A 113933-nucleotide genomic window follows, 5' to 3' on the forward strand; every position below is an offset into this window, starting at 1 on the left:
CAGCCCGGCGCCGCCAGCAGCCGCGCGCGCACGAGCGGCAGCAACGGCGGCGTCGCCAACGCCCACAGCGTCACCCTCAGCAGCAGCTGGGAACCCGACCTGTGGGGCGGCGTGCGCCGCTCGGTGGAAGCCGGCGTCGCCAGCGCCCGCGCCAGCGGCGACGACCTGGCTGCCGCCCGCCTCAGCATCCAGTCCAGCCTGGTACAGAACTATGTGCAGCTGCGCGCCATCGACCTGCAGGCGGCGCTGTACGCCAACACCGTCAGCGCCTACCAGCGCTCGATGAAGCTGGTCAACAGCCAGTACCAGCAAGGCGTGGCGCTGCGCTCCGACCTGGCGCTGGCGGAAAACACGCTGGCCGCCGCCGAAGCCCAGGCGCTCGACCTGCGCGCGCAGCGCAGTCTGCTGGAACACGCGATCGCCGTGCTGGCCGGCCAGCCGCCGGCCAAGCTCGCCATCGCTCCGCTGCCGATCGCTGACGGCCTGCGCCTGACCGTGCCGGTGGCGCCGGCCGCCTTGCCGGCGCAGCTGCTGGAACGCCGCCCCGACATCGCCGCCGCCGAGCGCCGCGTGGCCGCCGCCAATGCCAACATCGGCGTGGCGCGCGCGGCCTGGTTCCCGGCGCTGAGTCTGTCCGCCGCCGGCGGCTACAGCAGCAGTTCCATCGCCGACCTGTTCAATACGCCGGCGCGCGTCTGGTCGCTTGGCGCCGCCCTCAGCCAGACGCTGTTCGACGGCGGCCTGCGCCAGGCCCACAGCGACGAGGCGGTGGCCGCCTACGACGCCACCGTGGCCGCCTACAAGCAAACCGTGCTGAGCGCTTTCCAGGAAGTCGAGGACAACCTGTCGACCCTGGCCACGCTGGATGCCGAGATCGCCAAGCAGCAGCAAGCCACGGCCGCTGCCCGGCTGGCCGAGCAGATGTCGCTCAAGCAGTACAACGCCGGCACCACCACCTACCTGTCGGTGGTGACCGCCCAGGCCACCGCACTGAGCAGCGCACGCAGCGAAACCACGCTGCTGTCGCGGCGCCTGGTCGCCAGCGCCGCGCTGATCGCCGGCCTCGGCGGCGGCTGGCAGGCCGCCGCACCATCACCATCCCAATAATCGTTGATTGAGTCCGACCATGAAAACTACTTCCACCAAGCGTATGGCTGTGCCGCTGATCGCGGCCGGGCTGATCGTCGCCGGCGGCGTCTGGTATTCCCAGCACAACGCCCGCGCCGCAGCGCCGAAGCCGGCCGCCGCCGCCATCCAGGTGGTGACCACCACGGCGGCGCAGCAGGACGTGCCGGTATTCCTGAGCGGCGTCGGCACGGTGACCGCCTACGCCAGCGTCACCATCAAGACCCGCATCGACGGCCAGCTCGACAAGCTGCACTTCGTTGAAGGCCAGGACGTCAAGGCCGGCCAGCTGCTGGCCGAAATCGACAGCCGCGCCCTGCGCGCCCAGCTGGCGCAGATGCAGGCCACTCGCGCCCGCGATGCGGCGCTGCTGGCCAACGCCCGCGCCGACCTGAAGCGCTACACCAATCTGCACGCCGACGACGCCACCACCCAGCAGACGCTGGACACGCAGACCGCGCTGGTGGCGCAGAACGCCGCCACCGTGCAGTCGGACGACGCCCAGATCCAGTACGCCCAGGTGCAGCTCGACTACACGCGCATCACCGCGCCGCTGAGCGGCCGCATCGGCACGCGCCTGGTCGACGCCGGCAACATCGTCCACGCCAGCGACACCACCGGCCTGCTGATCATCAACCAGATCGATCCGATCGCCGTCACCTTCACGCTGCCGGAGGAAGACGTGCAGCGCATCGGCGCCGCCACCAATGGCAAGCAAGCCTTGGCGGTGACGGCATTGAGCCGCGACGGCAAGACCAGGCTGGCGCAAGGCGAACTGGTGCTGATGAACAACCAGGTCGACACCGCCAACGGCACGGTGCAGCTCAAGGGCAAGTTCAGCAACAACAACCACGCGCTGTGGCCGGGCCAATACGTCAACGTCCAGCTGCAGCTGGGCACCGTAGCGCAAGCGGTCACCGTGCCGGAGGCCGCCATCCAGCGCGGCCAGGCCGGCGCCTACGTCTACCTGATCGACGCCAACAACGCCGCCGCCATGCAGCCGGTGCGCCTGGGCCAGATCCAGAACGGCATTGCCATCATCGAGCAGGGCCTGCAAGCAGGCCAGCGCGTGGTGGTCGACGGCCAGTACAAGCTGAAGCCGGGCGCCCACGTGGCCGAAGCCGCCAAGCCAGCCGCCGCCGCGCCGCGTCAGGGAGCATGAGATGAGTGTTTCCGCATCGTTCATCAAGCGCCCGATCGGCACCACGCTGCTGGCCATCGCGATTCTGCTGCTGGGCCTGATTGCCTGGCCGCTGCTGCCGGTCGCGCCCTTGCCGCAAGTGGACTTCCCCACCATCCAGGTGTCGGCCAACCTGCCCGGCGCCAATCCGGAAACCATGGCCTCGAACGTGGCACAGCCGCTGGAGCGGCAGTTCTCGCTGATCTCCGGGCTGTCGCAAATGACTTCCACCAGCGCCGTCGGCAGTACCCAGGTCACGCTGCAGTTCGACCTCAACCGCAATATCGACGCCGCGGCGCTGGACGTGCAGGCGGCCATCAACGCCGCCTCCGGCCAGTTGCCGAACAACCTGCCCAGCCCGCCGACCTTCCGCAAGATCAACCCGGCCGACGCGCCAATCATGGTGATGGCGGTGCAGTCGGACGTGCTGCCGATTACCGAGGTCAGCGACTACGCCGACAACATCCTGGCGCAGCAGATTTCGCAGCTGCCCGGCGTCGGCTACGTCAACATCGGCGGCGCGCAGAAGCCGGCGGTGCGGGTGCAGGTCGATCCGGCCAAGATCGCCGCGCTGGGCATGAGCCTGGAAGACATCCGCGGCGTGATCGCCACCGTCACCGTCAACAGCCCGAAAGGCTCGGTCGACGGCGACCATAAAAGCTTCACCGTCTACACCAACGACCAGCTGCTGAGCGCGGCGCCGTGGAACGACACGCTGCTGGGCTACAAGAACGGCGCGCCGATCCGCATCCGCGACGTCGGCGTGGCCGTGGCCGGCCCGGAAAACGTCAAGCTGGCGGCCTGGGCCTACGCCGGCCCCGCCGCCGTTGAAGGCAACGACATGAAGAATGGCCGCGCGGTGGTGCTGATCATCAGCAAGCAGACCGGCGCCAACGTCATCGACACCGTCAACGGCATCAACGACGCCATGCCGCGCCTGCGCGCCTCGCTGCCGTCCACCATCAAGGTCAACACGGTGGTCGACCGCACCCAGACCATCCGCGCCTCGGTGCTGGACGTGGAATTCACGCTGGGCCTGACAGTGGCGCTGGTGGTGCTGGTGATTTTCATCTTCCTGCGCAACCTGCCGGCCACTATCATTCCGAGCGTGACCGTGCCCCTGGCGCTGCTGGGTACGGCCGGCCTGATGTACGTGGTCGGCTACAGCCTCGACAACCTGTCGCTGATGGCGCTGACCATCGCGGTCGGCTTCGTGGTCGACGACGCCATCGTCATGCTGGAAAATATCTACCGCTACATCGAGGAAGGCATGACGCCGCTGGATGCCGCCTACAAGGGCGCCGGCGAAATCGGCTTTACCATCATCTCCATTTCCGTGTCGCTGGTAGCGGTGTTCATTCCGCTGCTGCTGATGGGCGGCGTGGTGGGCAGGCTGTTCCGCGAATTCGCGGTGACCGTCACCATGACCATTGCGCTGTCCGTCATCATCTCGCTGACCCTGACGCCGATGCTGTGCGCGCGCTTCCTGCGCAACGAGCACGAGACGCAGCATGGCCGCTTCTACCAGCTGTCCGAACGCGGTTTCGACACCATCCTGGGCTGGTACAAGCGCGGGCTGGACGTGGTGCTGCGCCACCAGTTCATCACGCTGTGCACCTTCATCGGCACCATGGCGCTGACGGTGGCGCTGTTCATCATCATCCCGAAAGGCTTCTTCCCGCAGCAGGACATCGGCACCATTTCCGGCACCGCCGAATCGGCGCAGGACGCCTCGTTCACCTCGATGAGCGGACGCATGGTGGCGCTGGCCGACATCGTCCGCACCGATCCGGACGTGCGGGCCTTCGCCATGTTCTCGGGGAATAACACCGCCAACACCGGCAACTTCCTGATCAGCCTGAAGCCAAAGGACGAGGGCCGCACCGCCAGCGCCGACCAGGTGATCGCCCGCCTGCGGCCCAAGGTGTCGCAGGCGCTGGGCGTCAACCTGTTCATGCAGGCCGGTCAGGACATCAACGTCGGCGGCCGCCCCAGCCGCACGCAATACCAGTACACCGTCACCGACGCCAACCTGGATGAGCTGAACGTGTGGGCGCCGCGCATGCTGGAACGCTTCCGCAAGCTGCCGCAGCTGGCCGACGTCGCTTCCGACCAGCAGAACGCGGCCGCCAGCGCGACGCTGACCATCGACCGCGCGCGCGCCGCCGCCTTCGGCATCAGCCCGGCGCTGATCGACGCCACCATCTACGACGCCATCGGCCAGCGCCAGGTGGCGCAGTACTTCACGCAGATCAACAGCTACCACGTGGTGCTGGAAGTGACGCCAGCCATGCAGCGCGATGCCGACCTGTTCAACCACCTGTACCTGACCGCGCCGACCACCGGCGAGCAGGTGCCGTTGTCCAACCTGGTCAAGGTCGATACCAACAAGACCAGCTACCTGTCGATCAGCCACCAGGGCCAGTTCCCGGCCGTGACCATCTCGTTCAACCTGGCGCCCGGCGCCTCGCTGGGCGACGCGGTGGACGCCATCAAGGCGGCGCAGCAGGATATCGGTGCGCCGGCCGGCCTGACCGGCAATTTCCAGGGCACGGCCAAGGCCTTCAATGAATCGCTGTCGACCCAGCCCTACCTGATCGCGGCGGCGCTGGTGGCGGTCTACATCGTGCTGGGCTTGCTGTATGAAAGCTATATCCATCCGCTGACCATCCTGTCGACGCTGCCGTCGGCCGGCGTCGGCGCGCTGCTGATCCTGATGGCCGGCGGCTACGAGCTGAGCGTGATTGCGCTGATCGGCATCATCCTGCTGATCGGCATCGTCAAGAAGAACGGCATCATGATGATCGACTTCGCGCTGACCGCCGAGCGCGAGCACGGCAAGGCGCCGCAGGACGCCATCTACGAGGCATGTTTGCTGCGCTTCCGCCCCATCATGATGACCACCATGTGCGCGCTGCTGGGCGGCCTGCCGCTGATGCTCGGCCACGGCGCCGGCTCCGAGCTGCGCCGTCCGCTGGGCTACGCCATGGTGGGCGGCCTGTTGCTGTCGCAGATGCTAACCTTGTTCACCACGCCGGTAGTGTATCTTTACCTGGATCGCGCCCACCACTGGTATATGCGGCGCAAGCAGGCGCGCGGCGCCGCCGTCATAAAGGCATAGCAATGAACATCCTGATCGTGGAAGACGAGCCGAAAACCGTCGACTACCTGTATCGCGGCCTGACCGAGCATGGCTGCACGGTCGACATCGCCCGCAACGGTATCGACGGCCGCCACCTGGCCCTGCAGAACAACTATGACGTGGTGGTGCTGGATGTCATGCTGCCGGGCCTGGACGGTTTCGCCGTGTTGCACGAGCTGCGCGCCGTCAAGCAGACGCCGGTGATCATGCTGACCGCACGCGACAGCATCGAAGACCGCGTGCGCGGCCTCGGCGACGGCGCCGACGACTACCTGATCAAACCGTTCTCCTTCCTCGAACTGCTGGCGCGGCTGCAGGCGCTGACCCGCCGCAACCGCGCGCAGGAACCGCTGCAGTTGGTAATCGGCGACCTGAAGATCGACCTGCTGAGCCGCAAGGCGCATCGCGCCGGCCACCGCATCGACCTCACCGCCAAGGAATTCGCGCTGCTGGTGGCGCTGGCGCGGCGCGAAGGCCAGATCCTGTCCAAGACCTCGATTGCCGAAATGGTGTGGGACATGAATTTCGACAGCAACACCAACGTGGTGGAAGTGGCCATCAAGCGGCTGCGCAGCAAGATCGACGTGACCGGGCCACGCCTGCTGCACACCATCCGCGGCATGGGCTACGTGCTGGAACTGCGGCCCGAAGGCGCCGCCACGGATGACGCCGAATGAAGAACTCCATCACCCGCCGGCTGGTGACGCTGTTCACGCTGACCACGCTGGTCGTCATCGTGCTGATCAGCTTTGTGCTGAACCACCTGCTCAAGCAACAGCTGATCGAATACCAGCGCCACCAGGTGGACGCGGCGCTGCACGACCGCGCCTACCAGATCGAACGGGCCGACGCCGCCGACCGCTGGGAACGCGTCGACCGCAAGATGGAAACCCTGACGCCGTCCGACGGCGGCATGCGCTACTGGGTGCTGAGCGACGACCCGCGCTATCGCTACGGCACCGACCTGGCTGCGGTGGCCGGCCATGAAGCCACCGCCACGCAATTGAGCCTGGTCACGGTGCCGGGCCGCGCCTATCCCTATCACGTGCTGTCGCAGCACTTTGAAGCCAACGGCGAGCGGCCGCCGGTGACGCTGGTGGTCGGCATCGACACCCGCCCCTACGCCGAGGCGCGGCGCGTGTTCCTGATCGCGCTGATCGTGCTGTCGGTGACGGCGGCGGCGGCGATGTACGCGCTGGGCCACTTCGTCGCCCGGCTCGGCCTGCAGCCCCTGCAGCAGCTGTCCGACCAGGCCGGCAAGCTGAACGCCACCAACCTGGCGCAGCGGCTGCTGATCTCGCCGCTGCCGGAGGAACTGGCCGGCGTCACCGGCGCCTTCAACGGCGCGCTCGACCGGCTGGAAACCGCCTACCTGCAACTGGAAGCGTTCAACGCCGACGTCGCCCACGAGCTGCGCACGCCGCTGGCCAACCTGATCGGCCTGACGCAGGTGGCGCTGGCCAAGCCGCGCAACGCCGCCGACCTGACCGAATTCATGCAGTCCAACCTGGAAGAACTGGAACGGCTGCGCAGCATCATCAACGACATGCTGTTCCTGGCGCGCGCCGATCGCGGCGAAGCGCCGCCGACGCTGGTCGACACCAGCGTCGCGGACGAGGTCAACAAGGCGGTCGAGTTCCTGGAATTCACGCTGGACGAAGCCGGCAAAAGCATCACCGTCGAAGGCGACCTGGCGACGCGCGCACCGCTCGATGCGCCGCTGTTCCGGCGCGCCATGGTCAACCTGCTGGACAACGCCATCCGTTACTCGGGTGAGCAGGCGCATGTGCGGGTACGCATCGCCGGCGACGGCCGCAGCGTGGTGGTCGAAGTCATCAATCCCGGCCTCACCATCGACCCGGTGCACCTGCCACGGCTGTTCGACCGCTTCTACCGCGCCGACCCGTCGCGCCAGGGCAGCGAAGAACAGAAAGGCCACGGGCTGGGCCTGTCCATCGTCAAGGCCATCGCCCAGATGCATCGCGGCGCCGTGTTCGCCCGCTCCGCCGACGGCGTTACCACCATCGGCTTCAGCGCCACGCAGGGCAGGAATGATGGGCGAGACAGAATTGAAAACATCGCGAAAATATGATGTAATTCACATCAATGTCGGGGTGTAGCTTAGTCCGGTAAAGCGCTACGTTCGGGACGTAGAGACCGGAGGTTCGAATCCTCTCGCCCCGACCAGGAATCACCAGCAGATCGAGTCAGGGGCGCGACAACAGAAAGTCGGCAATTTTCTCGCTGGCATTAATTTGTCGGCTCGCCGCGCCGATAAGAAGCCGTGGGGCATATTGGCCGCCGCCTGGCCAGGCGTGCCCGCCGCCGACGACCGTCAGCAATACCACACCGCCGCCGCGCGCGCATCCAGAGAAGGACGTCTGGATCACCCGGGTTTGATCAATCAAAGCATGTGGCGCCAGTGGCTGTTGCACTCCCGGAGTTTCACAACCATTATGCCGGGCCCAAAAGCCGACTGTTTCAGCCACCGGGCGTACATGTCCGCCCTCGCCTTTTCCGCCAAAATCGGCCACCGGACCACCCTTGAAAGGCATGATCGGATCGGCAGTACCATCGATCTGCATCACCGCCAATGAACTCGGTGGTTGGCAGCTTAATCCTGCCGCGTCGGGCAAGGTTCCGGCAACGGCGGCAATCCCGGCAATTCGGCCGGCAAGTTCACAGCCCAGGCGTTCCACGAACAATGCGCCATTCGAAAATCCCGCTGCAACGATGCGGTTCCTGGCAATCGGATACTGCGCTTGCATGCGATTTATCAACGCCAAAACAAAGCCAACATCATCCTGCGGATTCTTGATGGTCGGGCGGCCATCATTCCAATGCTTATCGATGCCATTGGGGTAGACGGTAATAAACCGCCGCTGGTCGGCTACGGCGTCCATATCGGCAAGCTGCTGCATGCCCTTGCCCTGCATCCCGCCCCCATGGAATATCAACATGAGCGAAAATCCGCCTTGAGGCGCGCTGCCTTCAGGAACATGGACAATGTACGTCCTTGTCTGGCCGGACACCTCGATCTGGTCGGTCCTGTCGGCCGCCTTCGCGATCGATGCAGGCATCACGCCTGCGACAACCACGGCCAGGGCAAAGAGCACCGCAGCCGCATATTTCTCCAAGCTTTCACTCAAGTTTCGCATATCGTTAATTCGGTAAGAAGGAACGATCAATATAGAATCAAATCCGTAAATCAGCTGTAATGAAAAGTTTCATGCTGTGTCACCGAAGACTGCATTGGCAATGACATCGCATGACATGAACTGTTACAGCCGCCGGCAATGCGCGGTTCTATACTCGGCTTTCATTCACCTCAACTGGAGATCCCATGAAAAACCGTCTGCGCCATCTTGCCGCCCTCGTGATCGTCAGCACGTTGTCACTGGCCGGCCAGCCGGCCTTTGCACAAAACGGCGACATGCTGAAGCAGCTGGAAGCACGCTTCAACGCCGCCGACAAGGATCACGATGGCAAGTTGTCCAAGGCAGAAGCGGAGGCCGGCATGCCGCGTCTGGCCAAGGCATTCGACAAGATCGACGTCGACCACACGGGCTACATCACCCTGGCGCAGATCGAGGCCTTCATGGCCCAGATGAAGAAGAAATAAGACAGCCTGTGCGTCGCGAAACAGCAGTGCGCCGGCCGCCATGGAGGATGGCCGGCGCCATCGTCGGCGGCATGCTGGCAGTGCTGGCCACGGTGGCGGGCGTGCTGGCCTACAAGATCGATAGCTACGTCGATCCGTATCACAACAAGGTCACCGAAGCCGGATTTCTGCTCAAGTCCGCCCAGGTCAACCGGCTCAGCCTCAGCTACGCCGAAGGGCCGGACAACGGGCCGCCGCTGGTACTGCTGCACGCCCAGCATCTGGACTGGTTCAGCTACAGCCGCGTAATGCCGGCGCTCTCGCGCTCCTTCCATGTGTTTGTGATCGACTACCCGGGCCACGGCGCCACCCGCGCGCCGGCCGATTATCCGATGACCGCCAACCAGATCGGCGCCGACCTGGCCGATTTTATCCAGCAACGGGTAGGCGCACCGGTCTACATCAGCGGCAATTCATCGGGCGGACTGCTGACGGTATGGCTGGCCGCCAACCGCCCGCAACTCGTGCGCGCAGCCTTGCTGGAAGATCCGCCGCTGTTTTCCTCCGAGTACCCGCGCATCCGCCAGACCATTGCCGCCAAGTCGTTTGCCACCAGCTACAAGGCGGTACACGAGCACAGCGACGACTTTCTGCTGTACTGGATACACGCCAGCGCCCGCTTCTTCCGCAACCACGTCGGCCCCGGCACGTCCAGACTGCTGACGGCGGCCGTGCATGTCTACCGCCACGCGCATCCGGGCCAGCCGGTGGAAATCGGCCTGGTCCATAACGATACGGTGCGGCTGCTGATACGTGGCCTGGACCGCTATGATCCCCGCTTTGGCGCCGCCTTCTACGACGGCAGCTGGAATCAGGGCTTCAGCCATGCCGACGCCCTGCAGAATATCCGCTGCCCGACGCTGCTGATGCAAGCCAACACCAGCACCCTGAAAGATGGCACTTTGGACGGCGCCATGAGCGAGGCGGAAGCGGCCCGCGCGCGCGGCCTGCTGCGCCAGGGCCAGTTTGTCAAAGTCGATGCCACCCATGTGATCAACCTGGACCAGCCGGAGGCATTCGTCCAGATCCTGGAAAAATTCTTCCTCAGCCAGCCTTGAGTCTGGCAGCCGGCAGATGCAGCTCCGCCTGAAAACCGCCGCCCGCACGGAGGCTCAATTCCAGGCTGCCGCCATGCTGCTGGGCGATACGGCTGGCAATCGCCAGCCCCAGTCCGGTACCGCCCTGGGAAGCCTGATCGCCGCGCCGGAATGGCTGATTGAGCAGCGGCAGCAGCCTGGCATCGACACCAGGGCCGCGATCAGCCACCACCACATGGACGCCGGTTTCATCCTCCCAGGAACGCACTTCCAATCCCACGCGCCCGTAGCGCGCGGCGTTCTGCATCAGATTGACCAGCAGGCGCAACATGCTGACCGGACGGATCTTCAGCAGCGGTAACGGTTGCAGCGATACGGCAAAGGTCTGCCCCAGGCCGGTGAAATCGGCGGTCAGTTGCTCGATCATCGCATTCAGATCCGCTGCGCTGAAGGCCTCGCCATCGCCGCCGCGCGCGTAGTCGATGAATTGCTGGACGATGGCGTCGATCTCGTCGATATAGCGCTCGGCCGCCTGCGGCGCATCGGCCAGATCCGGCATGGCGTGCGCCAGCCTGAGCTTGGTGAGCGGCGTGCGGATATCGTGCGAGATGCTGGCCAGCATCAGCGCGCGCGTGGCGTCGATGTCGGCCAGCGCCCGCGTCATATCGTTGAAGGCGGCCGCCACGCTGGAAATCTCGGTTGGCCCGACCAGCGACACGGGTTCCGGCTGTTCCCCCTTGCCCAGCCGTTCGGCGGCAGCGGCCAGCTGGCGTAGCGGACGATTGATACGGCGATGTATCAGGTAAGCGATCAGCACGCCCAATGCGGCCAGCAACACCGCCATCCCGATGGCGATCAGCGCGCCACGGTAACGCTCGCTACGCTCCACTGGCAGCGCGATCCAGTATGGCTGTCCAGCCACCGGCAATCCCACCCACAGCCGCGCCTCCGGCCCCGGCTGCATGCGCACGGCGACGTGATCCGGCAGGTGCGCCTTCAGTTCCGCCATGAAGCGCTGAGCCTCAAAACGGGCCAGCGGCTGGAAACGCAATGCCGCTGACGAACCGGCGGGCGCAGGCGGCGCTGATTGTGCGTGCAGCACCTCCAGATAGCGGGCACGGTCCTGTTCCGGCAACGCGGCCAGCAAGCGTTCCACCGTCATGATCTGCTGTGCAAGCAAGGCGGCCGTGCCGCGCACGCGCGGTTCCTGCACAAATACAATGAACACCAGCACAGCCATGATCTGGCTGATGGAGATGGCGGCGGTGAGCAGCAGCGCGTTGCGGCCAAGCAGCGTCGAGGGCCAGCGCAGACTCATGTTTGCACGTCGGCCACCAGCATATAGCCCAGGCCCCAGACGGTTTTGATATGACGCGGACTGGCGGGCTGCGCCTCGATAATCTGCCGCAGCCGCAGCACCTGCACATCGATACTGCGCGCGTTCGCATCGTAGCCGCGTCCGCGTGCGCGCACCAGCAGATTATCGCGGCTCACCGCACGGTTGGGCGTGGCCGCCAACGCTTCCAGCAGCAGGCGTTCGGCCGAATTGAGTTCGACCGGATCGTCTCCGCGCCATAGCTGGTGGCGCTGCAGATCCAGCGTGAACTCGCCGAAGCGCAGCCGCTCCGGCGTCGAGGGCGTATCGCCGTGCAGCATCTGCTGGCGGCGCAGCATGGCACGGATGCGCGCCACCAGCTCACGTGGCAGGAAGGGCTTGGCCAGGTAATCGTCGGCGCCGCTTTCCAGGCCAACCACACGGTCCAGCGGGTCGCCGCGCGCGGTCAGCATCAGGATGGGAATGGTGTGGCCTTCGGCACGCAGGCGGCGGCAGACCGACAGGCCGTCCTCATGCGCCATCATCAGATCGAGCACCAACAGATCAAACGGTTCGCGTTCCAGCAGACGGTCCAGTTTGGCGCTGTCCGCCACGGCACGCACCTCATAGCCTTCCGAGGTGAGGAAGCGTAGCAGCATGTTGCGCAGCTCCAGTTCATCATCGAGGACAATGATGCGGTGCGCTTTTTCCCGGTGCACGGCCGGCGTGTCGGACGATTCTGGCGTCATGTGTAGGGATACAGTTTGCGGGCCTGTCGATACTAGCACGCGACAGCAGACTGACGAACCGTCAATGCCATGATTTTGATATCAACTGATGTCACGGAGTGGTCATCGTCTCAAATTAAGCCATGCGCATCCGGTTAGCTTCGATGGCTTTTTTTATGGTGCTCAAGGTGGCTGGTCTAATGCCGAATTCTTTTGCATGCGCGGTTAACGCTCCCGCCACGGTAGCGATACGCTCAGTCGTTTGGCGTGCCCATGCCTGCGGCAGGTCGGCTGCGGTCGCCAACGCCAACAGGTGTTGAAGCGACGGGTGACGACCTTCTCCGCTGACGGTCATGTGGTGTTCGCCACCAACGCCGACGTTGTAGGTCAGGTCGTAGCACGGCGCCAATTCCCACTGCATCGATTCGTTCATCACGTAACCGAAATTCCTGGTGTGGTCGTCTCGGTTGTTGAAGACGACGTTGAACACGCATCGCTCGAAAGCTTTCTTCACCTGCCGCTCGTCTCTGGTCAGCGTTCTTGTCGCTTTCAGGAATACCTCATAGTCCCGCGTCGGCAGGCGGAAATTGTCATCGAGCAGTGCGGCCAGGCTCAAGGTCGGCACCCGCATGCCGCGCTGTCGATCAAACCTCTCGATGCCGAAGCCAGCCAACTTCGGACTCAAGTCGAAGTATTTCGTGGCGGGCATGTCCAGCCCGCACTGGTCCGCCATGGTGGCATACAAAGTCTCGATAGCGCAGACTTCCTTTGCTTCACCCTGGGCTTGAAATTTGACCAGCCATGCCGCACCTGGCGCCGTTTGCACAGTGCTGACCTGCCCTGTGGCAGCGTCGTACTGAACGAGAACCTTGGGCCGCGCGCCGTGGGGCGAGCCACCGCTCAGTGCCAACTGCTGAAGGGTGTCCGTATCCCGTCCGGCCAGGACCGCCTGTGCGCCCTCCGCCAGCACGCGCAACTCCTGATATGCGGGATCGTGGCTCAGTTCATCGGGGGGAGTAAAAACCAGCGCCCCCATTGCGCGGTCATTAATGAATGCCAGCCTATCCAGCGGCGAGATGCCAGCCAGATCACGCCCGGCTTTCTGGAAGCAGCGGTCCATCAGGATCCAACCCCAGCCGTCAGGCAAAGCATCGGCAATCAAGCCCGGCAAGTTATCTTGGGTGCTTGGGAAATCCGAATAGGCCACTTTGCGCAGCTTCAGATAAATCGGCGATAACTCTATGCCGCGCCGAAGCGCTTCGTCCGAGTATTCGAATAGCAGCGTTCGCCCTGCGTGTGCAAGGGTGCCGAGCTGCCAATGCTGCGCCCATCCGCAAAAATGAACGTTGAGCTTTTTCATGGTGCCCTTTTATTTTTTCGCGGGACACGTTGGCGAACAGGCTTGCTAGCTTCTTCGAGTTCTTTGATGGACGTCGGCTTTTGCAAAAAGAGCGGTTCGAGTTCTTTTGCGAGCCCCAACGCAACGATGAGACGTAACAACGTTTCGAGTGTGCCCTTGCCGGTGTTTTCAAAACCAGATACCGTGCCCAATGCGATGCCCGCGCGTTGCGCGAGTTCAGGCTGAGAGAGTTCCAGGCGCATGCGTTGCGCTTTGATGCGCGACGCTATTTCCTTGCCGAGCTCGGATGGCGCTGCAAACGTAAAATCCAACATTTTGAAATTATCTCCGCATATTGCGAAATAATTTCAATATTTTAGCATTTAATTTGCTGCGCGACTTTGCATCGCGCAGCGTGCTACCACTACTTCAGCGGCAGAATCAGCGCATCCACCTGCCCTGGATAATGCTCCAGCAACCAGCGCGCCTTCTCCGCAAACACCGGCTCGCCCGGATAGGCCCGCGCCGCCGCCAGCATGTTGTGCATCGCATGCTGGTTGACGCCATCCGGCGATCCTTCCTTCGGATCGATTTCCGGATACGGCCACTTTTCCCCGTTCACATAGCGCGCGACAAAGCGGTAGCCCTGGGCGATGCTGTGCGCGTCCTCGCCGTGCTCCCACACTTTCTGGCCCGTCAGTTCGCCGTAGCGTCCGAGATAGCCGAACGCTTCCAGCGCGAAGTTGACGTAGCCGGACGGCCGCGTGCGCTCCAGTTCCGCGATCAGCTTGCCCTCGCGGTCGATCTGCCCGGCGATGCGGCGGATCTGGGTGATTTCCAGCTCGCGCCTGGCGATGTCCTGCTGCCCCGTGTACAGCGCGTACGCGGTCACCTGCGCCGAGTAGAAGGTGCCATGATTGTTGTGCGCGTTGCTTTCCTCGAAGCCGTTGCGGCTGTTGAGCAACCAGTTCAGGTAGTAGCGATACCAGGCGCGCACGCCATCGTTCTCGGCGTCGCTCAGGGCATCGGTCGGCTGGATCAGCGCCAGGCTGTCCATGACGTCGATCAGCGATCGGCTGCTGATGATGCCGATGCCGCGCCCGTTCACGCGGCCGGGGATCGCCTGGCCATAGTCGAGGTTGGGATTCATGCGGGTCTCGGGCGCGAGGAACCAGGCGCGCGCCAGTTCGCCGGCCTTGGCCGCATATTTCTTCTCGCCGGTGAAGTACCAGGCCAGCGCCAGCACCGTCACGTCATGCGAGAACTTCCCCATCCGCACGCTGTCGGTGGCGTCGGTGGACGATGCCGGATTGTGCAGGCCATCCTTGCGGATGTAGGGCAAGCCGTCCTTCTTCGCCGGGTCCGGCCACCAGTACGGCCCGAAGCTGAAGAAGTCGTGCTTGTTGCCGCTGGCCGGGGCCAGCGTCTTGTCGACCACGCTATAGGGCTTGTGGGTCAGCGCCGCATCGGCTTCCTTGATCAGCTTGTCGTAGGACGGCTGGTACAGCGGGTCGCGCGCCGCCAGTTTCTGTTTGGCCAGCGCCAGTTCCGCCGGGTCGTAGGTGTAGAACTGCGACGGCGATGCCGCCACGGCGGGCCCGGACAGGCCCGCCGCCAGCAAGGCCGCGCATAACAAGGTGCGTTTGATCATCATGCTCCGCATCAGAAGGTGTAGGTGGCGCGCACGCGGTAGACGCGGCCCAGCGGGCTGGCTTCGCCGCTCGAATAGCCTTCGCCGCGGTAGTTGGCCGCTGGCGGATCGCGGTCGAACAGGTTGTTCACGCCGACCATCAGGCTCCATTGCTTGAAGCCGTTGTACTGCATCGACCAGTTGTACACGGTGTACTGGTCGATCACGTGGTAGGCGGTGCCGCTGTTACGGTCCTCGAAGCTCTGCTTGTATTGCTGGTTGAGGGTCGAGGTCCAGTCGCCATTGGCGCTGACCCATTTGGCCGAGGCGCCGTACTTCCAGCGGAAGTTCATGACGTTGGCGTCCAGCGGGCCGAACTTGTTGACGCTGGAAATCCACGCGCCGTTGCGGTCGACCTGCGTTTCAAACTCATGGATATAGGTGCCGTCCAGCTGCACGCCGACCTGGCCCCATTTGGTTTTCGGGAAGTTGTAGGTGGTGGTCAGGTCGATGCCGTCGGTGCGCACGCCGCCCATATTGGTCAGGCGGTCGTCGATGTACAGCAGGTTGCCCTTGGCGTCGCGCACGAACAGGTTGGCGTAGGCCGGATTCTGGAACAGCGATGGCTGCGCCAGCTGGCCGATCGAATCGCGCAACTGCACCTTGAAGTAATCGACCGACACCAGCAGCGAACGGGTCGGCGTAAATACTACGCCCAGGTTGAAGGTCTTGGAACGTTCCGGTCCCACCTGGGGGTTGGCGCCGGTGTTGATCGGCTGGCGGGCGTTACACACGGTGCTCGGGTTATAGCCCGGCAAGGCGGTGCCGCCGGTGGTCGCGCCAGGCAAGCCGCCAGGGCACAGCACCGGATCGTTGTAGCTGGTGCTGGTGATGCCGGTCGGGCCGTTGGTGGCGCCGAAGTAGCGTTCGGCCAGCGTTGGCGCACGGAAGCCGGTGCCGGCCGAACCGCGCAGCATGACCCATTCGGCCGGCTTGAAGCGGAAGCTGGCTTTCGGATTGGTGGTCGAGCCGAAGTCGCTGTAATGGTCGGTACGCACGGCAACGTCGACGTCCAGCGCCTTGGTGATCGGGAAATCGATCTCGGCGTAGGCGGCCGTCACGTTGCGCGAGGCACTCTGGTTGGTCGCGGCCGTGGCGCCGGTCTGGCCGCCGGACAGCGCCACCGTGGCGGGAATCGAGTTGTAGGAGAAGTCGTGGTAGGCGCTGGCGCCGACTGCCAGCGTGACCGCACCGCCCGGCAGCGTCATCAGCTCGCGGCTGGCGTTCAGGTCGACGCCGTTCATGCGCGTCAGGCCGGCGTTGGCGGTCTGGCCGTTGGTCGAGATGCTGCTCAGGTAATCCTTGCCCACCTGGTCCTGCAGGCCGAACGGATTCAGCTGGCCATTGGCGACGCCGGCCAGCAGGTCATAGCTGTTGACGAAGCCGGAGCGGAAGCTGGTGCGGGTGCTGTACAGCGCAGACCAGAAGCTGGCCTTGTAATCCCAGGCGCCCAGGTGGCCCTCGTCGTCCAGCGTCAGGCGGGTGGTGTCGGTCTTGTAGTCGAGCACGGTCGGGCCGAGGTCGCCGTACAGCGACCAGGCCAGCGTCAGCGTCTGGTTGGTGATGCCCGGCATGGCCGGCACGATGCCCTTGCCTGGATAGTATTTGCTGTTCGGGCCGATGGTCAGCGCCGGGAAGTTGGCGATCGATGCGTTGATGCCGAAGGTCGGGTTCTTCACCGGACGGTTGTAGATCGACGAGTACAGCAGCGAGGCCGACAGCTTGTGGTCCTCGCCCAGCATCAGCGTGCCCTTGGTGAACAGCGAGGCTTCCTGGCTTTCCTTGGTCAGCGTCAGGCTGTTGGCGGTGTAGCTGGCGGTACAGGTGTTGTTCAGGCCCGGCGTCGAGTACGGCGCCAGGCAGCCGCTGGCGTAATACGGGTTGCCGCCGATGGTGATGTTGCCGACCTTGGTCGAGCCGTTCGCCAGCGTGACGTTGGCCGGGATCGAGTTGCTGCCCTTGGTCAGCTTGGGCGGCGGGAAGCCGGCACTGGCCAGGCGTTCGTCCGAGGTGATGTTCGGGCGCGCCGATTGCGGCAGCGCGTCCTGCTGGTTGATGTCGCCGGTGATGTAGACGTTCCAGCCGTCGCTGCCCAGGTTGCCCTTGCCGGCGGTGAAACTCAAGCCGCGCGATTCGCCGCCACCGCTCTTGCTCGGCGCATTGCCCTTCAGCGTCAGCGAGGCGCCGGTGTACGATTTCTTGGTGACGAAGTTGATCACGCCGCCGATGGCGTCACTGCCGTAGATGGAGGAGGCGCCGTCACGCAGCACTTCGGTACGGTCGAGCGCGCTGACCGGGATGCTGTTCGGGTTGATCGCCACGTCGTTCAGGCGTTTGCCGTCCAGCAGCACCAGCGTGCGCGAGGTGCCGATGCCGCGCATATTGGCGCTGTTGCCGTTGCCGGAGGTGGTGTTCGGCACGTAGTCGGAAGCGGTCGACATCGACATCAGGATATCGTCGATGGTCTGCATGCCCTGCGCCAGCCAGTCTTCCGCCTTGACCACGGTCACCGGCAGCGCCTGGTCCGCGACCGCGCGCTTGATGCTGGAACCGGTGATTTCGACCTTTTGCATGCTGCTATCCTGCGCCTGCGCTGCGCCGCCCATGCTCAGCAAGGCCAGCGTGACCGCCGCCGACAGGCGGGAAGGTTTGTTGTGCTTCAAGTGTGTCTCCTTTTTTTATCGTGTGTGGTGTTACCAAAGCGCGGGTTGTCGGATGAAGAAATTGCGGATGACTTCTTCAACCGATGAGTCTGCGGGCAGGCTGGCCCACAGGGCCAGGTAGTCCGGTTTGCCGAGCGCGCGCCCGGCAAACAACAAGCTGGTCTGGCGCATCGGCCATTCCTTGTCGTACATCACGTCCGGCGGCAAGGGCCATGTGCGCTTGTCGCGGATGTAGGGCGCCATCCAGGCCATGGCCTGGGCCATGCTGCGGCCGTCGGGCGTGGCGTAGGTCCACAGATTATCCGACGGCGTCGACAGAATCCGGCACAGCGCTGCCAGCGCTTCCAGGTCGAACAGCGCGTAGCCGTAGGGCTTGGTGCGTTTCAGTTCCAGCGGCAGGCTGCCGTCGGCGGCCAGCTGGGTCGGCAGCAACACGGTCTTGAAGCGGTCGCGGGCGTAGGCCAGCAGTTGCTGGTCGCCGGTCAGGTGGGCGAAGGCGGCGACCTGCAGCAGCCAGCAGGAGCCGTGGTTGTTTTTGGCGTCACGCTCGTCCTGGCCGTTCTTGCTGGTGGTCAGCCATTGCAGGTAGTCGGTGAACCAGTGGTGGATCTGGCGGCGCTCATCGGCGGACAGAATGTCGCCCTGTTCCAGCACTTCGACGGCGCGCGCTACCTCGACCAGATGCACGGTGTCGATGATGCCGATGCCGCGTCCGCTGGAGCGGCCGAAGATCGCCTGCGCATATTGCAGGTTGGGATTCAGGCGCGTGGCGGGATCGATGAACCAGGCGCGCAGGTGGTCGGCGGCATGTTCGGCATAGCGGCGCTCGCCGGAAATCTTCCAGGCCGCGACCAGCGCCGGCACCTGCACCGAAAACCGCACCAGCACGCGCCGGTGGGCGACGAAGTTGTCGGGATTGGTCAGGCCGTCACGCTGGATATAGGGACCGCCCGGCTGCGCCGGATCGGGCCACCAATAGTCGCCTTCCGAGTAAAAATCGTGCACGCCGCCACTGCTGCGCGGGCTGGGAAAGGCGGTGATGGTCTGCGGCGCCTGCGCCAGGCTGGACGCGGCCTCGCGCAGGATGCGCTGGCGGTCGATACCGGCGACGTCGAGCGGCTGCCCGGTTACCGGCAGGCAAAACAGCAATATCAGCGTGCAAAGCATTTTTTGAAGCATGTCTCACCATGAAATCGTTTAACATTTCTTATGCCATCAATTTACAGGTATTTCTTGTTATTTTTACGTTTTCTAGTAAAACGTTTAACTTAGTATATAGAAGATATCCATGCGGCGTCAACAACTCTAATGCCGCGATGGCTTGTCCCGGTGCGAAAGCAGCCATAGCGGGAGCGGCAGCGCGGCCAGCAGCAGTAGCCAGACCAGCGAATACACGCTGTCCAGGCCGTCATTTTGCAGGTTGATGTAGAGCTGCACCGGCATGCCTTGCGGGAAGTAGGCGAAGATCATCACGATGCCGAATTCGCCGATCACACGGACCCACGCCAGCGCCAGCCCGGCCAGCAATCCGCGCGCGGACAAGGGCAGCGTCACCAGCCAGAACACGTGCCACGGCGTCGCGCCCAGCGTTTCCGCCGCTTCTTCCACGCTGCGCGAAACAGACTCGAACGCCGTGCGGGCCGACATCACGTAGTAGGCCAGTCCGCCGTAAAGCTGCGCCAGGATGAAGGCGCCGATATTGTTCGAGATGAGGTAGCCGGCGGCGGCCAGCGGCTTGCCGAGCGCGCTGTATGGTCCGTAGGCGGACACCAGCAGAATGCCCATCGCCAGCGGTGGTGTCAGCAACGATGCCAGCACCAGCATTTCAACCACGCCGCGCGTCCGGCTTTTCGTGCGCGCCAGCCAGAACGCCAGCGGCGTTCCCAGCAAGGCAATCAGCAGCAGCGCCACCAGGCCGAGGCCGAGCGAGACGCGGGCCGACGCCAGGTCCGCAGGCGCGATGGCAAAGCTGCGCCACGGCGTTTGCTGTATCAGCGTGGCAAAAGGAAGCGCCAGCAGCAGGCAAGCCGGCAGGCCCAGCCAGCGGGCGTGATGCTTCATCAGCGGTACAAGGCGTCGCCCTTGGGTTGACCGTAGCCGTTCTGATGGAACAGCGCCTGGCCGTCCGGGCTTTGCAGGAAAGTGATGAAGCGCTTCGCGGCTTCCGGCGCGGTCGCGTTCTTCAGCACGGCGGCGTAGAACACCAGCGCTTGCGGCCGCACCGTTTCGCTCTTGCCGTCGCGGTGCTGGATCGGGAAGCTGACGGTGTCGTACCAATCCTTCGCATATTGCGGATTGCTCAGGTTGATCTGGTCCGGCAGCGCCACATACGGCAGCCTGGCGGAGATGGTCGCGCTCTCGTAACCGGACGCCGCGTCCAGCTGGCCGGCCTGGAGCCGGGTCAGCAGGCTGCCTTCGCCAAACACCTGCTGCGGGTTCTCGATCGGTCCCAGCACGGCGGCGGCCATGCCTGGCTGCTTGTAGTATTTTTCGGCCAGCAACAAGGTGAAGATGATGTTCTGGCCCTGCGGATCGACAGCCGGATCGGTGCGCCCGAAGCGCAGGCCGGGCGTCTGCAATATTTTCCACCAATCGGACTCGCCGGCCTTCAGCTGCGCGGCGTACGAACTTTTGGGATTGTAGGCGATCACCATGCGCGTGCTGGCCACCGGCACCGCTTCATCCACCAGGCCGGCCTGCTTGAGAATATCCATCGGCCCCGGATTGACGGAGACAAACACGTCGGCGACGATTTTCTTCGACGCCAGCAGCCGCGCCATGCCGTAAGCGCCCTGCCCTTGGCCCTGGTATTCGACGTGCTCGCGTTCGGCGAACGCCGGGCCGATAAACTTGTCCATCACCACGCCCATCGAGCCGGCGTAGGTGATGCGCACCGGCGTTTCGGCGTAAGACTGGGCGGCCACCATGGCCAGCAGCGCGCCAACCAAGGCGCGGCGTTTCAACTTCAAGTTCATGCGGACTCCTTTGGTTCGTTATATTCCCGAGTATATGGCGAAGAACTCAGGAAATCTGTCATACCAAGGTATAGTCCATACCAAAAAGGTATCGCCGAAATGGTATTGGCCCCGCAGCCGCAAGCGAACTTACACTGCCTGCATTCCTCAACAAAGGAGCGGCAAATGAATAACGAACGCTACAAACGCGGCCTGGCAAAGCTGGAGGAAATCGACGGCCAGGCCGGCGAACATGTCATCGCCAGCCTGAAGGACATCGCGCCCGACTTCGCCACGCTGCTGATCGAGTTCCCGTTCGGCGACATCTATTCACGGCCTGGACTCGATCTGAAGGTGCGCGAGCTGGCCGTGGTGGCCGCGCTCACCGCGTTGGGCAACGCAGCGCCGCAACTCAAGGTGCATCTGCATGGCGCGCGCAATGTCGGCTGTTCACGGCAGGAGATCGTGGAAGTCATCATGCAGATGGCGGTGTACGCCGGCTTTCCCGCCGCGCTCAACGGGCTGTTCGCCGCCAAGGAAGTCTTCGCGCAAGAGGATACAATGGCATCCCCAACCACGTAATGCCCTCACCTTATGGCGCTGCGCTTCAAACTGAGACAGCTGGAGATGTTCCTCGCGCTGGCCGAGACATTGAATTTCAGGGAAGCCGCCGCGCGCCTGCACATGACACAGCCGCCGCTGAGCCGTCAGATGCAGGAACTCGAAGCCGCGCTGGGTGCGCAATTGCTGCATCGCTCCAGCCAGGGCGTGACCTTGACCGGGTCCGGCGAACTGCTGGCGAAGGAAGCCGTGCGCCTGTTGCAGGACTGCGAAAAACTGGGCCAGCGATTTGCCGGCCAGCCTACGCAGCGCCTGCGCATCGGCCTTACCACGGTGGTGGAGACGGAAAAATTCACCCAGCTGCCGCAATGGGACATCGACTTCAAGCGCCAAACCTCGGTGAAATCCGTGCGCGACCTTCAGCAGGAGAAGCTCGACGCCGCCATCATCGGCATGCCGACCAAGACCGACGGCCTGACTGTCCGCCACCTGTACCGCGACCGCTTGTGCGTCGCGCTGCCGAAAGGGCATCGCCTGGCCGCCAGAAAAGCCATCTCGCTGCTGGATCTGAATGACAGCAAGCTGTTCTGGTTCCGGCGCGACCGCAATCCTGGCTTTTACGACGCCTGCGAAGCGCTATTCAAGAAGCTGCACTTTGCACCACAACGCCTGCCGGAGCCGACCGATCATCACGTCCTGTTGAGCAGGATCGCCAATGAAGACGGCATCGGACTGGTGCCCGAATCCTTGAAAAAGATCCGGCACCACGGCGTCGTCTTCCGAAAACTGAAGGAGGACGAACTGCTGTTCATCGATATCGGTATCGCCCACCGGCCCGATCCGGTTCGTCCACTGATGCAACCACTTATCCAGCAGTTGAAGACGTTGTTTGCATCTTGAGATGAAAACTGGCTCGGTACTTGGCGTTTAGCAGCGCTTGCCACTAATTCGACACGCGGGAATTATAAGGAACGCTGCTGCCGCCGTCTTTTAAATCGCTCTGCGTCGGACTTTGCTAGCAGGCTTTGGGGGGACCGTCCGCTCCAACTGCAAATAAAAAAGATAGGCGCGCATGCCATTCATAAGATGCTCGATTTCGATAATGTCGCCGGTGCGGGCTGCTTGCATCAGTTCCTCAGCGAGGAAGAAAGCAATTTGTTCTAACGTCGCTTCATACTCCACCCGTGCATGCTCGATTGCCACAATACGGCGGCGAAGCTGGGCAATCACCGCAAGAAGGGAACTCAGCCACTTATCGTAATCAGCCTCGATCACTTCCGCTTCCGGCTGTGTTGGCGGGTATGCGAAAGATGCGAACTGTAGCACCGACAACTGGTTGATCAGATTTGCCAACGCCGGCGCGGCGACATGCCAGCCATTTTTCAAGAGGTCATACAGCGCATTTATGAGCAGTCCCTTGATGAGTTCGTTGGACATCAATCCGCCTGCCACACCCTGGGCTGCGTTCTTGATTTTCGTCACCTTGGTAGCTACAGTTTTTTTTGCCGGCGCTTTTTTTGCGGGCTTCACCGATGTAGGCTTGGGTTGATTTTTTGGCTTGGGATTTTTGGACGCTGGCATAGGAAATGTATAGATAGTTAGTAGATTGGACTAAATAATCCTATCATGCCAATTAGGCAATAAATCTCTCACTTTCTCACGTCACGCTCTTCTTCAGACGGCGCCAGCCCAGCACCACGCCGGTCAGCGCCGACAGCGCGCCGGTCACGCACAGCACGATCACCAGCACGTCCCACAACGGCCGCGCACGCAGCATGGCGGCGAAGTCGAGCTGGTGCAGGCCGTTGAACAGCCAGCGGTTCCACTTGCTGTTGCGGTCGGCGTAGTCGGCGATCCGGCCTTGCGCGGCGTCGATGTAGAACGTGGTTTCATCGGCCAGCTGGAATTGCGCGCGCAGCACCGGCAAGGTCGCCTGGCGGTGATGGCTGTAGTAGTAATTGTCTTCGCTGGTGAGCAGATCCGCCGCCTGCAACGGCGTGCCGGGCCGCACGGCCTGGATGGCGTGCAACAGGCGCTCGGCCGGAATCGACGGCACAACCTTGCCCGATGCGTCCAGCAGTCGCCGCTGCGCGCGGTCGAGGGCGCTCAGGTACAGCTGGCCGTCCACGCGCCGCCATACCAGTTCCAGCGTGCCGGGATGGCGGCGGAGAATCTGCGCCGCCGGCAGCGACAGATCGGCGCGGTCCAGCGGGCCGCCCGCGAACGCCAGCCTGTCCCGCGCCGTTACGCCCGGCGACGCCAGCCAGTTGAACGGCGTCACCGACAGCCAGCCGCTGAACAGCCAGGTGATCATCAGCGTTCCCATGCCGAGCCCCAGCCAGTGATGCCAGGCCCGCCAGCCGCGATACGGCGAACACCGGCCGCCGGCATAGCGGCGCCGCAGCCGCAGGCGCTGGAGGCCCAGCACCATACCCAGCATCACCAGCAGCAGCGCCGCGCCCGAAGTCCACATCACCACCTGCCGCCACGGCTGGCCGTGCGTGCGCAGCGGCGTGAAGTAGATCCAGTGGATCACCGAGCCGGCCCAGTTCCAGGCACGCTCGCTGCGCGTGGTGTCGCGCACCAGTTCGCCGGTGCGGCTCGACACGTACAGCACGCTGCCGGCCGCATCGTTGGCGCTGACGCGGTACAGCGGCCGGTGGTCTTGCAGGCTGCCGAAGCTCCACTGGTCAATGTCGATCAATTCGGCGGCAAGCGCCGTGGCGCCGGGCGCCGCGCTGACAGCGCTGGCGGAGGCCAGCACCGGCGTCACCTGCATCGCCTCGCCATCGTCGGCCCACACGGACAGCCAATGCCCGCCGGCCTTGAACTGATAGGCCGCGCGGCCAGCCACCGCCGTCAGCCGTACCTCCTCCGGCACGCCGGGCCTGGCTGCGGTCTGCCACGCATCCCAGGCGCTGAGGCGGACCTGCTGCGCCTTCAGCGGCGCCAGCCAGACCATGCGTTCCTGCTCGGTCAGCGCCGGATACGGCACGTACATCATCACGATGCCGGAGCCGAACCACAGCAACACCAGCAAGCCGAGCGCAATGCCCAGCCAGCGGTGCCACAAGTGCGCCTGGCGCTTCCAGGAACTCATGATCAGTAACGCCACTGCACGGTCAGCTCGGCATGGCGGCGATCACCCAGCAGGTACTGGCTGTCGCTGTAGGAGGTGACGGCGTACAGCTTGTCGGCCAGGTTGCGCAGGTTGAGCTGCACCTGCACATTGCGGCTGACGTTCCAGCCCAGCGATGCGTCGAAGGTGGTGTAGGCCGGCACCGACTGGCTGTTGGCGTTGTCGATGAAACGTTCGCCGACGTAGCGGGCGCCGGCGGCGGCGCGCCAGCCGTTGTCGCGGTAGTTGAGCCACAGGTTGGCCGACACCTTCGGCACGTCGGACGGACGGTTGCCGGCGCGCGACAGGTTGCCGCTTTCGATCAGCTGGTCGAATTTGGCGTCGGTGTAAGCCGCATTCGCTTCCAAGCGCCAGGCCTGCGCCAGCGCCACGCTGCCGGTCAATTCGGCGCCGCGCGACGATTGCGAACCGCCCTGTATCGACAGCGCCGGATTGGCCGGATCGCGCGTGACGATGTCGTCCTTGGTGATGCGGTACAGCGCCGCCGTCCACTCGGCCTTGCCGTTGGCCAGCGACTGCTTGACGCCCACTTCCCCCTGGCGCGACGAGGTCAGCTTGAAAGCGCTGTTGGCCAGGTTCAGCGACAGCAGGCTGGTGACCGGATCGCTGCCGGTGCTCAGCTGGCCGTACAGCGAGGTGTTGCGGTCGAGCTTCCATGTCAGGCCCAGGCGCGCGGCATTCGATTGCAGCGTGGCGTTGAAGCCGGCCGCACCGAGCAGGCTGACGCGGTCGACCTTGTAGCGGTCGTGACGCAGGCCGCCCAGCAACAGCAGTTGTTCGTTGAGACTGTAGGCATCCTCGACGTAGAAGGCGTTGGTGATGGTGTGCGTTTTGAAGTTCGGCAGCAGCGGGTCCGGGCTGTCGAACACGCCCGGATCGAAGCCGGTCGGCACCACGGTGGACGAACCGCCATACGGCGAGTTATTGGTATGCATGAAGTTGATCGCCGACGCTTCCCAGCCTGCCGCCACGCGGTTGGCGCCGGCGTTCCAGCGTGCTTCCAGGCGGTTGCCGGTCTGTTCCTGATCGTGGTGGATGGCGATGTAGTCGCTGCGCTCGACCAGGTTGGTGGCGGCGTCGTAGTGGTAGTACTCGGCGTTGCGCCAGTTGCGGCGCGCCTTCATATAGGCCAGCTCGTTGCTGATGGTGAGCGACGGCGACCAGCGCCAGGTCAGGCGCGCCACCGCCTTGTCGTCGGCGAAGGAAATGTCGGCGTCGCCGACGTCGTAGTTCTGGTCGCGCAGCGCGCGCGACAGGCCGCCGTTGACCAGCGGCGTGCCGAAGTAACGCTGCGGCTTCTGCTCCAGGTGGTCTAGTTGCAGGTCCAGGTCCAGATCCGGCGTCAGCGCGTAGGTCACGCTGGTGAGCACCTTGCCGTGGCGCGCATCGCCACGGTCGATGAAGCCGTCGCTGTGGTCGGCATAGGCGTCGACGCGGAACGCGCCGTGCTCGCCCAGTGCGCCGGTGGCGCCGATGCCGGCGCGCAGCGCCTCGCCGCCGCCGATGCCGGCCATCGCCTCCACCGAGCTGGCGCGGCTCGGCGTCTTGCGCACCGCATTGATGGTGGCGCCGGTGGTGCCGCTGCCGTACACCACGGAACCGGGACCGCGCAGTACTTCGATGTATTCGTAGCCCCATGGATCGGACGGATAGGTCGCCGTGCCCGAACCCACCTGCGGACGCTGGCCGTTTTCCAGCATGGCGATCGAGCCGTTGCCGGTGAAGCCGCGCGCCGAATAGGCCACGCCGTTGCCGGGCGAGCTGATGTCGGTCAGGCCGGTGGTGCGGGTGACCGCGTCCTTCACCAGCAGGTCGCCGCGCGCCTGCATGGTGTCGGCGCTGAGCGAGTCCACGCTGGCCGGCAGTTCCTGCGCGGTCAGGTTCAGGCGGCTGGCGGTGGCGTTCTGGCGCGTCAGGCCCAGGCCGTCGTTGCCGGCGGCGCCCTGCACGGTCACGGTGGGCATGACATCGGGTTGTTCGGCCCAGGCGCCGGCGGCGGCTAGCATGGCGATGGCGGCAACGATGGGACGCAGGGACGTGGAACTGCTGGTCGGGGAATGGCTCATGACGACTTCTCTTCAGTGAAGGGTTGGGAAATTCGGCGCGCAGACGAACGGACACACGCACGGCAAAGCGCGCGACGGCAGTGACAGATCGGAAAACGACAACGAACAATTAACAGGCCAGACCACACCCCGGGCTCGGCACATTAATCGTGACTGGCCGGTCTTCTGGCTCGCCTTCATCCTTGGCTGACCTTGCCTTCCCGTGCGATGCACAGTGGCGTTCGGTCAACGTCGTCAGGCTTACAGCAGCGGGGGCTGCGCCGGACTGGCGCGCAATGAAAATCGCGCGCGTCACCGGCTTCCCGTTTCACCCCGCAGCTGACAAGCATGCAGGGCACCATTCACGTATGAAGCCGAATTCTACAGGCAAGAAAGCGAACTTGTCACTGCCAGCGCGTGCATGACGCTGGTTTATCGCTATAATAACGCAACTTACTTGCATTAAGGATGTTTTATGAGCGAAGCACTTCCGACTCTCGAACTGGCCCTGCTGCTGGGGCTGCGGCATGGGCTGGCGCCCGATCACCTGGCCGCCATCGACGGCCTCACCATGCGCGCGCGGCCGCCGGCGGCGCCGTGGATGGGCGCCCTGTTCGCGCTGGGCCACGGCGTGGTCGTGCTGCTGATGGTGGCGCTGACCAGCATGGCGTCGGCCTGGCTGCAGCCGGCCCCGGCCCTGCTCGGCACACTGGATGCGATGGAATGGCTGCCCGGCATCCTGCTGTTGACGCTGGCGGTGCTGAATGCGCGCAGCCTGATGTGGCCGCAGCAGGGGCGCGGCCGCAGCGCCCTTGCCGCGCGCCTGCTGGCGCCGCTGGCGGCGGTGGGGCCGCTGGTTGCGCTGGGTGTGGGCATGCTGTTCGCGCTGGGCGTGGAAAGCATGTTGCAGGCGTTTGCCTGGGGCTATGCGGCCACCAGCCTGGCCGGCGGCGCCTGGAGCGCCTTGCAGGCGGCCTGCGTGTTCGTGCTGGGCATGGCGCTGACCGACACGCTGGACGGCTATGCCACGGCGCGCATCGCCGCCAGCGCCGGCGCGCAGGCGATCCAGCGCTTCCGCCGCCGCATCGGCTGGCCCATCATCATCCTGTGCGCCGTCAGCGGCGTGCAGCTGCTGACGGCGAAACTGTGCGCCAGCTGCGCACCGGAGGAGGACTGGATGAACCGGCTGGGCCTGGGCATGGCGCTGGCCACGCTGGCGGTGTATGCATTCAGCTGGTGGCGGGGCTGGCGGCCGTCCGGTAGGCCAGCGCGGCCGGAATAGAAAAGCGCACGCTGACGCCGCCCTGCGCGCCGGGGCCGATGTCGATGGCGCCGCCAAGCCGCTGGATGCGTTCGCGCATGCCGATCAGGCCCCAGTGGCGGCCGGCGTGGGCCGGCTCGCCCAGGCCGACGCCGTCGTCGACCACCGAGCCTTCCAATGCCTGATCGCCGAAGCGCAGCGCGACGGCGATGCGGCTGGCCTGCGCATGGCGCGCGCTGTTCCACACCGCTTCGCGCAGCACATAGGCGATTTCGCCGGCGGCGTCATCCTGCAAGGGCCGCGCAGGGCCGGTGGTGTCGAAGGTCAGCGCGGCTTCGGCGCCAGGCGCGGTGGCGGCCAGCGATTCCTTCAGTTCGGCATACAGCTCCTCGCAGGTCGGGCTGCGGCGCAACGCCACCACTTCGTCGCGGGTGCTCTCGACCAGTTGTTCGGCGTAGTCCAGCACCTTGTCCAGCTTGGATTTCAGCTCGGGTTCCTGCGGCATGCGGTTGTGCAGCGTGTGGAAGTGCAGGATCAGCGCCTGCGCCGCCTGCAGCAGATTGTCGTGCAGCGAACGGGCGATGCGGCTGCGCTCCTGCAGCGTGGCCTCGATGCGGGCCGACGTGCGCGCCTCCGCCAGCGTCAGCGCGCGCTGCCGGACGACGGCAATCCGCCATTGGTACAGCAGGGCCGCGACCAGCATCACCAACACCGTGCACAGCAGCTGGAACCAGGCGGTCTCCCAGAACGCCGGCTTGATCTCGAACCGCAGTTCCGCGCCCTGCAGATTCCAGACGCCGTCCTCATTGGCGGCGATGACGTGGAAGCGGTACTGGCCAGGCCGCAGGTTGGTGTAGTGCGCGCTGCGTTCGCGCTTGACCTCCTGCCAGTCGGCGTCGACGCCGTCCAGCCGGTACTTCAGGGTGGCCCGCTCCGGTATGCCCAACGCGGTCGCGGTGAAGGCCAGGTCGATGGCGGTGGTGTGTTCCGGCAGCTGCATGCCGTTCACCGGGCGCACCTCGCCCTGCCCCGCATTCAGGCCCTGGATGATGACATTCGGCGCGCGCGGGTTGCGGCGGATGTTGGCGGGATCGATCCAGCCGGCCTGCGACATGGTGGCGTAATAAACGCGGCCACGGCTGTCGATGCTCAGCGACGGCAAGGGCCGGATCGGGATCGCCGTGCCGCTGACGCCATCCTCGAAGTTGAACAGCTCGGTGACCAGTGGCTGCTCGGGCGCGCGCCAGAATTTTTCCAGCTCCTTCGGCGCCAGCACCAGCAGGCCGGCATTGCTGTGGATCCAAAGCTGGCCGAGATGATCGGCCACCAGGCCGGTGACCTGCTGCACCATGGCGCCGCGCTGGAACTTCATCGCGTGCGCGCGGTCGCCGTCGATCCAGGCCACGCCGAGGTCGCCGCCGATCAGCAGGCGGCCGCCGAGGTCGATCATCGCCAGGATGTTGCCGATCTGTAGCTGGCTGCTGTCCGGCAGCAGCGCCAGCGTCTGCGGCGTCAGCCGGCCGAGGCGGTTGTTGGTCAGGCCCAGCCACAGCTGGCCACGGCTGTCGCGCTGCATGCTGACCGGCGTCGGATCTTTCAGGCCTTGCAGGCGCGGGTCCTGGCGCCAAACACCCTGCTCCAGCGACCACAGGCCGTGGCGCGTGACCGATACCAGCAGCTTGCCGTCGCCATCCAGCGCCAGCGCCTGCACGTCGAACGGTTTGCCGATCTGCGCCGGGAATTCCCAGAAGTGCTCGCCGCCGGCAGCGAATTCCCATACGCCGCCCTGCACGCCAACCCACACGTGGTCCGCCGCCACGCGCAGCAGCGCGGTCGGCCGCTTGATGCCGGTGGGCCGGCTGGCGCCGTCCGGACTGACGCGCTGCATCGGCTCCTTGTAGCCGCCCATCCACATTTCATCGCCCAGGCCGCGTTGCACCAGCCACGAGAAGTCCTGCTTCTTGATCTGGTGGAAGCGGTGCAGGCGGAATTTCTCCACACCTTCCAGCGTGGTGCGCCAGAAATTGCCTTCGCGGTCGCGCAGCAGGCTGATGCCGAGGCCGCCGCCGCCCGAGCCGGCGCTGGAACCGTACACCGGCGGATAGAATTCGGTCTCATACCATGCGCCATTGGCGCGCTGGGCCAGCCGCGCGACGCCTTCGTCGCGCATGGCCGCCATGGTGCCGTTGGGGCCGTTGACGATGGAGCGGTAGGCTTGCGCGTTCTCGATGTTGAGCGGTTCCTGCCTGCCATCGGCCGTCACCCTGGCAAAGCTGCCGTCCGGCAGCTTGACGTGCAGCCAGCGGTTGTAGAAGTTGGCCGTGCCGAGCCCGCCGTATTTCATGACAAAGCTGAAGTCCTGCGCCCCCTTGCGCAGCGCATAAATTTCATCGCCGGTCAGCGCCCACAAGGTGCCCTCGGCGTCGAACCTGATTCGTTCGACCATGCCCGGCAGCACGGTGCGGCCGACCGCGATCCACTTGTCCTGTTGCAGGCGGACGATGCCGGAGGTAGTGCCGGCGTACCAGTTGCCATCGGCATCGGCGGTGATGGCGCGGGTCGAGCCGAGCGGGAAGTCGGTGCCGGCGACATAGTGGCGCGCGCCTGTCGGCGTCATGATGCTGATGCCGCCGAAGCCATAGCCCACCGCCAGGCTGCCGTCCGGCTGGGCGCGCATCGATGCGGTATTGGTCGACAGGATCTTGTTGCCGTAGACCTCGTTCTCCTGCTTGAACTTGACGCCGTCAAAGCTGTACAGGCCGGTCGGCGAGGTGAACCACATCAGGCCGTCGGCGGTCTGCTGGATATCGAAGGCCTGGCCGGGCGCGCCGTCCGCCAGGGTCCAGCGCCGGCGTTCGAAGGACAGGTCATCCGCGGGATCCGCCGCCAACGCGCTCAGGCTGACCAGCCACCATACCAAGGCCAACGCAAACCGGCTGTACCGCATACTTCCCTCATCTGTATTGCACACAAACGGGAAGTATACAGGCTATGGCCAAGCCGCACCGGGGATCAGCGGAAAATCCGGCAGCGGACGCCGCGCCCTCACAGCACCCGCAACGATTCAGCGCGTCGAGCACGACGTTGTAGGTGTCCGGGCGGCCGTCGGTTTCGCCCATCGGCGGTTTTCGGCGGTCGCCCAGCTGTAGATGCCGTGCAAGGTGATGAAGTCGAACTGCGGCAGCGTCACCTGCCCTGGCGCCAGGTCTTCGAAGCTGTTTTCCAGCCGCGTCAGGTTCGGCAGCTGCGCTTCCCTGGCCAGCGCGAGGGCGGGATTGAAGTCAGCCGCATAGAACTGGCCCATGGGATTGGCGCCGGCCAGCAGCTGCGCGGTGAGGCCGCGGCCGAAGTCCAGCGCCACCGGGTAAGCAATTACTGGGCGGCAGCCGGCGTCAGTGCCTCCAGTGCGGCGGAAACGTAGATCAGCGGCGCGTTCCAGTTGATGGCGATCTCGTTGCTGGCGTAGGAACAGACGTTGTCCAAATAAGACGTGGCCGGCAGCGCGGACGGGTATGGCGCCGTGCAGCCCTGCTTGTCCTGCTGCCCCGGCTGTGGGCCGCCGACCAGGAAGCCCGGCACGGGCGCGGCGATGCCGTCGGCTTCCGACGGCCGGTGGTGCGGATGCATGGCCGAGCGGGCGCCGTAGCCGGTAACGAAGGAGATGTCGACGGCATTCCGGCCCAGCACATAGTCGAGGCCCGATTGCGCCGCGTCCAGATAGGCGCGCCGGCCGTTCAGGCGGTAGGCATGCAGCAGCACCATGGCCTGGTTCAGCACCACCGCGTTGCTGCCCCAGACGTAGTCGCGGGTTTGCAGCGTGATGCCGTACGGCGATTGCTTCCATGCGGCGGCCAGGCGCTGCGCCAGCCCGTCCACCCTGGCGGCGATCAGCGACTGGTCGGCCGCCGCGTTCAAGGTTTTGCGATGGCGCGCCAGCGACAACCAGGCCAGCGTGCGCACGTCGCTCCAGGTCGGCACGGTGGCTTGCAGCGATGGCGCGTTCATGGCGCGGTAGTAGGCGGCGTCGCCGGTCGTGATGAACAGCTCGGCGGCGGCCCAGGCGAATTCGTCGCTCACGTCGTTGTCGCCGTAGTCGCCGGTGCTGACATCCTTCGGCTGGCGGTAGTACTCGCGCGGATGGGCCTGGGCCCAGCGCCATGCAGTTTGCGCCGCCGTCAGCATGCGTGCGGCCAGCGCCTTGTCCTGTGGCGCGTAGACGCGGCTGGCGGTCGCCATGACGGCGGCGAAGTCGAGCGCGGCGGCGGTCGACTTCTGCACCACGTAGCGCGGCTGCGTGGCCTGCGCCGGCATCACCATGCCGTCGAAGCTCTTGTTGGTCAGCTTGTGGTAGACGCCGCCGTCGGCCGGGTCCTGCATGGTCAGCATCCAGTCCAGATTCCAGCGGACTTCGTTGAGGATGTCCGGCACGCCGTTGCCGCTTTCCGGGAGGTTCAGGTTCTGCGCGCGGAAGAACGCCGGGAAGTCTTCGTAGGCGGCCAGCAAGGTGTAGGTGGAGATGCCGGAGTTGACGATGTATTTGTTGTAGTCGCCGGCGTCGTACCAGCCTTTGGGGCTGGCGATGACGGCGCCGGCCGGACGCGATGACGAAGCGGCCGATTCATGAATCAGCACCTGCGTGTCGGGATGCCCGGCGGCGCGGGCGTAGACGCCGGCCTGCTTGACGTCGAGGGCGACGCCGGCGCGGTTGAAGTAATATGCCTTGATGGCGGCAGCGTTGACCGCCTGGTAGGCCGCGTCGCCGACCTCGAACGGCAGCGAATCCGGCAGACCGGCCACGCGCAGCTGGTAGCGCCCCGGCGCCGTCAGCGCGGAAAAGTCGGCCAGCCGCACCGTCTCGCCCGAGTCCGGCGCAGCGGCGGCCGCGCCCAGCGTGCCGCTCTGCACCACGGCATCGCTGCCGGCCTTGACCACGGTGAACACGCGCGCGCCGCCATCGGGCACGACGGCCACCTTGGCCGCGCCGGGCAGAAAGCCGAGTTGATTGAGTTTGATATCAGCCGCTGGCGCGGCCGACGCGCTGCCACAGGCGAGCAGCAACGCCATCGTAGAAATTGTCCGCACATTGTCCCCTGTGAATATTTTGAAATCGTTTTCACAATGATGGCGCAGTTTATGCGGAAGAGCAATCGATTCGTTGGTGTGCCCGCGACTGCACAACGCGGGCACACCGGTCAGGTTAAAACTTGAACTTCGCGGTCAGGAGGAAGGTCCGTGGGCTGCCGAAGGTGATCAGGGTCGCCGCCGGTGTCGTGCCCTGGATGTATTCCTTGTCGAACAGGTTCTTGACGCTCAGGTTCACGCTCCAGGCAGCGGCCTCATAGCCGGCATTCGCATCGAACACCGTATGTTCCGCCAGCGCGACATAGTTGACGCCGCGTTGCGCCGTGCGGGCGCTCTGGAAGCGTGCATTCGCGCCCGCGTTCCAGCCCATTTTGTTGGGGCTGAAATAGTAGCGGGTGAACAGTCCCACCGCGCTCTTGGGAACGAGATTGATACGCTTGCCGATATCGGTCGTGGTCAAGCTCTCGGTGGTCTTGGCGAACGGGATGTAGCTATAGGACGCGGACACATTCCATTGCCGTGTCAGCGAGGCCGCGACTTCCGCCTCGAAGCCCTTGGTCTCCTGTTCGCCGGTCTGCACCGAGTAGCCGAGTGTGGCATCGGCTTCCGTCACGTTCTGGCGCACCAGGTCATAGACGGCGACATAGCCCTGCAAGCGCTGGTCATATCCCTGGAACTTCATGCCGGCTTCGGTTTGTTTGCCGGTTTCAGGTTTCAACAAGGTGCCGTTGACGCCCAGGTCGGTTCCCGGCATGAACGACGTCGAATAGCTGGCATAAGGCGCGAACGCGTCGTTGATGCGGTACATCAGCGACGCGCTGCCCGTGAAGGCGGTATTCGAGTTGGTGGTATCGGCGCCGCCCAACAGATGCTGCACCTTCACCCGCGCCCAGTCCTGACGGCCGGACAGGCCGACGATCCAGCGATTATCGATCTTGATCGTATTGCGCAGGTACAGGCCGATATCCTGCGTGTAGGTGACGTCGCGCGATGGCGTTCCCAGCTTGGTCGAGGTGATGCCGTAGACCAGCGTGTCCGCGTTGAGCGCATTCACATTGTCGACGCGCTGGTAGTAATCGCTGCGTTCCCGCATCGTGTCGAGACCGGTGACGATGTCGTATTTGATACGGCCGAAATCGAAGCTGCGCTGGAAGTAGTTGTCCATCGCGACATTCAGATCCTGCTTGTCCTGGTTGTTGATCTGACGCGCAACCAGGGGGAACTTGGCCGCGCCGGCAGCAAACACCGAGTTGGTCCAGCTGCTGCCGCTGGTGACGGTCAGGTTCTGCTTGAAGGTCCAGCCATCGCCGAAATAGTGGGTGTAGTTGCTGCCCAGGCGGTAGACGTCAACCTTGTAAGGGCGGTCCGGCTCGCCGACAAAGATGCTGCGCCCGTATTTCTCCGACCAGTTCAGCGGCACGCCCTGGTTGCGGATGTACTCGCGGTGCTGGTAGCTGGCAATCACCGACAGCTCATTGCGGGCGTTCAGATCGAAGTTGTAGGAGCCTGCCACGTACTGGCTCTTGAAGTACACATGGTCGGTCGGGTCGTCCTGGTCCGACACATGGGCCACAAGGCGAAACGCGCCCTGGCTGCTGCCCTTGGGCGCAACGTTCAGATCGATGGTGGCGTCTTTCTGCGCATAGCTGCCGTAGCTCAGGCCGGCGTTGAAAGAGGTCTCCGCCTGCGGGCGCTTGGTGGTCAGGTTGACCAGGCCGCCAGGCAGCGCCATGCCGAAGCCGACCGAGGTCGGGCCCTTGACGACCTCGATGGAGCTCAGGCCAAAGATGTCCTCGGCGCGCAGGACGTTGGTGGAGTTTTGCGTCCGCAGCCCGTCGACATAGGTCTGGGCCGAGGAAATCTGCCCGCGTATCATGAAGTCATCCCAGCCACGCCGGCCATAGGCGCCGCTGGTGACGCCGGCCACGCCGTCCAGCGCCTCGGCGACCGACTTGGCCTGCCGTTCCTCGATCTGCTGCCCCGTGACCACGGTGACCGACTGCGCGGTCTCGAACAAGGACGCTTCCGAGCGCAGCGCGCTCGGGGCGTTGCGCGCCGTGTAGTTGTGCTCGTTGTCCTGTTGTTTCTCTCCCATCACCTGGATGCGCGGCAGTACCGGCTCCGCCGGATCGCTGGTTTGCGCCCGGGCCGCCATCGGGAATGCGGTCGAAATCAAGGAAATGCCAAGCAGCACTTGCTGCTTGCGTTGGAATAATTTGGTAGTCATTGCGAATTTCATCTGAAGTGGTGGAGTTAGTGCGAGCCCATCGCCCAGTCGACGGCGGCGTCAAACAGCTTGAATCCGGATGGGGAAAGATTGGTAAAGGTTTCGTTATCGAGGAAGAACATGACACGGCGCGCGGGCGCCAGCGACTCGTAGTCCATCGTGGCGCCTTTCTCGTAGCCGAAAATGACGGCCTTGTCTGGCTGGCCATACACCGTGGCGATGGTGGAGGCGCCCAGGCCGGGCTTGCCCCAGTTCATGGCGGCAGGCTTTTCGTAGACGTTCAGCGCGCCGGCCGGCAGCCCGGCAGCCAGCGGATGCGGCGCATTGACCAGCCATACATAGCGTTCTTTTTCCACTTTGCCGAAATCGGTATCGGCACGCTTGGCGGTCATGCCCATGTCGTCGAGCAGGTCGCTCTCCCAGGTGAGCATGGGCGCTGTCACGTTACGGTACGCGCCCAGCAGATCGCGCGATCGCACCGTGGACGAGAGGATGACCAGATCGGTGTCCAGTGCGGCGTCGACCGGGGCGTACTGGCTGTGCAATGTGACAACATAGCCGCGCGCTGCGAGGTGCTGCTGGATCTTCTGATCGATAGGCAGGCTCTTGCCTTCCATGCGCACGACCATCAACACTTTCTTGGGGGCGGCCTGGCTGTCAGCGGCAACCGCATTGGTCAGCAGGAACAGGGGAATGAGCAGCAGAGAGGCGAGGAATTTGAGTGGATTCATGAGAATTAGAATGATTTGCATTAAATGGTTGATGTAATGTCATGTTTGGAATTTGTGCGTTGCTCCCGCGTGCGTCGATAAGTCCTTTGACACATCAGGATTAAAAAGGGGAACCTGCTCGCGGCCTATATTTGTCTGGAACAAGACGAACGCGCGCACGCCGTCAGCCGGCCCATGCGGCCGGGGCGTCAATCGGTGTGTGGATGGTCAGCGGCTGCGCCGTGTGCTGTGGCGCTTGCTGCTCTTGCGGCGCGACGCCGTGCGGTGCGTCGGACGATGGGTGTGTTCAGCCTCGCCGCTCTCGGCGCGCTGCTTGTTGACGATGCGGGCGGCAACTTCTTCTTCCCGGCCCGCATACCGGCCTTCCTGTTTGAATTCGCGTTCGAGCTTCCGGTATTCGCGCTCGCGCTTCGGACTGGCACCGCGTGGCATGATTCCTCCCGGCAGTTGGTGGAAGCCCGATTATGCCGCAGGCTCCCAACGTTGGTCGCCATGCAGACGCCGCATCAGTTCGACGAAGCTGCCGACGCTGGCGGTGCGCAGCGGATGGCACGGAATGCCGGCGCGCTCGGCCAGCTGGCGCGTCACGTGCATGGCGTTGTGGCTGATGCAGTCGACCGGGAACACCACCAGCTGCGCGCGCGGCAGCAGTGCCGACAGCATGCCTTTGCGGTCTTCGATGCCGCCGTCGTGCGACAGCAGCTCGCCGCCGGCGGCCGCCACCAGCTGCGTCAGCGCGGTGGTCGATTGGGGCCGGCCGCCGACATACAGCACGCTGCGGCCGTGCAGTTGCGGCAGCAGCGGCAGCGCCGTCTGCGGCGCCAGCGCCTGTTCCAGGGCCTGTTCCAGCGCCTGCGCTTCGGTGCGGCTGCAATCGGCTTCCGTGCGCAGGTGACTCAGTTCGCGCTCCTGGGCGGCGACGCGTTGCTGGCTGGCTTCCAGCAGCGCTTCGGCTTCGGCGCGGCGGCCGCTTTGCAGCGCCAGCTGGGCGTTGCACGCGTCCAGTTCGGCGCGCAGCAGCGCCAGTTCGGCCACCAGCGACGACGACGCCAGGTCTGCGTGCTGGTCGCGCAGCAGCGCCAGCTGCGTGGCCTGCTGTTCGGCCGCAGCCATGTCCTGATGATGCTGCGCGCCCAGCTGTTGCAGGCGCCCCTGTTGCGCGGCGTTCTGTGCGCGCAGCCGCGCACACTCCTCTTCCAGGCCGGTCAGGCGGCGCAGGTCGGCGCGGTTGGAGGCGCCCACCAGGTGCGACAGCATGTGGACATCGCCAAAGGCCTGGCGCAGCAGATCTTGGCTGCACAGCGGATGGGTCAGCAGCGCCCAGTAGGCGCCGGGAACGTCGCCATGCGCCAGCGCCTCGCGCCACAGGGTTTCCAGCGCGGCCTCGCCGGCGGCCGGCTTGAAGCGCTTGATGGCCAGCGAGTGGCGCGTGTCCAGCGCCTTGTGCAATTCCTTGGCGGCGCCCTCCCCTTGGGTCGACAGTTCCACCGCCGTGTGATGGATTTCCAGGTCGGTGGCCGATTTGCGGTCCAGCTGCGGGGCATAGCGCGGCACCAGCTTGCGCAGTTCGCCGGTGGTCAGGCAGGTGCCGATGATGGAGCAATGCAGGTAGGCGTCCAGGTCGGCCAGCCGCGCGCGGCGCGGCGCCGGGGCCGGCTTGATGGCGGGCGCCGGCGTGCAGCAGCCGTCCGGATGGGCGTTCAGCATGCGGTGCAGGAAGGCCGGCGCGGCAGGTTCGTTGGAAAGATAGGGCATGGCGGGACCGTGGAATTCGCTATATTCCCTGAAATATAGCGCATCAAGGCTGCGCACGCCACAAGCGCAGTATAATTTAGTATATAACGCTCACCTGAATGGAATTCCGCATGATTTCTATGTTGCTGCGCTCTGCGCTGATTGCCACGCTGACCTGGAGCTTGTCCGCCGGAGCGTATGAGACGCCGCCGCCGGCTGCGCAACTGACGGTGAGCGGCGCGGTGCAGCAGCCTGTGTCGTTCAGCGCCGAGGAATTGCGGCGTTTCCCTGCGGAACAGATCGTCACATTGCAATTGCCAGGTCGCGATGCCGGTTCGCCGCCCAGCGTGCTGAAGGGCGTGCGCCTGCGTGCATTGCTGGAACGGGCCCAGATCAAGACGCCCGATCACAACACGGTGAAGAAGCTGGCGGTGATCGCCAGCGCCAGCGACGGCTACAAGGTGGTGTTCTCGTGGAGCGAGCTGTTTAACGCCGAACTGGGCGACTCGGTGCTGGTGCTGTTCGAACGCGACGGCAAGCCGCTGGCGCCGGCCGAGGGTCCGCTGGCGTTGATTTCTGGCAAGGACTTGCGCACCGGGCCACGCCACGTCAAGTGGCTGCAATCGGTCGATGTGCGGCAGATCGTGGACTGAGCGATGAAGCTGGCACTGGTATTGCGCCACCTGGCGTTTGAAGATCTCGGCCTGCTGGGGCCGCTGCTGGAGCAGGCCGGCTATCGCATCCGCTATATCGAGGCGGGGGTCGATGCGCTGGCCGAGCATCCGCCGCTGGAGGCGGATCTGCTGGTGGTGCTGGGCGGGCCGGTGTCGGTGTACGACACGGCCGACTATCCGTGGCTGGCGGAGGAAATCAGCTGGCTGCGGCCGCGCCTGCAGGCGGACCGCCCTACCCTGGGCATCTGCCTCGGCGCGCAGTTGATGGCGGCGGCGCTGAACGCCAAGGTCTATCCGGGCGGCGTCAAGGAAATCGGCTGGGCGCCGCTGGCGCTCGGGCGCGAGGGAGATGATTTTCCGGGCTTGCTGGATTATCTGGCCGAGGCCGGTGCGGTGCTGCACTGGCACGGCGACACCTTCGACCTGCCGTCGGGGGCGCGTCACCTGGCGTCCAGCGCCATGTATCAGAATCAGGCGTTTGCCTGGGGCGCACATTGCCTGGCGTTGCAGTTCCATCCGGAGTTTGAAGCGCAGCGTCTGGAGCAGTGGCTGATCGGCCATTGCCTGGAAATCGCCGCCGCACCGGGCGTGACGCTGGCCGGCTTGCGCGCCGCCACGGCGCTGCATGCGCCACAGGCCCAGGCGGCCGGCGCGCGCTTCTTCGACAGCTGGCTGGCGACGCTGTCGTCATGCCGCTGCAAGCGCAGCAGCGCGCCACCGCCGGCGCGGACCGCGCCGCACTGCCTGCGGCATTTTTAAGGCATACTGCGCCTTTCCGTTGTGCTTCCGACTGCATGGAACTCAATCTCAAACTTCGCCTGTTGCACAATGATGATGTCGCCTTTGGTCCCGGCAAGGCCGATCTGCTGGAGGCGATTGCCGCTGCCGGTTCGATCAGCGCGGCGGCGCGCAACATGGGCATGTCCTACCGGCGCGCGTGGCTGCTGGTCGATGTGATGAACCGCTGTTTCCGCGAACCGCTGGTGCACAGCGCCGCCGGCGGCTCGCACGGCGGCGGCGCCCAGCTGACCGATACCGGCGCCGCGGTGCTGGCGCAGTTCCGCAAGATGGAAGCGGCCGCGTTACAGGCCGCGCGGCCGCACATGGCCGTGTTCACGGCCTTGCTCAACGAATGAGGTAGTAGGCTTCGGCGTTGTCGCAATCGGCCAGCCGCAAGCCTTTCACCTGCTGCGGCGTGTAGCGGCGCACGATGCGCGGCTGGATGCGCTGCTGCGGCGCCTGTTCCAGGATCACGATGTAGCTGGGCCGCCCTTCGGCGTCCGGCGGGCCGGCTGCCAGGAACAGCGCCGCGCACTGCCCTTGCATCGGCGTGTAGCCGGCGGTCGGCGCGGCAAAGGTGGCGATCGCCGTGCCGGGCCAGACGCGCAGCGCATCCAGCACGCGCGGACCGGGCCGCCACACGGCAGTGGCCGGCGCGCCGGCATAGTGGCAGACCAGCGCGACACTGCCGCCATCACCGACCGGAGCAGCATTCTCCAGCGCCGCCAGGCTGCCCTTGTAGCGGTATTCCATCGCTGACGCGCTTCAGAGATAGCGTGCGAAGGCGAATCCGGCGCTGAGCAGCAGGCCGCCAAACGCCGCCATGCGCCAGGTCTGCTGATCGATGGCGTTGGCCAACTCCTCCTTGGTGGCAAAGACTTTGAACAACATTTCCGTGTGGCGCTGGAAAACCTCGTCCATCGCCAGTCTCACGGCCAGCTCGAACTGTGCCGGCATTCCGTCGATGCGCGTTGTCAACGCATCGATCTTGCCGTTCAGCACAGCAATATCTTCCTTCGTCGCGTAGTTGGATTCGATAATCTTCACCGCCAGCGTGAGGTCTTCGAGTGCCGTGTTGTCGCTGTTCGTCGCCATCATGTGATCCTCCGGCTGATCCAATCGGATGTCAAGCAAGCTGGAAGCGTAGCGGCTTGGGTGGCGTGACTGTAGAGCTACATCAAAGGTCGGCAGCGTTAGTCTTGCTTCAGGTGGTTGACGAACCAGCGGCCGGCCGGACCGGGCGGATGGTCTTTCATGTGGATCGCGTGCATCGAGAAGCCGGGGCCGAGGCGCGCATGCAGCTCCACTTCGATGCGCACCAGCTTGCCGCTGCGCAGGTCGTCCTCCACCATGTGCGACGGCATATAGCCCCAGCCCAGGCCGGCCTTGAGGAAGGCGTGCTTGGCGCCGAGGTCGGCCAGGCGCCAGGTCCGCGTCGACATCACGCCGAAGTTGCGGCCGGCCGTCAGCGTCGAACGGTCGCTCAGCACCAGCTGCACGTGCTGGCCCGCCTGCTGGTGCGGAATCGGTCCGGTCAGCACCGCCAGCGGATGGCACGGCGCCACCACGGCCACCGCCGCCACGCTGAGCAGGAATTCCGAGGCGCAGCCGGCCGGGATCTCGGGCAGCGAGCCGATGATGGCGACCCGGCAGTTGCCATCCAACAGCGGCTGCACCACCGCGCCCAGCGCTTCCACGTACAAGCGAAGCGGCGTGGCCGGGAACTGCTGCTGGAACGCCTGCACCGCCGCCGTCAGCTTGGCGATCGGGAACATCACGTCCACCGCCACCGCCAGTTCCGGCTCCAGCCCTTCGGCCAAGGTGCGCGCCTTGGCCTTGAAGGCGTTCATGCCGTCGACAGCGGCGCGCGCCTGTTCCAGCAGCGCGGCGCCGGCCTCGGTCAGGCGCGGGTAGCGGCCGGTGCGCTCGAACAACGCAAAGCCGACCTGCTGCTCCAGATTGGCCAGCGTGGTGCTGACCACCGACTGCGCGCGCCGCAACTTGCGGCCGGCGGCGGAAAAGCTGCCCTCGTCGGCGGCGGCAATAAAGGTGCGCAACTGGTCCAGCGACATGGCGTCCAGCATCCATCTACTCCTTGAATGGTAACCATCCAATTATATAGGCTATTCAGATGGATATCGCCGCACTAAGATTGCTCATCAACGCAATCAAGGAGCAAGCCATGAATCAACGAAAAGTCGCTTTCCGCACCGCCGGCCACACGCGCGGCGCCATCACCCGCCTGGTCAGCCCCGGCGATGCCGGCGAACTGATCAAGCCTTTCGTCTTCCTCGACCGTTTCCACCTGCTGGCCGGTGGCGGCGGCAAGATGGGCATGCACCCGCATTCCGGCATCGCCACCGTGACGGTGCTGCTGGACGGCGCCATCGCCTACAGCGAAACCACCGGCAGCGAAGGCGTGCTGCGCACCGGCGGCGTCGAGTGGATGAGCGCCGGCAACGGCGTCTGGCATGACGGCGGACCGGTCGACGGCGAAAGCGCGCTCGGCTTCCAGCTGTGGCTGGCGCTGCCGCCGGAAGATGAAAACGGTCCGAGCGAAAGCCGCTACCTGTCTTCGGATCAGGTGCCGAATGTCGGCCCAGCACGCATAATCCTTGGCCGCTACGGCGATGTCGCCAGCCCGGTGCAGCCGCGCGCCTCGATCAGCTACCTGCACGTCAAGCTGGCCGATGGCGAACGCTGGACCTACACGCCGCCCGCCGGCCATGACGTGGCCTGGGTTGCGCCGGCCCATGGCGCGCTGCGCAGCGGCCACACCACCATCGGCCGCGAAGTGGCGGTGTTCGAGGAAGGCAACGCGGCGATCGAGTTCGTGGCGGAAGGCGACACCGAGTTCGTGCTCGGCTCGGCCGTCAAGCATCCGCACGCGCTGGTCACCGGCTACTACTCCGTGCACACCAGCGCAGCGGCGCTGACGCAGGGCGAAAACGAAATCCAGCGCATCGGCAAACAGCTGCGCGCTGCAAACTTAATCTAATACTTGACAGGGAAATTCATCATGAACAGCAACCTCATCTCCACCATCGGCCGCGTCCTGATGGCCACCATCTTTGTGTTCAGCGGCATCGGCAAGATCATGGCGCCGGCCGCCACCATCGGCTACATCGCCTCATCCGGCCTGCCGTTGGCGCCGCTTGGCTTTGCCATCGCGCTGGCGGTGGAACTGGGCGGCGGCCTGGCGCTGGTGTTCGGCTTCAAGACCCGCATCGTGGCCGCCGGCCTGGCCGCGTTCTCGATCGTCACCGCGCTGGCCTTTCACACCAACCTGGCCGACCAGAACCAGCTGATCCACCTGCTGAAGAATTTCGCCATGGCCGGCGGCCTGCTGCAACTGGTGGCCTTCAGCAGCGCGAAAGCCAAGGCTTAAACCGCAGCGTCTTACGGGAACAGGGCCTGCAGGTCGCCGTAGGGCATGGCCTTGGCGATCAGCGGGCCGGCGTTGCCGGTGTCGAGGAAGCTCCTGGCCATGCCGGCGGCGACCGACCACAAGGCCTGCGGAATGCCGCTGCCGGCGCTCAGACGCGCCACGCCCAGCTGGTGCAATTCCGCCGCCGACGGCAGGTCCGGCCAGTCCATCACATTCACCGGCAGGCCGGCGCCGGCCACCACCGCCTTGATTTCATCGACCTTGCACAGGCCAGGCACGAACAGGCCGTCGGCGCCGGCCGCCTTGTAAATGGCCGCGCGCTTCAGCACCTCGGCCACGCGCTCGCCTTCCGGCGCCAGGGCCCGCAGGTAGACATCGGTGCGGGTGTTGATGAAGATGTCGCGGCCGGACTGCGCGGCCAGCCGCTTGATGGCGCCGATCTTGGCGGCCAGCAGCGACGGCGCATCGTTGCCGTCTTCCAGGTTGATGCCGGCCACGCCGACCTGGATCAGGCGCAGCACGTTGCGCGCGACCTGTTCCGGATCGGCCGAGTAGCCGTTTTCAAAATCCACCGACAGCGGCACCTTCAGCACGCGGGCGATGTTGGCGGCCACCGCCACCGCGCTGTCGACCGGCAGGTGGTCGTTGTCGGCATAGCCCTGGGCCCAGGCCACGCCGGCGCTGGTGGTGGCGATGGCGGTCGCGCCCAGGCTTTCGAACAGGCGCGCGCTGCCGGCGTCCCAGGCATTGGGCAGGTGCAGCAGCTGGCTGCCATCGTGCAGCTTCTTGAATTCGTGCATAAAGTCTCCGTTAGAAAAGGCTGGCTTGCGCCGTCGTCAAACTGGTGAAACTGTCGTGCATCGGCAGCAGGATCGAGTCGGCGATCGGCTGCAGCTGCTTGGTCAGATAGTGCTCGTAATCGATATTCGAGCGCAGCGCTTCCAGCGGCTCCGGGCCGCCGGTGGTCATCACGTAGCTGATCCAGCCGCCGTTCTGGTAGCGCAGCGGACGGCGTTGCGCCTGATTGTACTCATCGGCGATGCGCGCGGCGCGCACTTGCGGCGGTACGTTGACCTTGTATTCGTCGAGCGGCTGGCGCAGGCGCTTGCGGTAGACCAGCAGGTCGTCGTAGTCGCCGGACAGGGTTTTCTCGGCGTACTCCCGCACGAAGTCCTGGTAGGGCTCGTCCTTGAAGATGCGCAGGAACAGGCCCTGCTGGAACTGCTGCGCCAGCGGCGTCCAGTCGCTGCGCGCCACTTCCAGGCCGCGATAGATGACTTCGTCCTCGCCCTTGCTGTTGAAGGTCAGGCCGGCGTAGCGCTTCTTGCTGCCCATATCGGTGCCGCGGATGGTCGGCATGAAGAACTTGCGGTAGTGCGTGTCGAATTCGATTTCGAGGTGGCAGTCGAGGCCGTGCCTGGTCTTCAGCATGGTGCGCCACCATTGGTTGATCTGGTCGGCCAGGCCCTGGCCGATGGCCAGCGCTTCGGCGTTCGGGTATTCCTTTTTCAGCCAGATGAAGATGGAGTCGGTGTCGCCGTAGATGACGTCGTAGCCCTCGGCCTCCACCAGCGCGCGCGTCTGCTTCATCATCTGGTGGCCGCGCAGCGTGACCGACGACACCAGGCGCGGATTGAAGAAGCGGCATTCGCTGGCGCCCAGCACGCCGCAGAAGGAGTTCATCAACAGCTTGAGCGCCTGCGACAGCGGCTCGTTTTTGGCGCGCTTGGCGGCGTCGCGCTGTTTCCAGATGTCGGTGGTGATGGCCGGCAGGCAGTGTTTCTCGCGCGAGAACACGGTGCCGTTGACGCCCTCCACCACCGTGGCCGGATCGGTGGCCGCCTCGCCTTCGACCAGCCCGACCGGATCGACCAGGAAGGTGCGGATGATCGACGGGTACAGGCTCTTGTAGTCGAGCACCACCACCGAGTCGTACAGGCCAGGCTTGGAATCCATGACGAAGCCGCCCGGCGAGGCGCCGCCGCTGACGTCGCCCACATTCGGCGCCACATAGCCTTCGCGGTGCATGCGCGGCAGGTAGTGGTGCGAGAAGGCGGCGATGGAGCCGCCCAGGTGGTCGGCCTGCAGGCCGGTCACGGTGGCGCGCTCGATCATGAAGGCCAGCAGGTTGGCCTTGTCGAAGATGCGCGTGACCAGTTCGCAGTCCTTCAGGTTGTAGGTGGCCAGCGCCGGCTTGTCGTGGTGGAAGCGGCGTTCGATTTCGGCCATCTTGTCGTAGTCGGTGCCGATTTCCTTGCCTTCGCCGAGCATGGACTGGGCCACGTTTTCCAGGCTGAACGAGGGGAACATCCACGAGGCGGCCTTCAGCGCGTCGATGCCGTCGAGGATGATGCGGCCCGGCAGCGGCGCGAACAAATAGCCCTGCTTGCCCGGATGCTCGCGCCATTCGATGCCCTTGCCTTCGCGCCCCAGCGCCAGCGGCACCTTGTGCTTGTCGGCGTTCTTTTGCAGCACGTGCAGGTCGAACTGCACCACGTTCCAGCCGATCAGCACGTCGGGATCGTGGCGCGCCATCCAGGCGTTCAGGCGCTCGATCAGCTGGCGCGGCGTGGCGCAGTATTCGAGGTCGAAGTCGACGGCGGGCGCCTCGGCCGGCGCCTCGCCCAGCATGTAGACCTGGCGCTGGCCGCAGCCTTCCAGCGCGATCGAGTACAGGTCGCCGTAGGCGCTGGTTTCGATGTCGAGCGACACCATCTTCAGTGTGGGCCGGTAGTCGGGTGCCGGCTTGAGCTTGCAGTTGTGGATGACGTGGCCGCTGGCGTGGCCGCCCTCGGTGTGCACGGTGGCGGTGATGAAGCGCTCCATCAGGTAGCGTTCGGGCGGGCGGATGTCGGCCTCGAACAGCTTGATACCGTGGTCGCGCAGCGCCCGTTCCAGCGCCGTCAGCTGCTTGTAGCGCGAGGCGTAGATGCCGATCACCGGCTGCTGCTGGAAGGTCTTCAGTTGCAGCTCGCGCAATTCGATGCCGGCGTCGGGCGCGATCTGCGCCGCGATGGCCTCGCGCAGCGACGCCTCGGCGAAGGCCACCGAAGTCTGGGCGGTGAGGCGGACTTTCCTGGGGCCGGCGTCGGTCGCCAGCCAGAAATCGATCTCCGTGCCGCTGGGCGTGTCGCGCCAGTGGCGGGTCAGGATGAAGCCGGTTTGTGCGGTGTGCGTCATGCCAGAATTATACTGTATGCGCATACAGATCCGGGGTCAGGTCCCTCATTTCTACACGAGCTGTGCCGTAGCAATGCTACGGCACAGCTCGTGTAGAAATGAGGGACCTGACCCCGGATTAGCCGGCGATATAGGAGACGCGCAGCGCTGCCGGGCCGCGCGGTGCGGGGCGGTGTTCGGGCTGGCCCGGCGCGCCGGGGCGTTCGACGTCGAAGGCGACGCCGTCCAGGCTGATTTCGACGGTGGCACCCTGCTCGTCGCGGCCGGAGAACAGCAGCAAGGCGCCGGGACCGCGCACGGCGCCGCGCAAGGTGCTCAGGCCGGACCAGCGGTAGCTCATCAGCTCGCCCGCCAGGCGGCTGGCCGCCTGCACCAGCGGCAGCCGCTGCTCCTGCGACGGATCGCCGCTGCTGATCCAGTGCAGATGCACTTCGCACAGGCGCACGCTGTCGGCGTCGAACAGGTAGCGCAGCCGCGCCGGCCCGGGCGGACCGGGCCGCAGCGACGGCACCGTCAGCTCCAGCCACTGCTCGCCGCTGAGGCGGTCGATGTCGTGCTGCAGCGTGGCCTGCGCCACCGGATGTTCGGCGGCGATGGCGGCCATCACGTCGGCCAGCTCCATGCCCCAGCGCGCGCGGCCATAGCCGCTGCAGCGGTAGCGGTGCTCGCGCACCTGCCACGAGCGCGGCTGCCCGGTCAGGGAAAGTTCCAGTAGCGGGCGCCGCGGCGGCCGGGCGCCGGACGGCGGCAAATTGTCTTGGACATGCATGAATGTGCGGTGCTGATAAAACCAGCGTCATTGTAGGTTGCCCCCTTCGGCGTGTATGTAGCACGAAAGTGCTACAAGGGCCCCGCCAGCCCTTTCGGCCGCCGTCTTCCAGCGTAAAATGGCCGCATGAACCCAGCTGACCCACTCGATACCCGCCTGATCCACGTCGCCATCGTCGAGGACGATCCTGAATTCAGCAATGCGCTCAGCGTGGTGGTGCAGGATTGCGCCGACATGCAGCTGGTCGGCCGCGCCGCCACCCAGGCCGAGGGCCTGGCCTTGCTGTCCGGACCGCCGGCCGACGTGTTGCTGGTCGACCTCGGCCTGCCGGACGGCTCGGGCATCGCCGTGATCCGCGCGGCGGCGCTGCAATGGCCCAGTTGCAGCATCATGGTCAGCACCAATTTCGGCGACGAGACCCACGTGATGCGCTCGATCGAGGCCGGCGCCGCCGGCTACCTGCTGAAGGACAGCTCGCCGTCCAAGATGTGCGACGAGATCCGCAGCCTGGCCAACGGCGGCAGCCCGATCAGCCCGATCATCGCGCGCCAGGTGCTGGCGCGCTTCCGCAGCGCCCCCGCCGCGCCGGCCAGCGCCAGCCAGGCCGCCGACGAAACCTCGCTGCTGTCGCAGCGCGAGAAGGAAGTGCTGGACTACATCACCAAGGGCTTTACCGTGCACGAGATCGCCGGGCTGATGCAGCTGTCGCATTTCACCGTGCGCACCTTCGTGCGGCGCATTTACAGCAAGCTCAAGGTGTCTTCCAAGGCCGAGGCGATCTATGAGGCGCGCACCCAGGGATTGCTGTCCTGATGGCCCGGGCATCGCGCCTGCTGGCTCCGCTGCTGCTGTTGTTCTCGGTGGCGGTATTGATTGCGGCCGCCTCGCTCTACCTCGACAACGACGGCCACCACGGCCCGGCCGCCACGCTGCGCCTGACCCAGGCCAGCTGGCAGGAAACCGTCGCGCCCGGCTACACGCCGCCGCCGCCCACGATCGACAGCGCTGCCTTGCCGCCGGCATGGCAACTGGTGGCGCTGCCGTTCAGTCCATCGATCGCGCTGCTGCGCCAGGCCGCATCCGGCGCCAGCGGCACGCCGCCGCATGCGGTGCACGTCAGCTGGCTGAAGGTGGCGGTGGACGGCCTGCCGGTGACGTCGCGCCTGGCGCTGTACGGCGTGCGCGTCAAGACCGACGGCACCATCGCGGTCTACATTAACGGCAGGCTGGCGCACCAGGCCCAGCAGAACGGGCCGTCGTGGAACAGCACCCGCACGCCGCTGTGGTTCACGCTGGACAACCGCCGCGGCAGCCCGCCGGTGCGCGAGATCCTGCTGCGGCTGGAACACAGCCCGGCATCGCAGACGGCGCTGTCGTCGCTGCGGCTGGGACCGGCCGACGTGCTGCGGCCGTCATATCAGGTGCGGCTGTGGCTGCAGCAGCAGTTGCCGGCCATGTTGAGCGCGGCCTTCATGGCGGTTGGCGTGTTCGCCGTATTCGTCTGGCTGCGGCGCCCGCGTGAGATCGCCTATCTGCTGTTCTTCAACCTGGCGGCGACAGCTTTCCTGCGCGGCCTGCATTTCTATGTCGACCTGCCGGTCGCCAACGACTGGTTTGCCTGGCTGACGGTCAATTCGCTGTTCTGGCTGGTGCTGGCGGTGCATTTCTTCCTGTGCCAGCTGCACCAGCAGCCGCTGGTGTGGCTGACGCGCGGGCTGGTGGCCGTCACGCTGCTGATCGGCGTGCTGACCTGGCCGCCGCTGGCGGTGCTGCCGAGTATGCCGACCGTGACGCCGATCATCTACCTGGCGGCGCCGATAATGAGCCTGATCGCCTGCGTGGTCGACGGCTACTGCAGCTGGCGCCATTCGCAGGAGGGGCGGATGGTGGTGTACGGCCTGCTGGCCTGTACCTTGATGGGCATGTCGGACTGGCTGTTGCAGAATAACGTCATCAGCGCGGAGGGCTGGTATCTGGGCGCCTATGCGCCGGCGGTGTGCTTCATCACCTTCGGCGTGCTGATGTACCGCCGCTATGTCGATGCGATTGCCGAAGTGGAGCGGGTCAACGCCAGCCTGGCCGAGCGGCTGGAAAAGCGCGAGGCGGAGCTGGAGACCAGCCACCAGCGCCTGCGCGAAATCGAACTGCGCCAGACCATCAGCGACGAGCGCCAGCGGCTGATGCAGGACATGCACGACGGCCTCGGTTCCTCGCTGATCAGCGCGATCCGCTCGGTGGAGCGCGGCAATATCAGCGACGAGCGCGTGTCGCAGATCCTGAAAGATTGCCTGGATGACCTCAAGCTGACCATCGATTCGATGGAGCCGGTGGAAGCGGACCTGCTGCTGTTGCTGGCCACGCTGCGCTTCCGCCTGGAGCCGCGCCTGGAGGGCACCGGCGTCAAGCTGCTGTGGGAAGTGCGCGAGCTGCCTGCGCTGCCGTGGCTGAATCCGTCCAGCGCGCTGCACATTTTGCGCATTGTGCAGGAGAGCATTGCCAACATCCTGCGTCACACGCGGGCGACCGAGATCCGCGTCGGCACCACCGCCGGCGCCAATGGCGTCCAGGTGCACATCGCCGACAATGGCGGCGGCTTCGATGTTGCGCAGACCTTGTATCAGGCTGGCGGACGTGGGCTGCAGAACCAGCGCCGGCGGGCGGCGTCGGTGGAAGGGACGGTCAACTGGCAGTCCAATCCGGCCGGCACGCTGTTCACGCTGTGGCTGCCGCTGGAGCGCAAGGCATAAAAAAAACCGGACGCGAGGTCCGGTTTTTTTTCGGGCTGAAGCAGATTACGACGATTTGATCAGGCCGGAGATGTAGGTCAGCGAAGCGGTGATTTTCGGGCCCAGGATGGTCAGGCCGGCGGTGATCGCGGCGGCGATGGCGGCTGCCATCAGAGCGTATTCGATAGCGGTGATGCCGTCTTCGTTGCGGATGAAGTTGGTGATTGCGTTCATGATTGAATCCTCGTTAAAGTTGATTAGAAGGTAAAAACTGCGTCAACTAAAACGGGGTTCAGGTTTTAGGTACTGCGTTGCTGCTTGTTGCATGTGTTCTGCTGATGTAAGTCATTCTACGCACCTCGCCGCCGCCGCGCAGCAGACAAACGTCACTTTCTGCCGTGACATTTGTCACGCATGGACACAAGGAGCCTGCAGATAGGCGCCGATACCCTGCTCCGGCTAATTTCCCAGCTCAAACTGCGTGGCGGCACGCAACTCCCGGCGACAAGCAGTTCAAGCAAGCTGGCCGCTTGCGTCTGGAAGACGTCGCTTTTGATTAGGCAAAAAAAAGCCCGCTACGAGAGCGGGCTAAATCTATTTCCTTGGAGGAGAATAGAGGAGACAGGTGTAATCATGCCGGTCGGCGGCCTGTTTATCCAATTTATCTTTCTGATGCCAGAGATTCACCAGACGCATAATGCTTAGAATTTCACATCCAGCTTCACGCTGAAGTAGCGGAACACATCACGCGGCGGCACCCAGCTGCTGGCCGAAACCTGCGGCGACGTCGCGGTCGGACCGGCGCGGAACGACGACGGGCCACTGGCGTTCGCATTCGGAATATAGAAGCGATCGAACAGATTGTTGACGCGGAAGCTCACCTTGTACTTGTCCTGCGGGTCGCGCACGCCGAAGCCCAGGTCGGTAATGCTGTACGGATCGTTGACCGAGTTCGGATCGTTGTTGATGTTGGTGTTGTATTTGCTCTGGTAACGCACGTTCACGTTCACAAAGCCCTTCAGCGGCATCTTTGGAATACCGAACTCGTAGTTGGCGCCGATGTTCAGCCTGATCTTCGACGTGCCCGGGAAGACCGTGTTGTTCAGATTCTGCACACCGGTGGTCGAACCTGGCGAAATCGGGAAGCAGGCGGTGTTCTGGCCGGCGATCGAACCGTTGGCGGCCAGCTTGGTGCCGCCTACCGCGACGTTGGTCGAATCGGCGAAGCACGGACCGTTGGCCCACTTCTCGATGGTCGGCAGCGTGAAGGCCAGCGCCCCATTGATCGTCAGATCCTTGGCCGCCAGCGCGTTCACATCCAGTTCAAAGCCGTGGGTGGCGATGTTCGGAATCGAATTCAGCTGGCTGTAGATGGTCGGATCGTTCGGCAGCACGTAGGTCACGTTCTGCTGGTAATTGAAGAAGTCCGACTTGAAATACGTGGCCGCGACCGACAGGCGGCTGTTGAACAGGTTGGCCTTGGTGCCCAGCTCGAAGCTCTGGCTGGTTTCCGGACGCACCGGGAACGCCGCCGACGCCTTCAGGCCCGAGGTCACGTCATACGCCTCGCCCTTGTAGCCGGTCGACACCTGCGAATACACCATCCACTCCGGCGTGATCTGCTTCTGCAGGCTGATCTTGCCGGTGGTGGCGTGGTCGGTGTTGCCGGTGCTCTGGAACTGGTCGACGCCCACCGGACCCGGCGTGAACGAGGCCTCATCCAGCTGGTTGGTGAAGTAGTTGCGCTTGTAGTGGTAGCCCGAAATCTCTTCGTTGACGCGCAGGCCGCCGGTCAGCGTCCAGGTCGGCATGAATTCCCACGACGCCTGGCCGAACACCGCCTTGTTGGTGTTGTAGATGTCGGTGTAGTAGTTGGTCGGGCTGGACGGCGAGTTGGCGTTGCACACCGTCGGCGCCACGCAGTAGCCGCGGATGAAGTGACGGTAGATCTCGTTGTGCGCCAGCCACAGGCCCGCCACGTACTTGAAGTTGCCGGTGTCCGGCGACACGTAGCGGAATTCCTGCGTCTTCGAGCGGATGTCGTAGGTGCCGAACTGGTTGTTGCCCACGGTCGGGATGGTCGAGCCGGCGACGGCGATGGTCGGCACGTCGGTGAAGTCCTGGTCGCGGAAGTCGTTGGCCAGGTATTTGCTCCACGAAGTGATCGACATCAGCTGCGCGTCATTCGGCAGCGTCCACGACACTTTCAGGCCGACGCCGCGGTCGCTGGAGATCAGCCCGGTCGGGAAATCGCGGCGCACATTGCGGTTGTTCGGGTCGTTGGCGTTGATGCCGGCCAGCACCGAGGTGGCCGGCAGCAGCGGATTGCCGTTCAGGTACACGCCGTTCAGGCCGATCGGCGTCGACACCACATTGCCGGCCGCAGCCGAACCGGTGCGCAGGTTGAAGCCGTTGACGGCGGTGACGCCGCGCGAGTTTTCCTGGAAGTTATAGCGTGGCGTCAGGTCCACCTGCACCGTGTCGATCGGATTCCATTGCAGCTTGGCCATGAAGGTCTTGCCGCCCGAACCGTTGACGTCCTTGCCGTCGGTCAGGTTGTGGAAGGTGCCCGGCAGGCGGCTCTTGCCGGCGTACAGGCGCATGGCGAAGTGCTCGTCCAGCTGGCCGCCGGCCGAGGCGTTGACGCGCCATTCGTTGTCGTTGGTCAGGTAGGTGCTGGCGCGGTACACCATCGGGCCGGAAATCGGCTTGGTGACGATGTTGACGGCGCCGGCCACGGCGGACTTGCCGAACAGCGTGCTCTGCGGGCCTTTCAGCACCTCGATGCGCGACACGTCGGCCAGATCCTTGAAGGCCTGGAACTGGGTGGCGATCGGAATGTCGTCGATGATCACCGCCACGTCCGACTCGACGCCGATGCCGACCGAGACGGTGCCGATGCCGCGCATGAAGATGGCGTTGTTGGCGGCGGTGGTGCCCGAGTTCAGGGTCAGCGACGGCATCATCGCCACCACGTCCTCGATTTCGCGGATATTGGTGCGCTGGATTTCCTGCTCGCTCATCACCGAAATCGCCATTGGAACGCTTTCCAATTTTTCGACGCGTTTATTCGCGGTCACGACTACAGTTTCCAGCGTGCCAGGTTTGCTGCTTGATTCTTCTTGTTGCGCGTGGACGTTCATGGACAGCAAGGCCAGCGCCAGGGCCGACGCCATCGGCGTCAGAAGGATAGGTTTTTTCATCGTCGTCTCCAGCTTTTTGTTTTAGTTAATCGTTTAACTTGCGTGGTGACAAAGATTAAAGCAGGCTTCTCAAGATGTCAACGACAAGTCAACACGTGTGAGCCTGCTACGCAACAGTTCGACGGAAAACGATTACCTTGCTTTCACGATAACTATTTATAGCGCGCCAGTTCCATCTTGCCGATCTGCGAGCGGTGCACCTCGTCCGGACCGTCGGCCAGCCGCAGCGAGCGGGCGCTGGCGTAGGCATGGGCCAGGAAGGGGTCGGCCATGCCGCCGCCGCCCTGGATCTGGATTGCCCAGTCGATCACCTGGCAGGCCATGTTCGGCGCCGCCACCTTGATCATGGCGATTTCCTTGGCGGCCACCTTGTTGCCCACGGTGTCCATCATGTAGGCGGCGTTGAGCACCAGCAGGCGCGCCTGGTCGATCAGGATGCGCGACTCGGCGATGCGCTCCAGCGTCACGCCCTGCTCCGCCACCGGCTTGCCGAATGCAACGCGCGACAGGCTGCGCTGGCACATCTGTTCCAGCGCGCGTTCGGCCAGGCCGATCAGGCGCATGCAGTGGTGGATGCGGCCCGGTCCCAGCCGGCCCTGGGCAATTTCGAAACCGCGCCCCTCGCCCAGCAGCAGATTCCCGGCCGGCACGCGCACGTTGTCGAACACGATTTCGGCGTGGCCGTGCGGCGCGTCGTCGAAGCCGAACACCGGCAGGTGGCGCAGGATGTTGACGCCCGGCGTATCGCGCGGCACCAGGATCATCGACTGCTGCTTGTGGCGGCTGGCGTTGTCCGGATCGCTCTTGCCCATGAAGATGAACACCGCGCAGCGCGGATCGTTGGCGCCGGACGACCACCACTTGCGGCCGTTGATCACATACTCGTCGCCGTCGCGCACGATGGAGCTGGCGATGTTGGTCGCATCCGACGACGCCACCGCCGGCTCGGTCATGCCGAAGCACGAGCGGATGCGGCCATCGAGCAGCGGCGCCAGCCACTGCTTCTGCTGTTCCGGCGTGCCATAGCGCGCCAGCACTTCCATATTGCCGGTGTCCGGCGCCGAGCAGTTGAACACTTCCGGCGCCCAGTGCACGCGGCCCATGATTTCGCACAGCGGCGCGTATTCCAGGTTGGTCAGACCGGCGCCCTGGTCCGAGTCGGGCAGGAACAGGTTCCACAGCCCGGCGGCGCGCGCCTTCAGCTTCAGCTGCTCCATGATCTGCGTCGGCACCCAGGCGTTGCCGGCGGCGCGGTTGGCGTCGATCTCGGCGTGGAAGGCCGCTTCGTTCGGGTAGATGTGCTCGTCCATGAAGGCTGTCAGCCTGGCCTGGAGCTGCTTTACTTTCGGGCTGTAATCGAAATCCATGTTGTCTCCCTTTATCGGTAGGTGATGGCGCCCGGCTGGCCGAGCCATTCCAGGTGCGCGTAGTTATTCAGGTAGCTCAAGGTGAACTGGCCGGGCCGCTGCAGCAGCTTGGTGACGGCGCCGTTGGCCAGCGTCCAGTTCAGCTCCATCACCTGGAAATCCTGCAGGCCCAGCAGGTGCTGCATCAGCGCCGAGATTACGCCGCCGGAGGTGAACACGATGGTGGTCTGCTTGCTGCTGTCGGTATCCAGCCGTTCCAGCGCGCGCACGCAGCGGCGGCGGAAGTCCGGCCAGGTTTCGCTGTAGTCGCCGTCGTGCCAGCCGCTCATCCAGCGCTGCATGGCGGCGCGGAACAGCTGCTCCAGCGCGCGCGGCGGATCGACATGGCTGGCCAGCAGCGCCTTGAACGCCATCGCGTCGGCCACCTCCGGGCAATGGCGCAGCAGCACCTCGTGGTGATTGAACTCGGCGAAATCCTCGTCGGTGAGCCACTCGGCTTCGAGCAACTGCTTTTTCGGCAGCTCCGCCAGGCAGGTGTCGGCCGTCTGCCGGTGGCGCGCCATGCCGCCGGTGATCACCTTGTTGAAGGACTGATGGGTGTTGGCGTACCACTGCCCCAGCAGGCGCGCCTGCTCGTAGCCCAGCTCGGACAGCTGGTCGTAATTGGCCTTGCCGAACGATGCCTGCCCATGCCGCACCAGAAAAATTTGTCCCATATCGCCTCCTTCGAGACCTGTAGCTTACCGGGCGGCCTATAATTCATCAAATGAATAGAATTAATTGAATCGAATTAATCTCATGCATATATCCAAAGTCGACCTGAACCTGTTCATCGTGCTCGAAGCCATCTATACGGAAGGCAGCATCACGCGCGCCAGCCTGAAGATGAACCTGACGCAGCCGGCCATCAGCCACGCGCTGAACCGCCTGCGCCAGCTGTTCGACGACCCGCTGTTCGAACGCCAGGGCCACGTGATGACGCCAACGCCGCTGGCGCGCTCCATCATCGACCCGGTGCGGCGCGCGCTGCGTAGTTTTGAAGTGACGCTGACCGGCGCCGCGCGCTTCGACGCCGCCAGCAGCGAGCGCAGTTTTTCGCTGGCCGTGCGCGACGTGCTGGAGGCCAGCGTGCTGCCGCCGCTGATGGCCGGCATCGCGCAGCAGGCGCCATCGGCCACGCTGAACACCCTGCAGGTCAGCCGGCGCGAACTGGAAAGCGAACTGGCGGCCGGCACGCTGGACGCCGCCATCGACGTGCTGCTGCCGCTGCCGAACGACATCCGCCGCGCGCAGCTGGCCGGCGACCAGACCGTGGTGCTGGTGCGGCGCGGCCATCCGCTGGTGAAGAAAAAGGCGCTGAGCCTGGAGACCTACCTGGCGCTGGAACACATCCAGACCAGTTCGCGCCGGCGCGGCCCCGGCCTGGAAGATGTGGAACTCAGCCGGCAAGGCCTGCAACGCCGCATCCGCCTGCGCTGCCAGCACTACTTTGCCGCCTGCCGCGTGGTCAGCCAGACCGACCTGGCGCTGACCATGCCGGACCGCCTGGCGCGCATCGTCAACCAGCAGTTCAACAACCAGATCCTGCCGCTGCCGCTGACCATGCCGTCGCTCGACGTCTACCTCTACTGGCACGCCAACGTCGACAACGATCCCGCCAACACCTGGCTGCGCGCGCAGATTACTGCGGCGATGCAGGCTGCCGGATAAGCGCCGCGGCCAGCGCCGCCAGCAGCGCGATGGCGGCGGACACATAGCCGATCGTGCCCGCACCCCAGGCCGAGATGCTGACGCCGCCGATCACCGCGCCCAGCGCGATGCCGCCGTTGGCGGCCGAGACGTTGATGGTGCCGGCCAGCGCCTGCGCCTGCGATGCCGCCTTCATCACGCGGATCTGGCACACCGGATACAGCGCCGTATTCGCCACGCCCCACACCGCCAGCGCAATCACGAACGCCAGCGACGCGCCGGCAAACGCCATGCTTGCCGCCATGCCCAGCGCCAGCATCACGCTGAACGCCGCCGTGGTGGCCAGCGGCTTGCGGTCGCCCCAGCGTCCGCCGAGCCAGTTGCCGACCAGGCCCACCGCGCCAAAGCCCATCAGCCACCAGCCCACCAGCGCCGGGGCGATGTGCGCCGACTTTTCCAGCATCTCCGCCAGATACGTGTAGCCGGTGAACATGGCGGTAAACACCAGCACCGACAGGGCGACGTTCGCCAGGAAGAACGGGCTTTTGAGTATCTTCAGCTGGTCCGCCATGCGCACCGGATGGCTGGCGCGCACCGTCGGCATGCGCGTCCAGATCAGCACCGCGATCAGCAGCGACAGCGCCGCCAGCAGCGCAAAGGCGCCGCGCCAGCCGACAGCATCCGACGCCAGCGTGCCAAGCGGAATACCGAACAACATCGCGCCCGAAATCCCGAGATACACGCGCGATACCGCGCGGCCGCCCTGCCCCGGTCCGGCAATCTGCGCGGCCGTTTCGCTGGCCGTGCCCCAGAACACCGGCAACGCCAGCGCCGGCAGCAAGCGCGCCACCGCCAGCACCCAGATATTCGACGCCACCGCCGCCAGCGCATTCGCCGCCGCGAACAGCAGCAGGATCGCGATGAACAAGCGTTTGCGCTCCACATTGGCCAGCCACGCCGTCAGGAACGGTCCGCACACCATCACCACCACCGCGAACAGCGTCACCAGTTGCCCCGCCGTGGCGACCGCAATGCCCAGGTCACGCGCCAGCGCCGGCAGCAGGCCGACAATCAAAAACTCGGTCGTCACGATCACAAACGCGGCGACGGCCAACAAAACAGAAGTAAACATGCAGCTTGACCCGGTAAAAAACAGCCCGCATGATAGTCAGGACTTAAATTCCCGTGTTGGATATAAATTCCACCTCTTTATAGAATTAAATTCCATGAGTGCCAACGAACGCCTGAAAGGCCTGGAAACCTTCGTCGCCGTCGCCGACGCCGGCAGCTTCACCGCCGCCGCCGCGCGGCTGAACCTGACCAACTCCGCCGTCGGCAAGGCCGTCGCGCGCCTGGAAGAACGCCTGCAAAAGCAGCTGTTCGAACGCAGCACGCGCAAGCTGGAAATGACCGACGCCGGCGCGGCGTTCTACCAGGTCTGCACGCGCATCCTCGACGAACTGGAAGTGGCGGAACGCGCGCTGTCCGCCGAAGAGGCCACGCCCTCCGGCCGCCTGCGCATCGATCTGCCGGCCACCTTCGGCCGCATGAAGGTGCTGGCGCCGCTGCTGGCCTTCGCCGCGCAGCATCCGCAGGTGACACCGCACATCTCCTATACCGACAGGTTTGTCGACGTGGTCGAAGACGGCATGGACGTGGTGGTGCGCATCGGCGGCGACGAAGCCTGGCCGGCCGCCGTGGGCTATCGCCACCTGGGGAATGAGGAACTGATTTTTTGCGCGGCGCCGGCCTTCATCGCGGCGCACGGTGCGCCGCAACGCGCATCCGACCTGCCGGCCTACGACGCCATCCTGTACGGCCGCGCCGACGGCAGCACGCAACCGTGGCGCATCCAGGACGGCGCGGCGCCGCTGGCGCGCCAGCACATCAACGGCCGCATGGTGTTCGGCCAGGCCGAATCGCAGGTGGCCGCCGTGGAGGCGGGACTGGGCCTGGCGCAGTTCCCCACCTGGCTGGTGGACCAGAAAATCCGCGAGGGAAAACTCATCAACATCCTGCCGCAGCTGACGACACAGGGACTGCCGCTGCACCTGCTATGGCAGCGCAGCCGCCAGCACGCGCCGAAAGTTCAGGCGCTGCTGGCGCACTTTGAGACGACGCTGTGCATCAATCCCTAGCAGGTCGGCGTGCCGCCGGCAGCCAGCGCGCGCACCGCCTTTGACATGTCGGCGCCTACGCGCGCCACCGCGCGGCGATGGCCAGCCACCAGCTCGTCGTAGCCGGCGCCCACGGTTTCCTGCGCCACGCTGCGGCAGGTCAGCACCTGCGTGCTGCCGACCAGCCGCACGCTCCACACCGCGTCGATCAGCGCATACTTGCCCGGCGCCGATTCAAAGCGCTGCACGCTGGTGCTGATGCGGTACACCGGCGCCTTCTCCGGCACCGGCGTGCGAAACGCGTCGATGGTTCCCAGCTCGCCGGAAATCGCCAGCGACAGGGCCTGCCCGATCTCCGCCGCCGGCAGCGACGACCAGCGCTCCAGCTCCAGCAGATCCATGCGGCCCTCGCCGGTGGTCACCAGCATCTGCGCGCGCGTCAGCTGCTGCGGCACCGTCACCGCCGGCAGCTCGATGTAGTAGGCGGCGCGCACCGCCGGTGCGGCCGGCACGCCCATACCGTTACTCAGACTGTAGAAGTGCTCGGGCGGCGGCGTGGCGCAGCCGGCCAGCACCAGCACCGGCAACACCATCGCCATGGCAAATGCACGCATCATTTCGGATCTCCTTTTTTGTCCACCTTACCGCGTATCAGCGACTCCGGATGCCGCTCCAGATAATCCGTCAGCGCATTCAGCGATTGCAGCGTCTGCGTTACCTGCTGCAAGGCCTCGCGCAGGTCGGACTGCACCGGCGAATCCTTCTGCAGCAGCTGGTCCGCTTCGGCAAAGGTCTTGCGCGCCGCCGCCAGCGTGTCCTTCATCTCCGGCACCACCTGGCCGTCCAGACGCTTCATCAGCACATCGGCGCTCTTCAGCGTATCGCGCAGGTTCTTGCCAATGTCCTCGAACGGCACCTTGTCCAGCTTGCGCGCGATGCTGGAAATCTGCGTCTGCAGTTCATCCAGGCTGTTAGGCACGGTCGGCACTTCCACCAGTTCCTGCGTGGTGTCGATTTTGGCCGCCGGCGCATTCGGGAAGAAGTCCAGCGCCACATACAGCTGGCCGGTCAGCAGATTCCCCGTGCGCAGCTGGCCGCGCAGGCCGCGCGCCACCAGGCGCTCCAGCACCTGCGTGCCGGCGTTGCGCTGCTGATCCTCGGCCACCGTCCTGGCAAAGTTGCGGCCCAGGCGCGCCGGATACATATCCACCGTCACGGGCATGCGGAAGGTCTTCTTCACCGGATCGAACTCCACGCCCACCGAACGCACCTCGCCCATGACAATGCCGCGGAAGTCCACCGGCGCACCGGCCGACAGGCCGCGCAGCGACTGGTCGAAGTACAGCACCGTGGTCACCGCCACGCCATCCGGTTCGCGCAGCGCGCTGGCCTGATCCGCCGCCAGCGCAAAGTCGCTGCCGGCCGGCGCCGCCGCCGATGGTTTCTGCCCGCTGACCGATTCAAATGCGATGCCGCCCACCAGCAGCGCCGCCAGCGACTGCGTGTTGACCTTGAAGCCGGACGAATCGAGCCGCACGTCGACGCCGCTGGCATGCCACCAGCGCGAATTCTTGCCGACATACTGATCGTAAGGCGCGCTGATAAACACCGACATCTTCACGCCGCGCCCCTTCTCTTCCAGATCGAAGCCGGTCACCTGCCCCACCTGGATGCGGCGGTAGAAAATCGGCGAACCGACATCAATGGAGCCCAGCGACTCGCCATGCAGCATGTAGGACGTGCCCTTCTCGTCGCGCGTCACCTGCGGCGGCTTCTCCAGCCCGACGAATTCGTGCGTGGTCTCCTCCGACTTGCCGGCGTCGACGCCGATGTAGGAACCGGACAGCAAGGTGTTCAGGCCCGTCACGCCGCTGGCGCCGATGCGCGGCCGCACCACCCAGAAGCGCGTGTCATTCGCCGTGAAGCGCTTGGCCTCCTTGGTCATGTCGATGGTCACCAGCACCTTGGACAGATCGCTGCCCAGCGTGATCGTCTTCACCAGGCCGATGTCCACATCCTTGTATTTGACCTTGGTCTTGCCCGGCTCCAGACCGTCGGCGCTGCGGAAGCTCACCGTCACCGTCGGCCCCTGGTCCAGCACCATCTTGACCACCAGCGTCAGGCCGATCAGCGCCGCCAGCAAGGGGATCAGCCACACCAGCGACGGCATGCGGCTGGGCTTCTCCACTTCCGGTTCTGGCAACGGCGGATTGCCGTTCTCGTTCTCAGACATGCTTCTCTCCGTGTGTATCGATAGGATCCCAGATCAGGCGGGGATCGAACTGCATGGACGCGATCATGGTCAGCACCACCACCGCGCAAAACGCCAGCGCGCCGGGACCGGCCGTAATCACCGCCAGCGTCTGGAAGCGCACCAGCGCCACCGTCAGCGTAATGACAAAAATATCGAGCATCGACCAGCGGCCGACAAACTCCACGATGCGGTACAACTTCGTGCGCTGCAAGGGCTGCCAGCGCGAGCGCCGCTGCGCGGTCCACGCCAGCAGCGTCAGCGCCACCAGCTTCAGCACCGGCACCACGATGCTGGCAATGAAAATGATCACCGCCAGCGCCGGCGAGCCGCTGGTCCAGAAATACACCACGCCGCTGATGATGGTGTCGTCCTCCTGGCCGAACAGCGAATGCGTGTACATCACCGGCAGCAGGTTGGCGGGGATGTACAGGATGGCCGCCGCCAGCAGGAAGGCCCAGGTGCGGCCCACGCTGTCCGGATGCCGCCGGTACAGCCGCGCGCCGCAACGCGCGCAGTACTGGTGCCGCAACGTGTACTTCACCGACTCCACCAGACCGCAGCTGTGGCACGCCAGCAGCGGCGCCTTGGCCAGCGCCGTGTACGAAAACGTCTTCTGCGCCACCCGGCGCGGCCCCGGCAGGTGCTCGCCGATATTCCATAAAATCTTCGGATCGAACGACACCACGATGGCCAGCATCATGGTCAGCACGCCGAACGCGAACACGCCCGGCTGCACGATCACCTCGGCCAGGCTGGTCATCTTGACGATGGTGATCAGGATGCCGATCATCAGCACCTCCGTCATGCCCCAGCGCCGCGCCAGGCCCACCGCGCGCAGCAGGTGGTCGAAGCCCGAAGGCCTGCGTCCGGCACGCAGCGACAGCGTCACATACAACAGGGAACCCAGTTCCACCGCCGGCAGCAGGATCGTGAACAGGAACACCACCACCGCCACCGCCTGCATCTGCTCCGTCCACAGCACGCGGATGGCGCCCAGCAGCGTGGCGCTGGTGCTGTAGCCGCCGACATCCAGCTGCACGATCGGGAAGAACTGCGCGATCAGAAAAGTGAACACCGCGCCCAGCGTGATCGCCGCCATGCGGTTGGCGTTGGAATGGATGCCGCGATACAGGACCGAGTGGCAACGCACGCAGCGCGCCTTCTCGCGCGGGCGTACCGGGCGGCGCTGGTGCAGCACGCCGCAGTCGTGGCAACTGATTAAATCGTATCGATGCACAGGGTGGCCGTTCGGTCAATAATGACCATATCATACGACAAAGCAGTATCAGCTATCATAGCGTACCAATCCAATAACAATACCGAGAAACAGTCCATGTCCCGCTGTTGGTCCGTGCTGCTGGCAGCCGCCTTTTCCCTCTCCGCATCCGCGCCCGCCGCGGCGCAAGGCCCGGACACGCTTATCTTCGGCACCACCCACGAACCCGACTCCATCGTCTACCAGTACGCGCGCGACTACCTGCAACGCCTGTGCGGCGAGATCCGCCAGCGCTGCCAGCTGCAAAGCCTGCCGGGCAGGCGCAGCGAAGCGATGCTGGCCGACGGCAGCCTCGCTGGTGAAATAGGTCGGGTCAAGGAATATGGCCGCAAGCATCCACAGTACCTGCGGCTGGACGAGCCGTTTGTGCAGACACGCACATATATCTTCACGCCGGCCGGGCAGCCGGTGATCGATAGCTGGGAGGCGCTGGCCGCCGGTGCGCGCACTGTCAGCTACAAGCGCGGCATCCTGACCTACCAGCTCAAGCTCGATGCGCTCAAGCCGCGCGTGCAGCCGCACGACGTGCAGAACGTGCCGGCCTGCCTGAACATGGTGATTAACCGGCGCGATCACGCCTGCGTCTACGACGACGGCAGCCTGAGCGCCGTCTCCACGGCCATGCTGTCGCAGGGCCGCATCGGCAAGCCGGTGGAGGAACTGAATCTCTACATCTACCTGGGCCGGGACCACAGTGCGCTGGCCGGCGCCCTCAACCCCGCCGCCAGGCGCCTGCAAACGCAGGGCCTGAACGCGGAACTGCACCGCAAATACTTCGGCGTCAAATAAGCTTATTTGTCCTTGATGCTGGACGCCAGGTCCTGATAGTCGTCGGTCTTGACCAGCGCCTGCCAGGTCGCCATCAAGTCCGGCGGCGGTGCGATCAGCTTGCGCGCCGACAGATCCAGCCAGCCGCCGGTGCTGTTGACGCGCGCCGCCAGCTTGCCGTCCGGGCGGATGATGTCCGAGCGCAGTATCCAGCGGCTGCCGTCTTCGGCCAGGCCCGCCAGTTCCAGCGTCACGGTGATCTCTTCCAGCAGCAGCACTTCCTTGAAGTACGCGATTTCATCCTTCATCACCACCGGGCCGATCTTCAGCCGCATGAACTCGCGCATCGGGAAGCCATGCTCCGACAGGAACAGCATGCGCACATCGCCGGACTTGTCGAGGAAAGCCGTGTTGCGCATATGGCTGTTGAAGTCCATATCGCCCCAGCCGGCCATCAGTTTTTTCGAAAACATCTTACGCTCCAAGGAAATCGAATAAGGTGGATGCTACCACCTTGGTCGCCTTGCGCAGGTCTTCGAGGTTGAGGCGTTCATCGGCCTTCTTGGCGTTCGATTCCGGCACCGTGCGCGGGCCGGCGCCGTACAGCACCGCCGGGATGCCATGTTCGCCGTACAGGCGCGCATCGGCGTACAACGGCGTGCCTTGCGCCGGGATCTTCTCGCCGATGAAGGTTTCGGCGTTCTGCTGGATGCTGGCCACCAGCTTCTCCGTGCCCGGCCGCTCGCGCAGCGCGTGCGACAGCAGCAGGCGCTTGATCTCCAGCGTGATGCCGGGCACGCCCTGCACCGCCGCTTCGATCAGCGCGCGCACGTGCGCCTCCACCGCCACCGGATCTTCTTCCGGGATCATGCGGCGGTCCATCTTCAGCGTCACCTTGCCCGGCACCACGTTGGTGTTGGTGCCGCCGTCGATGCGGCCCACCAGCATGGTCGGCGAATCGATGCCGGCGATCTTCGACTTGATCTTCTTCAGTTCCGGCAGCTCGCCGTAGATGGCATTCAGGATGCGCGTGGCCGCCTGCAAGGCGTCGTGGCCCGTCTCAGGCATCGCGCCGTGGCCGGACTTGCCGTGCACCGTCACCTCCAGTTGCAGGCAGGCGTTGTGCGCGGTGACGATGTTGTAGCTGAAGCCCGCCGCGATCACGTAATCCGGCTTGGTCAGCTTCTGCTCCAGCAGCCAGCCTGGCCCCAGCAGACCGCCGAACTCCTCGTCATAGGTGAAGTGCAGTTCCAGCCCACCCTTCAGCGGCACGCCCAGCGCCTCCAGCGCGCGCGTGGCAAAGATGTAGGTGGCGAAGTCGCACTTGGACACCGCCGCCGCGCGGCCATAGATATAGCCCTTGTCGACCACACCGCCATACGGTGGATAGGTCCAGTTGTCACCTGGCGGCACCACGTCGCCATGCGCATTCAGCGCAATGGTCGGGCCGCCGTCCGCATACGGGCGGCGCACGATCAGGTTGGTGATGCTCTCCATGCCGTAGTCGCGCACTTCCTGCTGCGGCACGGCGTGCTTTTCGGCGGTCCAGCCGTAAGCCTTGACCAGATCGGCCACCATGTCCGCGTGCGGCGCGTTATTGCCCGGCGGCGTATCGGTCGGCACGCGCAGCAGCTGTTGCAGCACGCCGACCTCCTCGTCGAAGTGTGCGTCGATCCATTCGGCCAGTTTTTGCTTGGTCATTACTCATTCCTTCATTGTGCGCCGGACTCGTACCAGGCCGCGATCTGCGCCCGTTCCGCGTCGGTCATATTGGTCAGGTTAGCCAGCGGCATCGCCTTGGTCTGCACTACCTGTTTGTAGATTTTTTCCGCGTTCTGGTGGATCTGGTCCGCGCTGTCGAACGTCACGCCCAGCGGCGCCGCCGCGAAGCCGGCCTGCGTCGGATGCGCCGAGTGGCACGACACGCAGCGCTGCGCGATCACGCCCTGAACCTTGGCGAATGCCGCCGCCGGATCGGCCGCCGGCGCCGACGCCACAGGCTTGGGCGGCGCGATCGCCACCGCCACGCCGGCCAGCAGCGCCACGCCGATGGCCGGATAGCGCCACTCCACGCGGCCTTTGTGGCGCAGGTTGAAGAAGTGGCGAATGAACACGCCGGCCGCCATGATAAACGCCAGCACCAGCCACGCGCGGTCGTTCCGGTACGTCATCGCATAGTGGTTGCTGATCATGATGAACAGCACCGGCAACGTGAAGTAGTTATTGTGGACGCTGCGCTGCTTGGCCTTCTGTCCATGGACAGGATCGGGCAGGCGGCCCTGCGACATCGCATCGACCATCTTGCGCTGGCCCGGAATAATCAGCATCAGCACATTGCCGACCATGATGGTGCCGATCAGCGCACCGACGTGGATGTAGGCCGCGCGGCCGCTCAGCACATGCGTCAGCCCATACGCCGCGCCGACGATCAGCGCAAACACCACCACGCCGAACCACAGGTCATGCTTGCCCAGCGGCGAACGGCACAGCAGGTCGTACACCGTCCAGCCAATCACCAGCGTGCCGATGCCGATGCCGACCGCCTGCAGGCTGCTGATGTCCGCCACCGACTTATCGATCATCATCGCCTGCGCGTTGAAGTAGTAGGCGATGGTCAGCAGCGCGATGCCGGACAGCCAGGTGGAATACGCTTCCCATTTAAACCAGTGCAGGTCCTTCGGCAGCTCGGCCGGCGCCACCAGGTATTTTTGCGGATTGTAGAAGCCACCGCCGTGCACCGCCCACAGCTCGCCCGACACGCCCTTCTTCGCCAGGTCCGATCCCGGCGCCGGCGGACGAATCGAATTGTCCAGCCACACAAAATAGAAGGAAGCGCCAATCCAGGCGATGCCCGTAATGATGTGCAGCCAGCGAACAATGAGATTGAGCCACTCAAGGCCGTACGGGATCAGATATTCCATGTATGTGGTCAGGTTATAGATGTGGCTAATTTACAGAAGATAAACGGATTTGATTCCTGCTACATGAACATTAGAGTATATTAGACATATCCAATCCCGTATAAACCGCTTCATAAACACCCTGCCCATGTCCGCTTTGCCGCAACACCTGGACCTTCACCTGATCCGCATCCTGTACCTGCTGCTGGTCGAGAAGAACGTCTCCCGCGTCGCCCTGAAACTGAATCAGCCGCAGCCCTCCATCTCCGCCTCGCTGCGCAAGCTGCGCGAGCTGACCGGCGATCCGCTTTTGGTGCGCGGCGCGCGCGGCATGGTGCCGACCCAGCACGGCGAGAGCCTGCTTGCACCAGCAAAGCGCATTCTGGACGAAACCGAGAACCTGTTCCTGAAGAAGGCACCTTTCGTGCCACAGGAAGAAGCGCGCACCTTCCACGTCGCCGCGCCGGACTATCTGGACAGCCAGTTCCTGCCCAACCTGGTGGCGCTGCTGCGCCGTGGCTCGCCCAACAGCCGCATCAAGATCCACAGCCTGGGTGCGGGCGTCGACTACGTGCGCCTGCTGTCGGATGGCGACATGGACCTGGTCATCGCCAACTGGGACGAGCCGCCCGAGCATCTGCACATGTCCAAGCTGTTCGAAGACCCGATTATCTGCGTCATGCGCGCCGACTGCCCGTATGCGCTGCGCACCGACAGCGACAAGATGACGATGGACGACTACCTCACGCTGCCGCACGTGGCGCCGACGCAGATCCTGCCCGGCTACATGGGCGTCATCGACGACTACCTGGAGCGCCAGGGCCTGCAGCGCAACGTGGTGGTGGAATCGGCCTACTTCGGCCTGATCCCCAGCATGCTGGCGCAGACCGACCTGGTGCTGACCACCGGCAGCCAGTTCGTGCACTACTACGAAAAGCAGATGTCGCTGAAGCGCTACACGGTGCCGGTCAAGTTCCCGCCGATGCGCTTCTACCAGCTGTGGCACGAGCGCGTGCACCAGGCGCCGGAACACAAATGGCTGCGCGAGCAGGTGTCGGCGGCGGCCAAGGCGCTGACGCAGAAGTAAGCGCAGCCATATAAACCGTACCGCATACCGCATATATCGCAGCGGTGCTGAGGCGTTATGATGGAGCCATGATGACCACACTCCCTGAACTGAACAGCTGCGACAGCGCCACCTTCGTCGATCGCCTGCGCGGCATCTACGAGCACTCGCCATGGATACCGGAACGCGCCGCCGCCCAGCGCCCGTTCGCCAGCGTCACCGCGCTGAAGCTGGCCTTGCAGGCCGTGGTCAGCACCGCCACGCTGGATGAACAACTGGGCCTGATCCGCGCCCACCCGGAACTGGCCGGCAAGGCCGCCGTGGCCGGCCAGCTGACGGCGGAATCGACCAGCGAACAGGCCAAGTCCGGACTACACCTGTGCAGCGCCGAGGAATTCGCCACGCTGCACCAGCTGAATGCCGATTACAACGCCAAATTCGGCTTCCCCTTCATCCTCGCCGTCAAAGGCCCGACCGGCCAGGGGCTGACGCGCCAGGCCGTCATCGCCGCCTTCTCGCGCCGTCTGAAAAACCAGCGCGCCGACGAAATCGCCGAATGCCTCCGCCAGATCAAGCGTATCGCCGAAATCCGCCTCAACGACCTGCTGGCCGTACAGCTGGAATTCGGCCCCGCCATCATGCAATGGTCCGAAACACTGGCCGCATGGAGCGACGACCAGGACGGCTTGACCTGCGCCTACATGACGCCCGCCCACCGCCAGACCGCCGCCCAGCTGCTGGACTGGATGCGCGAAGCCGGCATGGACGCGCACATTGACGCCGTCGGCAACGTGGTCGGCGTCTACCGCTCCGCCACGCCGGACGCCAGGACGCTGATGACCGGCTCGCACTACGACACCGTCCGCAATGGCGGCAAGTACGACGGCCGCCTCGGCATCCTGCTGCCGATCGCCATCGTGCGCCATCTGCACCAGCGCGGCGAGCAGCTGCCGTTCAACCTGGAGGTTATCGGCTTTGCGGAAGAAGAAGGCGTGCGCTTCAAGAGCACCTTCCTGGGCAGCACCGCCATCACCGGCCACTTCGACCTGTCGCTGCTGGACCAGACCGACGCCGATGGCGTCAGCATGCGCGATGCGTTGCTGGCCGCAGGCCATGACGTTGCCCGCATTCCCGCCATCGCCCGCAATCCTGCCGACCTGCTGGGTTTTGTGGAAGTCCATATCGAACAAGGGCCGGTGCTGCTGGAACGCGACCTGCCGCTGGGCGTGGTCACCGCGATTGCCGGCAGTTCGCGCTACCTGGTCGACCTTGCCGGCCTGGCCAGCCACGCCGGCACTACGCCCATGACCATGCGCAAGGACGCCGCCGCAGCAGCCGCCGAAATCGTGCTGCTGGTCGAACAGCGCTGCGCGCAGGCGCCATCGCTGGTCGGCACCGTCGGCCAGCTGCAAGTGCCGGGCGGCTCGGTCAACGTGATTCCCGGCGCCTGCAAGCTGTCGCTGGACATCCGCGCCGCCGATGACGCCGTGCGCAAGGCCGCCGTCAAGGATATAGTGGACGGCATCGCCGCCATCTGCGCACGCCGACAGATCGAATGCAGTCTTCAGCAGATCGTCGACGCCTCCGCCGCGCCATGTGCGCCGCGCCTGATGCAGCAGTTCGGCGACACCATCGAACGCGCTAACGTCCCGCGCTTCGACCTGCTGTCAGGCGCCGGCCACGACGCCATGGCGATGGCCGCCGTCACCGACGTCGCCATGCTGTTCACGCGCTGCGGCAACGGCGGCATCAGCCACAATCCGCTGGAGACCATGACGGCCGACGACGCCGACATCGCCGCCCGTGTGCTGCTGGACTTCCTGCGCGCCTTCAAGGCCTGATCGCAACGTCCGCCAGCGCCGCCGCCACCTCGGCGATCACCGGCGTCCAGCCGCCGCCTCGCGGCTGGCGGAACAGGCGCATGGACGGATACCACGGCGTGTCGCCACGCTCCGCCATCCAGCGCCAGTCGCAGCGATAGTCCGGCAGCAGCAGCCAGCAGGGCTTGCCCAGCGCGCCGGCCAGATGCGCCACCGCGGTGTCCACGCTGATCACCAGATCGAGATTGGCGATGACGGCGGCGGTATCGGCAAAATCGCCCAGCCGCGCCGCAATCGGATGCACGAACATTCCCGCCGGCGGCGTCAACGCTTCAGCTTCGCCAGCGCCCTTCTGCAAACTGACGAAATGCGCATCAGCGACGGCGGCGAGCGGCGCCAATGACATCAGCGACGGCAGCGAGCGGTCCGCATCGTTCTCGAAATTCGCATTGCCGCGCCACGCCAGGCCAACGCGCAGCCCTTGCTGCGGCAGCTCGCCGCGCCATTGCTGCACCAGCGCCGGGTCGGCGCGCAGATACGGCACATCCGCCGGAATGGTCGCCATCTCTGTGCCGAACAATCCCGGCAAGTGCATCGGCCGCGTCCAGTAATCCCAACCTCCCGGCAGCGCCTCGCCCAGCGCATGAACATGGTCCACGCCAGGCAGTGTGGCGAACAAGCGCCGCAACGCCGGATGGCACACTACCGCCACCCGCTGGGCGCCGCGCGCCTTGAGCATCGGTGCATAGCGGCAGAAGTGAATCATGTCGCCATGCCCTGCTTCCAGTCCAAGCACGATGGACTTGCCGTTCAGCGGCTCGCCCTCCCAGAACGGACAATCGAAGGACAGCGGAAAATGATCGAACTGCCAGCGCGCATCCAGCATGTACCAGCCTTCTTCAAAGCGCGCCTGCCGCAGCAGCAGATAACTGAGATTGAACTGCGCCCGCGCGTGCCCGGGCTCCAAGGCCAGCGCCTGCCGGTAGCAAGCCTCGCCCTCCGGCTCGCGATGCGTGCATACCAGCAGCGCGCCAAGCTGGCTCCACGCGGTCGGCGAATCCGGCGCCAGCTCCGCCGCCGCCCGCATCGCCGCTTCCGACTCCGCCAGACGCTTTTCCTTGAACAGCAACGCGCCAAGGTTTTGATGCAACTGCGGGTGATCCGGCATCAGCGCAATCGCCTGCCGATAGTGGAACTCCGCCTCCGCCACGGCGCCCTGCTGCTCCTTCAGATAACCGAGATTCGCCCGCGCCGCGACATGCAAGGGCTGCAAGGCCAGCGCTTGCAGATAGCATTCCTCGGCGCCGGCATAATCGCCGGCGGCCAGGAGGTGATTAGCATCGAGATAGGCTTGTTGAGGGTCGGTGTGCATGCGCAGAAGTATGCACGCCGACCGGGTGCCGGTCAAACCACGCGTGCGCGCTCCAGCATGGCGTGCAACAGGACGTTGCAGCCGGCTTCCAGGTGTTCGGCCTTGGCGTCTTCGATTTCGTTGTGGCTGATGCCGTCCTTGCAAGGCACGAAGATCATGCCGGCCGGCGCCAGGCGCGCGGCGTAGATGGCGTCGTGGCCGGCGCCGGAGACCACGTCCATCGTCGAGTAGCCCAACTTGGCGGTGGCGCTGCGCACCGCATCCACGCACTCCGGATGGAACGGGCATGGCGGGTAGTAGGACACGCGCTCGATCGAAATCTTCAAGCCGCTCTCGCTGCGCGTCTTGTCGATAAAGGCCAGCATCTCCTCGTGCATGGTGTTCAGCAGTTCGTCGTTCACGTTGCGCAGGTCGATGCTGAATTTGACTTCGCCGGGAATCACGTTGCGGCTGTTCGGGAACACCTGCACCATGCCGACCGTGCCACGACCGTACGGCGGATAGCGGTTGGCGATGGCGACGACTTCCTGCATGATCCTGGTGGAGACTTGCAGCGCGTCCTTGCGCAGTCCCATCGGCGTTGGCCCGGCGTGGGCCTCCATGCCTGTGACCACGCAGTCGTACCACGACAGGCCCATCACAGCCGGCACCACGCCGATCACCTTGTCGGCGTCTTCCAGCACCGGGCCTTGCTCGATATGCGTTTCGAAGTAGGCGCCGATAGGATGGTCGCCCGGCACTTGCGGGCCCTTGTAGCCGATGCGTTCCAGCTCATCGCCGACGGTTTTGCCATCGACGTCCTTCGCCGCATACGCCGTCTCCAGCGAGAACGCGCCGCAGAATACGCCGGAGCCCATCATCACCGGCACGAAGCGCGAGCCTTCCTCATTGGTCCAGAAGGCGACTTCGATCGGCGCCTCGGTCTTGATCTTCAAGTCGTTCAGCGTGCGTACGACTTCCAGGCCGGCCAGCACGCCGTAGTTGCCATCGAACTTGCCGCCGGTGGGCTGCGTGTCGATATGGCTGCCGGTCATCACCGGCGGCAGCGCATTGTTGGTGCCGTCGCGGCGCATGAAGACGTTGCCGATCTGGTCGATGGTGATCGACATGCCGGCTTCCTTGCCCCAGCCGACCACCAGGTCGCGGCCCTGCTTATCGAGATCGGTCAGCGCCAGGCGCTTAACGCCGCCTTTTTCCGTCGCGCCGATCTTTGCCAGTTCCATCAGCGATGCCCACAGGCGGTCACCATTAATCTTCATTTGCTGCTCCTTAACGCGCCGACGTCGCTTTGAACGCCGGACGATTGATATAGCGGCCAGCGCCTTCCACGGCCATCAGCACGCCGCGATGGAACACGATGTTACCGGCGGACAGCGTGGTGCTTGGAATACCCCGCACGGTGCGGCCTTCGAATACATTGAAACCGCCCTTGGCGAACTGCGTCAAAGCGGAGATGGTGCGCGTGCCTTCCGGATCCCACACCACCACGTCCGCATCCGCGCCCGGCGCGATCACACCCTTGCGCGGATAGATATTGAAAATCTGCGCCGTGTTGGTCGAGGTGACTTTGACGAATTCGGATGGCGTCAGCAAACCGGTATTCACGCCGGCATCCCAGATCACCGACATACGGTCTTCGACACCGCCGCAGCCGTTGGGAATGCGCGTGAAGTCGTCCTTGCCCATCGCCTTCTGCTCGGCGCAGAAGGTGCAGTGATCGGTGGCCGTGGTGTGCAGATTCCCGCCACGCAGGCCTTGCCACAACGCGGCCTGGTGATGCTTGCTGCGGAACGGAGGACTCATCACATGGCCCGCCGCGTACTCCAGGTCGTCGCTCTGATAGACGCTGTCGTCAATCACCAGATGGCCGGCCAGCGCTTCGCCATACACGCGCTGCCCATGCGCCCGGGCGCGGGTGATGGCCTCCAGCGATTCGGCGCACGACACGTGCACGATGTACACCGGCGTATTGAGCACATTGGCGATCGCAATCGCGCGGTTGGCCGCTTCCGCCTCCACTTCCGGAGGACGCGACAGCGGATGCGAACTTGGCCCGGTCAGGCCGCGCTTCAACAGATCCTGCTGCAACTGGTAAACCAGTTCGCCATTCTCCGCATGCACGGTCGGCATCGCGCCCAGTTCCAGGCAGCGACGGAAGCTTTTCACCAGCGTTTCGTCGTCGGCCATGATGGCGTTCTTGTACGCCATGAAGTGTTTGAAGCTGTTGACGCCATGGTCCTTCACCAGCGTGCCCATGTCGCGGTGCACCGTCTCGTCCCACCACGTGATGGCAACGTGGAAGGTGTAGTCTCCGGCCGATTTCTTTGCCCAGTCGCGCCACTGGTTGTAGGCTTCGATCAGGTTCTGCTTCGGCGCCGGAATCACGAAGTCGATGATGGTGGTGGTGCCGCCTGCCAGACCTGCCGCAGTGCCGGTGTAGAAATCATCCTGCGTCACCGTCCCCATAAACGGCAGGTTCATATGCGTATGCGGATCGATCCCGCCCGGCATCACATATTGGCCGCCGGCGTCGATCACCTTGGCGCCGGCAGGGGCTTCAAGGTTATCGCCGACAGCGACGATCTTGTCGCCATCGCACAGCACATCGGCGCGGAAAGCGCGGTCGGCGTTGACGACAGTGCCGCCACGGATGATAGTCTTCATAAGGTCTCCTTACGGGTGAGCCGTCGCCCTCACAGCGGGGACGGTCTTCCCTTTCATCATAACCCCATACACCACGGCCGAGATGGCGATGCCAACAAACCATGCGTAGGTATAAATTGTCTTGAATCCCTCCGACACGCCAGGGAAGGACGTTGGGAATGCGGCATTCAGGAAGCCGGGAATATTCGGCAGCACGCCGATCACGAACGCCACCAGCGCCGCCATGTTCCAGCCCTTTCCATACGAGTACTGGCCATCTTCGCGATACAGTTCGCTCACATTCAGCTCCGTCTTGCGCACCATGTAGTAGTCGACGATCAGGATGCCGGCGATGGGGCCCAGCAGTGCCGAATAGCCGATCAGCCAGGTGAAGATATAGCCCTGCGTCGATTCCAGTATCTTCCACGGCATCATCAGGATGGCGATGGCGGCGGTGATGTAGCCGCCGGTTTTATACGAAATCTGCTGCGGCGCCAGCGACGAGAAATCATACGCCGGTCCGACCAGGTTGGCCGCGAGATTGACCGACACCGTGTCGATCAGCAGGATCACCAGCGCCACCAGCACCGCCGCGCCGGTCATGCGGCTCGACAGATCGACCGGATCCCAGATCGCCTTGCCGTACAGGACCACCGTGGCCGACGTGACGATCACCGCCATCGCTGCCAGCAGGCCCATAGGCACCGGCAGACCGACGGTCTGGCCGATCACCTGGTCGCGCTGCGTTTTGGCGAAGCGGGTAAAGTCGGGAATATTCAGCGCCAGCGTGGCCCAGAAGCCGACCATCGCCGTCAGCGAAGGCCAGAACACGGACCAGAACTGGCCGGCCTTCTTGCCGCCGTCAACGAATTGCGACGGCGCGGACAGCAGATCGCCGAAGCCGCCGGCCTTGCTGTGCACCCAGCCGAGCAGCACGAAGCAGATGAGGATCTTCAGCGGCGCGGTGTAGGTCTCCAGCTTGCGGATCGACTCCATGCCATGCACGATGTAGTAGAACTGGATGGCCCAGAAGGCGAGGAAGCAAAGCAGCTGGCCGCCGTTGATGCCCAGGCCAGCGATCTTGTCGCCGCCGACATCGCCGCCCATCATCACGCCAAGCAGCGTGTAGATCATCGAACCGCCGAACCAGGTTTGGATGCCATACCAGCCGCAAGCGACGATGGCGCGCATCAGCGCCGGCAAGCGCGCGCCGGAGGTGCCGAACGAAGCACGCGCCAGCACAGCATAAGGAATACCGTACTTGGTGCCGGCGTGGCCGATCAGCAGCATCGGCAGCAGCACGATGGCATTGGCGAGGAATACCGTCAGCACCGCCTGGTAACCCGACATGCCGCCTTCGATCAAGCTGGCGGACAGCGTGTACGCCGGGATGCACATCACCATCCCAACCCACAGCGCGGAGAAGTGATACCAGCGCCACGTACGCTGCGCCGCCGTTGTCGGCGCGAGGTCTTCGTTCCAGAGTTGCGTGCTGCCAGAAGATTCAATGCTCACGAGGCGTTCTCCAAAGGGTTGATGTATCCATCCACCACTGCAAGTTTCGTACCTTGACGGATGCTTTCACCCCGCACTTCGCTGAGCCGGGGTCTGACCCCATGCGGGGTCAGACCCCTTACGGACCTGGGGATACGCATGCGCCGCCGTCAGGCCGCTTCCACTGCTTTTTCGGCACGCGGATTGCGCGGATCCTGCGTCCAGTTCATATACGGCTTACCCGTATCCTGCGGCACCATCGTGATGCACCCCTGCACCGGACAGGTGATCTCGCACAGATTACACCCAACACACTCCTCCTTGATCACCTCGTACGTGCGCGCGCCGGACACTTCATCGATGAGCTGCGCAATCGACTGGTGCGACGTATCTTCGCACGCCACATAACAGCGGCCGCACTTGATACAGTCATCCTGATTGATCTGCGCAATCACCTGGTAGTTCATGTTCAGGTATTTCCAGTCGGTGGTATTCGGCACCGCCTTGCCGGAAAACTCGCTGATGCTCTGGTAGCCCTTCTGATCCATCCAGCGCGACAAACCATCCTTCATCTCTTCAACGATGCGGAAACCATGCAGCATCGCCGCCGTACACACCTGCACGCAGCCCGAGCCCAGCGCAATAAACTCCGCCGCATCGCGCCAGTTGCCGATGCCGCCGATGCCCGAAATCGGCAAGCCCGCCGTCTGCGGATCGCGCGCAATCTCCGCCACCATGTTCAGCGCAATCGGCTTCACCGCCGAACCGCAATACCCACCGTGCGTGCTGGCGCCGCCCACGATCGGGAACGCCACCATCTGATCCAGGTCCAGATGCGTAATCGAGTTGATGGTGTTGATCAGCGAGACCGCATCCGCACCGCCAGCCTTGGCCGCCCGCGCAGGCGCGCGCACGTCGGTGATGTTCGGCGTCAGCTTGACGATCACCGGCAGCTTGGTGTTCTGCTTGCACCAGCGCGTGACCATCTCGACATACTCCGGCACCTGCCCCACCGCCGCCCCCATGCCACGCTCCGGCATGCCATGCGGACAGCCGAAATTCAGCTCGATGCCGTCAGCGCCGGTCGCTTCCACCAGCGGCAGAATATCGGCCCACAGGCGCTCCTCGCAAGGCAGCATCAGCGACACGATAATCACGCGATCCGGCCAGTCCTTCTTCACCTGCGTGATCTCTTGCAGATTGATGGCCAGCGAACGGTCCGTAATCAGCTCGATGTTGTTGAAGCCGAGGACTTCGCGATTCTTGCCGTAGTGCGCCGAGTAGCGCGACGACACGTTGACGGCCGCCGGATCTTCACCCAGCGTCTTCCACACCACGCCGCCCCATCCTGCTTCAAATGCGCGCACCACGTTGTAGGCCTTGTCCGTCGGCGGCGCGGAGGCCAGCCAGAACGGATTGATGGATTTGATGCCGCAGAATTCAATGCTCAGGTCAGCCATTATGCAGCCTCCTTCAGTCCGGTGATATCTTGATGAATGGCGTGCGCCGCCAGCTTGCCGTGTTGGACCGCCTGCACGGTCAGATCCTGCCCAGGCGCCACACAGTCGCCGCCGGCGTAGATGCGCGGCAGGACTGTGCGGAACTGATCGTCGACGTGGATTTTGTCACCGTCGCGTTTCAGTGTTGTCGCCAGCGGATCGCTGATACTCGTTTCATCCATGCTCTGGCCGATGGCCTTGAAGATGGCGTCGGCCGCGATCTCGAAGGTTTCACCGGTGCCGGACAGGCGGTCGTTGACCAGCGACGTCTTCTCGAAGCGCATGCCGCGCACGCGGCCGGCGTCGTCGAGCAGCACCTGCTGCGGCTGCGCCCAGGTGCGCATGCGGACTTGATTCTCTTTGGCGATATGCTGTTCGTGCCCGGTGGCGCTCATCGCTTCAAAGCCCCGACGATAGACCAGCGTGACCTCATCCGCGCCAAGGCGCTGGATCTGCACCGCCATGTCGATCGCCGTATTGCCGGCGCCGATGACGATGGCGCGCGACGGCACCGGCAGCTTGCTCAAATCATCCGACTGGCGCAGCTCGGCGATGTAGTCGACGGCAGCCAGCAGGCCTGGCGCATCCTCGCCGGTCAGGCCCATCTGCTTGCTGGCGCCCAGGCCCAGGCCGAGGAACACGGCGTCGTAATTCGTATGCAGATCCTTCAGCTGCACATTTCCGCCCAGCGTCTGGCCATGCTTGATGGTGATGCCGCCGATTTGCAGCAGGAAGTCCACTTCCTTCTGCGCGAAGTTATCGGTCAGCTTGTACCTGGCGATGCCGTATTCATTCAGGCCGCCGGATTTCTCCCTGGCTTCGTAGATCACCACTTCGTTGCCCAGCATCGCCAGGCGATGCGCGCAGGACAGGCCCGCCGGACCTGCGCCCACCACGGCGATCTTCTTGCCGGTGGAGGCAGCGCGTTTGAACGGATGCTCTTCCAGCTTCATGTTGTCGATGGCGTAGCGCTGCAACAGGCCGATTTTCACCGGCTGGCCTTCCGCATCGTGATTGCGCACGCAGGCATCCTCGCACAGGATTTCGGTCGGACACACACGCGAGCAGCTGCCGCCGAAGATGTTCTGCTTGAGGATGCCGACGGCGGCGCCGTTGATATTCTCGTCGTGGATATTGCGGATAAAACTGGCGACGTCGATGTCCGATGGACAGATGCGCGTGCATGGCGCGTCGTAGCAATACAGGCAGCGCGAACTTTCGATGGCAGCCTGGCGCGCGGTCAGCGCTGGCGCCAGGTCGGTGAAGTGTTTCGCCAATGATTCATTGGCTTCTTTCGATGTCGGCAGGTAGCTAATCGATTCGAGAATCATGTTCGTTCCTGGTTGATTATTTCATCTGAGGGAATGCAAATTCCGCGCCAGCGCTTGCGGTATTTGGCCAGCGCTGCATCACCGCTTTATGGCGCGTGTAGAAGCGCACGCCTTCCGGTCCATAAGCATGATGATCGCCAAACAGGCTGCGCTTCCAGCCGCCGAAACTGTTGAACGCCATCGGCACCGGCAGCGGCACATTCACGCCCACCATGCCGACCTGGATCTGCCGCACGAACTCGCGCGCCACGCCGCCATCGCGCGTGTAGATCGCCACGCCGTTGCCGTACTCATTGCGGTTGATCAGTTCCACCGCCGTCCCGACGTCCGGCGCGCGCAGCATGCACAGCACCGGCCCGAAAATCTCTTCCTTGTAGATCGTCATATCCGGCGTCACGTGATCGAACAAGGTGCCACCGATGAAGAAGCCGTTCTCGCGGCCGACCACCTGGTGATTGCGTCCATCGACCACCAGTTTCGCGCCCTGCTCGACGCCCTCACCAATCAAGCGCTCTATACGCTGCTTGGCCGTGCTGGTGACGACCGGCCCCATTTCGGCGTCGGACGCCATACCATCGCGCACTTTCAGTGCGGCGGTGCGCTGTGCCAGTGCATCGACAATCTTGTCGCCCGCATCGCCCACCGCGACAACCACGGAGATCGCCATGCAGCGCTCGCCGGCGGAGCCGAAGGCAGCGCCCATCAGCGCATCCACCGTCATCTCCATGTCCGCATCCGGCATCACCACCATGTGATTCTTGGCGCCGCCCAAGGCTTGCACGCGCTTGCCCGCAGCGCAGCCGCGCGAGTAGATGTACTCCGCAATCGGCGTCGAGCCGACAAAGCTGATCGCCTGCACCACCGGATGATCGAGCAGCGCATCGACCGTGACCTTATCGCCCTGCACCACATTGAAGACGCCATCAGGCAAGCCGGCTTCCTTCAGCAGGCGCGCATGCAGCAGCGACGCCGACGGATCGCGCTCGGAAGGCTTGAGCACAAAGGTGTTACCGCACGCCAGCGCGACCGGAAACATCCACATCGGCACCATCACCGGGAAGTTAAATGGCGTAATGCCTGCCACCACGCCCAGCGCCTGGCGCATCGACCATGCATCGATGCCGCGCGAGATCTGGTCGGTGAATTCGCCTTTCAGCATTTGCGGAATACCGACCGCGAATTCCACCATCTCGATGCCGCGCGCCACTTCGCCTTGCGCATCGGCGAAGGTCTTGCCATGTTCGCGCGTGATCATCGCCGCGAATTCATCCACATGCTGCTGGCACAGTTGCAGGTACTTGAACAGCACCCTTGCGCGCGTCAGCGGCGGCGTGGCGGACCACGATGGAAACGCCTTCTCCGCCGCGCGGACGGCGGCGTCGACTTCCTCCGCCGTGCCCAGCGCAACCTTGGCTACCGGTTCGCCCAGTGCGGGATTGAACACGTCTGCATGGCGGCCGCTTTGCGTTTCGACGGTAACGCCGTTGATGAAATGGGTGATGGTATCCATGATGCTCTTTCAGTTAAAGCGCGGCTTGGCCCAGCAGGCTGTCCGCGTCTACATAGGTATAGCCAAGGGCGTGCGCCACCGCTTCGTAGGTGACCTTGCCCTGGCAGACATTCAAACCATTCTTCAAATGCGGATTGGCTTTCAGCGCTTTCTGCCAACCCTTGTCGGCCAGCGCCACCGCATGGCCTATCGTTGCGTTGTTCAGTGCGAAGGTCGAGGTCCGCGCCACCGCGCCCGGCATGTTCGCCACGCAGTAGTGCACCACGCCGTCGACCACATACGTCGGCTTTTCGTGCGTGGTGGCGTGCGAGGTTTCAAAGCATCCACCCTGGTCGATCGCCACGTCCACCACCACCGCGCCCTGCTTCATGCGGGCGATCATCGCCTTGGTCACCAGCTTGGGCGCCGCCGCGCCGGGCACCAGCACGCCGCCGATCACCAGGTCCGCATCGATCACCGCTTCCTCGATCGAATGCGCGTTGGAATACATGGTGGCGATGCGGTTGCCGTACACCAGGTCCAGCTGGCGCAGGCGGTCGATATTCTTGTCCAATATCGTCACGCGCGCGCCGATGCCCACCGCCATCTGCAAGGCATTGGTGCCGACCACGCCGGCGCCGATGATGGCGATATGTCCCGGTGCCACGCCCGGCACGCCGCCCAGCAGCAGGCCCATGCCGCCCTTGGATTTCTCCAGGTGCGCGGCGCCGGCCTGGATCGACATGCGCCCCGCCACTTCGCTCATCGGCGCCAGCAGCGGCAAGCCGCCGTTTGCGCCGGTGATGGTTTCGTAGGCGATGCATACGGCGCCTGACGCCACCAGCGCCTTGGTCTGCTCCGGGTCCGGCGCCAGGTGCAGATAGGTGTACAGGATCTGCCCCGGACGCAGCATCGCGCATTCCTGCGGCTGCGGTTCCTTCACCTTCACGATCATCTCGGCGCGGGCGAAGATCTCGGCCGCGTCTTCGATAATGGTGGCGCCGGATGCTTCATACATCGCATCCGTCAGGCCGATGGCCGCGCCGGCGTTTTGTTGTACCAGTACTTGATGACCACGCAAAATGAGTTCCTTGACGCTGGCCGGGGTAAGGCCGACGCGGGACTCCTGGTTTTTGATCTCTTTTGGGACGCCTACCAGCATGGTGAGTTCTCCTCGTTAGTCCAGGTTTTTCAGTACTTCCCTCAGCTTTCCAAACAGTTCATCGATGTGTTTTTTCTCCAGCACCAGCGGCGGCGACAAGGCGATGATGTCGCCCGTGGTGCGTATCAGCACGCCGTCTTCAAAGGCCTTCTTGAACGCGGTGAAGGCGCGCGCGCCCGGCTTGCCGGCAATCGGCGCCAGCTCGATGCCGGCGATCAGGCCGATGGTGCGGATGTCGATCACGTGCGGCAGGCCTTTCAGCGAATGCACGGCGTCGGCCCAGTACTCGGCCATGCCGGCCGCGTGTTCGAGGATCTTCTGTTCCTTGAACACTTCCAGCGTCGCCAGCGAAGCGGCGCAGGCCACCGGATGGCCCGAGTAGGTATAGCCGTGGAACAGCTCAATGCCGGCCGGCGCGTCCATGAAGGCGTCGTGGATGTGCTTCTTGCTGAACACCGCGCCCATCGGAATGGTGCCGTTGGTGAGACCCTTGGCGGTGGTCATCATGTCCGGCTCGACGTCGAAGTAGTCACCGGCGAACGGCGTGGTCAGGCGGCCGAAGCCCGTGATCACTTCATCGAAGATCAGCAGGATGCCGTGCTTGGTGCACAGCTCGCGCAGGCGCTTCAGATAGCCCTTCGGCGGTATCAGCACGCCGGTGGAACCGGCCACCGGCTCGACGATCACCGCCGCGATGGTCGAGGCGTCGTGCAGCGCGACGATGCGTTCCAGTTCATCGGCCAGGTTGGCGCCGTGTTCCGGCTCGCCGCGGGTGTAGGCGTTCTTCTCCAGGTTGTGCGTGTGCGGCAGGTGATCGACGCCCGGCAGCATCACGCCATACGGCTTGCGGTTACCGGCGATGCCGCCCACCGAAATGCCGCCGAAGCCGACGCCGTGGTAGCCGCGTTCGCGGCCGATCAATCGGGTGCGGCTGGCTTCACCGCGCGCCTTGTGGTACGCCAGCGCGATCTTCAGCGCGGTGTCCACCGCTTCGGAACCGGAGTTGGTGTAGAACACGTGGCCGTAGCGATGGTTGGTGTATTCCATCAGCTTTTCAGCGAGGTCGAAAGCGGCCGGATGGCCCATCTGGAAGGTCGGCGCGAAGTCCAGCTGGCCGACCATCTCGCGCACGGCGGCGACGATCTTCGGTTGCGCGTGGCCGCATGGCACGCACCACAGGCCGGCGGTGCCGTCCAGGATGCTGCGGCCGTCGACGTCCTTGTAGTACATGCCTTCCGCCGACACCAGCAGGCGCGGGTGCGCCTTGAAGTCGCGGTTGTTCGTGAATGGCATCCAGAAGGATGCCATCGATTCTGGTCGAGACTCGTTCATCACATCTCCTATGAAACAACTGCTTTCGGATTTTTTTGACAGACCGTAAAAAAATTTACCAGTTGGCAAAATGATGATGCAATAATAGACAGCGCAACAACTATGGCACAGATACACAATTCATCAAAACTGTCCAACCGTACAGGCAACAAAAACACTACAGTTTCACTTTCGCTGCGTGGAGTCAAGGATGGAAGAAACAAGTCCTGCGATCGATCAAGCCGGCGGGCCGGGAGGCTGGCCCTGCGTGGCGATCGAGCGCAGACAAAAGGGCAGCCTGGTCGAGCAGATCGTGGCCGCCATCAGCGCCATGGTGGGTCGCCGGGAGTTGCGTGTAGGAACTAAGATGCCTTCCGTGCGGCAATTCGCCAAGTGTAATGGCATCTCCACCTTTACAGTTGTGGAGGCCTACGACCGGCTGGTGACGCTGGGATTATTGTCCTCGCGGCGCGGCTCCGGCTACTTCGTGGCGCGCCAGGATCTGCCGGCCGTGCTGCTGCCGGCCACGCTGCAAGCCACGCCCAACGCCATCGACGCTCTGACCGCCGACCTGTATTCCGGCACCTCGGAAGCGCTGCCGGTGGGCGCCGGCTGGCTGCCGCCGGAATGGTATGGCGAAGACACCATCCTCGACGCCGTGCGCCAGGCCATGCGCATTCCGGCCGCCCGTCTGCGCGGCTACGGCCATCCGCTCGGCTTCCCTACCCTGCGCCAGCAGATGGCCGCCTCGCTCAGCGACGAACTGTTCCCCGTGGAGGCTGAGCAAATCCTGCTGACCCACGGCGCCACCCACGCCTTCGACCTCGTATTGCGCACGCTGACCAAGCCGGGCGACACGGTGTTCGTCGAAGATCCCGGCTACAGCAACCTGCTGTCGCTGATACGCCACCATGGCTGCATCGCGGTCGGCATCCCGCGCGGCGAGCATGGCCTGGATCTGGACGCGCTGGCGCAGCAGGCGGCGCAGATGCAGCCCAAGCTCATGTTCGTCAACACGGTGCTGCAAAACCCGCTGGGCACCTCCTTGAGCGCGGCGCAGGCGCACCGCCTGCTGGCATTGGCCGAGCAGTTCGATTTCTGGCTGGTGGAGGACGATATCTACCGCGAACTGGCGCCGCGCGGCGAAGCCTCGCTGGCGGCGATGGACGGCCTGCGGCGCGTGATCCGCGTCGGCAGCTTTTCCAAGACGCTGTCGCCGGTGCTGCGCGTCGGCTCGATCAGCGCCTCGGCCTCGCTGATTCCCGAACTGCTGCGGGTGAAGATGCTGGCCGGCCTCACCACTTCCGAGATCAACGAGCGCGCCGTCTACCACGCCATCACCGCGCGCCCCTACAAGCGCATGGTGGACAAGCTGGTGACGCAGCTGGACGCCGGCCGCGAACGCGCCATGGCCAGCCTGCGCGAGGTCGGCATGACGCTGCTGGCGCGCCCGCGCGGCGGCATGTTCGTCAGCGCCGGCTGGCACGACGCCCCCACGCCCGACTGGAACGGCAAGACCATCGCCGACCAGGCGCTCAAGCACGGCATCCTGCTGTCGCCGTGCGACTTCTTCATGCTGCGCGCGCCGGAAGCGATCTGGTTCCGCTTCAACGTGGCGTACGCCGACCATCCGCAACTCCTCAACTTCCTGAGACGCATATGCCGACAGTAAAAATCAATCGTCGCCTGCTCAACCGCGACAAGCTGGAAGCCGAGATCACCGCCGAAGCGGTGCGCGTGTTCGCCGAATGCGGCTACGAAGGCACCTCGATCGCCACGGTGGCGGAAAACGCCGGCCTGTCGAAGCAGAACCTGATGTACTACTTCCCCACCAAGCAGTCGCTCTACCAGCGCGTGCTGGACGAAGTGCTGGACGACTGGCTGGCGCGCATGGAAAGCCTGGCGGCGGCGCACGAGGATCCGCGCGAAGTGCTGCGCACCTATGTGCAGGCCAAGCTGAAATTCTCGCGCGAGAATCCGTGGGCCTCGCGCGTGTATGCGATGGAAGTGATCAGCGGCGCGCCGCTGTACGGCGGCCAGATACAGAATCGCGTCGTGCCCCTGGTGCGCAAGGACATCGAGGTGTTCGAACAGTGGATCAGCGAGGGGAAGATGGCGCCGGTGAACGCGACGCACCTGCTGTTTGCGATCTGGGCGATGACCCAGTCCTACGCGGACTTTTCCGCCCAGATGGCACTGGTGCTGAACCGCAAACAGCTGACGAAGAAGGATTTCGACGATGCCGAGAAGGTCATCGTCGACATGGTGCTGGCGGCGATCAGCGTGCCGCAGCCGCTTTCTGGCGGCGACGGCCGATGAAGCCGACGATGCCCAGGCCGGCCAGCAGCATCGCATAGGTTTCCGGTTCCGGCACGGCCGCCGGAATCGCGCCGCTGAAGGCCTGGATGTGGATCTGGCCGTACTCGTTGACGTTCTTGGCATACACGCCGCCTTCGACGTTGGCGCCGTTGATGTTGCTGAAGGTGCCGTCGGCCACCAGCACCTGGCCGCCGAAGGTGCGGCCCACGGTCACGCTCTGCGCGCCGGCGAAGTTCCAGATGAACTTGCTGCCATTGCTTTCCGCGTTCTGGAAGTTGGCGTTCAGGGTCAGGTTCTTGTCATCGGTGTTGAAGATGACGGTGGTGGCGCCGGTCAGGTTGAAATAGAAGTCGGTGATATTCGACGAGAAGATGTTGCCGTCGGTCGCACCGGTCAGGTCGAACACCAGCAGACCGGAGGAATTGGCGGTGCCGGTGAAGGTGACTTTGCTGTGCGTTGCATCGTCGATCGACACGCTGGCGTCTTTCGTGCCTTTCAAGGCCGACAACTGCGTCGACAGGCCGGTCATCACCTGGCCGAAATTGGTCGAGGTGGCAGCCGCCTTGTTGGTCAGCATGGTGCTGGTTTCCGCCGCCAGCGGATTGTTGATGTTGCGGTTGCTGGAGCTGGCGTGGAAGGCGCCATTCTGATTCACGTCGGTAGCCGTGCCATTGACCCAGGTATTGTCGCTGAAGCCGCCACCGGTCGCCGAGCCGCCAATATAGGCGTCGCCTTTGTTGACGATCACCTTGTTGGTGCTGCCGCCAACATACAGGCCGAGCGCATCGACGTGGGCGTCGTTGTTGTTGCCGCTCATGTTGCCCAGCACGGTCACGCCGGCATAATTGGAAGCGGCTACCTGTGCCGGCTTCTGCACGAAGTCCTGCGCAACCGCGTCGCCGCCGACAAAGGTACGGCCCTGCACGTGCGAGGTCGAGGTCAGATCCTTGCTGACCACGAGATTAAACTGTTGCAGCATTTGGGTCGCGGTCAGCGGCGCGGGGGTCGCAGCTTGTACATTAGTAACATACAGGGCGGCCAAGGCCAGGGCGGTCATCGGGAATACGCGTGCCATCACAGAGTTTCCTTAAAAGTAATAACCGGCGGCCGCCGGGGGAAATTGCCAAAATTCAAAAATAATTGTGAATAGTATATCATGCTTCAAAGCCAAGGCTTAAAAATAAATTCGAAGAGACAACTTTAATTATGGAAATGTTCACACCTTTCACGCTGCATACCACACGCCTGACCTTGCGCTTTGTCGAACCCGGCGACGCCGCGGCGCTGTTCCGCATCATGTCGGTCGAAGCCGCCATGCGCTACTTCAGCAGCACGCCGTGGCGGGAGCTGTCGCAGGCGGTCGACAACATCGAGCAAACGCTCAAAGGCTACCGGGACCGCACCGCGCTGCGCCTGGCCATGGTGCCGCGCGACGGCGAACACGTGGGCCAAGTGATCGGCACTGTCACCCTGTACGCCTTCGACCTGCGCAACAAGCGTTGCGAAATCGGCTACATCCTCGGCCAGCCGCATTGGGGCCGGCGCTACACCCAGGAAGCCCTGCGCGCGGTGATCGACTATGCCTTCGAAACCCTGCAACTGCGGCGCCTGGAAGCGGATATCCATCCGGACAATATTGCCTCCGAGCGACTGTTGCAAAGCCTGCACTTCCAGCGCGAAGGCCATCTGCGCCAGCGCTGGTACGTCGGCGACGAAGTTTCCGACAGCATCATCTACGGCCTGCTACAGCAGGACTGGCAAGCCGCCATTCATCCGGCGCAATAGCCGGCCATGCCCGCGAAAGCGCAGTTGATCGGAATCCGCGACATGGCGGCGCCAGGCTTTGTTACAGTGCTCTCATCGCACCACCTTTCAGGAGACACACGATGAACCAAGCCGCCGCCCTCATAGATGAAATTTTCCAGGCCCTGACGCAGATGCTGCGCTACGCCGTGCGCCTGATCGGCCGCATGTCGCCGCCGGCGCTGCTGGGCGCGGCGCTGGTGCTGGCCTTCATCTGTTCCATCCTGCCGCTGGCCATCGTGCTGTTCGCATTCTTCATGCTGATCAAGATCGCGGTCGGCGCCTGCGTCATCGGCCGCCGCCGCGCCAACCGTCCGCAGGAGCACGTGGAATGAAGAAGCACCGGCTGGCCCAGGCCAGCTATAAAAATGCCAAGAGCCTGCTGGACATCGTCCGCGAAATCGGCGAAACCGCCGTCAGCGTGTGGTGGCATTTCTTCGACTGGCTGGCGCAGGTGGAATGGCGCAAGCTGGTGATCATCTGGCTGCTGTTGCTGATCCTGTCGGCCTCGCTGTTCCATGTGAACGAGCAGGCCTGGGGCTTCATCCTGATCTCGTTCGGCCTGAAGGTGCTGGCCGGCGGCAAGCGCAAGGCCGAGCTGGAAGCGCGCAACGCCGAAACCCACGCCGACGAGGAAAGCATCGAACGGCGCGTGGTCGAGGCGCGCATGGCCGCCCTGCAGGCCCAGGTCGAGCCGCACTTTTTATTCAACACCCTGGCGCTGATCGGCCAGCTGATCGAGACCGATCCGCCGCAGGCCGCGCGCATCCACCAGAACCTGATCGACTACCTGCGCGCCACGCTGCCGCAGATGCGCGCCAAGGGTTCCGGCACGCTGGGCCGGCAGATCGACATGTCGCGCGCCTACCTGGCCATCATGCAGGCGCGCATGCGCGCGCGGCTGGCGGTGTCGATCGACGTGCCGGACGAGATGCTGAGCGCCACCTTCCCGGTGATGATGCTGCAGATCCTGATCGAGAACTCCATCAAGCACGGGCTGGAACCGAAGATCGAAGGCGGCCGCATCGACATCCGCGCCACGGTCGACGGCCAGATGCTGCAAGTGGACGTGTGCGACGACGGCGTCGGCTTCAACGCCTTCGCCGGCGACGGCCTCGGCCTGGCCAATGTGCGCGAACGCCTGCGCATCCAGTACGGCAACCGCGCCCAGCTGGTGATCGAAGCGCCGCTGACCGGCGGCACGCGCGCCAGCATCCGCGTTCCCTACGCTCCCGATATTTTTGCCGCGAGTTCCAAATGAATGCTCCCACCGCCCTGATCGCCGACGATGAAGAAGGCATGCGCCAGCAGCTGCGCAGCCGCCTGCAGGAAGCCTGGCCGGCGCTGAACATCGTTGCCGAAGCCGAGAACGGCATCGAGGCCGTGGCGCTGGCCGGCAAGCACCAGCCGGACATCGTCTTCCTCGACATCCGCATGCCGGGCCTGTCGGGCATCGAGGCGGCGCGCATGCTGTTCAACCGCTGCCACCTGGTGTTCGTCACCGCCTACGATCAATATGCGATCGAGGCGTTCGAACAGGGCGCGCTGGATTACCTGCTGAAGCCGGTCGGCGGCGAGCGCCTGAAGACCACCTGCGCGCGGCTGCAATCGCTGATCGGCCAGCAGCCGTCCAATATCGAACGCCAGCTCAGCCAGTTGCTGTCGAACCACAGCAAGCCGGCCGCCAAGCCGGATTACCTGCGCTGGATACAGGCCGTGGTCGGCGCCAACCTGCGCATGATCTCCACCCGCGAGGTGTTGTTTTTCCAGGCCGATGAAAAATACACGCGGGTGCAGACCGAGCAGTCGGAAGTCCTGATCCGCAAGACGCTGAAGGAGCTGGCGGATGAGCTGGACCCGGACGAGTTCTGGCGCATCCACCGCTCGACGCTGGTGCGCGTGGACGCCATCGAGGAAGTCACGCGCGACCTGCGCGGCCGGCAGATGGTGCGCATCCGCAACCATCCAACGCTGTTGGAAGTGAGCCGCGGCCACACTCATTTATTCCAGCAAATGTAACGGCGTGCCGCGGGCATCGGCGTATACTGGCTTCCTTCACTCAAGGGAGGGAACGATGTCCAGCATACCCAAGCAAACCCTGTGCGGCGTCATACCATGCCTGCGCTACCGCGACGCCCCGGCCGCCATCGCATGGCTGCGCGACACCCTCGGCTTTGAGGTCCAGTTCACGGTGCCCAATGAAGACGGCAGCATCGCCCACGCCCAGCTCACCTTCGGCAACAGCATGATCATGCTGGGGTCGGCGGTGGACAGCGAATACGGCCGGCTGCTCAGGCAGCCATCGGAAACCGGCGGCCACGTCACGCAGGCGGCCTACCTGGTCGTCAACAATGCCGACCTGGTGTACGGCCGCGTGCTGGAAGCCGGCGGCAAGATCCTGCTCGACATCAAGGACGAAGACTACGGCGGGCGCGGCTTCACCTGCAGCGACCTGGAAGGCCACGTCTGGAGCATCGGCACCTACGATCCCTACAAGCCGGCGAACCAGTTGTAGCCTTGCAGGTCTTCCCAATAGCCGCTGCTGAACTGGTTGGACACGCGCATGCCGGTCAGGTGCTTGGGATTCTTGAAGCCCAGTTTGGTCGGTATGCGCAGCCGCAGCGGAAAGCCGAATTCGTCGGGCAGATCGTTCGCGCCGTTGAAGCCGAACGCCAGCATGGTCTGCGGATGCAGCGCGCTGGCCATGTCGATGCTGGTGTAGTAACCGTCGGCGCAGGTGAAGGCGACGTATTTCGCGCCGGTGTCGGCGCCGATCAGGTGCAGGAAATGATGGAGCGGTACGCCGGTCCACTCGCCGATGGCGCTCCAGCCTTCGATGCAGGCCAGCCGCGTGATTTCGGTCAGCGGCGGCAGCGCCTGCAGCTGTTTCAGTGTCCACTCACCCGGCGTGCGCACCAGTCCCTCGACCTTGAAGCGCCAGCGGTCGGCGTCGATCTCCGGCACCGACGCTTCCGAATAAAAGGCGTTGAAGCGGAACGGCAAGGTCAGCTCGCTGCGCTTGAACAGCGGCGCCAGCGTCTGCGGACGGAACAGCGCGGCCTGCGCCGCATCGTTCAAGCGCGACACGCGCTTGAGCGCGGTTTGCACGGTATCGTCGGCGCTCGGTTCGCAGCCCGACAGCAGCGCTGCCGCCGCGCCGCCCAGCGACAGCAGCAGCCGGCGCCGGCCGGTATCGATCGCGGGCGTTGGTGGAGTCCAGATTTTCCTGCTCATGATGCGCTCCGGTTCACGCCCAGCATGCCCAGCAGCAGACGCGGCGACAAAAGGGCCAGACAGATGTGGCCGCAGGCGAACAGCGCCAGCAAGCTCATACAAAGAAAATGCGCCTGACGCGCCATCTGGTAACCGCCGAAAGCGCTGGTCAGCCACTGCAACTGCACCGGCTTCCAGATCGACAGGCCGGACAGTATCACCAAGGTCAGCAAGGCCAGCACGCCGAGATAGGCAAGCTTCTGCACGCGGCTGCGTTCGCCGCCATCGTGTGTCCGTCCGAGCGACAGGTACAGGCGACGCCCGCGGCCCGTCGCCACCAGCAGCGCCAGCGCCACCAGCCCATTGGCCGCGAGCAGCCACATGCCGGCAAAATGCCACATCAGCGCGCCGGGCAGATTGCCGCCCAGGGTCAGGTAGCGGGCAAAGCCCGGTATCCAGAACGGATCGGCGTTATAGATCTGCCAGCCGCTGGTCAGCATCACCGCAAACATGGTCGCGTTGGTCCAGTGGCACAGGCGCACCCAGCGCGGCGGCAGGGCATGGATGGTCGACATGGCGGCCGTGCGTCAGATCGGTGGAATAAAACCGTCGCGGCCGACCAGCACCACGTTGGCGGTGGTGGCGCCATCGTCAGCCTTGCCGCCGATGACCAGCACCTTGGCGCCAACCACGATCAGTTCGCGGCTGCCCGGCATAAACTGGCCATACACGGTCGCACCGTCCAGCACCACCTGCTGGGTCTTGCTGCCGAAGCGCATTTCCAGCTCGGTCGCGCTGGCCTTTTTGCTGAGCTTGGCGACGGTGGCATTGGTCATGGTTTCGCCCTCGTTGCGGTCCCATGGGAAGTGGCCTTCATTCAGGCCGCGCGCGGCCTCCGGGAAAATCATCACGCCCAGCGCGCGCACCTTGCCCTGCGGCGCCGGCGCGGCGGCAATGCCCAGGTAGCTGTTTTCCTGCACTGCCGCGATGCTGCTGCGCGAGACGTCCATCACCTGCAACGCCGGCGGCAGCTTGACGGTGGTCTTCACGCCCTTGCGGTCGACGACGGTCACTTCGGTGGGGCTGACAGCGGTCACTTCGCCGCGCAGGTGGACCTGGCGGTCGGCGGCAAAACTGGCGGTGGCGGCAAACAATGCAGCGGTGGCGACCAGTAACTTCACGATTTTCATGGTTTTCCTTGAATGGAATGGAACGGAAGCCGCACTATGCCGGGCCGTCCCGTTCTCCGCCATCGGTCGAATAACCGATGCCGGCGCCAGCGCGGATGTCGCTATAATCGGCCCATGCATCCCGACACCACCACTCCCATCACCGACGCCGTGCGCACCCTGGCTTACGTTGGCGATCTGAGCATGGGCCAGCCCACCGAGCACTCGCTGCGCACCGCCTGGCTGGCGGCGCGCATCGCCGAAGCGGTGGGCGGCGCCGGCGCCGATACATCCGCCGTCCAGCATGCGGCCCTGCTGCGCTGGTCGGGCTGCACCGCCAATGCGCCGGAATTCAGCGCGCTGGTGGGCGACGATGTCGGCATGCGTGCCGGGCTGCTGGCGCACCGGCTGGACGATCCGGCCGTGGTGCATGCGGCCGGCCAGTTGCATCGCGACCGGCGGCCGCTGTCGCAAATCCACTGCGAGGTCTCGGGCGAAATCGCCTGCATGCTGCGCTTGTCGCCGGACGTGGAGAATGCGCTGCGCGCCATCTTCGCCACCTACGACGGCAGCGGCCCCAATCATTCGCGGCTGCGCACCGTGCCGGACAGCGTGTACATGGTGGCGTTGGCCAGCGACGTGGAAATACTGAGCCGCGACGGCCTGCCGCGCGCGCTGGAGATCATCGCCCACCAAAGCGGCAAAACCTATCCGGCGGAACTGGCCGCGCTGGTCAGCCGCCACGCCGCCGGCTGGCTCGAAGCGCTCGATGGCGACGACGATTGGCAGGCCGCGCTGGACCTGGGCGCCTCGGTCGCCGGCGGCAGCGTGCCGCTGGAACTGCTGGCCGACGTCATCGACCTGAAGCTGCCATGGATGACCGGTTACTCGCGGCGCGTGGCGCTGGCGGCGCGCGATGGCGCCGCGTCGATGGGCCTGGACATGGCGGCGCAACAATCCTGCTACCGCGCGGCGCTGCTGCACGGTATAGGCCGCGCCGCCGTGCCGAACAGCGTGTGGAACACGAGCGGCAAGCTATCGTTGGCGGCGCGCGAAAAGCTGCGGCTGGCGCCTTACTGGACCAGCCGCGCCGCTGCCTGCATCGGCTCCCTGGCGCGCGACGCCGAAATCGGCTCGTATGCGGGCGAACGGCTGGACGGCAGCGGCGCCTTCCGCGCGTGCGCCGGCGCGGCGATGCCGGTCGAAGGAAAAATCGTGGCGGCGGCAAGCGCATGGATCGCGCTGCAATCGCAGCGGCCATGGCGCGCGGCGCTGGCGGCCGGCGACGCCAGCGCACTGCTGGCGGAGGAAGCCGCTGCCGGCCGTTTCGACGCCGACGCCGTGCGCGCCGTCAGCGGCGCCATGCAAGCGGCGCCGCCGTCGGAGAAAATCCTGCTGACCGAGCGCGAGACCGCCATATTCCGTCGCATCAGCCTCGGGCTGACCAACAAGGAAGTGGCGCGCGATCTGGACATCAGCCCAAGCACGGTGCGCACCCATGTGGAAAATGTGTTCCGCAAACTCGGCTGCAGTACCCGCGCGGCTGCCACGCTCAAGGCGGCCACGCTGCGGCTTTTATGACGACGCCAACGCGGCGACCAGCGCGTTGTCGGCCACCTGCGTCGGCCGGATGCGGATGATGTTGCGGTACAGCGGCGGCATGGCGGCGCAGATGGCGGCCAGTTCGGCTTCCGGCAGCGCCGGCAGCACGTATTGGAACTGGGTGGGATTCTTCATCGGCAGCGGACCTTCCATGGTCGAGCCATAGGCGCCGAGGTTCATGAAGCTGACGGCGCTGGCGTCCGGTCCCTTCGCAAACACGAAAGTGCCGTCCTTCGGGTGGCCGAGGTAGTGGCGGATGTCGTCCTGCTGTGCGCGCGTGGCGCCGTGCAGCAGCTTGTAGCGCAGCTGCGCGTAGGCGCGCGTGGTTTCCATGAAGGCGCTGCGGATGCCCGACTGCGTCATCCGGCCCGGCATGCACAGCAGCAGGTTGCCGAAGGAATCCAGCAAGGCCACCGCGTCCCCTGCCCCGCCGTGCTCCCGGTCGCGCGCCATGGCTTGCAGCAGGAACGGCGCCAGGCCGGCATCCGGCTGGTGCGGCGCGCAGCGGTAGGCCAGCGCATCCGGATACTGCTGCTTCAGCGCCCGCACGATGGCGTGATCGGCCGGCAGCGTGGCCGGGTCTTTCAGCGATTCCTGCGGCAGATCGCTGTTCACCATCTCCATCACATCGGCCGACGTGGCCTCGAACACCAGCGAGCATAAGGCCTGCGTCGGTTCGGCGATGGTTTTGCCGATGAAGAAGGACTTCGGCGTGGCGCCCGATGCGGCGCGCGCATACGACGAGGCGCCGAGGATGGCCGGGTAGCCGAAGCTGTCGCCGGCCTGCGCGCGCAGCGCTGCCGGCAGCGCGTGGAAGCCTGCGCTGTTGTCGTAGTTGATGCCGGCGTTCCGGTCCGGCGCGGCCACCACCACGTTGAAGCCGCCGGCCAGGATCGCGCCGCTGCACATGCAGCAGGGATCGAGCGAGGTGACGATGGTGACGTCCTGCGGCGCCGGCAGTTCGCGGCCCTTGGCGCGTTCGGCGTAGTACCAGTCGATCAACTGGCGCTCGCCGTGCGCGGTCGGGTCGAAAATCAGGCCGTCCTTGACGACGTTGTTGTGCAGCGATTGCAGCACGTTGCCGTGCTGGTCCAGCATCACGCCGCCGACGCCGAAAGTGCCTTGCGTCTTGGCGGCGATGGCTTCGGCCGCCGCGATGGCGACAGCCGCTTGCACATCAATCGTCTTCTTGAAGGCCATTACTTCTTCTTGAGGTCCGCGCCGCCAAAGGCGTTCGGCAGCTGTGCGGCGGCGGTGGTTTCGAAGATGTCGCCTTTCAGGTTGGTCAGCAGGACCGGCAGGTCGTTGCCGCCCAACTCCAGGATCACCTGGCGGCAGGCGCCGCAAGGCGCGATCGGGCCGTCGGTTTCGCCGATGACCACCAGCTGGTCGAAATCGCCCTGCTTGTAGCCATGGGCGAAGGCGCTGAAGAAGGCGGTGCGCTCGGCGCAGTTGCACAGACCATAGGCGGCGTTTTCCACGTTACAGCCGTGGAACACCTTGCCGTCATTGGTCCGCAGAGCGGCGCCGACCTTGAAGTTGGAGTATGGCGCGTATGCCTTCAGACGCGCGGCGGCGGCTTCGGCGATCAGTTCTTGTTTGTTCATGGTTTGATCGTGCGGTAGATGACGGGATTGGCGGCAGGCGCGGCGTCGGTGATCTGGTACGCCGCCTGGATTTCGCGGATGGCCTGTTCGGCCGCTTCCTGGGTGCGGGCGTGCACCATGGCCAGCGGCTGGCCGGCTTCGATCTTGTCGCCCAGGCCCGCCAGGCCGGTCAGGCCGACGGCGAAGTCGATCGGATCGGCGGCGCGACGGCGGCCGCCTCCCAGCGACACCACCGCCAGACCGATGTCGCGGCAGTTGGCCGCTGCGGCGTAGCCGGAGCTCAGCGCGGGCGCCGGCACGATGACCGGCGAACGTTCCAGGTACTTGTCCGGATTGTCCATCAGGTCCGCAGGACCGCCCAGCGCCACCACCATGCGCGCAAAGCGTTCGGCCGCTTCGCCGCTGTCCAGCGACGCTTGCAGCTTGGCGCGCGCTTCTTCCGCGGTCGCCGCCAGCTTGCCCAGCACCAGCATCTCGGCGCACAGCGCCATCGTCACTTCGTGCAGACGCGCGGGACGCGACTTGCCGCTCAGGTAGTCGATCGCGCCGCGCACTTCGACGGCGTTGCCGGCGTAGGGCGCCAGCGATTCGTTCATGTCGGTCAGGATGGCGGAAGTCATCATGCCGGCGCCGTTGCCGACCTTGACGATGCTCTCGGCCAGTTCCACCGATTTGTCGTAGGTCGGCATGAAGGCGCCGCTGCCGACTTTCACGTCCATCACTAGCGCATCCAGGCCGGCCGACAGTTTCTTCGACAGGATGGAGCCGGTGATCATGGCCACCGATTCCACCGTCGCGGTGACGTCGCGCACGCCGTAGAAGATCTTGTCCGACGGCGCCAGCGACGACGTCTGGCCGATGATGGCGACGCCGACTTCCTTCACCACCTTGCGGAACAAGGCGTTGTCCGGCACCGTGGTGTAGCCGGGGATGGAATCGAACTTGTCCAGCGTGCCGCCGGTGTGGCCCAGGCCACGGCCGGAGATCATCGGCACATAGCCGCCGCAGGCTGCGACCATGGGGCCGAGCAGCAGCGAGACCACGTCGCCGACGCCGCCGGTGGAGTGCTTGTCGACCACGGGACCGTTCAGGTCCAGCGAGCGCCAGTCCAGCACTTCGCCGGAGTCGCGCATGGCCAGCGTGAAGGCGACGCGTTCGTCCATGTTCATGCCGTTGAAATAGACAGCCATTGCCAGCGCGGCGATCTGGCTTTCGGTCACGCGGCCGGAGGTGATGCCGCCAACGAAGAACTGGATCTCTTCGGCCGACAATACGCCGCCGTCACGCTTCTTGCGGATGATCTCTTGAGGTAAAAACATGTAATGCTCCGATCAGACGCCGTAAGGGATCCAGATGTTTTTGACTTGCGATGCGTGCGCGAGGACTGCGCGGCCGCCGGCTTGCGCCGTGCTGTACCAGTCGCGGCCCTTCGCCCCGCCAACCCAGGTGCGCTTCAGCGACGCAGCCGACAGGCGCTCGACTTCGGCGCAGCCTTCGGCCGAGCCGTCGTGACGCCACACCGCATCGATGTCCGAGTGCGTCGCCAGCGTACGCGCCAGCTCGTCGGCCGAACCGGTGACGATGTTGACCACGCCGCCCGGCAGGTCCGACGTATCGAACACCTGGTACAGATCGGTGGCCGACAGTGGATGCGCTTCCGACGGCACCACCACCACGCGGTTGCCCAGCGCGATCGCCGGCGCCACCAGCGAAATGAAGCCCAGCAGCGGCGACTCGTTCGGGCACACAATGCCGATCACGCCCAGCGGCTCGTTCAGCGCCACGGTGATGCCATGCATCGGCGGCTGATGCGCCAGGCCGTCGTACTTGTCGGCCCAGGCGGCGTAGTAGAACAGACGCTCGATCGACGCCTGCACTTCCTTCTCGGCGTTTTTCGTGCCGGTCATGGCGGCGATGCGGGCGGCGAATTCCTCGCCGCGCGCGGCCAGGTTTTCAGCGATGTAGTACAGCACTTGCGCGCGGTTGTGCGACGTCGCCTTGGTCCAGCCGCCAGCCTTGTGTGCGGCTTCCACGGCGTTGCGGATGTCCTTGCGGCTGCCCTCGCCCACTTCGGCGATGAAGGAACCGTCGGCGCCGTGAATCGCGCGGCTGTAGGCGCCGTCAGGGCGCGCCTGCTTGCCGCCGATGTACATCTTGGCGGTGCGGTCGATGCCGAACGGGCTGCCGGCCGGCACGGCGGCTTTCGCCTTGGCCTTGGCTTCCACAACAGGAGCGGCAGGACGCGCGTCTTCCGACAGCGCGGTCAGGTACTCGTACATGCCTTCGCGGCCGCCTTCACGGCCAAAGCCGGATTCGCGGTAGCCGCCGAAGCCGCAAGCGGCGTCGAACTGGTTGGCGGTGTTAATCCACACCACACCGGCCTTGATCTGCGGCGCGACGTCCAGCGCCAGCGAGATGTTCTCGGTCCACACGCAGGCGGCCAGGCCGTACACGGTGTTGTTCGCCAGCTGCACCACTTCAGGCGGTGTTCGGAAGCTCATCGCCACCAGCACCGGTCCGAAGATCTCGGCCTGCGCCACGGCGGCCGACGTCGAAGCGCCGGTGATCAGCGTTGGCGGGAACCACGAGCCGTCGGTTGGCAGTTCGCAGGCCGGCTGGTACACGGTGCAGCCTTCGTCGCGCGCCGATTGCACCAGGCCTTCGATGCGCTGCTTCTGCACCGGATCGACCAGCGCGCCGATGTCCATCGACTTGTCCAGCGGCGAACCGAGGGTCAGCTTGTCCATGCGGGCACGCAGCTTGGCCAGGAACTTGTCCTGCACCGATTCCTGCACCAGCAGGCGCGAACCGGCGCAGCATACCTGGCCCTGATTGAACCAGATCGAATCGACCAGGCCTTCGACGGCGGCGTCCAGGTCCGCATCTTCAAACACGATGAACGGCGACTTGCCGCCCAGTTCCAGCGACAGCTTTTTGCCGCTGCCTGCGGTGGCCTGGCGAATCAGGCGGCCCACTTCGGTCGAACCGGTGAAGGCCAGCTTGTCGATGCCTTCGTGCTTGACGATGGCTTCGCCCACGCTGCCGTCGCCGGTGACGATGTTGACGACGCCGGCCGGCACGCCGGCCTGCACGCAGATTTCAGCGAACAGCAGCGCGGTCAGCGAAGTGAATTCGGCCGGCTTGAAGACCACGGTATTACCGGCGGCCAGCGCCGGTGCGATTTTCCACGACAGCATCAGCAGCGGGAAATTCCACGGCACGATCTGGCCCACCACGCCCACGGCGCGGTAGTCGGCGAATTCTTCGGCCTGCAGTTGCGCCCAGCCGGCGTGGTAGTAGAAGTGGCGCGCGGCCAGCGGCAGGTCGACGTCGCGGGTTTCGCGGATGGTCTTGCCGTTGTCCAGCGTTTCCAGCACGGCGAACAGGCGGGAATGCTTTTGCAGCAGGCGCGCCAGCGCGTACATCACTTTGGCGCGGCCATGGCCGCCCAGCGCCTGCCAGCCCGGCTGCGCGGCGCGCGCCGCGGCGACAGCGCGGTCAACGTCGGCGCTGGTGGCCTGCGTCAGGTCGGCCAGCTTGGCGGCATCGGCAGGATTGATGGAGGCGAACGTTTCGCCCGGCGCGGTCCACGCGTTGTCGATGAACAGGCCGAATTGGCGGCCGTGCTGCTCCAGCCACGCTTGCGCTTCTTTGGTGCTCTCCGGTGCTGGGCCGTATTCCATGGTGTTCAGGATCTCTTTGATGGTTGGCATGACAGTGTCCGTGTTCTTTATGGTTGCGCGTGGCGATGAGCGGCCGAGTAATGTCCGGTCACGTAGTGTTCCAGCTGGCGTTCGATGTCGGTCAGCAGGCTCGATGCGCCGATGCGGAACAGGTGCGGCTCCAGCCACTCGTTGCCCAGTTCTTCCTTCATCAGCGTCAGGTACTGCAGCGCGGCCTTGGCCGTGCCGACGCCGCCCGCAGGCTTGTAGCCGATCTTGAAGCCGGTCTGCTCGTGGTATTCGCGGATCGCGCGCACCATCGTCAGCGACACGGGGATCGTGGCGTTGACGGGTTCTTTACCGGTCGAGGTCTTGATGAAGTCCGCGCCGGCCATCATGCACACCCACGATGCCTTGGCCACGTTTTCCAGCGTGACCAGTTCACCGGTGGCCAGAATCGCCTTCACGTGCGCTTCGCCGCAAGCCTTGCGGTAAGCCAGCATCTCGTCGTACAGCGCCTGCCAGTTGCCGGTCAAAACGTGCTGGCGGGTGATGACGATATCGATCTCGGAGGCGCCGGCGGCGACCGACAGTTCGATCTCGCGCACCTTGGTTTCCATGCTGGTCAGGCCGGCCGGGAAGCCGGTCGACACGGCGGCGATCGGCAAGCGGCCTTGCAGCACGTCGACCGCAGGCTTGATCATCTCGTGGTACACGCAGACGGCGCCGGTGGCCAGGTTATAGTCCTGCAGGCCCAGGGCCTCCACCAGGTCGGCGCGCAGCGGACGCAGCGCCTTGCGGCACAGGCGTTCGACGCGGCCCGGCGTATCGTCGCCCGACAGCGTGGTCAGGTCGATCAGGCCGATGGCCTTGACCAGCCAGGCGGCCTGGTATTCCTTCTTCACCGTGCGGCGGTTGGCCAGGCTGGCGGCGCGGCGGTCGGCGGCGCTCTTGTTCACGTGGATGTGATTGATCCAGCCCAGGTCCAGCGGGACTGCTTCGTTGCGCTTGAAGTCACTAATGATGCTCATAGCAGATTGCTTCCGTTTGCGAGTGGTTTGACGCCGAGGTGATGGGCCAGGGTCTGACCGATGTCGGAGAAGGATTCGGAAATGCCCAGCGACTGCGCTTTCACTTTCGGACCGAAGAAGATCATCGGGATGTGTTCGCGCGTGTGGTCGGAGCCCGGCCAGGTTGGATCGCAGCCGTGGTCGGCGGTGATCACCACCAGGTCGTCCGCTTGCAGCTTGGCGATGAACTCCGGCAGGCGCGCGTCCATCTCGTGTAGCGCGTTCGAGTAGCCCTTGACGTCGCGGCGATGGCCGAAGGCCTGGTCGAAGTCGACGAAGTTCACGAAGGTCAGCGATTTGTCGCCCGCTTCGTCGGCCACTTTCAGCAGCGCGTCGAACAGCGCCATATTGTCCTTGCCCTTGACCACGCGCGACACGCCTTGGGTGGCGAAGATGTCGCTGATCTTGCCCAGCGCGATGACTTCGCCGCCGTCGTTCTTCACGTGGTCCAGCAGCGTCGGCGCCGGCGGTGCGACAGCGTAGTCGTGGCGGTTGGTGGTACGGGTGTAGTTGCCGTTCGCGCCCAGGAATGGACGGGCGATCACGCGGCCGATGTTGTACGGCTCGACCAGCTTGAAGGCGATCTCGCATACTTCATACAGGCGCTCCAGGCCGAACGATTCCTCGTGCGCGGCGATCTGCAGCACCGAGTCGGCCGAGGTGTAGATGATCGGTTTGCCGGTGGCGACATGCTCGTCGCCGTGCTTGTTGATGATTTCCGTGCCGGAAGCGTGGCAGTCGCCGAGGAAGCCGGGGACGCCGGTCAGCTCCTGCAGCCTGGCGGTCAGCTCGGCCGGGAACGACGGCACGGTTTTCGGGAAGTAGCCCCAGTCGAATTCCACCGGCACGCCGGCGATTTCCCAGTGGCCGGACTGGGTGTCCTTGCCGGTCGAACGCTCGCGCGCCGCGCCGTAGGCCGCGGTGAAGCCGTCGCGTTGATTGAAGCCGGTGGCCCACTCGCCGCTGGCCAGGTGCGCGGCGGCGGTCAGGCCCAGGTTTTCCATGGTCGGCAGCGACATCGGCGTGCCGCTCTTGGCGACTTGTTCGGCGATGTGGCCGAAGGTGTTGGCGCCGGCGTCGTTGTACTTCGCCGCGTCGGGCGTGGCGCCCAGACCAAACGAATCGAGCAGCAGGATAAATGCGCGTTTCATAATGAACTCCTAAAAAGCAAAAGGGCGGACTAGCCGCCCCTGTTTGGTTCCTTAAGCTTGCGGCGTTTTCGCCACCGTTTTTGCCACATTCGCCAGGAAGCCCAGGATCACTTCAATCAGCGAAGTCGCTGCGATCGCTGCGTATTTCAAGGTCTGGTCATGCGACAGCGGGAACGGCGACAGGCCTTCCGCCAGGTTGGTGATGGCCGACACGCCGACCACCTTCAGGCCGCAGTGACGGGCCGACACCACTTCCGGCACCACCGACATGCCGACGACATCGGCGCCCAGCGTCTTGAACGCGCGGATTTCCGCAGGCGTTTCAAAGTTAGGACCGGCGTAAGCGATGTACACGCCTTCATGCAGCGTGATGTTCTTTTCCTTGGCCGAGGTTTGCAGCAGCGCGCGCAGTTCCGCATCGTAGGCGTTGGCCATGCTGAAGAAGCGCGGACCGAAACGCTCGTCGTTCGGGCCCATCATCGGGGTGCCCGGCAGGAAGTTGATATGGTCGGTCAGCGCCACCAGCGCGCCCGCATCGACTTCGGTGCGCAGCGAACCGGCCGCATTGGTCACGAACAGCATTTCGCAGCCCAGCAGCTTCATGGTGCGCACGGCGCTGGTCATCACGCCCAGGCCGTAGCCTTCGTAGACGTGGCCGCGGCCTTTCATGCACACCACCTGCACGCCCGACAGCGTACCGATCACCAGTTCGCCGGCGTGGCCGTGCACGGTGGAGATCGGGAAGCCTGGCAGCTCGTCGTAGCCGATGGTGATCGCATCGCTCATCTGTTCCGCCAGCACGCCCAGGCCGGAACCAAGGATCATCGCCACGCGCGGTTTAAAACCTTGTGGAAGACGGGCGCGAATGATGTCGGCTGCCTGGAATGGGAAATTATTAGACATGGAAATCCTCTGATTTTTTGATATGGCTGGGGAAGCTGTCATGATGCATCATCGTGCATATGTATGGCAAATACCATTTTTCTTAGCTATTTATATAAAAGTGATATAAATCGGCGGTATTATAAACCAAGGCAAACTTAGCCGCAGACGTGCGATTGACTCGATTCAAACAAATGTTTACCATTGAAGACAATTGTTTAAAAGGGCCACTACCGTGACCGACTCTTCCAAAAAGGAACAGCTCTACCAGCTGATCCGCGCCAACCCCTTCATCTCCCAGCAGGATCTGGCGGTCGAGCTGCGCCTGTCGCGCTCCGCCGTGGCCGGCCACATCGCCGGCCTGATCCGTGAACGCCGCCTGCTGGGCCGCGCCTACGTGCTGCCGGACAAGCGTCCGGTGATGTGCATCGGCGCCGCCAACCTGGACCGCAAGCTGCGCACCATCGAGGCCATGCAGCTGGGCACCTCCAATCCCGCCACCGCCGAGGAAGTCTACGGCGGCGTGGCGCGCAACATCGCCGAAAACCTGGCCCGCCTGAACCTGCCGGTGGCGCTGCTGACCGCGCTCGGCGACGACGGCGCCGGCCGCAACCTGCAGGACCACGCCGACGCCGCCGGCATCGACACACGCGGCAGCTTGAAACTGCCGGACAACGCCACCGGCACCTACACCGCCATCCTCGACGACAAGGGCGAGCTGGTGGTGGCGCTGGCCGACATGGCGCTGTATGACCGCATCACGCCGGAGTTCCTGGCCAGCCGCCAGCCGCAGCGCTCCGCCGCCGCCATGACCGTGGCCGACCTGAATCTGCCCGCCGACAGCATCACCGCGCTCCTGGCAAGTGCGCGCAGCGACAATGTGCCGCTGGTGATCGTCGCCGTGTCGCAGCCTAAGATGGCGCGCCTGCCGGCCAGCCTGCAGGGCCTGCGCCTGCTGATCCTGAATCGCGGCGAACTGGAAACCCGCGCCGGCCGCGCCCTGCCGACCGAAGCCGACGTGCGCGCCGCCTGCAACGAAGTGCGCCTGCACGGCGCGCAGGACGTCATCGTCACCTGCGGCAGCCAGGGCGTGTACCACACGCGCGGCGCCGAACTGGTATGGCTGGCCGCGCACCAGGTGGAAGTCATCGACGTCACCGGCGCCGGCGACGCCTTCTCGGCCGCCGTCTGCTGGTCCCTGTACCAGGGCAGCGACGACCTGACGCTGGCCTGCCGCCGCGGCCTGAAGGTCGCGGCGATGACGCTGGAAAGCCAGGAGACCGTCTCGCCGGTCCTGGCCGCCGACGTCCTCGACGAAATTCACGATTTTGATATGAGCGCTCCGCTCTTCCCAACCAAAGGATAAAACCATGCACCAATACCTGCTGTTCTCGCCGGAAGTGGCCGCCGCCCGCGCCGCCGGCAAAGCGATCGTCGCGCTGGAATCGACCATCATCTCGCACGGCATGCCGTATCCGCAAAACGTGCAGATGGCGCGTGAAGTCGAACAGATCATCCGCGACGGCGGCGCCGTGCCGGCCACCATCGCCATCATCGGCGGCAAGATCTGCGTCGGCCTGTCGGAACAGCAGCTGGAGCTTCTGGGCACCTCGCCGGACGCGATGAAGGTCAGCCGCCGCGACCTGCCTTACGTGCTGTCGCAGGCGAAGCTGGGCGCGACCACCGTGGCGGCCACCATGATCTGCGCCGAGCTGGCCGGCATCCAGGTGTTCGTCACCGGCGGCATCGGCGGCGTGCACCGCGGCGCCGAGACCAGTTTCGACATCTCGGCCGACCTGCAGGAACTGGCGCAGACCTCGGTGGCGGTGGTGTGCGCCGGCGTCAAGTCCATCCTCGACATCGGCCTGACGCTGGAATACCTGGAGACCTTCGGCGTGCCGGTGATCAGCGTCGGCCAGCGCGGCTTCCCGGCCTTCTTCACCACCGAGAGCGGCTTCAATGCCGACTTCCAGCTCGACACGCCGGCCGAACAGGCCACCTTCATCCAGTCCAAATGGTCGCTGGGCCTGAAGGGCGGCGTGGTGGTCAGCAATCCGGTGCCGGCCGCCGAGGCCATGCCGAAGGATGAAATCGACCGCATCACCGCGCAGGCCTTGCAGGAAGCCGACGACCAGGGCATCACCGGCAAGAACGTCACGCCGTTCCTGCTCAGCCGCATCAAGCAGCTGACCGAGGGCCGCAGCCTGGCGACCAACATCGCGCTGGTGAAGAACAATGCCCGTTGCGGCGCCGCGCTGGCGGTGGCCATGCAATCCACACAATCGCCGCACTAACCGACATCGAGCCGCCGCCATGTCCATCGATCTGAAACAACTGAAGTACTTCCTCGCCGTGGCTGAAGAAAAAAGTTTCAGCCGTGCCGCCGAGCGCCTGCACATTTCGCAGCCGCCGCTGAGCCAGCAGATCATGAAACTGGAAAGTGAACTGGGCGTCAAGCTGTTCGCCCGCACCACCCGCACTTTCGAGCTGACCGTGGCGGGCAAGGCGCTGATGAGCGAAGCATCGGAAATGCTGGCCAAGATGCGCATGACCATCGACACCATCCGCCAGATCGACCGCGGCGAAGTGGGACGGCTGCGGGTGGGCATCGTCGGCTCGGCGATGTGGGGGCCGATTCCCAGCCTGCTGGAGGAATTCCAGACCAAGTTCCCGCGCGTGACCTGGACCTTGCACGAACTGGGGCCGACGCTGCAATACGACGCCCTGCGCGCCAAGCAGATCGACGTCGGCTTCTGGCGCGAGCCGAAGCTCGACGAAGACTATCTGAAAGCCGACAACCTGCGCCAGGAACTGTGCTTCCGCGAGGACGTGTGCGTGGCCATCAACGAACACCATCCGCTGGCCAAGCAGGATGCGCTGGAACTGATGGACATCGCCGACGAGCCGATGCTGACGCTGGCGCTCGACAAGTCGTCGTTCCCGCGTTACCTGATGCAGTGCTGCGTGAAGGCCGGCTTCCAGCCGACGATTTTCCAGGAAGCGTCCGAACCGCAAACGCTGCTGGCGATGGTGGGAGCGGGGCTTGGCGTGGCGCTGATGCCGGAGACCACCAGCCGCATCGGCTGGCCGGGCGTGGTGTTTGTGCCGATCCGCAGCAATCCGCCATCGGCCAATCTGTACATCACCTACACCACGACCGACGATGCGCCGGTGGTGCGGGCCTTCCTGAATATCTTGAATCCGCCGGCACGGGAGAATTGACCATGACCGTTCTCGCCACCGCGCGCCTGCAGTTGCAGCCCTTCGACGATCGACATTACGATGGCTTACGCGCGCTGAACAGCGATCCTGAGGTGATGCGCTACATCACCGGCAGGCCGGAGACGGCGGAAGAAACCACCGCGCTGATCGCCAGGGTCAAAGCGGCATGGGCCACGCTGGGCTATTCGTGGTGGGCGTTCATCGACAGCGACTCCGGGCGGCTGATTGGTTCCGGGTGCATCCAGAATATCGAACGCAATCCTGACAATCCGCTGGAAATCGGCTGGCGCCTGCTCCCCGACGCGCAGGGCAAGGGATACGCGAAAGAGGCCGCACTGGCGATGGCCAATTTCGCTTTCGAGGTCCTGCAGAGCCAGCAACTGGTGGCGGTCTGCCACCAGCAGAATACCGGTTCAGAAAAAATGATGCAGCGCCTGGGCATGCGCTATCGCGGCGTCGAGCGCTGGTACAACACCGATACCACGGTCTACGTGGTGACCAGGGATGCGTGGCGTAAATCAGCGCATTAGTGCGTCAGACCGCCGGCCTCGCGCACATCGACGGTGTGGGCGAGCGTGGTGCGGACCGCGATGCGCAGGCCTTCGACCACATCTTCCAGTTTCATGCTGGCCGTGCCGGGATGGCGCGCCGCCTGCTGCGGCAGGTAGGGAATGTGAATGAAGCCGGCGCGCATGGTGGTGCCCCACTCGTGCGCCTGGTGCATCAGGCCATAGAACACATGGTTGCAGACAAAGGTGCCGGCCGACTGCGACACCGACGCCGGCAGCCCCGCTTCGCGCAGCTCGTGCACGATGGCCTTGATCGGCAAGGTGGAGAAATAAGCCGCCGGGCCGCCGTTGACGATGGGCTGGTCGACCGGCTGCCGCTGCTGGTTGTCCGCGTACGGCGCGTCGTCGACGTTGATCGCCACCCGCTCCACCGACAGATCGACGCGGCCGCCGGCCTGGCCGACCGAAATCACGATGCTCGGCTGCAGTTCCTCGACCGCGCGATGAATGGTTTTCAAGGCCTTGCCGAAAACGCACGGCAGCTGCCGCGCATGGACCACGAACTCGCCCTCATGCCAGCCATCCAGCTGCTGCACGGCTTCCCACGAAGGGTTGATGGTCTCCTTGTTGAAGGGCTCGAAGCCCGTTAATAATATTATCTTTTTCACCTTGACTACTCCTGCGCTTTGATGCATTAACGCGGAAGAGTCTCACAGATTCATCAAAAAATAAAGCAGCGCAATATTTGCTAACAATAATGGCAACGCTGTCGGCACCTGCATTTTGACCACCGCATTTTTGTCCGGCAGTTCCAATAATGCAGCAGGAACAATATTGAAATTGGCCGCCATCGGCGTCATCAAGGTGCCGCAGTAAGCGCTGAACATGCCGATGGCTGCCATCACCGCGGGGTTGGCGTGGTACACGCCGACCAGCACCGGAATGCCGACGCCGCCGGCCATCACCGGGAAGGCGGCGAAGCCATTGCCCATGATGATGGTGAACAGCGCCATGCCGATGCAGTACACCGCCACCGCCACCAGCCGCGCGTCCATATTGATGTAGGAGGTGACCACGTGCGCCACCGCCTTGCCCATGCCGGCTTCGGTGAACAGCAGCCCGAGTACCGCCAGCATGTGCGGCAGCACCACCGCCCAGCCCAGGTGATCGATCAGGCGGCGCGACTCGCGCATCGCCTGCAGCGGCGTGGAGCGCGTCAGCCAGCAGGCAGTGACGACGGCGAACAGCGAGCCGCACCCCAGGCTGACCAGGGTCAGGTTTTTCGGATCGAGCAGCAACAGGCCATCGAGCTTGACGTCCTTGAACAGCGTGGAGCCGATCACGGTGGTGATGGGGATCAGCAGCGCCGGGATCAGCAGCTTGTGGCCGAGACGCTGCGCGCTGCCGCGGCGCGCTTGCGCCGTGGGTTCGCCGTAACGCCCGAGCGTGACGCCGCCGAAGCCGGCGATCAGCGCCATCGCCACCATCACCAGGCCGGCGGCCACCGGCGGCAGCTGTTCGCCGGCCAGATAGATCAGCGCGTACAGGGCCCAGAACATGGCGCTGCTGTAGCGCCTGGGATTGTGGCGGTCGCGCAGCGCCATCCACGCCACCATCAACAGCATCGCGCCCAGCACGTAGAAGAAGTCGTCCAGCGTCAGGATCATGCCGCGCTCCGCGCCAGGTGCCGGTCGAGACGGAACAGCCGCCACGAGTGGATGACGAAGGCGCAGATGGCGGTCGGGATGCCCCACAGCGCCATGTGCAGCGGATCGACTTCCAGCCCTTCGCCGCGCAGAATGGTTTGCATCAGCACGATGGCGCCAAAGGCGACAAAGATATCCTCGCCGAAGAACAGGCCGACGTTGTCGGTGGCGGCCGCCATGGCGCGGATGCGGTAGCGCATCTCCATCGTCACGTTGGGATAGCGCACTTCGGCCGCCCCCTCCGCCATCGGCGCGACCAGCGGCCGCACCATGTTCGGGTGGCCGCCGATGCTGGTCAGGCCGAAGGCGGCCGTCAGTTCGCGGATGGCCAGGTAGACGATCAGCAGCCGGCCGGTGGTGGCCGACCTGATACGCGCGATCGACGCCTGCGCATGCTCCTTCAGGCCGTGCCGCTCCAGCAGGCCGATGGCGGCCAGCGGCAGCAGCAGTATCATCGGCAGGTTGCGGGTCTTGATGAAGGCCGCGCCCAGCGTCGCAAGCAGCTGCCCTGCCGGCATGGCGGCGGCGACGCCGGTGACGATGCAGGCGGCGATCACCACCAGCACCGGATGGGCGCGCAGCGCGAAGCCGGCGATGATGACCGCCACGCCCAGCAGCGGCCAAAGATTAACGACTGTGTGATCCAAATCCGGCTCCCCAAAGAAAAATCCCCGCGTGGCTCATCGCACACGCGGGGATTTTAGCTTGTTACCTTAGAAGTTGACCTTGAAGGTCGCGCCCCAGGTACGTGGCTCGTTCAGCATGCCGGTCAGGTTGTCGAAGTCGATGGCGCCGAGGATCACGCGCTTGTCGGTGATGTTGCGGCCGAAGGCTGCCACTTCATACTTGCCGTCGCCCCATTTGTAGCCGGCGCGCAGACCGCCTTCGGTCAGCGGCTTGGCCTTGTATTCAGGCGCTTCGTACAGGAAGAAGTTGTAGCTGCTGCGGTAGGTCCAGTCGGTGTACGCATAGAACTCGCCGTTGCCGATCTCGGTGCTGTACTTCAGCGTGAAGTTCAGCTGGTTCTTCGGCGCGCGCGGCAGCGGATTGCCGTTGATCAGGGACGTGCCGGCAAACGGACCAGCCGCATTGGTCGGGGTGCAACCGCTAAGGTGGGTCGGGTTGTTGCCGTAGTTGCCGCAGTACTGCACGAACAGGCTCGGGTCCTTGATCTCGGTATCGTTGTAGCTGTAGCCCACGGTGCTGCTGAAGCCGTAGCCCAGGTTGGCCTGCAGATCCAGCTCGACGCCCTGGCCGGTGACCTTCTCGGCATTGATCAGCTGATTCATGTTGACCGAACCGCTGCCGGCGGTCAGCTGCTTGTCCTTGACGCGGTACTGGAACACCGAGGCGCTCAGGCGCGCGCGCTTGTCGAACAGGTCCTGCTTGATACCGGCTTCATACGACAGCGCTTTCTCGGCGCCGGCCTTGGATGGCTTGTCGGTCAGCGCGCTCAAACGGCCCTGCATCGATGGGGCGCGGTAGCCGGTCGCCACGCGGGCGAACAGGTTGGTGTCCTTGGTCAGCTCGTAGGTGCCGCTCAGGTCCCAGCTCAGGTTGTGCGAGGTGTCGTGCAGGTCGGTGGTGGCGGTGGTCAGCGAGGTCGAACCGGCCGGGTAGTCGATGCGCGACGCCGAGAAGTCCTTCTTGTCGTTGGTGTAGCGCAGGCCGCCGCGGACCTTGAACTGGTCGTTGACGGTGTAGTTCAGCGTGCCGAACGCCGCCCACGACTTGGCTTTCTGGTACTGCACCGAGTACGGCGCCACCTGCGGATTGCCAGGCGAGAAGGTGTCGAAGGCGATCGAATCGATCTGGATGTTCTCGTCGAAGAAGAACAGGCCACCGATCCACTGCAGCGGACCTTTGTAGTTCGACTCGGCGCGGAACTCCTGGGTGAACTGCTTGTGGTTCGGCAGCAAATCGGCCGTTTCAACCGCGAACGGGATGTAGCCAGGACCGTACGGCGGCGCGTAGACGGCGCCGTAGCCGCCATCGACGTCGGCGCGGCTGTTGAACTTCAGCGTTTCGTAGCCGGTGATCGAGTGCAGCGTGATGTCGTCCATGTTGTACTTCAGACGGATGCTGCCGCCCTTGGTCGTCAGCTTCTGGTAGTTGATGCCGTCGGACGCATAGGAACCGTAGTCGAAGCCGTCGACCAGGTCGTTCGTGCCCTTCTTGATGATGTTGGCGCGGAACAGGGTGGCGGTGCCGTGGTAGTCGCGCTCATGGTAGTTGAACAGCGCGCTGAAGTCCTTGGTCGGCTGCACCAGGGCTTGCAGGCGGAAGGCGTTGTCGCCGTAGCCTTCGAAGTCCTGGGTGCCCTTGTTGGCGGTCGGATTGGTGTTGTGCACGCGGTCGTCGCGGTGCTGGCTGGTGCCGGAGAAGCGCAGCGCCACGGTGTCGCTGACCGGGATGTTGAACATGCCTTCGGCGGTCTTGGCCGAGTAGTTGCCCACGCCCAGGGTCAGGTAGCCTTCGGTCTTGAACACCGGCTTGGCCGAGTCGAACTTGATCACGCCGGCCGGCGAGTTACGGCCGAACAGCGTGCCCTGCGGGCCGCGCAGCACTTCGACCTGGTCGACGTCGAACACCGGGAAGCCTTTCAGCATGGCGTTTTCCTGCACCACGTCGTCGACCACCAGGCCGACCGGCTGCGATGCGTTGAGGTCGAAGTCGGTATTGCCCAGGCCGCGAATGTAGAAGCGCGGGAAGGTGCGGCCGTAGTCCGACTCAACGCTGACCGACGGCGAGCGGCTGGACAGGAAACGGATGTCGGCGGCGCCGGAGGTCAGCACGTCCAGCTTGTCGCCCTTGATGGAGGCGATCGACATCGGCACGTCCTTGATGTTTTCCGCGCGGCGCTGCGCGGTCACGATCACCGTTTCCAGCTGATCGCCCTTGATGACCGGCGTTGCGGCAACGGCCTGACCGGCCTGTTCCTCAGCGGCTGCCGGCTGGGCGGCTACGGCCTCAACTTCGGTGGCCATGGCCGATTGCAGCGGAAAAGCGCTGGCGACGGCCAGGGCGATCAGCGATCGCACTGCGAAACCTTGCTTGCTCATAAGTCCTGCTCCCTTTGATTAGATGGTTTTTAGTTATATCGATATACAGATTAATAATCATGCTAGCACGGAAAAAAATTCAAGAAACCGAACTTTTGTGGCATTTGATTCATATCTATTTTGAATAAATAGCTAAGTAAAAACGAATTTGTCCTACTTATTCGGGCTGGTGCATAGTAGAGAGCTACCCTCAAACATGGGCAGATGGCCGCTTTCTCTATGAAAGAAGGGCGGCGGCAGCGGATCGCAGGCGCGCACTGATTTTTCCAAACGGACAAAAAAGCAACGATATAAAAAAATTTAATTCGGCGGCCGCTGTTGTTGCAGTGCGACATACATTCTTGGACGATAGATGAATAACATGCTTGAACACAGTGCCAGCCGCGTCCGCGCGGTGGCCGACCTGGGACAACAAATCTGGCTCGACGACCTGAGCCGCGAACTGCTGGTGTCCGGCCAGCTGGCCGAGTTGATTGCCCACGACGGCGTCCAGGGCCTGACCTCCAACCCGGCCATCTTCCACCACGCCATCCAGCACGACCCGGCCTACCAGGCCGCCCTGCCGCTGCTGCGCACCGCGCACGCGGCGCCGGAAGCCCGTTTTGAGGCGCTGGTGATCCCCGACGTGCAACGCGCCTGCGACCTGTTCGCACCGCTGTACCGCGACGCCGACGGCAAGGCCGGCTTTGTCAGCTTTGAAGTGTCGCCGCGCCTGGCGCACGACGCCGCCGCCACCGTGGCCGACGCCAAACGCCTGTGGGCGCTGATCGCCCGTCCCAACGCCATGATCAAGATCCCGGCCACGCCGACCGGCATCGCCGCGCTGGAAGAAGTGATTTACGCCGGCATCAATGTCAACATGACGCTGATTTTCAGCGCCAGCCAGATCCAGGCCGTGCGCGCCGCCCACCGCCGCAGCCTGGCACGCCGCTTGCAAGACAAATTATCGGTGCAGCGCATTGCCAGCGTGGCAAGTGTTTTCATCAGCCGCATCGACGTCGCGGTCGACGCCCTGCTGCCGGCCGCCGACCCGCTGCGCGGCCAGGCGGCCATGGCGGCGGCCCGCATCGCCTACGCCGACTGGAAAAAGGACAACGGTTTCGCCGTGTTTGCCGCCTTCGGCGCCACGCCGCAGTGGCTGCTGTGGGCCAGCACCGCGACCAAGACCGCCGCCGAGCGCGACGTGCGCTATGTCGAAGGGCTGATCGGCGCCGACACCATCAACACGGTGCCGGACGCCACCTTGGCCGCATTCCGCGACCACGGCGTCGCGGCGGCTGCGCTGGGAACCGAGGTGCAGGCCGAGCGCGCCGTGCTGGCGCAACTGGCCCATCAAGGTATCGATTTGGAAACAATCGGCCAGCAATTGCTGGCCGCCGGCCTGCTGCAATTCGAGCAAGCTTTTAGCAAGTTGCTAGCGCTTACCGAGTGAAATCAGGGATTTAGAAGGATTTTACGGCCGTGGTTTACATGTTTCGGCCAATAAAAATATACAATACCGTTCTTCCAGGAGCCTATACATGAAACTTTCACAACTTAGTTTGACGGTTGCAGCACTCTTTATCGCTGCCAGCGCGTCCGCGGCTGACCCTAAGCTGGGCATCGTGTATGACGCAGGCGGCAAGTTCGACAAGTCGTTCAACCAGTCCGCTTTTGAAGGCGCCACCCGCTTCAAAAAAGAAACCAACATCAATTTCATCGAGGTGCAAGCCTCCAGCGACACCCAGGCTGAACAGGTGCTGCGCGGCCTCGCCCGCAAAAACCTGGACCTGATCGCTTCGATCGGCTTCGCCCAGCAGGCGGCCGTGCAGAAGGTCGCCAAGGAATTCCCGAAAGTGCATTTCGTGCTGATCGACGGTGTGGCGCCGGGCGCCAACGTCAACTCCATCACGTTCAAGGAAGAAGAAGGTTCCTACCTGGTGGGCGTGGCTGCGGCCATGGCCTCGAAATCCAAGAAGCTGGGCTTCATCGGCGGCGTCGACATCCCGCTGATCCGCACCTTCGCCTGCGGCTACACGCAGGGCGCCAAGGCCGTGAACCCGAAAGTGGACGTGACCTCGAACATGGTCGGCACCAGCTCGGACTCGTGGAACAACCCGGCCAAGGGCGGTGAACTGGCCCGCTCGCAATTCGACCGCGGCGTCGACGTGGTGTTTGCCGTGGCCGGCGGTTCGGGCCTGGGCACGCTGCAAACCGCCAAGGAAAAAGGCAAGCTGGCGATCGGCGTCGATTCCAACCAGAACAGCCTGTATCCTGGCTCGATTCTGACCTCGATGGTCAAGCGCGTCGACAACGCCGTGTACGACTCCTTCATGCAGATGAAGAATGGCACCTGGAAGGCCGGCGTCACCGCCAAGGGCATCAAGGAAGGCGGCGTCGACTGGGCGCTGGACGACAACAACCGCAAGCTGATCACGCCGGAAATCGAGAAGCGCGTGCTGGGCGCGCGCAAGGACATCATCGATGGCAAGGTCAAGGTCATCGACATCCGTTCGGGCGCGGCCTGCCCGGTTTAAAATCTGTTTGAACATTGAGCGCGCCGCCGGGGAATGCCCCGCGCGGCGCGTTTTACTTAAATAAAAAACGATCCTATGCAGCCAGCAGTAGAATTTCGCGGCATCTCCAAGCATTTCGGAGCCGTCAAAGCGAACACGGACGTCAGCTTCGCCATCGCCAAGGGTTCCATCCATGGCCTGGTGGGCGAGAACGGCGCCGGCAAATCGACCCTGATGAGCATCCTGTACGGATACTACCGCGCCGACGGCGGGGAGATCCTGCTCGATGGCCAGGCGCGTCGCATCCATAACAGCCAGGAGGCGATTGCCCTCGGCATCGGCATGGTGCACCAGCACTTCATGCTGGTCGAGAACATGACCGTGCTGGATAACGTGATGCTGGGCAGCGAAGGCGGCATCCGCCTCAAGGCCAAGCGCGCCAGCGTGGAAGCGGAGCTGCGCGAGATCTGCACCCGCTACCGCCTGGACGTCGATCCGCTGGCCACCATCCACGACCTGTCGGTGGGGGCGCAGCAGCGCGTCGAGATCCTCAAGCAGATCTACCGCAGCGCCAACATCCTGATCCTGGACGAGCCGACCGCCGTGCTGACCGCGCAGGAGACCGAGTCGCTGTTCGAGATCCTGCGCCTGTTCAAGGAACAGGGCAAGACCATCATCCTGATCACCCACAAGCTGCAGGAAATCCTCGACATCACCGACACCGTAACCGTGATGCGCGGCGGCCGCGTGATCGGCGCCGTGCCGACCGCCGGCACCACCAAGGAAGACCTGGCCAACATGATGGTCGGCCGCCCGATCGAGAACAACCTGCCGCGCGCGCCCTACAATCCTGGCGCGCCGGTGCTGCACGTCGACGGCCTGCAACTGCTGGACGACCAGGGCGTCAAGCTGCTGGCCGACATCGGCTTCACGCTGCGCGCCGGCGAGATCGTCGCCGTGGCCGGCGTGTCCGGCAATGGCCAGAGCGAGTTGATGGAGATCCTGTCGGGCATGCGCCTGCCGACCTCCGGCAAGCTGGAATTCCTCGGCAAGAACCTGCCGTTCACCGGCCGCACCGATCCGGACGGCCTGCCGCGCACCTTCCGCGAACTGGGCATCGCCCACGTACCGGAAGACCGCCTGCGCGACGGCGTGGTGAAGGCCTTCTCGGTCATGCACAACACCATCCTCGGCTACCAGGACAAGTTGAAAAACAAGTGGGGCCTGCTGAACTTCAAGGCCATCGCGGCGCGCTGCGACGCGCTGATGAAGAGCTTCGACGTCCGTCCGAACAACCACGAACTGCGTATCGGCCTGCTCTCCGGCGGCAACCAGCAGAAGGTGGTGATCGCGCGCGAAGTGCTGGCGCAGCCGAAGCTGATGCTGGTCGGCCAGCCGACGCGCGGCGTCGACATCGGCACCATCGAAAGCATCCACGCGCAGCTGCTCAAGCTGCGCGACGAAGGCGTGGCGATCCTGCTGGTCTCCGTGGAGCTGGAAGAAGTGCGCGCGCTGGCGGACCGTATCCTGGTCATGTGCGGCGGCCGCATCACCGGCGAACTGAAAATTGAAGAATTCGACACAACCCGTATCGGCTTGCTGATGGGCGGGATGCACAAATCATGAATAAAGACCTGCCACGCTGGGCAACCGCGTTTGTCCTGCCCCTCCTGAACCTGCTGTCGGCGCTGCTGGTGACCGCGCTGGTGATCCACCTGCTGGGCGAAAGCCCGACCGAATCGCTGGCGATCCTGGTCAACAGCGCCGTGGTCAATCCGGAAGGCCTGAGCTACACGCTGTTCTACGCCTCGACCTTCATCTTCACCGGCCTGGCGGTATCGATCGCCATGGAAGCGGGCCTGTTCAACATCGGCGCCGAAGGCCAGATGTACTTCGCCGGCCTGGGCCTGACCCTGGCCATGCTGACCTTCGACAGCTCGCTGCCGGCCATCCTGCTGATCCCGGTCGGCATGCTCGGCGCGGCCCTGTTCGGCGCGCTGTGGGCCTTCGTGCCCGGCTACCTGCAGGCGAAGCGCGGCAGCCACGTGGTGGTCACCACCATCATGTTCAACTACATCGCCGGCGCCTTGATGAACACCGTGATCGTCAAGCTGGTGCCGCCGGGCGAACAGAATCCGGCCAGCCGCGCGTTTGCCGCCGCCGCCGAGATGCCGCGCCTGAACCAGTGGTTCCCTATCCTCGGCGAGACGCCGCTCAACATCAGCTTCTTCCTGGCGATTATCGCGCTGGTGATTTACGGCGTGGTGGTGTCGCGCTCGTCGTGGGGCTTCAAGCTGCGCGCCACGGGCCTGAACAAGCACGCCGCGCACTACGCCGGCATCCGCATCAGCAAGATGATCATCATCGTCATGCTGATCTCGGGCGCGCTGGCCGGCCTTGGTTCGGTCAACTCCATCATGGGCTCGACCCACTACCTGTCGCTGAACTTTGTCGGCGGCGCGGGCTTCATCGGTATCGCGATCGCGCTGATGGGCCGCCAGCATCCGGTGGGCATCTTCCTGTCGGCGGTGCTGTTCGGCGCACTGACCCAGGGCGGTTTCGACCTGTCGCTGGAAAAGCAGAACATCCCGCCCGAGATGGTGATCCTGGTCCAGGGCCTGATCATCCTGTTCTGCGGCGCGATGGAAAACCTGTACGCGCCGGCCATCGCCAAAATACTCAAACTGAAGAAGTGAGGACACTATGACTTTTGACGACCTCCATATCGGCAGCATCCTGGTTTCGACCGTGCGCAACGCGCCGGTGCTGATTTTCGCCGGCATGGCCGGCCTGTTCGCCGAGCGTTCGGGCGTGATCGACATCGGCCTGGAAGGCAAGATTCTGGCGTCGGCCTTCGTCTCGGCCGCCGTCGCCTTCACCACGCAGAATCCATGGTACGGCGTAATGGCCGGCATCGTGGTGTCGATGCTGCTGGCCAGCCTGCAGGCCTACATCGCCATCACCCAGAAGGGCAACCAGCTGGTGGCCGGCATCGCCATCAACATCGCCATGAGCGGGCTGACCTTCGTGGTGGCGCAGTACTTCTTCCAGCAGGGCGGCCGCACGCCGGACCTGGGTTCGGCGCGCCTGTTCGACGTGGTGCTGCCCGGCTCCGCCGCGGTGGAGCATATTCCCTTTATTGGCTGGGTCTATGCGCACCTGATCGGCGGCCATTCGGTGCTGGTGTACCTGGCGTTTGCGCTGGTGCCGCTGGTGCACTGGATCGTCTATCACAGCCGCTTCGGCCTGCGCCTGCGCGCCTGCGGCGAGAATCCGCATGCGGCCGACGCGGCCGGCGTCAGCGTCGAACGCCAGCGCTACATGGCGATGCTGATCGCCGGTTTCCTGTGCTCGTTCTCGGGCGCCTACCTGTCGATCGTGCAGAGCGGCTTCTTCCTGCGCGACATGTCGGCCGGCGCCGGCTACCTGGCGCTGACCGCCATGGTGTTCGGTAACTGGCGTCCGCTGTACACCTTCCTGGGTTGCCTGATGTTCGGCTTCTTCGGTGCGGTGCAGATCCAGATCGAAGGCGTGGAGCTGCCGGTCATCGGCCGCCTGCCGGGCGCCATGATCCAGATGGTACCGTACGTGCTGACCGTGATCGTGCTGGCCGGCCTGATGGCCAAGTCGGTGGCGCCGAAAGCGCTGGGTTCACCGTTCGTGAAATCGCGCTAAGACGCCAGCAAATGTAAGGCTGCGTATTGCAGCAGCATGATGGTTTTGCCGTCGGCGATCCGGCCGTCGGCAACCATCGCCAGGGCTTCGGCCATCGGCAGTTCCAGCACTTCGATATCCTCCCCCTCCTCCACAATGCCGCCGCCCTCCCCGGCGCGCGACGCCGCATCATATTCCCCGACGAAGAAGTACAGCCGCTCGGTCACCGAGCCGGGACTCATGAAGGCCTCGAACACCTTGCGCACCTCGCTGACGCGGTAGCCGGTTTCCTCCTCCACCTCCGTCTTGATGCGCTCCTCGGGACTGGCCTGGTCCAGCAGGCCGGCCGCCGTCTCGATCAGGAAACCGTCGTGGCCATTGCCGTAGGTGGGAAAGCGGAACTGGCGCACCAGCAGCACGGTGCGCTGCGCGCGGTTATAAAGCAGGATGGTGGCGCCGTTGCCGCGGTCATAGGTCTCGCGCGTCTGGCGCTGCCAGCTGCCGTCACGGCGACGGTAATCGAAGGTGGTCTTCTTCAGCAGGAACCAGTCGTCGGACAGAGTTTCTACCTGATGAATGCGGATACGGTCTTCGGGCATGGCGATCTCCTGGTTGCGTATTTTTACGATATCATGCAATATCGTGCAATATCAAGAAAATTCATGCATATGCTGACACGCCACCGCAAAGAACTGCTGCTTGCCCGCCTGCGCCAGGATGGGCAGATCGTCGCCAGATCGCTGAGCGAGGAACTGGGCCTCTCGGAAGATACCATTCGCCGCGACTTGCGCGACCTGGCCAGCGAGGGCCTGCTGCAACGCGTTCACGGCGGCGCCCTGCCCGCCTCGCCGGCAATGGGCAACTTCGCCGAACGCCAGCAGATTTCCAGCGACGCCAAGCCGGCTATCGCGCGCG

At 64.5% G+C, this 113933-nt stretch carries 102 protein-coding genes, 1 tRNA gene and 1 riboswitch (1 of these 104 running past the window's edge); of the genes, 41 read left to right on the plus strand and 62 right to left on the minus strand.

The window, feature by feature from the left end; all coding sequences use genetic code 11:
* From GJ698_RS04380 to GJ698_RS04405, 6 genes are all read left to right on the plus strand, one after another.
* Positions 1–1107 (plus strand): efflux transporter outer membrane subunit (locus GJ698_RS04380; RefSeq protein WP_154356399.1); only part of this gene is annotated, 1107 nt, incomplete at its 5' end.
* Between the two features lie 19 nt (positions 1108–1126).
* Complete coding sequence (locus GJ698_RS04385; RefSeq protein ID WP_154356400.1) at positions 1127–2287, plus strand: efflux RND transporter periplasmic adaptor subunit; 1161 nt, start codon at positions 1127–1129, stop codon at positions 2285–2287.
* 1 nt (position 2288) lies between these two features.
* Positions 2289–5426: an efflux RND transporter permease subunit gene (locus GJ698_RS04390; protein ID WP_154356401.1), complete on the plus strand. Its 3138-nt coding sequence runs from the start codon at positions 2289–2291 to the stop codon at positions 5424–5426.
* A gap of 2 nt (positions 5427–5428) precedes the next feature.
* Positions 5429–6124: a heavy metal response regulator transcription factor gene (locus tag GJ698_RS04395; protein ID WP_154356402.1), complete on the plus strand. Its 696-nt coding sequence runs from the start codon at positions 5429–5431 to the stop codon at positions 6122–6124.
* Positions 6121–7539, plus strand: coding sequence for a heavy metal sensor histidine kinase (locus GJ698_RS04400; protein WP_154356403.1), 1419 nt, complete (start codon positions 6121–6123; stop codon positions 7537–7539). Before GJ698_RS04395 ends, GJ698_RS04400 begins: the two co-directional genes overlap by 4 nt.
* Positions 7540–7557: 18 nt before the next feature.
* A tRNA-Pro gene (locus tag GJ698_RS04405) sits at positions 7558–7634 on the plus strand.
* A 20-nt stretch (positions 7635–7654) separates the two neighbouring features.
* Here the strand turns inward: GJ698_RS04405 and GJ698_RS04410 are convergent.
* Positions 7655–8635, minus strand: a complete 981-nt coding sequence (locus GJ698_RS04410; RefSeq protein WP_154356404.1) for a CE1 family esterase — start codon at positions 8633–8635, stop codon at positions 7655–7657.
* Positions 8636–8790: 155 nt separating this feature from the next.
* Here GJ698_RS04410 and GJ698_RS04415 point away from each other — a divergent pair, with 155 nt between their 5' ends.
* Both GJ698_RS04415 and GJ698_RS04420 read left to right on the plus strand, forming a co-directional pair.
* Positions 8791–9069 (plus strand): EF-hand domain-containing protein, encoded by a 279-nt coding sequence (locus GJ698_RS04415; protein WP_208023771.1) that lies wholly within the window; start codon positions 8791–8793, stop codon positions 9067–9069.
* An 8-nt stretch (positions 9070–9077) separates the two neighbouring features.
* Positions 9078–10166, plus strand: a complete 1089-nt coding sequence (locus GJ698_RS04420; protein ID WP_208023772.1) for an alpha/beta fold hydrolase — start codon at positions 9078–9080, stop codon at positions 10164–10166.
* On the opposite strand, the gene GJ698_RS04425 is transcribed toward GJ698_RS04420, so the two are convergent.
* The 9 genes from GJ698_RS04425 to GJ698_RS04465 form a co-directional block, all read right to left on the minus strand.
* Entirely contained in the window at positions 10153–11463 is a 1311-nt protein-coding gene (locus GJ698_RS04425) for an ATP-binding protein (RefSeq protein WP_154356405.1), read from the minus strand. The genes GJ698_RS04420 and GJ698_RS04425 overlap by 14 nt on opposite strands.
* Complete coding sequence (locus GJ698_RS04430; protein WP_154356406.1) at positions 11460–12209, minus strand: response regulator; 750 nt, start codon at positions 12207–12209, stop codon at positions 11460–11462. Before GJ698_RS04430 ends, GJ698_RS04425 begins: the two co-directional genes overlap by 4 nt.
* A gap of 115 nt (positions 12210–12324) precedes the next feature.
* Positions 12325–13548: a type II toxin-antitoxin system HipA family toxin gene (locus GJ698_RS04435; protein ID WP_154356407.1), complete on the minus strand. Its 1224-nt coding sequence runs from the start codon at positions 13546–13548 to the stop codon at positions 12325–12327.
* Positions 13545–13862, minus strand: coding sequence for a helix-turn-helix domain-containing protein (locus GJ698_RS04440; RefSeq protein WP_154356408.1), 318 nt, complete (start codon positions 13860–13862; stop codon positions 13545–13547). Before GJ698_RS04440 ends, GJ698_RS04435 begins: the two co-directional genes overlap by 4 nt.
* 89 nt (positions 13863–13951) lie before the next feature.
* Positions 13952–15181, minus strand: a complete 1230-nt coding sequence (locus GJ698_RS04445; protein ID WP_208023773.1) for an alginate lyase family protein — start codon at positions 15179–15181, stop codon at positions 13952–13954.
* Positions 15182–15189: 8 nt separating this feature from the next.
* On the minus strand, positions 15190–17880 hold the full coding sequence (locus GJ698_RS04450) for a TonB-dependent receptor plug domain-containing protein (RefSeq protein WP_154356409.1): 2691 nt from the start codon (positions 17878–17880) through the stop codon (positions 15190–15192).
* 30 nt (positions 17881–17910) lie between these two features.
* Positions 17911–19059, minus strand: coding sequence for an alginate lyase family protein (locus tag GJ698_RS04455; protein ID WP_154356410.1), 1149 nt, complete (start codon positions 19057–19059; stop codon positions 17911–17913).
* A 126-nt stretch (positions 19060–19185) separates the two neighbouring features.
* Positions 19186–19941 (minus strand): molybdate ABC transporter permease subunit, encoded by a 756-nt coding sequence (locus GJ698_RS04460; RefSeq protein ID WP_154356411.1) that lies wholly within the window; start codon positions 19939–19941, stop codon positions 19186–19188.
* Positions 19941–20855, minus strand: coding sequence for an extracellular solute-binding protein (locus GJ698_RS04465; RefSeq protein WP_154356412.1), 915 nt, complete (start codon positions 20853–20855; stop codon positions 19941–19943). Before GJ698_RS04465 ends, GJ698_RS04460 begins: the two co-directional genes overlap by 1 nt.
* Before the next feature lie 165 nt (positions 20856–21020).
* Between GJ698_RS04465 and GJ698_RS04470 the strand changes: the two genes are divergently transcribed.
* Both GJ698_RS04470 and GJ698_RS04475 read left to right on the plus strand, forming a co-directional pair.
* Entirely contained in the window at positions 21021–21416 is a 396-nt protein-coding gene (locus tag GJ698_RS04470) for a carboxymuconolactone decarboxylase family protein (protein ID WP_154356413.1), read from the plus strand.
* A 12-nt stretch (positions 21417–21428) separates the two neighbouring features.
* Entirely contained in the window at positions 21429–22295 is an 867-nt protein-coding gene (locus tag GJ698_RS04475; RefSeq protein ID WP_154356414.1) for a LysR family transcriptional regulator, read from the plus strand.
* Positions 22296–22385: 90 nt separating this feature from the next.
* On the opposite strand, the gene GJ698_RS04480 is transcribed toward GJ698_RS04475, so the two are convergent.
* From GJ698_RS04480 to GJ698_RS04490, 3 genes are all read right to left on the minus strand, one after another.
* Positions 22386–22925 carry a hypothetical protein gene (locus GJ698_RS04480; RefSeq protein WP_154356415.1) on the minus strand — a complete coding sequence of 180 codons (540 nt, stop codon included), beginning with the start codon at positions 22923–22925 and terminating at the stop codon, positions 22386–22388.
* A 127-nt stretch (positions 22926–23052) separates the two neighbouring features.
* Positions 23053–24495, minus strand: coding sequence for a PepSY domain-containing protein (locus tag GJ698_RS04485; protein WP_154356416.1), 1443 nt, complete (start codon positions 24493–24495; stop codon positions 23053–23055).
* 2 nt (positions 24496–24497) lie between these two features.
* Entirely contained in the window at positions 24498–26600 is a 2103-nt protein-coding gene (locus GJ698_RS04490; RefSeq protein WP_154356417.1) for a TonB-dependent receptor, read from the minus strand.
* A gap of 138 nt (positions 26601–26738) precedes the next feature.
* Positions 26739–26957, minus strand: a riboswitch (cobalamin riboswitch).
* A gap of 97 nt (positions 26958–27054) precedes the next feature.
* Here GJ698_RS04490 and GJ698_RS04495 point away from each other — a divergent pair.
* Positions 27055–27861 carry a HoxN/HupN/NixA family nickel/cobalt transporter gene (locus tag GJ698_RS04495; RefSeq protein ID WP_154356418.1) on the plus strand — a complete coding sequence of 269 codons (807 nt, stop codon included), beginning with the start codon at positions 27055–27057 and terminating at the stop codon, positions 27859–27861.
* On the opposite strand, the gene GJ698_RS04500 is transcribed toward GJ698_RS04495, so the two are convergent.
* The 7 genes from GJ698_RS04500 to GJ698_RS04530 all read right to left on the minus strand — a co-directional run bounded on the left by GJ698_RS04500 (position 27809) and on the right by GJ698_RS04530 (position 37635).
* Complete coding sequence (locus tag GJ698_RS04500; protein ID WP_154356419.1) at positions 27809–30787, minus strand: sensor histidine kinase; 2979 nt, start codon at positions 30785–30787, stop codon at positions 27809–27811. The genes GJ698_RS04495 and GJ698_RS04500 overlap by 53 nt on opposite strands.
* Positions 30788–30904: 117 nt before the next feature.
* A complete protein-coding gene (locus GJ698_RS04505; RefSeq protein WP_154356420.1) occupies positions 30905–31201 on the minus strand; it encodes a class I SAM-dependent methyltransferase in 297 nt (98 codons plus the stop codon).
* An 11-nt stretch (positions 31202–31212) separates the two neighbouring features.
* A complete protein-coding gene (locus GJ698_RS04510) occupies positions 31213–32904 on the minus strand; it encodes a glycoside hydrolase family 9 protein (protein WP_154356421.1) in 1692 nt (563 codons plus the stop codon).
* 133 nt (positions 32905–33037) lie between these two features.
* Positions 33038–35149, minus strand: coding sequence for a TonB-dependent siderophore receptor (locus GJ698_RS04515; protein WP_154356422.1), 2112 nt, complete (start codon positions 35147–35149; stop codon positions 33038–33040).
* 26 nt (positions 35150–35175) lie between these two features.
* Entirely contained in the window at positions 35176–35880 is a 705-nt protein-coding gene (locus tag GJ698_RS04520; protein ID WP_154356423.1) for a hypothetical protein, read from the minus strand.
* A 207-nt stretch (positions 35881–36087) separates the two neighbouring features.
* A complete protein-coding gene (locus GJ698_RS04525) occupies positions 36088–36312 on the minus strand; it encodes a hypothetical protein (RefSeq protein WP_154356424.1) in 225 nt (74 codons plus the stop codon).
* A gap of 30 nt (positions 36313–36342) precedes the next feature.
* Positions 36343–37635, minus strand: a complete 1293-nt coding sequence (locus GJ698_RS04530) for a DUF2325 domain-containing protein (protein ID WP_154356425.1) — start codon at positions 37633–37635, stop codon at positions 36343–36345.
* A gap of 110 nt (positions 37636–37745) precedes the next feature.
* On the opposite strand from GJ698_RS04530, the gene GJ698_RS04535 reads away from it, so the two are divergent.
* Genes GJ698_RS04535 through GJ698_RS04545 form a run of 3 tightly spaced genes read left to right on the plus strand, consistent with a single transcriptional unit; the run spans position 37746 to position 39424 of the window.
* The gene (locus GJ698_RS04535) at positions 37746–38267 is read left to right on the plus strand and encodes a molybdopterin-dependent oxidoreductase (RefSeq protein WP_229259836.1); all 522 of its coding nucleotides are present in this window, start codon (positions 37746–37748) and stop codon (positions 38265–38267) included.
* A 3-nt stretch (positions 38268–38270) separates the two neighbouring features.
* Positions 38271–39047, plus strand: a complete 777-nt coding sequence (locus GJ698_RS04540; protein ID WP_154356426.1) for a glutamine amidotransferase — start codon at positions 38271–38273, stop codon at positions 39045–39047.
* A gap of 35 nt (positions 39048–39082) precedes the next feature.
* Positions 39083–39424 carry a winged helix-turn-helix domain-containing protein gene (locus GJ698_RS04545; protein WP_154356427.1) on the plus strand — a complete coding sequence of 114 codons (342 nt, stop codon included), beginning with the start codon at positions 39083–39085 and terminating at the stop codon, positions 39422–39424.
* Here the strand turns inward: GJ698_RS04545 and GJ698_RS04550 are convergent.
* The 3 genes from GJ698_RS04550 to GJ698_RS04560 form a co-directional block, all read right to left on the minus strand.
* The gene (locus GJ698_RS04550; protein ID WP_154356428.1) at positions 39414–39821 is read right to left on the minus strand and encodes a BPSL0067 family protein; all 408 of its coding nucleotides are present in this window, start codon (positions 39819–39821) and stop codon (positions 39414–39416) included. The two genes, GJ698_RS04545 and GJ698_RS04550, sit on opposite strands and share 11 nt — an antisense overlap.
* Before the next feature lie 12 nt (positions 39822–39833).
* Entirely contained in the window at positions 39834–40166 is a 333-nt protein-coding gene (locus GJ698_RS04555; RefSeq protein ID WP_154356429.1) for a hypothetical protein, read from the minus strand.
* A gap of 95 nt (positions 40167–40261) precedes the next feature.
* A complete protein-coding gene (locus GJ698_RS04560; RefSeq protein ID WP_154356430.1) occupies positions 40262–41152 on the minus strand; it encodes a LysR family transcriptional regulator in 891 nt (296 codons plus the stop codon).
* A gap of 98 nt (positions 41153–41250) precedes the next feature.
* On the opposite strand from GJ698_RS04560, the gene GJ698_RS04565 reads away from it, so the two are divergent.
* Complete coding sequence (locus tag GJ698_RS04565) at positions 41251–42066, plus strand: pirin family protein (protein WP_154356431.1); 816 nt, start codon at positions 41251–41253, stop codon at positions 42064–42066.
* A gap of 21 nt (positions 42067–42087) precedes the next feature.
* Positions 42088–42456 carry a DoxX family protein gene (locus GJ698_RS04570; RefSeq protein WP_154356432.1) on the plus strand — a complete coding sequence of 123 codons (369 nt, stop codon included), beginning with the start codon at positions 42088–42090 and terminating at the stop codon, positions 42454–42456.
* Between the two features lie 11 nt (positions 42457–42467).
* On the opposite strand, the gene GJ698_RS04575 is transcribed toward GJ698_RS04570, so the two are convergent.
* From GJ698_RS04575 to GJ698_RS04585, 3 genes are all read right to left on the minus strand, one after another.
* On the minus strand, positions 42468–43256 hold the full coding sequence (locus GJ698_RS04575) for an isocitrate lyase/PEP mutase family protein (RefSeq protein ID WP_154356433.1): 789 nt from the start codon (positions 43254–43256) through the stop codon (positions 42468–42470).
* Positions 43257–43266: 10 nt separating this feature from the next.
* Positions 43267–45636, minus strand: a complete 2370-nt coding sequence (locus GJ698_RS04580) for a DNA polymerase II (protein WP_154356434.1) — start codon at positions 45634–45636, stop codon at positions 43267–43269.
* Positions 45637–45754: 118 nt separating this feature from the next.
* Positions 45755–46405 carry a hypothetical protein gene (locus tag GJ698_RS04585; protein WP_154356435.1) on the minus strand — a complete coding sequence of 217 codons (651 nt, stop codon included), beginning with the start codon at positions 46403–46405 and terminating at the stop codon, positions 45755–45757.
* Between the two features lie 126 nt (positions 46406–46531).
* Here GJ698_RS04585 and GJ698_RS04590 point away from each other — a divergent pair, with 126 nt between their 5' ends.
* Both GJ698_RS04590 and GJ698_RS04595 read left to right on the plus strand, forming a co-directional pair.
* Positions 46532–47218 (plus strand): response regulator transcription factor, encoded by a 687-nt coding sequence (locus tag GJ698_RS04590; protein ID WP_154356436.1) that lies wholly within the window; start codon positions 46532–46534, stop codon positions 47216–47218.
* Positions 47218–49152 (plus strand): sensor histidine kinase, encoded by a 1935-nt coding sequence (locus GJ698_RS04595; protein ID WP_154356437.1) that lies wholly within the window; start codon positions 47218–47220, stop codon positions 49150–49152. Before GJ698_RS04590 ends, GJ698_RS04595 begins: the two co-directional genes overlap by 1 nt.
* A gap of 45 nt (positions 49153–49197) precedes the next feature.
* Here GJ698_RS04595 and GJ698_RS04600 read toward each other — a convergent pair whose 3' ends face one another.
* The 4 genes from GJ698_RS04600 to GJ698_RS04615 form a co-directional block, all read right to left on the minus strand.
* Complete coding sequence (locus GJ698_RS04600; RefSeq protein WP_154356438.1) at positions 49198–49365, minus strand: Flp family type IVb pilin; 168 nt, start codon at positions 49363–49365, stop codon at positions 49198–49200.
* Between the two features lie 467 nt (positions 49366–49832).
* Complete coding sequence (locus GJ698_RS04605) at positions 49833–52334, minus strand: TonB-dependent receptor (RefSeq protein ID WP_154356439.1); 2502 nt, start codon at positions 52332–52334, stop codon at positions 49833–49835.
* A 152-nt stretch (positions 52335–52486) separates the two neighbouring features.
* Complete coding sequence (locus tag GJ698_RS04610; RefSeq protein ID WP_154356440.1) at positions 52487–53701, minus strand: acyl-CoA dehydrogenase family protein; 1215 nt, start codon at positions 53699–53701, stop codon at positions 52487–52489.
* A gap of 11 nt (positions 53702–53712) precedes the next feature.
* The gene (locus GJ698_RS04615) at positions 53713–54417 is read right to left on the minus strand and encodes a histidine phosphatase family protein (RefSeq protein WP_154356441.1); all 705 of its coding nucleotides are present in this window, start codon (positions 54415–54417) and stop codon (positions 53713–53715) included.
* Positions 54418–54499: 82 nt separating this feature from the next.
* Between GJ698_RS04615 and GJ698_RS04620 the strand changes: the two genes are divergently transcribed.
* Complete coding sequence (locus GJ698_RS04620; protein WP_154356442.1) at positions 54500–55411, plus strand: LysR family transcriptional regulator; 912 nt, start codon at positions 54500–54502, stop codon at positions 55409–55411.
* Here GJ698_RS04620 and GJ698_RS04625 read toward each other — a convergent pair.
* Positions 55383–56522, minus strand: a complete 1140-nt coding sequence (locus GJ698_RS04625) for an MFS transporter (protein ID WP_154356443.1) — start codon at positions 56520–56522, stop codon at positions 55383–55385. The two genes, GJ698_RS04620 and GJ698_RS04625, sit on opposite strands and share 29 nt — an antisense overlap.
* Before the next feature lie 94 nt (positions 56523–56616).
* Here GJ698_RS04625 and GJ698_RS04630 point away from each other — a divergent pair, with 94 nt between their 5' ends.
* Positions 56617–57528, plus strand: a complete 912-nt coding sequence (locus GJ698_RS04630) for a LysR family transcriptional regulator (protein ID WP_154356444.1) — start codon at positions 56617–56619, stop codon at positions 57526–57528.
* On the opposite strand, the gene GJ698_RS04635 is transcribed toward GJ698_RS04630, so the two are convergent.
* Genes GJ698_RS04635 through GJ698_RS04645 form a run of 3 tightly spaced genes read right to left on the minus strand, consistent with a single transcriptional unit; the run spans position 57525 to position 60998 of the window.
* Positions 57525–58124, minus strand: a complete 600-nt coding sequence (locus tag GJ698_RS04635) for a PqiC family protein (RefSeq protein ID WP_154356445.1) — start codon at positions 58122–58124, stop codon at positions 57525–57527. The two genes, GJ698_RS04630 and GJ698_RS04635, sit on opposite strands and share 4 nt — an antisense overlap.
* Positions 58121–59740: a PqiB family protein gene (locus GJ698_RS04640; protein WP_154356446.1), complete on the minus strand. Its 1620-nt coding sequence runs from the start codon at positions 59738–59740 to the stop codon at positions 58121–58123. Before GJ698_RS04640 ends, GJ698_RS04635 begins: the two co-directional genes overlap by 4 nt.
* Positions 59733–60998, minus strand: coding sequence for a paraquat-inducible protein A (locus tag GJ698_RS04645; RefSeq protein ID WP_371865130.1), 1266 nt, complete (start codon positions 60996–60998; stop codon positions 59733–59735). Before GJ698_RS04645 ends, GJ698_RS04640 begins: the two co-directional genes overlap by 8 nt.
* A 96-nt stretch (positions 60999–61094) precedes the next feature.
* On the opposite strand from GJ698_RS04645, the gene GJ698_RS04650 reads away from it, so the two are divergent.
* A complete protein-coding gene (locus tag GJ698_RS04650; RefSeq protein ID WP_166454804.1) occupies positions 61095–61826 on the plus strand; it encodes a substrate-binding periplasmic protein in 732 nt (243 codons plus the stop codon).
* A gap of 2 nt (positions 61827–61828) precedes the next feature.
* On the opposite strand, the gene GJ698_RS04655 is transcribed toward GJ698_RS04650, so the two are convergent.
* From GJ698_RS04655 to GJ698_RS04665, 3 genes are read right to left on the minus strand one after another with little or no spacing between them, the layout of a single operon-like run.
* A complete protein-coding gene (locus GJ698_RS04655; RefSeq protein ID WP_154356448.1) occupies positions 61829–62278 on the minus strand; it encodes a thioesterase family protein in 450 nt (149 codons plus the stop codon).
* A gap of 1 nt (position 62279) precedes the next feature.
* Positions 62280–63506 carry a M20/M25/M40 family metallo-hydrolase gene (locus GJ698_RS04660; protein WP_154356449.1) on the minus strand — a complete coding sequence of 409 codons (1227 nt, stop codon included), beginning with the start codon at positions 63504–63506 and terminating at the stop codon, positions 62280–62282.
* A gap of 11 nt (positions 63507–63517) precedes the next feature.
* The gene (locus GJ698_RS04665) at positions 63518–64726 is read right to left on the minus strand and encodes a urate hydroxylase PuuD (RefSeq protein ID WP_154356450.1); all 1209 of its coding nucleotides are present in this window, start codon (positions 64724–64726) and stop codon (positions 63518–63520) included.
* A gap of 127 nt (positions 64727–64853) precedes the next feature.
* Between GJ698_RS04665 and GJ698_RS04670 the strand changes: the two genes are divergently transcribed.
* On the plus strand, positions 64854–65792 hold the full coding sequence (locus GJ698_RS04670; RefSeq protein WP_154356451.1) for a LysR family transcriptional regulator: 939 nt from the start codon (positions 64854–64856) through the stop codon (positions 65790–65792).
* 71 nt (positions 65793–65863) lie between these two features.
* Entirely contained in the window at positions 65864–67612 is a 1749-nt protein-coding gene (locus tag GJ698_RS04675; protein WP_154356727.1) for an allantoate amidohydrolase, read from the plus strand.
* On the opposite strand, the gene GJ698_RS04680 is transcribed toward GJ698_RS04675, so the two are convergent.
* From GJ698_RS04680 to aptA, 9 genes are all read right to left on the minus strand, one after another.
* Positions 67602–68963 (minus strand): tetratricopeptide repeat protein, encoded by a 1362-nt coding sequence (locus GJ698_RS04680; RefSeq protein ID WP_154356452.1) that lies wholly within the window; start codon positions 68961–68963, stop codon positions 67602–67604. The genes GJ698_RS04675 and GJ698_RS04680 overlap by 11 nt on opposite strands.
* Positions 68964–68995: 32 nt before the next feature.
* Positions 68996–70222 carry a Zn-dependent hydrolase gene (locus GJ698_RS04685; RefSeq protein WP_154356453.1) on the minus strand — a complete coding sequence of 409 codons (1227 nt, stop codon included), beginning with the start codon at positions 70220–70222 and terminating at the stop codon, positions 68996–68998.
* 10 nt (positions 70223–70232) lie between these two features.
* Positions 70233–71627 (minus strand): dihydropyrimidinase, encoded by a 1395-nt coding sequence (hydA, locus tag GJ698_RS04690; RefSeq protein WP_154356454.1) that lies wholly within the window; start codon positions 71625–71627, stop codon positions 70233–70235.
* A gap of 9 nt (positions 71628–71636) precedes the next feature.
* Positions 71637–73121 (minus strand): NCS1 family nucleobase:cation symporter-1, encoded by a 1485-nt coding sequence (locus GJ698_RS04695; RefSeq protein WP_371865131.1) that lies wholly within the window; start codon positions 73119–73121, stop codon positions 71637–71639.
* A gap of 149 nt (positions 73122–73270) precedes the next feature.
* Positions 73271–74560 (minus strand): NAD-dependent dihydropyrimidine dehydrogenase subunit PreA, encoded by a 1290-nt coding sequence (gene preA, locus GJ698_RS04700; RefSeq protein WP_154356455.1) that lies wholly within the window; start codon positions 74558–74560, stop codon positions 73271–73273.
* A complete protein-coding gene (locus GJ698_RS04705; protein ID WP_154356456.1) occupies positions 74560–75930 on the minus strand; it encodes an NAD(P)-dependent oxidoreductase in 1371 nt (456 codons plus the stop codon). The genes preA and GJ698_RS04705 overlap by 1 nt, the downstream gene beginning before the upstream one ends.
* Before the next feature lie 16 nt (positions 75931–75946).
* Positions 75947–77440 carry a CoA-acylating methylmalonate-semialdehyde dehydrogenase gene (locus GJ698_RS04710; protein ID WP_154356457.1) on the minus strand — a complete coding sequence of 498 codons (1494 nt, stop codon included), beginning with the start codon at positions 77438–77440 and terminating at the stop codon, positions 75947–75949.
* A gap of 13 nt (positions 77441–77453) precedes the next feature.
* Positions 77454–78581, minus strand: a complete 1128-nt coding sequence (ald, locus tag GJ698_RS04715) for an alanine dehydrogenase (protein ID WP_154356458.1) — start codon at positions 78579–78581, stop codon at positions 77454–77456.
* A 15-nt stretch (positions 78582–78596) separates the two neighbouring features.
* Positions 78597–79913: an omega-aminotransferase AptA gene (aptA, locus tag GJ698_RS04720; protein ID WP_154356459.1), complete on the minus strand. Its 1317-nt coding sequence runs from the start codon at positions 79911–79913 to the stop codon at positions 78597–78599.
* A 190-nt stretch (positions 79914–80103) separates the two neighbouring features.
* Between aptA and GJ698_RS04725 the strand changes: the two genes are divergently transcribed.
* Positions 80104–81564: an aminotransferase-like domain-containing protein gene (locus GJ698_RS04725; protein WP_154356460.1), complete on the plus strand. Its 1461-nt coding sequence runs from the start codon at positions 80104–80106 to the stop codon at positions 81562–81564.
* Positions 81552–82211 carry a TetR/AcrR family transcriptional regulator gene (locus tag GJ698_RS04730; RefSeq protein WP_154356461.1) on the plus strand — a complete coding sequence of 220 codons (660 nt, stop codon included), beginning with the start codon at positions 81552–81554 and terminating at the stop codon, positions 82209–82211. The genes GJ698_RS04725 and GJ698_RS04730 overlap by 13 nt, the downstream gene beginning before the upstream one ends.
* On the opposite strand, the gene GJ698_RS04735 is transcribed toward GJ698_RS04730, so the two are convergent.
* On the minus strand, positions 82171–83286 hold the full coding sequence (locus tag GJ698_RS04735; protein WP_229259837.1) for a choice-of-anchor A family protein: 1116 nt from the start codon (positions 83284–83286) through the stop codon (positions 82171–82173). The genes GJ698_RS04730 and GJ698_RS04735 overlap by 41 nt on opposite strands.
* Before the next feature lie 137 nt (positions 83287–83423).
* Between GJ698_RS04735 and GJ698_RS04740 the strand changes: the two genes are divergently transcribed.
* The 5 genes from GJ698_RS04740 (at position 83424) to GJ698_RS04760 (ending at position 86529) form a co-directional block, all read left to right on the plus strand.
* A complete protein-coding gene (locus GJ698_RS04740; RefSeq protein ID WP_229259838.1) occupies positions 83424–83996 on the plus strand; it encodes a GNAT family N-acetyltransferase in 573 nt (190 codons plus the stop codon).
* A gap of 101 nt (positions 83997–84097) precedes the next feature.
* Entirely contained in the window at positions 84098–84349 is a 252-nt protein-coding gene (locus GJ698_RS04745; protein WP_154356463.1) for a hypothetical protein, read from the plus strand.
* A complete protein-coding gene (locus GJ698_RS04750) occupies positions 84346–85275 on the plus strand; it encodes a sensor histidine kinase (RefSeq protein WP_154356464.1) in 930 nt (309 codons plus the stop codon). Before GJ698_RS04745 ends, GJ698_RS04750 begins: the two co-directional genes overlap by 4 nt.
* On the plus strand, positions 85272–86033 hold the full coding sequence (locus tag GJ698_RS04755) for a LytR/AlgR family response regulator transcription factor (protein ID WP_154356465.1): 762 nt from the start codon (positions 85272–85274) through the stop codon (positions 86031–86033). Before GJ698_RS04750 ends, GJ698_RS04755 begins: the two co-directional genes overlap by 4 nt.
* A 55-nt stretch (positions 86034–86088) precedes the next feature.
* On the plus strand, positions 86089–86529 hold the full coding sequence (locus GJ698_RS04760) for a VOC family protein (RefSeq protein ID WP_154356466.1): 441 nt from the start codon (positions 86089–86091) through the stop codon (positions 86527–86529).
* Here the strand turns inward: GJ698_RS04760 and GJ698_RS04765 are convergent.
* The 3 genes from GJ698_RS04765 to GJ698_RS04775 are packed head-to-tail and all read right to left on the minus strand — an operon-like array spanning position 86505 to position 88417.
* Positions 86505–87248 carry a molybdopterin-dependent oxidoreductase gene (locus tag GJ698_RS04765; RefSeq protein WP_154356467.1) on the minus strand — a complete coding sequence of 248 codons (744 nt, stop codon included), beginning with the start codon at positions 87246–87248 and terminating at the stop codon, positions 86505–86507. The genes GJ698_RS04760 and GJ698_RS04765 overlap by 25 nt on opposite strands.
* Positions 87245–87802: a cytochrome b/b6 domain-containing protein gene (locus GJ698_RS04770; RefSeq protein ID WP_154356468.1), complete on the minus strand. Its 558-nt coding sequence runs from the start codon at positions 87800–87802 to the stop codon at positions 87245–87247. The genes GJ698_RS04765 and GJ698_RS04770 overlap by 4 nt, the downstream gene beginning before the upstream one ends.
* Positions 87803–87814: 12 nt before the next feature.
* Positions 87815–88417 carry a hypothetical protein gene (locus GJ698_RS04775; protein ID WP_154356469.1) on the minus strand — a complete coding sequence of 201 codons (603 nt, stop codon included), beginning with the start codon at positions 88415–88417 and terminating at the stop codon, positions 87815–87817.
* 114 nt (positions 88418–88531) lie between these two features.
* Between GJ698_RS04775 and GJ698_RS04780 the strand changes: the two genes are divergently transcribed.
* The gene (locus tag GJ698_RS04780) at positions 88532–89977 is read left to right on the plus strand and encodes an HD domain-containing phosphohydrolase (protein ID WP_154356470.1); all 1446 of its coding nucleotides are present in this window, start codon (positions 88532–88534) and stop codon (positions 89975–89977) included.
* On the opposite strand, the gene GJ698_RS04785 is transcribed toward GJ698_RS04780, so the two are convergent.
* Genes GJ698_RS04785 through xapA form a run of 7 tightly spaced genes read right to left on the minus strand, consistent with a single transcriptional unit; the run spans position 89972 to position 98391 of the window.
* Positions 89972–91198 (minus strand): nucleoside deaminase, encoded by a 1227-nt coding sequence (locus GJ698_RS04785; RefSeq protein WP_154356471.1) that lies wholly within the window; start codon positions 91196–91198, stop codon positions 89972–89974. The genes GJ698_RS04780 and GJ698_RS04785 overlap by 6 nt on opposite strands.
* Positions 91198–91605 (minus strand): cytidine deaminase, encoded by a 408-nt coding sequence (locus GJ698_RS04790; protein WP_154356472.1) that lies wholly within the window; start codon positions 91603–91605, stop codon positions 91198–91200. Before GJ698_RS04790 ends, GJ698_RS04785 begins: the two co-directional genes overlap by 1 nt.
* Positions 91602–92924: a thymidine phosphorylase gene (gene deoA / locus GJ698_RS04795; RefSeq protein ID WP_154356473.1), complete on the minus strand. Its 1323-nt coding sequence runs from the start codon at positions 92922–92924 to the stop codon at positions 91602–91604. Before deoA ends, GJ698_RS04790 begins: the two co-directional genes overlap by 4 nt.
* A 12-nt stretch (positions 92925–92936) precedes the next feature.
* Entirely contained in the window at positions 92937–95318 is a 2382-nt protein-coding gene (locus tag GJ698_RS04800; protein ID WP_371865132.1) for an aldehyde dehydrogenase family protein, read from the minus strand.
* 17 nt (positions 95319–95335) lie between these two features.
* Positions 95336–96298, minus strand: a complete 963-nt coding sequence (gene deoC, locus GJ698_RS04805) for a deoxyribose-phosphate aldolase (protein WP_154356474.1) — start codon at positions 96296–96298, stop codon at positions 95336–95338.
* Positions 96295–97488 (minus strand): phosphopentomutase, encoded by a 1194-nt coding sequence (locus GJ698_RS04810; RefSeq protein ID WP_154356475.1) that lies wholly within the window; start codon positions 97486–97488, stop codon positions 96295–96297. The genes deoC and GJ698_RS04810 overlap by 4 nt, the downstream gene beginning before the upstream one ends.
* A 51-nt stretch (positions 97489–97539) precedes the next feature.
* On the minus strand, positions 97540–98391 hold the full coding sequence (xapA, locus tag GJ698_RS04815; RefSeq protein ID WP_154356476.1) for a xanthosine phosphorylase: 852 nt from the start codon (positions 98389–98391) through the stop codon (positions 97540–97542).
* 214 nt (positions 98392–98605) lie between these two features.
* Between xapA and GJ698_RS04820 the strand changes: the two genes are divergently transcribed.
* From GJ698_RS04820 to GJ698_RS04835, 4 genes are read left to right on the plus strand one after another with little or no spacing between them, the layout of a single operon-like run.
* On the plus strand, positions 98606–99736 hold the full coding sequence (locus tag GJ698_RS04820; RefSeq protein WP_371865133.1) for a carbohydrate kinase: 1131 nt from the start codon (positions 98606–98608) through the stop codon (positions 99734–99736).
* A 4-nt stretch (positions 99737–99740) separates the two neighbouring features.
* The gene (locus GJ698_RS04825) at positions 99741–100664 is read left to right on the plus strand and encodes a pseudouridine-5'-phosphate glycosidase (RefSeq protein ID WP_154356478.1); all 924 of its coding nucleotides are present in this window, start codon (positions 99741–99743) and stop codon (positions 100662–100664) included.
* Between the two features lie 19 nt (positions 100665–100683).
* The gene (locus GJ698_RS04830) at positions 100684–101592 is read left to right on the plus strand and encodes a LysR family transcriptional regulator (RefSeq protein WP_154356479.1); all 909 of its coding nucleotides are present in this window, start codon (positions 100684–100686) and stop codon (positions 101590–101592) included.
* Between the two features lie 2 nt (positions 101593–101594).
* Complete coding sequence (locus GJ698_RS04835) at positions 101595–102122, plus strand: GNAT family N-acetyltransferase (RefSeq protein WP_154356480.1); 528 nt, start codon at positions 101595–101597, stop codon at positions 102120–102122.
* Here the strand turns inward: GJ698_RS04835 and pcp are convergent.
* From pcp to GJ698_RS04855, 4 genes are all read right to left on the minus strand, one after another.
* Complete coding sequence (gene pcp, locus GJ698_RS04840; RefSeq protein ID WP_371865134.1) at positions 102119–102769, minus strand: pyroglutamyl-peptidase I; 651 nt, start codon at positions 102767–102769, stop codon at positions 102119–102121. The two genes, GJ698_RS04835 and pcp, sit on opposite strands and share 4 nt — an antisense overlap.
* Positions 102770–102811: 42 nt before the next feature.
* Positions 102812–103768, minus strand: a complete 957-nt coding sequence (locus tag GJ698_RS04845) for a DUF979 domain-containing protein (RefSeq protein WP_154356482.1) — start codon at positions 103766–103768, stop codon at positions 102812–102814.
* On the minus strand, positions 103765–104454 hold the full coding sequence (locus GJ698_RS04850) for a DUF969 domain-containing protein (RefSeq protein ID WP_154356483.1): 690 nt from the start codon (positions 104452–104454) through the stop codon (positions 103765–103767). Before GJ698_RS04850 ends, GJ698_RS04845 begins: the two co-directional genes overlap by 4 nt.
* 66 nt (positions 104455–104520) lie before the next feature.
* Positions 104521–106869, minus strand: coding sequence for a TonB-dependent receptor (locus GJ698_RS04855; protein ID WP_154356484.1), 2349 nt, complete (start codon positions 106867–106869; stop codon positions 104521–104523).
* A gap of 361 nt (positions 106870–107230) precedes the next feature.
* On the opposite strand from GJ698_RS04855, the gene tal reads away from it, so the two are divergent.
* From tal to GJ698_RS04880, 5 genes are all read left to right on the plus strand, one after another.
* Complete coding sequence (gene tal / locus GJ698_RS04860; RefSeq protein WP_229259839.1) at positions 107231–108301, plus strand: transaldolase; 1071 nt, start codon at positions 107231–107233, stop codon at positions 108299–108301.
* Positions 108302–108389: 88 nt separating this feature from the next.
* On the plus strand, positions 108390–109385 hold the full coding sequence (locus GJ698_RS04865) for a BMP family lipoprotein (protein ID WP_166454805.1): 996 nt from the start codon (positions 108390–108392) through the stop codon (positions 109383–109385).
* Between the two features lie 75 nt (positions 109386–109460).
* Complete coding sequence (locus GJ698_RS04870) at positions 109461–110990, plus strand: ABC transporter ATP-binding protein (protein ID WP_154356486.1); 1530 nt, start codon at positions 109461–109463, stop codon at positions 110988–110990.
* Positions 110987–112060 carry an ABC transporter permease gene (locus GJ698_RS04875; protein ID WP_154356487.1) on the plus strand — a complete coding sequence of 358 codons (1074 nt, stop codon included), beginning with the start codon at positions 110987–110989 and terminating at the stop codon, positions 112058–112060. The genes GJ698_RS04870 and GJ698_RS04875 overlap by 4 nt, the downstream gene beginning before the upstream one ends.
* 7 nt (positions 112061–112067) lie before the next feature.
* The gene (locus GJ698_RS04880) at positions 112068–113039 is read left to right on the plus strand and encodes an ABC transporter permease (RefSeq protein ID WP_154356488.1); all 972 of its coding nucleotides are present in this window, start codon (positions 112068–112070) and stop codon (positions 113037–113039) included.
* On the opposite strand, the gene GJ698_RS04885 is transcribed toward GJ698_RS04880, so the two are convergent.
* Positions 113036–113617, minus strand: coding sequence for an NUDIX domain-containing protein (locus GJ698_RS04885; RefSeq protein ID WP_154356489.1), 582 nt, complete (start codon positions 113615–113617; stop codon positions 113036–113038). The two genes, GJ698_RS04880 and GJ698_RS04885, sit on opposite strands and share 4 nt — an antisense overlap.
* Before the next feature lie 69 nt (positions 113618–113686).
* Here GJ698_RS04885 and GJ698_RS04890 point away from each other — a divergent pair, with 69 nt between their 5' ends.
* On the plus strand, positions 113687–113933 hold the beginning of the coding sequence (locus GJ698_RS04890; RefSeq protein ID WP_154356731.1) for a DeoR/GlpR family DNA-binding transcription regulator. It continues 509 nt past the right edge of the window; the window shows 247 of its 756 coding nt (coding positions 1–247); the start codon lies at positions 113687–113689; its stop codon lies beyond the right edge, outside the window.

This window comes from Duganella aquatilis (assembly GCF_009674565.1).
GTDB lineage: Bacteria > Pseudomonadota > Gammaproteobacteria > Burkholderiales > Burkholderiaceae_D > Rugamonas > Rugamonas aquatilis.

Bases quoted from the DNA above. Each gene is read 5' to 3' on its own strand.
- GJ698_RS04385 (WP_154356400.1), top strand. From the start codon at position 1,127: ATGAAAACTACTTCCACCAAGCGTATGGCTGTGCCGCTGATCGCGGCC.
- GJ698_RS04390 (WP_154356401.1), top strand. From the start codon at position 2,289: ATGAGTGTTTCCGCATCGTTCATCAAGCGCCCGATCGGCACCACGCTG.
- GJ698_RS04395 (WP_154356402.1), top strand. From the start codon at position 5,429: ATGAACATCCTGATCGTGGAAGACGAGCCGAAAACCGTCGACTACCTG.
- GJ698_RS04400 (WP_154356403.1), top strand. From the start codon at position 6,121: ATGAAGAACTCCATCACCCGCCGGCTGGTGACGCTGTTCACGCTGACC.
- GJ698_RS04415 (WP_208023771.1), top strand. From the start codon at position 8,791: ATGAAAAACCGTCTGCGCCATCTTGCCGCCCTCGTGATCGTCAGCACG.
- GJ698_RS04425 (WP_154356405.1), bottom strand. From the start codon at position 11,463: ATGAGTCTGCGCTGGCCCTCGACGCTGCTTGGCCGCAACGCGCTGCTG.
- GJ698_RS04430 (WP_154356406.1), bottom strand. From the start codon at position 12,209: ATGACGCCAGAATCGTCCGACACGCCGGCCGTGCACCGGGAAAAAGCG.
- GJ698_RS04435 (WP_154356407.1), bottom strand. From the start codon at position 13,548: ATGAAAAAGCTCAACGTTCATTTTTGCGGATGGGCGCAGCATTGGCAG.
- GJ698_RS04440 (WP_154356408.1), bottom strand. From the start codon at position 13,862: ATGTTGGATTTTACGTTTGCAGCGCCATCCGAGCTCGGCAAGGAAATA.
- GJ698_RS04445 (WP_208023773.1), bottom strand. From the start codon at position 15,181: ATGATGATCAAACGCACCTTGTTATGCGCGGCCTTGCTGGCGGCGGGC.
- GJ698_RS04455 (WP_154356410.1), bottom strand. From the start codon at position 19,059: ATGCTTCAAAAAATGCTTTGCACGCTGATATTGCTGTTTTGCCTGCCG.
- GJ698_RS04460 (WP_154356411.1), bottom strand. From the start codon at position 19,941: ATGAAGCATCACGCCCGCTGGCTGGGCCTGCCGGCTTGCCTGCTGCTG.
- GJ698_RS04465 (WP_154356412.1), bottom strand. From the start codon at position 20,855: ATGAACTTGAAGTTGAAACGCCGCGCCTTGGTTGGCGCGCTGCTGGCC.
- GJ698_RS04470 (WP_154356413.1), top strand. From the start codon at position 21,021: ATGAATAACGAACGCTACAAACGCGGCCTGGCAAAGCTGGAGGAAATC.
- GJ698_RS04475 (WP_154356414.1), top strand. From the start codon at position 21,429: ATGGCGCTGCGCTTCAAACTGAGACAGCTGGAGATGTTCCTCGCGCTG.
- GJ698_RS04485 (WP_154356416.1), bottom strand. From the start codon at position 24,495: ATGAGTTCCTGGAAGCGCCAGGCGCACTTGTGGCACCGCTGGCTGGGC.
- GJ698_RS04490 (WP_154356417.1), bottom strand. From the start codon at position 26,600: ATGAGCCATTCCCCGACCAGCAGTTCCACGTCCCTGCGTCCCATCGTT.
- GJ698_RS04495 (WP_154356418.1), top strand. From the start codon at position 27,055: ATGAGCGAAGCACTTCCGACTCTCGAACTGGCCCTGCTGCTGGGGCTG.
- GJ698_RS04500 (WP_154356419.1), bottom strand. From the start codon at position 30,787: ATGCGGTACAGCCGGTTTGCGTTGGCCTTGGTATGGTGGCTGGTCAGC.
- GJ698_RS04510 (WP_154356421.1), bottom strand. From the start codon at position 32,904: ATGGCGTTGCTGCTCGCCTGTGGCAGCGCGTCGGCCGCGCCAGCGGCT.
- GJ698_RS04515 (WP_154356422.1), bottom strand. From the start codon at position 35,149: ATGACTACCAAATTATTCCAACGCAAGCAGCAAGTGCTGCTTGGCATT.
- GJ698_RS04520 (WP_154356423.1), bottom strand. From the start codon at position 35,880: ATGAATCCACTCAAATTCCTCGCCTCTCTGCTGCTCATTCCCCTGTTC.
- GJ698_RS04525 (WP_154356424.1), bottom strand. From the start codon at position 36,312: ATGCCACGCGGTGCCAGTCCGAAGCGCGAGCGCGAATACCGGAAGCTC.
- GJ698_RS04530 (WP_154356425.1), bottom strand. From the start codon at position 37,635: ATGCCCTATCTTTCCAACGAACCTGCCGCGCCGGCCTTCCTGCACCGC.
- GJ698_RS04535 (WP_229259836.1), top strand. From the start codon at position 37,746: ATGATTTCTATGTTGCTGCGCTCTGCGCTGATTGCCACGCTGACCTGG.
- GJ698_RS04540 (WP_154356426.1), top strand. From the start codon at position 38,271: ATGAAGCTGGCACTGGTATTGCGCCACCTGGCGTTTGAAGATCTCGGC.
- GJ698_RS04545 (WP_154356427.1), top strand. From the start codon at position 39,083: ATGGAACTCAATCTCAAACTTCGCCTGTTGCACAATGATGATGTCGCC.
- GJ698_RS04550 (WP_154356428.1), bottom strand. From the start codon at position 39,821: ATGGAATACCGCTACAAGGGCAGCCTGGCGGCGCTGGAGAATGCTGCT.
- GJ698_RS04555 (WP_154356429.1), bottom strand. From the start codon at position 40,166: ATGATGGCGACGAACAGCGACAACACGGCACTCGAAGACCTCACGCTG.
- GJ698_RS04560 (WP_154356430.1), bottom strand. From the start codon at position 41,152: ATGCTGGACGCCATGTCGCTGGACCAGTTGCGCACCTTTATTGCCGCC.
- GJ698_RS04565 (WP_154356431.1), top strand. From the start codon at position 41,251: ATGAATCAACGAAAAGTCGCTTTCCGCACCGCCGGCCACACGCGCGGC.
- GJ698_RS04570 (WP_154356432.1), top strand. From the start codon at position 42,088: ATGAACAGCAACCTCATCTCCACCATCGGCCGCGTCCTGATGGCCACC.
- GJ698_RS04575 (WP_154356433.1), bottom strand. From the start codon at position 43,256: ATGCACGAATTCAAGAAGCTGCACGATGGCAGCCAGCTGCTGCACCTG.
- GJ698_RS04580 (WP_154356434.1), bottom strand. From the start codon at position 45,636: ATGACGCACACCGCACAAACCGGCTTCATCCTGACCCGCCACTGGCGC.
- GJ698_RS04585 (WP_154356435.1), bottom strand. From the start codon at position 46,405: ATGCATGTCCAAGACAATTTGCCGCCGTCCGGCGCCCGGCCGCCGCGG.
- GJ698_RS04590 (WP_154356436.1), top strand. From the start codon at position 46,532: ATGAACCCAGCTGACCCACTCGATACCCGCCTGATCCACGTCGCCATC.
- GJ698_RS04595 (WP_154356437.1), top strand. From the start codon at position 47,218: ATGGCCCGGGCATCGCGCCTGCTGGCTCCGCTGCTGCTGTTGTTCTCG.
- GJ698_RS04600 (WP_154356438.1), bottom strand. From the start codon at position 49,365: ATGAACGCAATCACCAACTTCATCCGCAACGAAGACGGCATCACCGCT.
- GJ698_RS04605 (WP_154356439.1), bottom strand. From the start codon at position 52,334: ATGAAAAAACCTATCCTTCTGACGCCGATGGCGTCGGCCCTGGCGCTG.
- GJ698_RS04610 (WP_154356440.1), bottom strand. From the start codon at position 53,701: ATGGATTTCGATTACAGCCCGAAAGTAAAGCAGCTCCAGGCCAGGCTG.
- GJ698_RS04615 (WP_154356441.1), bottom strand. From the start codon at position 54,417: ATGGGACAAATTTTTCTGGTGCGGCATGGGCAGGCATCGTTCGGCAAG.
- GJ698_RS04620 (WP_154356442.1), top strand. From the start codon at position 54,500: ATGCATATATCCAAAGTCGACCTGAACCTGTTCATCGTGCTCGAAGCC.
- GJ698_RS04625 (WP_154356443.1), bottom strand. From the start codon at position 56,522: ATGTTTACTTCTGTTTTGTTGGCCGTCGCCGCGTTTGTGATCGTGACG.
- GJ698_RS04630 (WP_154356444.1), top strand. From the start codon at position 56,617: ATGAGTGCCAACGAACGCCTGAAAGGCCTGGAAACCTTCGTCGCCGTC.
- GJ698_RS04635 (WP_154356445.1), bottom strand. From the start codon at position 58,124: ATGATGCGTGCATTTGCCATGGCGATGGTGTTGCCGGTGCTGGTGCTG.
- GJ698_RS04640 (WP_154356446.1), bottom strand. From the start codon at position 59,740: ATGTCTGAGAACGAGAACGGCAATCCGCCGTTGCCAGAACCGGAAGTG.
- GJ698_RS04650 (WP_166454804.1), top strand. From the start codon at position 61,095: ATGTCCCGCTGTTGGTCCGTGCTGCTGGCAGCCGCCTTTTCCCTCTCC.
- GJ698_RS04655 (WP_154356448.1), bottom strand. From the start codon at position 62,278: ATGTTTTCGAAAAAACTGATGGCCGGCTGGGGCGATATGGACTTCAAC.
- GJ698_RS04660 (WP_154356449.1), bottom strand. From the start codon at position 63,506: ATGACCAAGCAAAAACTGGCCGAATGGATCGACGCACACTTCGACGAG.
- GJ698_RS04665 (WP_154356450.1), bottom strand. From the start codon at position 64,726: ATGGAATATCTGATCCCGTACGGCCTTGAGTGGCTCAATCTCATTGTT.
- GJ698_RS04670 (WP_154356451.1), top strand. From the start codon at position 64,854: ATGTCCGCTTTGCCGCAACACCTGGACCTTCACCTGATCCGCATCCTG.
- GJ698_RS04675 (WP_154356727.1), top strand. From the start codon at position 65,864: ATGACCACACTCCCTGAACTGAACAGCTGCGACAGCGCCACCTTCGTC.
- GJ698_RS04680 (WP_154356452.1), bottom strand. From the start codon at position 68,963: ATGCACACCGACCCTCAACAAGCCTATCTCGATGCTAATCACCTCCTG.
- GJ698_RS04685 (WP_154356453.1), bottom strand. From the start codon at position 70,222: ATGAAGATTAATGGTGACCGCCTGTGGGCATCGCTGATGGAACTGGCA.
- hydA (WP_154356454.1), bottom strand. From the start codon at position 71,627: ATGAAGACTATCATCCGTGGCGGCACTGTCGTCAACGCCGACCGCGCT.
- preA (WP_154356455.1), bottom strand. From the start codon at position 74,560: ATGGCTGACCTGAGCATTGAATTCTGCGGCATCAAATCCATCAATCCG.
- GJ698_RS04705 (WP_154356456.1), bottom strand. From the start codon at position 75,930: ATGATTCTCGAATCGATTAGCTACCTGCCGACATCGAAAGAAGCCAAT.
- GJ698_RS04710 (WP_154356457.1), bottom strand. From the start codon at position 77,440: ATGGATACCATCACCCATTTCATCAACGGCGTTACCGTCGAAACGCAA.
- ald (WP_154356458.1), bottom strand. From the start codon at position 78,581: ATGCTGGTAGGCGTCCCAAAAGAGATCAAAAACCAGGAGTCCCGCGTC.
- aptA (WP_154356459.1), bottom strand. From the start codon at position 79,913: ATGAACGAGTCTCGACCAGAATCGATGGCATCCTTCTGGATGCCATTC.
- GJ698_RS04725 (WP_154356460.1), top strand. From the start codon at position 80,104: ATGGAAGAAACAAGTCCTGCGATCGATCAAGCCGGCGGGCCGGGAGGC.
- GJ698_RS04730 (WP_154356461.1), top strand. From the start codon at position 81,552: ATGCCGACAGTAAAAATCAATCGTCGCCTGCTCAACCGCGACAAGCTG.
- GJ698_RS04735 (WP_229259837.1), bottom strand. From the start codon at position 83,286: ATGGCACGCGTATTCCCGATGACCGCCCTGGCCTTGGCCGCCCTGTAT.
- GJ698_RS04740 (WP_229259838.1), top strand. From the start codon at position 83,424: ATGTTCACACCTTTCACGCTGCATACCACACGCCTGACCTTGCGCTTT.
- GJ698_RS04745 (WP_154356463.1), top strand. From the start codon at position 84,098: ATGAACCAAGCCGCCGCCCTCATAGATGAAATTTTCCAGGCCCTGACG.
- GJ698_RS04750 (WP_154356464.1), top strand. From the start codon at position 84,346: ATGAAGAAGCACCGGCTGGCCCAGGCCAGCTATAAAAATGCCAAGAGC.
- GJ698_RS04755 (WP_154356465.1), top strand. From the start codon at position 85,272: ATGAATGCTCCCACCGCCCTGATCGCCGACGATGAAGAAGGCATGCGC.
- GJ698_RS04760 (WP_154356466.1), top strand. From the start codon at position 86,089: ATGTCCAGCATACCCAAGCAAACCCTGTGCGGCGTCATACCATGCCTG.
- GJ698_RS04765 (WP_154356467.1), bottom strand. From the start codon at position 87,248: ATGAGCAGGAAAATCTGGACTCCACCAACGCCCGCGATCGATACCGGC.
- GJ698_RS04770 (WP_154356468.1), bottom strand. From the start codon at position 87,802: ATGTCGACCATCCATGCCCTGCCGCCGCGCTGGGTGCGCCTGTGCCAC.
- GJ698_RS04775 (WP_154356469.1), bottom strand. From the start codon at position 88,417: ATGAAAATCGTGAAGTTACTGGTCGCCACCGCTGCATTGTTTGCCGCC.
- GJ698_RS04780 (WP_154356470.1), top strand. From the start codon at position 88,532: ATGCATCCCGACACCACCACTCCCATCACCGACGCCGTGCGCACCCTG.
- GJ698_RS04785 (WP_154356471.1), bottom strand. From the start codon at position 91,198: ATGGCCTTCAAGAAGACGATTGATGTGCAAGCGGCTGTCGCCATCGCG.
- GJ698_RS04790 (WP_154356472.1), bottom strand. From the start codon at position 91,605: ATGAACAAACAAGAACTGATCGCCGAAGCCGCCGCCGCGCGTCTGAAG.
- deoA (WP_154356473.1), bottom strand. From the start codon at position 92,924: ATGTTTTTACCTCAAGAGATCATCCGCAAGAAGCGTGACGGCGGCGTA.
- GJ698_RS04800 (WP_371865132.1), bottom strand. From the start codon at position 95,318: ATGCCAACCATCAAAGAGATCCTGAACACCATGGAATACGGCCCAGCA.
- deoC (WP_154356474.1), bottom strand. From the start codon at position 96,298: ATGAGCATCATTAGTGACTTCAAGCGCAACGAAGCAGTCCCGCTGGAC.
- GJ698_RS04810 (WP_154356475.1), bottom strand. From the start codon at position 97,488: ATGAAACGCGCATTTATCCTGCTGCTCGATTCGTTTGGTCTGGGCGCC.
- xapA (WP_154356476.1), bottom strand. From the start codon at position 98,391: ATGTCTAATAATTTCCCATTCCAGGCAGCCGACATCATTCGCGCCCGT.
- GJ698_RS04825 (WP_154356478.1), top strand. From the start codon at position 99,741: ATGCACCAATACCTGCTGTTCTCGCCGGAAGTGGCCGCCGCCCGCGCC.
- GJ698_RS04830 (WP_154356479.1), top strand. From the start codon at position 100,684: ATGTCCATCGATCTGAAACAACTGAAGTACTTCCTCGCCGTGGCTGAA.
- GJ698_RS04835 (WP_154356480.1), top strand. From the start codon at position 101,595: ATGACCGTTCTCGCCACCGCGCGCCTGCAGTTGCAGCCCTTCGACGAT.
- GJ698_RS04845 (WP_154356482.1), bottom strand. From the start codon at position 103,768: ATGATCCTGACGCTGGACGACTTCTTCTACGTGCTGGGCGCGATGCTG.
- GJ698_RS04855 (WP_154356484.1), bottom strand. From the start codon at position 106,869: ATGAGCAAGCAAGGTTTCGCAGTGCGATCGCTGATCGCCCTGGCCGTC.
- tal (WP_229259839.1), top strand. From the start codon at position 107,231: ATGCTTGAACACAGTGCCAGCCGCGTCCGCGCGGTGGCCGACCTGGGA.
- GJ698_RS04865 (WP_166454805.1), top strand. From the start codon at position 108,390: ATGAAACTTTCACAACTTAGTTTGACGGTTGCAGCACTCTTTATCGCT.
- GJ698_RS04870 (WP_154356486.1), top strand. From the start codon at position 109,461: ATGCAGCCAGCAGTAGAATTTCGCGGCATCTCCAAGCATTTCGGAGCC.
- GJ698_RS04875 (WP_154356487.1), top strand. From the start codon at position 110,987: ATGAATAAAGACCTGCCACGCTGGGCAACCGCGTTTGTCCTGCCCCTC.
- GJ698_RS04880 (WP_154356488.1), top strand. From the start codon at position 112,068: ATGACTTTTGACGACCTCCATATCGGCAGCATCCTGGTTTCGACCGTG.
- GJ698_RS04885 (WP_154356489.1), bottom strand. From the start codon at position 113,617: ATGCCCGAAGACCGTATCCGCATTCATCAGGTAGAAACTCTGTCCGAC.